The following is a 97,313-nucleotide window of genomic DNA, read 5'->3' as shown; positions in this document are numbered from 1 at the left end:
AACGATCGGACAAGGTATACAGGGTGATTGCTCCGACTATACCCAATGTCGCTGCGATCCAGCCCCAATCGGACGTGCCGCTTTCTGCTGACGCCCCTGATGCGCCCGCGAACCAGTGAACCGGTTCTTCCACGACAATATAAGACTCACTGCTGCCCGCCAGTTCCGGCTCTGACAGCACCTCCATCCGGATCATTCTGCCCGGCTCAGCTTCGGGTGACAGTACCAGCCCCCCAAACCCGGGGGTCACAAAGAAGTCGTCGATGCGCGCCACCACATCACCATCCACCTCAATCTCCAGGTCTTTACCCTTGCGCCGTATTCCCATTGCGGCCGGCGTGATCAATGCCCCATCCTGCAACAGCACGTAATAGAAACCGGACTGGGCTGACACCACAGCCGGTTCATCACCGTTATACACTTGACCAGCATAGTCATTAAGAGGGTTAAAAACGGCTACGCGATAAATCGGCATGTAATCATTCCTTGTTTAATAGGGTGGCCACCCAGAGCTCATCCTTGGAAATAGCGGCCACTTCTATCATTAAGAAACTCAGGCGTCCATACTCAGCAACTAGCAAAGCACTAAGATGCCAAATAGGTCTAAAATATCGAAGTAATTTAGAAATAATTTAAGAAGCAGTATAAAAAACAGGAAAAATTATCTCATCAGTCAAAGACTGATTTGGTATCAATAAATAAATGCCCCCCGTATTTTATGCTGGTCAGACCTCAGCGAATATTTATTCGTTATTCGATCGGCCACGATTAGACTCAGTGTCACCCGTTAGCACAAAACAGCAACAAATCTGCCGCAATAATCCACTGCTTTGAATATCTCTCGCTATCTTCCATTTTTATATGGAGGATCGGTATATGGAGGATCGGCCAGTGAGTGGAGACACCCAGCACCAGCAGATTTCAGGCAATGGTCACCCACCTGACTTTGTCAGGCCGATGACCATATTGATATGACTATTCCGCAGCCGCTATCAGGCTGGCATTGCCACCAGCAGCGGTAGTATCGATACAGATATGCCGTTCAAGCTGGTAACGATGGCTGTTTTTATCGTCATCAATCAGGGGCAGCAAGGCTCCTTCCCGTTGCGCCAGTGCGATACGACACGCTCGCATGTACTCTTCCTGACCAGCACAAACAACCGCATCAATGCCTTTTACTGGCGTTAGTGCAGCCGCTTGCAATGCGCCATCGAGCGCAACCACCGGCCACTCGTGTCCGCGTAACGATGCGACGGCTTGTTCGGCACCCGGTGCTATAACAACCACCCGATTACCACAAGCCAATGCCAGCGCCGCCTGATGCAGAGCCCGCGCCAGCGTTGGCCCAAGGCACAGCATCACACCACGAGGATGCAACGATAACCGATTGAGTTCACCCGTTGGCCCAGGGAGTTCAAGTGTCGACGGATCTTCCAGTACGACCTGAATACCCAGGGCAGCAAAGCTGTCATTAATCTGCTGCGATAATGGTGCGGCGTGTTGCCTGGCGGCAGCAAATCCTTGCCCGGCGACATCATCCAATGCTTGTTGCAACGTCGCCGCGGTGATGGTGGCGTGATCGATAGCCAACACTTCTCGCGCAGAAGACGGTGCGATAAAACGTTCAACATAATGCGGCCCACCGGCTTTTGGACCTGTCCCCGACAACCCTTCACCACCAAATGGCTGAGACCCCACCACAGCACCAATCTGGTTGCGGTTGACGTAGGTATTACCCACACGAATACGACGGGACAAGGCATTAACCCGGGAATCCATACGGGTATGCAAACCAAAAGTCAGGCCAAATCCACGTGCATTAATTGCGTCAACAACCTGTTCCGCATCCTCTCCCCTGAATATCGCCACATGCAGTACAGGACCAAAAATCTCTTCTGGCATATCGGCAATTCCATTGACGTTGACCACCGCCGGAGCCACAAATCGCCCCTGCTCTGGCACTGTCATACGCTTCAATAGTCGTCCGGCAGCGGCATGTTCATCCAGGTATTGATTGATTTTGTTGCGGGCAGCGTCATCAATCACAGGGCCAATGTCCGTTGATAACAACCAGGGATCTCCCAGTGCCAGTTCGTCCATGGCGCCGTACAACATATGCAGCAAATGGTCGGCAATATCTTCCTGTAAATATACGATCCGGAGTGCTGAGCATCGCTGACCGGCACTCTGGAATGCCGATGCCAGTATGTCGCGTACAACCTGTTCCGGCAGTGCAGTTGAGTCGACGATCATGGCATTCAGACCGCCGGTTTCGGCAATAAGTGGCGCTTCTGCAGACATCGCACTCGCCATTGCCCGGTTGATGGTTTGAGCCGTTGCGGTAGAACCGGTAAAACACACGCCTTGAATACGGGCATCCGCGGTCAATGGTGCACCGACATCCCGCCCCGAGCCCGGCAACAGTTGCACCACGTCCAGTGGGATACCGGCGTCATGCATCAAGGCTACCGCCCGCGCCGCAATCAGCGGGGTCTGGTCGGCGGGTTTTGCCAGTACTGTATTCCCGGCAGCAATGGCAGCTAACACCTGTCCGGTAAAAATTGCCAGAGGGAAGTTCCAGGGAGAAATACAGCTGATCACACCACGGGCGTTGACCTCCTCCCCTCTGGCGGTCAAGCGGTCGTCCAGTTGCTGTGCCTGATCGGCGTAATAACGGGCGAAATCCACGGCCTCGCGTACTTCGCCCACGGCATCCAGCAGGGTTTTGCCAGCTTCTCGCTGTGCCAGTGCAAACAGCTCCACTGCATGCTGTTCATACTGGTCAGCCACCCGGTTCAGCAAGGCTGCCCGCTGCGCCACCGGAACCGCTGCCCAACGCGGGGCTGCTGCCACTGCGGCAACAATCGCCGACTCGATATCAGCGGGACTGGCGGCAGTGACCTGCCCGACAACATCATTGGGTTGAGCCGGGTTGATGACCGATGAGCATGCAGCGCTTTCTGTACTCTCCTTGGCTGCTGTGTCAGCGGCGACCATGGGTATGGCTTGCCACTGGCTGGTCGCAAAGGCAGCACGGGCGGCAAGAATTTTCTCAACCTCGACCACATCGGTCACGTCCCAGCCCTTGGCGTTCTGGCGCTGATCACCAAATAATTGTGACGGCGCAACAATCAAGCTGCTGGGTTTGGGGTCATGCCACACCGCTGCGATATCAAAGGGGTCCCGGGCAATCACCTCAGGTGTAATGCGGGTATCGACAATCTGATTAACAAACGAGCTGTTGGCTCCGTTTTCCAGCAAACGCCGCACGAGGTAGGCCAGCAAATCGCGATGTTCGCCCACCGGGGCGTAAATACGACAGCGGGTGCCTTCGCGCTTCAAGACTTCATCATGAAGTGCTTCTCCCATACCATGCAGTCGCTGCAGTTCAAACTGATGCTTGCCGACGTGCTGGGCAATCCGCAAGACTGCCGCTACTGAATGGGCGTTATGGGTCGCAAACTGGGGATAGATATGATCAGTCATGCCCAAGAGCTTTTCGGCACAACACAGGTAAGAGACATCGGCATGTGCCTTACGGGTGTACACCGGAAATCCTGCCAACCCCAAGGTCTGGGCCCGTTTGATTTCGGCATCCCAATAGGCGCCTTTCACCAATCGCACCATGATGCGCCGGTTCAGCCGTTGCGCCTGGGCATAGAGGAAATCAATCACATGCGGCGCTCTCTGGCCGAACGCCTGTACGACAACCCCAAAGCCATCCCAACCGGCCAGTTGCGGATCTTCCAGCACTGCGACAATCACATCCAGCGACAGATCCAGCCGATCAGCTTCTTCCGCATCAATATTGAATCCCATATTGTGCTGCTTGGCCTGACGTGCCAGTTCGCGGGTACGTGCCACCAGCTCAATCATGACCCGCTCCCGTTTGGCAAATTCATAACGAGGATGCAGGGCCGACAGCTTCACCGATATGCCGGGGTTTTCAGCCATCGTTGCGCCGGTACAAGAAGCTGCTAAAGCAGCGATAGCCTGGCTATAAGCATCGAAGTAGGCTTTGGCATCGTCTGCGGTACGAGCCGCTTCACCCAGCATGTCGTAGGAATAGGTGTAGCCCTGACTTTCCAGCTTGCGTGCCCGTTCGGTGGCATTACGGATATGACTGCCCAGCACAAACTGGCGACCCAATTCTTTCATGGCTTGCGCCACGGCCACCCGAATCACCGGCTCTCCCAGTCGTTTCACCAGACCTCGCAACGTTGACCGCAAGCCTTCCGCTCCTGTTGGCGAAATCAGTTTGCCAGTCAGCATCAGCGCCCAGGTAGAAGAATTCACCAGACCAGAGCGGGACTGCCCCAGATGCTCACTCCATTGCCCCGGAGCCACCTTATCTTCAATCAACTGATCGATGGTAAATGCATCCGGCACACGCAACAGCGCTTCGGCCAGGCACATCAGCGCCACCCCTTCTCGAGTGGTCAGGCCGTATTCCGCCAGAAAATTCTCCATCATGGTGGAACGCTTGCGGCTGCGGACCGCTCGCACCAAGGCAGCCGCATCAGCTGAAATTTCCTGGCGCAGTGGCGCAGACAAACGGCTATCGGTGACCAGTTCAGTCAGCGCCTGACGTTCATCCATTAAATAATGATCGCGAATCGCGTCGCGAATGGCAGGGATATTGGCACTCATGTTACAGCCCTCATGGATACAAAACATTAAGCTGAATATGCCGCATTTTTGTGTTTATTTTTTCCTAAAATATATTAATTAACATTACTTTAAGACTAATTTTTATTAAAAAACAAGAAAAAACACAATAAAAAACAGTCAATACAAGCAGAAAATCACTAAAAAGAAAAAACCAGTGAATCACTCCCATAGACCTCGAAAAACGATCAAGAAAGCCATTAAAAAAACGATGGAGAAAGACATAAGAAGAGCAGCTGACAGAGCTGCCGGGAATGACCGGGAAGAGACCCGCAACAGGTACGGCGGAGAGACAGCAGACTTTGCAGTCGAAGTGAAAGATCAACAAGAGAATACCCGCAGCACAAGGCCAGGTTCCTTCCCTGACCATTGCACCATGCCGGTCGTACCGTTGAAGACGACCATAATACGTCGCCTTCACTGGGCTCTGTTAGCCCCGGCAACCTCAACTACAAAAATCAGCTACGTACTTCCGTCACCACATCATCAAACTTCTGCTGGATTGAATCCTCTGGCTCGCGGGTCGCCATGGAAGCAACCACCACTGCAAGGGTCGCCAGCAGAATACCAGGGATGATTTCGTACAAATCAAACCAGCCACCTTCCAGCTGTTTCCAGACCACCACGGTAATACCGCCGACAACAATGCCAGCCAGCGCACCCTGACGCGTCATCCGTTTCCAATACAACGACAAGATCAAGGCCGGACCAAAGGCTGCACCAAAACCTGCCCAGGCATAAGACACCAGATCCAACACTCCGGATTCCGGATTTAACGCCAGAACAGTAGCGATAACGGCAATACCCACAACCGCAAAACGTCCGACTTTTACCAACTGTTCGGAACTGGCGTCTTTATGAAACAGCGCTTTGTAGAAGTCTTCCGCCAATGCTGAAGAAGACACCAGCAACTGGGAATCCGCCGTACTCATGATCGCCGCCAGAATAGCGGCCAGCAGAACACCGGCAACCAGAGGATGGAAGATGGCATCCACCATCACCATAAAGACCGTTTCATTGTCTCCCAGACCTGTTTTCAGATAAGCCACGGCAAACAGCCCGATGGCCATCGAACCGATCATCGCCACCCCGGTCCAGGCAACAGCAATGCGACGGGCTGCCGGTACATGATCCTTGCTTTTGATGCCTTTGAAACGCGCCAGAATATGCGGCTGGCCAAAATAGCCAAAACCCCAGCCAATCAATGACAGGGTACCAATCAGGGTAATCGGTGTGCCGTCTGCATTGGTGAACGCATCCAGCAATTCGGGGTTGCTATTGGCTATCTTGTCGAAGGTTGCCGATATGCCGCCCATCTCGGACAGGGCAATCACAGGTACCAGAACCATCGCCCCGACCATCAGCAAGCCTTGCACGACATCCGTCCAGGACACCGCCAGAAAGCCACCAAACATGGTGTAGGAAATCACTGCCACAGCCCCCAGCACAACTGCCAGCTGATAATCCAGGCCGAATACGGTTTCAAACAGCTTGCCTCCTGCCACCAGGCCGGAACTGGTGTAAAACAGGAAAAACACCAGCACAAAAATCGCAGACACTACCCGCAAGGTATGGCTTTTATCTTCAAACCGCTTTTCAAAAAAAGCCGGCAAGGTCAGCGCATCACCGGCTCGCTGGGAATAAACCCGCAGACGCTGGGCAACCAGCAACCAGTTGGCCCAGGTGCCAATCAGCAGTCCACCTGCCAACCAAAACGCACCATAACCTGCACTCATGGCGTAGCCTGGCAAACCCAGCAACAGCCAGCCACTCATATCCGAGGCGCCGGCACTCAGGGCACTGGGAATTGGCCCGAGATTACGGCCACCCAATACATAATCCGACAAGTCTTGAGTGCGTCGATAAGCAATAATGCCGATACCCAGCATGACTGCCAGATACACGATAAACGTCAAAGTAACCATGGATCGTCCTCTTTCATTGTTTGCTATTAATTGAGGTATCGCATCAAGAAGATACCGCTCTTGCAGAGAGACATCTCACCTTATCCAGCCAATACTGTCAGGTTCGAGCCCATGGGAAATAAAGCCTAAAGCAGAGCCAGTGGTCGAATTGGCTGTTTTTTAATATTTCATGGTCTATTTGTTTTTAAATTTGTTTTTTAAACTGCATTTCGACCAAGTTTTATGCATGTAAAGATAATTTCACCGATGCATCACCAGCGTGCAACATAATCACCCCCAACACGCAAAAGCACCATGTCAGTGCATAATCAGAAAGGCATAATTGTTAATCAAAACCAATAGGTTGAGATAATTTCTCTAATATTATTGTTTTATTTAGAACAAAATACGCATCATTTCCCACTACAATGGCTCTTTCCCGTTCCTGTAAATGACCCATTACTGCCCGACAAGGACATCAAAACTTCATGGATTCTCAAGAAAATCTTGACAAGCTCGATATGGCCATCCTTCGCGAGCTGCAGAAAAACGGCCGAATCACCGTAACCGAGCTGGCTTCGCTGATTGGATTATCCAAAACTCCCTGTCAAATCCGTATGAAACGGCTCGAAGAACAAGGGTATATTCTCGGTTACATGGCATTGCTTGATCAAAAGAAACTTGGCACCAAATACGTTGCCTTTGTGCAAGTGTCGCTCAGCGATACTCGCACCAGTGCGCTCAAAGCCTTTAATGATGCCGTGCGTACCATCCCTGAAATCGAGCAATGCCATATGACCGCCGCGACCTTTGACTATCTGTTAAAAGTCCGCACTTCCGACATGGAATCCTATCGCGCTGTGTTGGGAGAAAAAATTTCTTCCCTGCCTTACGTCACCCAGACCAGTACTTTTGTTGTGATGGAAAACGTCAAGGACATTGAATCCAAGCTGATTTGACATCGACATCAGGACCTCAATCGGTAAATCGGGGCCAGCGTCTTGCTGGTTCTCCTGATGAAAGGGCCAGACAGGCCAACCCATCCCCAACATAAGCCTAAAGTAGTACACGATATTTACTGAACTTTTATTCCTATAAACAGCAATACCCAACTTGTCGCAAGCTCATTGCGCCAAAGCATGGAAAACCCAATAACAATGGGACTTTGAAGCTGTTTTTTACGCTGATTTTGTGCTGTCTTTCCGGTCACACTCACATACTACTTACGTAGTTACACCAAGATAATTTACCTACCAACAATCACCAATATAGTAAAAACACTAGTAACCCCCGCAGTCCAACGAATAGCCGAAACAATCATCTGCAACGACTATACTGCCTCCACGAGACGATTGATGGTCGTGCAGGCAGTTGCCACCTCGACGTCGTTCCGACGGACTATAAAAAAGGATAACAACAAGATGCTCAAATTATCGAAACTGAAGCGCGGCCTGCTGGCCGGATTCTGTGGTCTGGTTGTCGCCTCTGGTGCCCAGGCAGCAGACAAGGTTTACCGTTTGAAAATGGCCGAAACCTGGGGTGCTAACTTCCCTATTTTTGGTGATTCTCCACGCAACATGGCAGCCATGGCAGAGAAAATGTCCAATGGCCGTTTGCAAATCACCATCGACTCGGCCAACAAGCACAAAGCACCGTTTGGTGTTTTCGATATGGTCCGTGCCGGACAATACGATATGGGGCACTCAGCGTCCTATTATTGGAAAGGCAAGGTCCCCAACACCCTGTATTTCACAACCATGCCATTCGGCATGACCGCACCTGAGCAATACGCCTGGTTCTACTACGGTGGCGGCATGCAACTGATGGACAAGGTATACAGCAAGTTTGGTCTGATGAGTTTCCCGGGTGGTAACACCGGTAATCAGATGGGCGGCTGGTTCCAGAAAGAAATCAACTCCCTTGATGACCTGAAAGGTCTGAAAATGCGCGTACCCGGTTTCGCCGGTGAAGTTCTGGCAGAACTGGGCGTCAGCCCAACCAACATTCCACCAGGTGAGCTGTACACCGCACTTGAACGTCGTACCATCGACGCTCTGGAATGGGTAGGTCCATCACTGGACTTGCGTATGGGTTTCCACAAAATTGCACCGTACTACTACACCGGTTGGCATGAACCAGCCACTGAGCTGCAATTTTTGGTTAACAAGCGCACCTGGGACAAACTGCCAGAAGATCTGCAAGAAATCCTGCGTGTTTCCATGCGTGCCGCATCTTATGAAATGTACATTCAGTCTTACCACGAATCCGCCATTAACCTGGACGTGATCAACTCTGAATACCCGAACGTCAAAATCAAAACCTTCCCTGCTGATGTCATGGCTGCCATGCGCAAAGCCAACGACAAACTGCTGACAGAAAAAGCGGCTGAAGACCCACTGGCCAAGGAAATTCTTGATTCCCAAGCCAACTACATGAAAAAAGCACGTGCCTGGACGGATATTTCCGACAAGGCCTACCTGAACAGCGTCTCTGTCGGCCAATAAGCCTGCGGTGATTCATGCAAGTCAACAACCGGGTTAACCCCGACCGTTGGCTTGCTGGAGCAGAGTCACCCTCTGCTCTGTTCCCTCCAGTACCCCAAGGGAGAAAATTATGTTGGTTCGGCTTGAGCGAGCGATTAATCGCTTTTCCGATCTGCTCGGTACGATATCCGCCGTACTGTTTCTGATCATGTTGGTGAACGTCTTTATCGACGTTGTCCTGCGCTACGCGCTAAACGTTGTTTATATCGGTTCTCAGGAGATGGAATGGCACTTGTTTGCAGCCATGTTCATGCTGGCCGTTCCCTACACTCTGAGAGCCGAAGGCCATGTCCGTGTTGACCTGGTGTATGAACGCCTGTCCATGCCAAAGAAAAACTGTATCGATATTGCTGGCGGCTTATTGTTATTACTGCCGTTCTGCCTGTTGGTCGGTTACTACGGCATCGGCTTTGCCCACGAAGCGTGGGAACTGGGTGAAACCTCAGGAGACCCCGGTGGTTTACCTGCTCGCTGGATCATCAAATCCGTTATTCCCGTGGCCTTTTTTGCCACCGCCATTTCAGGTGTTGGCATGATACTCACCTCAATCAATGAGTTGCGCGGCGTCAAACACGAGCACCACAAGGAGGCTGCACTGTGATTGGTATTGTAATGTTTGTTGTGGCCCTGCTGATGCTGATGTTTGGCTTCCCTGTGGCTTTTACCTTTGGTGGCGTAGCACTGATTTTTGGTGTGATTGCCGAAGGCCCGGACATGTTTGCCTTCATGCCCTTCCGCATTCAAAGCATTATGGAAAACGTCACGCTGATGGCGGTTCCGCTGTTTATTTTTATGGGCATCGTGCTGCAGCGCACCAAGTTGGCGGAGCAATTGCTCGAAGCCATGGGCAAGCTGTTTGGACGCGTCCGTGGTGGCCTGGCGATTTCGACGGTTCTGGTAGGGGCGCTGTTGGCAGCCTCAACCGGTGTGGTCGGTGCCTCCGTTGTCGCCATGGGCCTGATCTCTCTGCCTGTCATGCTGAAATACAACTACGATAAATCCCTCGCCTGCGGCACCATTTGTGCGTCAGGTACATTGGGACAAATCATCCCGCCGTCCATCATCCTGATCATTCTCGGTGACGTGATGGGGATTCCTGTCGGTGATCTATTCCAGGCAGCAGTCATGCCCGGCTTCATGCTGATTGGCATTTATATTCTCTATATTCTGGTTTATTCCTTCCTCAAGCCAGAAGCCGCGCCTGCGTTGCCTGTCGAAGACGATGGCACCACCCAGGCCCAGATGTATACCCAGGCGATTATTGCCATTATTCCGCCATTGGCGCTGATTCTGGTGGTACTGGGATCAATCTTTGCCGGTATCGCAACCCCGACAGAATCGTCTGCATTGGGTGGCATTGGTGCCATCTTCCTGGCCACTGTTTACGGCCAGTTCAGCTGGAAAATGCTGTACCAGTCGGCGCAGGAAACCGTCAAGATCACGGCAATGGTTTTCGCGATTCTGCTGGGTGCAACAGCGTTCAGCATGGCCTTCACCTACACCGGTGGTGACTACATTGTTGAAGAAATCCTGACCAGCCTGCCTGGTGGACAACTCGGGTTCCTGATCCTGTCGATGATCGCTATTCTGATTCTTGGCTTCTTTATCGACTTTGTTGAAATCAGTTTCATCATTGTGCCGATTCTGGCGCCGGTTGCAGATGCCCTGGGGATCGCTCCACTGTGGTTTGCCATTCTGATTGCCATGAACCTGCAAACCAGCTTCCTGACACCGCCGTTCGGGTTCGCGCTCTTTTATCTCAAAGGGGTCGCGCCTCCACAGGTGCAAACAACAGACATCTATAAAGGGGTTTTGCCTTTTATTGTGATGCAGGTAGGCCTGGTAGTGTCTATCATGATGTTTCCGGAGTTTTACGGTCTGATCGACTAGCCGTTCCCGGATAACATTGGACAGCCCATGCGCCAGCATGGGCTGTCGTTATCACTTCACAACAACAAGAATCGACATTACGGTGAACCTGTCACTCAAAGCAAAAATCCTGTTACTGACGGTCTTGCCCTTGATCGCCCTGTCATTAACGATCAGCTGGCTGTATCAACGCCAAGCCAAGGAACTGGCTTACCAGCAAGTCGCTGTTTTTGAAGAAAACCTGATGGCCGGCCGCCGTGAGGCACTCAAGAATTACACTCTACTGGCCATGAACTCGATATCCCCCACACTCGAACAACTCGAGAACGGTATGGAACGCTCCAGCGCCGAATACCGGATCAAGCATCAACTACGTGGCATGCGCTATGGCAGTGACGGCTATTTCTTTGTTTACACCCAAGCTGGAACCAATATTGTCCACCCCACCCAACCCCATCTGGAAGGACAGGACCTGATCGACCTGCAGGATGAAAACGGTCAATTTGTTATTCGGGACCTGCTTGATATTGCCGAATCCGGTGGTGGGTTCTACCAATACCTCTGGCGTAAACCCACCGACGGTAACGACGTCAACAAACTCGGTTACGTCATACAGATTCCGGCACTGGGCTGGATGATGGGTACCGGCTTGTACGTCGACGACATCGCCAAGGAAATCGCCTTGATGGAGCAAAAGGTCGCCAATAATGTGCGCAAAAGTTTCTGGGCATCAACCATTTTGCTGATTGTGACACTGACAACCGTGGTGCTTATCGTCACACTGGTCAACATGCATACAACCCAACTGGCCGACCAACATTTACAACAACTCGCCAACCGCTTTGTCTCCTTTCAGGTTATTCAGCGTCGTCATTTTGCCCGCGAATTACACGATGGCATCAACCAGCTGCTGGTCTCGGCCAAGTTGCGGCTGAATCTGGCCAACAAGCAATGGCCTGAGCGCCAGGCACTCGAGCACCAGACCAAGGCGGTCGAACAACTGGACATCGCCATCCAGGAAGTGCGCCGCATCTCCCACAACCTGCTGCCGGTTTTACTTGATGATCTCGGTCTGGAAGCGGCCTTGCACGGCCTGTTGGATGAACTGGAAGAACAATCGGACATCACCACCCGTCGCCGCATCCGGCTACCACGGGAACGCCTGCCAGACGCCATCGAAATGACCGTTTACCGGCTCGTGCAGGAAGCTCTGACCAATATTCACAAACACGCCCAGGCCACCCAGGTCAGCTTGAGCCTGACCGCCAGCGCCCAACAGCTGGTGCTGACCATGGGCGACAACGGATGTGGCTTTGCCAGTGATGAAGACAGCAGTGGCGTTGGCTTGATGAATATGCGCGAACGGGTCGAGCTATTAGGAGGAAAGTTTAGTGTCCGTAGTCGACGCAGCAAAGGTACACTCATAAAAGCAGCGTTTTTGCTTAATCCGGAGCCAGGCTTGGCAAGGGACCCCGAACTCAGTAAGGAATCGAAATGAACACCACACGCGCCCGCCCGCCCATTCGCCTATTGATCGCGGACGATCACCCCATGGTGCGCGAAGGCCTGAAGGTCAGTCTGGAAAGCGAGCATCTGATTGAAGTCCTTGCCGATGTCAGCAACGGCCAGCAAGCGCTGGAGCAAGCTGCCCTGTTAGGGCCCGACGTGGTTTTGCTGGATATCTCCATGCCCGTTATGGGAGGGCTGGAAGCCTGTGAGTCATTTCGGCAACGCTTTCCGGAAATTCGCTTATTGATTGTCACCATGCACGACAACCGGGAATATATCCTCAAGGCTGTGCAAGCCGGTGCCGCCGGTTACGTCTTGAAAGACGTCCCCACAGAAGAACTGCTACTGGCAGTCCAAACCGTCTTTCAGGGAGGCACCTACTTCAGCTCCAGCGTGGCCAAAACCCTGTTCAGCGAATTTGGTACCGCCCCGGCACGAAACACCAGCAGCCAGGGTCATCAGGCACTCAGCCCACGGGAAACCGACGTGTTATCACTACTGACGGAGGGGATGGGCAACAAGGAAATTGCCGGTCAGCTGAATATTTCCGTGCGCACGGTCGAAGCCCATCGCCTCAAGATCAAGCAAAAGCTGGGCATTAACAATTCTGCCGGACTGATCCGTTACGCTCTCGATAACGGTATTGGCAAACCGGTTTAATTCCTGTTCCAGTCCTCAGTCCTGGGCACCGCCATTCATCCGCTACAAACATCCAGCGGGTGCCAATAACGCCGGCGCCCACCGGCTTTGACCAACGTTATCTATCCATTCCCCATTTGCCGGTGTCATTCGCTGCCAGGCAACCCACAAAACGAACTCGAACCCCGATACCTTGTCTTCCCCCGATACCTTACTATTCTCATAGAGTCTTTAGTGTCTGTTTTTTTATCAAGACTCAAGGTGGCATAAACAGCAGCGCTGCACTCGACACAACCAGACGGTATCGCCAGGTCTTGGCCTCTATGGCAAACAAATTGCCCAACAATCAGGTTCGTGACTTGTCGCACATCCAGCATCTTGGCTGCCGACTATGCTGGCCACCTATATTTGGCCCCATCAGCCAAACGGTCCACAGGAGATATGGCCCATGACTCATACAACGCTTTCAGGGTTGAGGAAAACACTGTTATCGCTCGCCATCGCGTCACTCGGAACACACGCTTACGCCACCCCCAACTACGGCGAAGCCCTGCAAAAATCCATTTATTTCTACGAAGCACAACAAGCAGGTGAGCTGCCCGCCTGGAACCGGGTCGAATGGCGTGGTGACTCAACCCCCAACGACGGTGCCGACAACAGCGTTAACCTGACCGGTGGCTGGTTTGACGCCGGTGATCATGTCAAATTTGGCCTGCCCATGGCCGCCTCGGCCACCATGCTGGCCTGGGGTGTGATTGAAAACCCATCGGCTTATACCCAATCGGGCCAAATGGTCCACATCAAGAACAACCTGCGATTTGTTGCCGATTATTTTGTGAATGCCCATCCGTCCCCTAACGTCCTGTATGGTCAGGTTGGAACCGGTTCCAGCGATCATGCCTGGTGGGGACCGGCAGAAGTCATGCACGCCACCTCTGGTGCTGCCGCGACCCGGCCCTCATATGCCATTACCGAATCCTGCCCCGGTTCCGACCTCGCCGGTGAAACCGCGGCGGCATTGGCTGCAATCGCCATGGTGTTTGCCAGCGATGACCCGGCCTACTCCACCACCCTGCTGACCCATGCCGAACAACTGTATACTTTTGCCCGGCAATTCCAGGGCAAATATTCCGACTGCATTACCGATGCCCAATCCTTCTACAACTCCTGGAGTGGCTATCAGGATGAACTGGTCTGGTCTGCCGCCTGGCTCTACAAGGCGACCGGCGACAGCACCTATCTGAACAACGCCCAAAGCGACTACAACCAACTCGGTACCGAAGGCCAAAGCAGCAATAAAGCCTACAAGTGGACGCAAGCCTGGGATGACAAATCCTACGGCTCCTACGTTTTACTGGCGCAGCTGACTGGCGACAGCCAATACCGGGCCGATGCCGAACGCTGGCTTGATTACTGGAGCACTGGCTACAACGGCGAGCAGGTTCCCTATACCTCCGGTGGCCTGGCGCAACTGGATCAATGGGGCGCGACTCGTTACGCCGCCAACACCGCCTGGGTGGCACTGGTGTATTCCGACTACCTCCGCAGCATTGAGCCATCCAACAGCCGTATCAGCAGCTACTACAACTTCGCCACCAGCCAGCTGGAATACCTGCTCGGTGACAACCCGATGGGCCACCCCTACCAGATTGGCCTGAGCTCCACCGGCCCACTCAACCCGCACCATCGTACGGCTCATGGCAGCTGGGCAGATGACATCAGCAGCCCAAGCCAAAGTCGCCACCTGTTGATCGGCGCGTTGGTGGGTGGCCCTGCCAGCGGTGACGGTTATAGCGATGACCGCAGCGATTACATTTCCAACGAAGTCGCTACCGACTATAACGCCGGTTTTACCTCGGCACTGGCACGGCTTTATCTGGATTTTGGCGGCGACCCTATTCCTGATAGCGAATTTCCTGCCGCAGAAACTCGTGATACCGAGTTTTTTGTTGAAGCCAAGGTCAACGCCAGCGGCCCACGTTTTATTGAGCTGGCAACCACAGTCCACAACCGCTCCGCCTGGCCAGCCCGGATCAGCAATAACCTCACCATGCGTTACTGGGTTGATCTTAATCACGAGATAGCCGCAGGATACAGCGCCAGCGATATCACCGTATCCGCCGCTTACAGTCAGGCCAGCAGCATCAGTCCGCTGACCGCCTGGGGCGACCCGGCAGACAATATTTACTACGTCGACATTTCGTTTGCCGGGATTGATATTTTTCCAGGTGGCCAGTCTGACGAACAGAAAGAAGTACAATTCCGTCTATCACTGCCCACCGATACCGACAACAGCGACTGGGACAACAGCGCTGACCCATCCTGGGACGATTACAGCAGCACGCTGGCCAATGCCCCTCAAATCGCCCTGTATGACGATGGCGAATTGGTCTGGGGGACGGAACCCACACCGGCTTGCGGTGTTGATACCGGCATCAACTGCACCCCGACGGCCGAGGCCACCAGTGCCACCACGCCGTATGAAACGGCCGTTACCATCAGCCTCAGTGGCAGTGACGAAGATGGCACCATCAGTGACTATCAAGTGGATACCGCACCAGCCCACGGCAGCGTCACCATCACTTCCGGCATCGCCAGTTACACCCCCGCCAGCGGCTATTTTGGCAGCGACAGCTTTACCTATGTTGTGATTGATGATCAGGGTGCCAGCTCCGACCCGGCCAGCGTCAGCCTGACAGTGGCAGAACCCATTGTGCCTGCCGTCAGCATCAGCACGCCGAGTAATGGCAGCGACATTGTTCAAGGCAGTGATTTTGTGCTGACCTTCGACATGTCCAATGTCAATTCTGTCGAGATCACACTCAACGGCAACCCGGTGGCCAGTGCCAACAGCAGCGGTTCGGTCACCCTGACCGCGCCATCGAGCACCGGCAGCTTTAGTGTGACCCTGACTGGCCTCGATATCAGCGGCGCGGCGACCGGAGCCAGCACCACACTGACACTCAATGCCGTCGTTGCACCACCCAATAACGTGCCGGTTGCTGCGTTCAGTGTCAGCGATAGTTTTCTGAGCATCAGCCTGGATGCCAGTGCATCGACCGATGACGATGATGACACCCTGACCTACCAATGGGATCTGGGTGATGGCAATACTGCAACCGGACTGACGGCCAGCCATGAGTACAACAGCGCCGGCAGTTACGATATCACCCTGACCGTCAGTGATGGGGAAGACAGTGATACGTCAACACAAACAGTAACGGTCGCCGAAGCCCAACCTGGCAGTGTTGACTGCAGCATTGGTAGCATCGACCAGTGGAATACCGGCGCAGTCCTTAACAATATTGTTGTCACCAACCTGGGCGACAGCGAGGCTGACTGGAGCGTGATCCTACCGGTCAGTGGTGTCACTGGCATCACCAATAGCTGGGGAGCCAGCGTTACCCTCAGTGGTAATAACATCATTGCCAGCGGCAGCAACCTGGCAGCGGCTGCGACCTACAGCTTTGGTTTCCAGCTGGAACATGACGGCAACTTCAGCTCTAACGGTTGCAGCGATGCGGCGGCGGGCACGGATACAGGAACGGACACTGGAACGGACACTGGAACGGACACTGGAACAGACACTGGCACGGATACAGGAACAGACACTGGCACGGATACAGGAACGGATACAGGAACGGACACTGGAACAGATACCGGCACTGGTCTGGCCGCCTGCAGTTTCACCATTGAAAGCGAATGGAACAGCGGTTACACCGGCCGTATCGACCTGACCAATACCAGCGACAGCACCATCAACGGCTGGGAGGTCAGCTGGACGTTCACGGATGGCAGCACCATGACCAACGGCTGGAATGCCAACTACAGCGGCAGTGGCCCAATCACCGCAACGCCTCTTTCCTGGAACAGCAGCATTGCTCCAGGAGCGACGGTTTCCTTTGGATTCCAGGGTGACAAAGCAGGCAGTTCAACCCCCAGTGCCGTCATTACTGGCGCTATCTGCCAATAATCCGGCCCGACCTGCTGAATAAAAAGCCCTCGGAGAGGTAACTCTTCGAGGGCTTTTTTTATTCAGTTTTCCCAGTGTCCAACCTGCATCTGGAATCTGACGCCGGGTTTTTCATCAACCATGCCGAATCAGTCGTAATCCAGCGGATAAATTGATTCGGCGTAAAGCTGCAAATCCTGCATCCACTGCTGCTTGCGGGGATCTTCAATCACCTGTTCCGCAGCCCGTTTTAATTCCTGGGCAAATTGCTCGAAGTTCAGCGCCTGACAGGCTGGGTTGGTATGAAACAGCCGTTCACGACGTACTGTTTCCCAGCGTTGCCGATCATCCCCCTCCAGCGTATCCGGAAAGTTTCTGGCGCGATAACGGAATAACATCTCATCACCGCGGCGATCTTTGAAGCGCTTCTGGAAGCCGGATAAATCCCACGGCGAGGCGTCATGCAGCTGGTTCATCAGATTACGATCCGCTGGCGAGAAAAAGCCATCGTACAGCTGTGCATCCACATCGCTGGCGGCCGCAAACGAACGACTGTCAAACACCTGCTGCAGCTTGCTGGTAAGGTCGACACCCTGCTTGATCATACCCAGATGCTTACGCAAGGTATCACCACTCAGGTTCCAGCGTTCAGCCTGATCAGGCGTAAGGGTTTTGGCCGGAGCAACCACCGGAGACTTGTTCAGATGTATCTCTTTTAATGGCAACCGTTCGACCCCCTCTGGCAAATCTGCCGCTTTACTGAACACTCGCTGCTGTATCTCTTCAGCGGTCAGTTCAAACAAAGGAGTTGGGTCTTGATGCAGATCAAAAACAACCACACTGTTTTTGTTTTTAGGATGCATACACAAGGGCACTACAACCGCCATACAGCCCTGTTCAACCGGAAACATGCCCGAAATATGTACCAGAGGCTTGTGTTGCACCACATCAATCAGATCTGCAACCGCTTGTTTACGACGCAAGCCAAAAAGATAACGGTATAATTTTGGTTGTTTATCTCGAATCAATCGTGCCAGTGCAATGGTTGCCCGCACATCCGATACCGCATCGTGGGCCTTGCCGTGATCGAGGCCATTGGCGGCTGTCAGGTGCTCCAGTTTGAAACTGATCCGGCCATCTTCGTGTTGTGGCCATTCGATTCCTTCCGGCCGCAAGGCATAGGCACAGCGAACAACATCCAGCAAATCCCAACGGGAATTCCCCCCTTGCCACTCACGGGCGTAGGGATCAAAAAAGTTGCGATATAACGTGTAACGAGTGAACTCGTCATCAAATCGAATGCTGTTATAACCCGCACTGCAAGTACCCGGTACCGAAAAAACCCTGTTGATCTGATCAATAAACTCAACTTCTGGCAGACCTTTCTGCTGGCAGTCCTGGGGGGTAATACCAGTGATCAGCACCGCTTGCGGGTGCGGTAAATAGTCATCACTCTGTTTGCAAAAAATCTCGACCGGAGGCTCAATCTCGTTCAGGTCTTCGTCGGTACGAATCGCAGCAAACTGCGCCGGACGATCCCACGCCGGACTGGCACCAAAGGTTTCGTAGTCATACCAGACAATGCTACTCACATGATTCTCCTGCTCTTGCCACCCCAGATCCGGGTCATACTGGCTGGCCAAATAAACGCCGATGATAACATGCTTACCCTGACGCAATGCACCCGGCTCTGGTTGCGATAGCGGCACCACTTCTCCCGGCTTCTGTGTAACAATCACGTCCACACCACGAGTCACAATACAGTGCAGGACAATCCTCCGGTGCGATTAAGTCGTGCCAGACTTCCTTAAAATGCCGCGCACTGTACAATGGCCACGCTTTTTTCCTTTGTGACAGGTTGGACGGATCAGCTCGATGTCTTTATTCAAGAAGTTTCTGAAACCAAAATGGCAACATTCCAACCCGGATGTTCGACGCCAGGCGTTGGCCGAAATGGCTGCCGAGCAACTCATCAGCTTTATCGACACAGAGCCTGACGAGGCATTGCGCAAGGCCGCGGTGGTACGCATTCGTGACGAGGCCCTGCTGGAAAGCCTGCTGGGGCACAACCTGCCGGATGTTCGGGATACCACCCGGGAACACTGGCTGAACCTGCTGCTGCCATCATCGGCAGACCTCAACAGCATCACCCACAGCGCCACACTGGTACGTATTGCCGGGCTGACCAAAGACCAGCAATTACGTCTCGATGCCATTGCCCGGATCTCTGACCAGAACGAACGCCTGGTAATTGCTCGCGAACACCCGGTCGCCAAAGTACGTCTGGCCGCTGCCGAAGGCATCGATCAACACGCCCTGTTACAGCAACTGCTGGAATTTGCCCAAGCGAAAGATAAAGCCGTCTATCGCCTGTGCAAGGAACGCCTGGCCGCTGCCAAAGCCAACCAGGAAGCCATTGCCGCCCGCAAGCAGCAAATCACTTATTTGCTGGAACAGGCCGCTTACCTGAACCGGGTAGGTTATGGCCCCGACTTTAACGGTCGCTTGCAAGTCATACAGCGCCAGCAGCAAGAACTTAACGACAGCCTGACCGATGAGCAGCGACACACGCTCGAATCCGCATTGCTTGACGCGAGCCGGATTCTGGAACAACACGCCGCAGAGGAACAGCGTCAGGCCGAAGAGCAGCAGCGTCAGGCCGAAGCCCAGGCAGCCCAGCAACAACTGGTCTCAGAGCTGAACGACGCCCTGGCAGCCGCTCCTTCAAGTACCGATCCGGAAGCGCTGAAACAGCAACTGCAAGCCATTGATGAACGCTGGCGCGCCACACAGACCGATCACAAGGCCGACGCCGACGCCTTGCGTTCATTCGAGAACACCATGCAACAGGCGTTAGCCCTGCAAGCCACTCTGGAGCAGGTCAGCGCCAAACAGCAAGAGTTGTCCCAGTGGCTGGAAAAAGACTTGCCTGCCGACATGCGCGGCCTGCAACAGGTGATCCAGAGCGGTAAAAAATGGCAAGCCCAATTGAAGTGGCCATCACAGCTGGAAGCACCCGAATGGCTGGCGGCTCTCTCAGGCAAACGCCAGATCGCTGAAATCCGTCTGACGGAACTGGAAAACCAGCAAACCGCGCGTATGGATACCCTGCAGCGCCAGCTCGACAAACTGGAACAACACATCGACAACGGCCACCTGAAAGACGCTGGCAAGCTCTACGGCCAGGTGCATCAGAGCCTGCGCCAGGTAGATGGCAAAGCCGCCTATAACTTTCAGAACCGCATCAAGAGCCTGGCTGCCAGACTCAACGAAATGCGCGACTGGCAAGGGTTTGTCACAACCCCCAAAAAAGAAGCCCTGTGTGAGTCGATGGAAGCCCTGATCGATGCCGATATCAGCCCTGATGTCCTCGCCGACAAGATCCAGGTGCTGCAGGACGAGTGGAAAACACTCAACTCTTCCCAGCCCGACAAGGCCTTGTGGGATCGTTTTCAGGCAGCTGGCGACAAAGCCTTTGAACCTTGCCGCGCCTGGTTTGCCGACGTCGCTCGTCAACGGGAAGTCAACGTTGAACGACGCAACCAGCTAATCGAGGAACTGCGCCATTACGAAGCCAATCTCGACTGGGACCAAGCCGACTGGAAAGTCGTGCAAAAAACCCTCGAGACCGCTCGGGAAGTGTTCCGCGGCTACTCGCCGGTGGATCGAGCTGCACACAAGCACACCCAGGAACATTTCCGCGCCGCTTGCGACGCCATTTACAGCCACCTCAAGGCAGAATACGACCGCAACCTGGCAGCCAAGGCCGCCCTGGTTGAAGCCGCTGCCGACCTGGCCGAAGAAGAAGATCTGACCGACGTGGTAGAGCGCGTCAAGGAACTGCAACAGCGGTGGAAAGAAATTGGCATCACACCACGCGCACCAGACCAGAAGTACTGGCGTCAATTCCGCAGCCAGTGTGATGCCGTATTTGCCCGTCTGGACGAGCAACGTAACGAACGCAAGGCGGAGCTGAACAACAGGGTCATTGAAGCAGAAGAGCTGGTCAATCAGGCTGCCGCCTTGCCAGCCAGCACCCTGTCGGCTGCTGACGTGCTTGAGCAATTCCAGCAGTACGAGCAACAGTTTGCGGCGATCGAACTGCCACGCTCTGCCCACCAGCGCCTGCGCAAACAGCTGGCTGACATCGCGGCGCAACTGGACGACCGTCAGGTGGCGCAATCACAGGCCGAAGAACGTCAACGCTGGCAAGGTTTGCTGGATCGCTTGCAAGCACTGGCAGATCACAATGAAAGCCTCTGGCACGATGCCGATCAACTGCCGGATGGCTACCCGCTCGCCGCGTTTGAGCAACGTTGGCAGCAGGATCAGGATACCCCGGTTGCGATCGATACCGACGCCGCCCGAGACCTGTGTATTCGTATGGAAGTTATCAGCGGACTGGAGTCTCCGGCAGCGGATCAAGGCCGCCGGATGCAACTGCAGGTACAGCGACTGGCGCAAGCCATGGGCCAAAGTATCGGCCACAGTGACGAACGCCTCGCCCTGGTGCTGGAATGGCTTGCAACACCCGCTGGCACGGCTCAGCAACAGCGCTTTATCCAGGCACTGAAAGCCAGTATCGGCTAGTTGGCTGGCTCCCGGCAACCTTCACCGTACTTCAGAGTCAGTGGCTTGAGCGCCACTCGCGCTGGTGTACGATGAGGCGTTGGCCTTGATAGTTATCCCCTCTCCCTCGGCTGCCCTGCCACGATTGCCACCAACCGCTTTGTCCCCTTACTTTGTTCAGCGCCATCCGCTACTGTTCAGGCTGTTCTGCTGGAAACATAATCACAGCACCACTCCAATACACCACCCGGAGAGTACTGCATGGCCGCTTCCCCAATACGCCGCAGCACAACGACTCTAATCCCTGGCCAATCCGGCATTTTTCCCGGTCTGCTGACAGCAACCCTGCGACTGCTACTGATCAGCGGTTGCGCCAACGCAGCACTCGCTGCAGACCCACTCCCGGCCCCACAATCCTTCACCCCCTCGCCATTGGCGGTTATCCATTCCCAGCAAGGAAGTTTTATCCCCGAGGTAATAATCTCAGGCCTGAACCACCCTTGGGCAATGGATTTTATCGATGCCAATACGCTCCTGATCAGTGAACGTTCGGGCCAGCTACGTATCGCCCGCCATACGATTCAGGATGGCCAGCCACAGTATTTGCTCAGCCCGGCCATTGCCGGTGTCCCGGAAGTATCGACCGGGGGACAGGGCGGATTACTCGATGTTGCCTGGCACGATGGCCAGGTCTATTTCAGCTACGCCGAGCCGGGCAACCTGATGACCAACTCGACCGCGGTGATGCGCGCCACCCTGGTTGATGATGGCCATCATCGTTATCACCTGGCGCAGCAGACAGTGCTGTTCCGGCAAGCACCCAAGTATGTATCCCGCTCCCACTTCGGTTCACGGCTGACCTTCGATCCACAGGGTTATTTGTATATTACATTGGGGGAACGCTATTTCCCCCGGGATGAAGCGCAGAACCTGGACAACCACCTCGGTAAAATCATTCGCCTGAATGCCGACGGTACAACACCAGCAGACAACCCTTTTGTTGATCAAGCCGGTGTCAGGGCCGAGATATGGAGTTATGGCCATCGTAATCCGCAAGGTGCGGCGATTAACCCCAACAGCGGCGAATTATGGATACATGAACACGGCCCCAAAGGCGGCGACGAACTCAACCTGATCATGCCAGGCCGTAATTATGGCTGGCCTGTTATTACTTACGGCAAGGAATACGTTGGCGGCAGTATTGGTGAAGGTACCCATAAGGAAGGGATGGAACAGCCGCTGTACTACTGGGTGCCTTCAATCGCACCTTCCGGCATGGCATTTTATAGCGGTGAGGTTTTTCCTGACTGGCAGGGAGATGTCTTTATTGGCTCGCTGAAATTTCGTCAACTGGTCCGGCTGGAGCTGGACGGCAAACAGGTAATCGCAGAAGAGCGTCTGGATATTCCTGGCCTTGACCAACGTATTCGCGACGTCACACAAGGGCCGGATGGTTGGTTGTATCTGATCACTGACGACGATAACGGCAAACTGATCCGCTTGCGGCCGATATCAGAATCATAACCCCCTGAAAACAGCAAAGCGGCAAGGCATCCTGATGCACTTGCCGCTTTATTCGTCCGTCATTGAGTCATAGACGGACTATGTCGTCATGCCATTAGTGCTGGAAGTCTGACATCAAGGCCGGGATACCAGGCAGCATACCTACCATTGCCATCACACTGGTCAGCAGTACAAACATGATCAACGGGATGATCCAGCGGCTCATATGGCTTAATTCCGAGCTACGTTCCTTACAACCGATCAAGCCCAGGTTATCGAGCAGCATGGTCAAAGACCAGCCAAAGGCAGGGTTCACCAGTGATGAAGCAAAAACCACGATCGCAGCGGACTGGGTGGTTTTACCTTCACGGGTCATTTCCATACCGGCTTCCAGCAGTGGAATAAAGACACCCACAATCAAGGCCACACACAGCACCGGCTGCCAGATCGCCAGGTCCATCGGATAACCCCAGATTCCAGCAATGATACAGAACAGGGCCGTTAAAATGGCGCCAGCAGGAATCGGACGCTTGGCAATCGCCGCAGGCACAATATAAGTACCCCACGAAGAAGCAAAGTTGGCACCACCCAGCAGAGAGCCGAAGGTTTGTCGGGCAGATGCGCTCATCATGGTGTCATCAATGTTCATCTGCACTTTTTCAGTACGTTGCGGGTAGCTGATTTTCTGGAAGACCTGATGCCCCAGGAAGTCAGGAGACCACATGGCAACCGCCAGAATGGCAAACGGCAAGACCACAATAAAGCTTTCCACGGTTGGCAAACCCAGCATCCAGCCAGTACTTTCACCCCACCAGTACATCGGGTCCATATGTGGCAGACCAGGCGCGGTATGGAATTCAAACGGTGCGCCCAGAGCAAATGCTGCACCACCACCCAGGAAGCAGCTCAGCGGTACCGCCAACCAGCGTTTCTGGAAGTGTTCCAACAAGGCATACAGCAAAATAGTCGCCAGAATCACAATAAAGGCGATATGCGTCATATCAATGGCTTCCGCCCAGGCAAACAGTTTTTTCACCTGCGAGATAGTGCCGATAAAACCCAGATACAACAGCAGGCCACCACACACGCCCTTACTGGTCAGCCGTGCCATCAGGCTCCCCCCTTTACTGATGGCGAGGATCAGACCAAAGGCACCAATCAATAGCCCGAAAGCCATCGGGTGCCCCCCTGCTGCCACAACAATAGGGATTAACGGAATCAAGGGGCCATGGGTACCGGCCAGGTTGGCGGTCGGTAAAATAAAGCCGGAGAACAATAAAATAAAAACAGAAACAATAAGAAGCTCGTAACGAACATTCTCTAGAATAAACGATTCACCCAACCCTAACGGGCCAGCAAACGTGGCGGCAATCGCGGCAACCATAACCACTTTACCAATGGTCGCGGCCATGGCCGGAATCGTATCTTCAAATTCGAAACGATAATCCCGGAAAGGCAAGTTTGGACGCCAGCGTTTGGGCTGCATGATTTGCAACTCATGCTCAAGGTACTCTTCTCGGCTATTAAACTCAGAGCTGGGTTTGTGCAGCCCTTGATAGCTACCAGAAACGGCTTGAGTATCTGTTTTCTGCCCTGCACCTGGTGGACTATTATCTTTATCTTTCGGTGTCGCGGTCATGATTTCTCCAGCAACATAGTTGCTACGCAAAATAAAATACGGTTGGTTAAAGCAAGTGGATGGTGCCGCGTAGAATAGACCAGGAATCTGGAAATTGCGATTAGGCAAATGTAGTGCTTTTATAATTATGGACTTCGCTGTAGACAGGGCTATTGACGCCAATATTCAGCTGCTCCCAGCCCCAAAATGACGCTGTTTCAGCGCTCACAGACCGCCGAACTCCTCCGCCACAAAGACATATCCCTTGAGACAAAAACCTTGAAACCACCCAAAAGAGCCAGTTTTGGCTCAAAATGAAGCCTTTAGCACGCATCAAGACGCCAGAATATTGATTCAAGTCAACTTATTACGCTCTACTGCCTGGATTGCCATATTAGCCCCAATCATCAACCTGCCTGACCGCTGGCGGGGTATAAAAACACCCCTCAAAACAGGGATAGTTCCATATGAGCCAACACTTATAGTCTCCAGACTCATCAATCAAGCCTCAAATCAGGGGCCTCAGAGCCGTTGCAAGCGTGTTGTTGGCTACGCTTTTTGTCACACCTGTCAGTTAGTATTAGCTGGATAAGCAAGAGGGAAAATGATTATCAGCGCCAATTGCGTGGCTAATTGGCGCTATCGTCACAAGAGAGGCGTATGCAGGTATTTTGAGGTTGGCGGCACCGACGCCAGCGGCTTGATTAATTCGCGTGGATTCCGGGGCCAGCCCGGAACGGCGCACCGGCACAGGCACCGGCAATGTACGTCCAGTACGTCCAATCGCTTAATATAACCAGAAGCTGATCAGGCGGTATCAGAGACCTTGCGAATAATAAAACGGTACACCCCGTCAAGGTCTTCTTGCAGCAACATCTCCTGCTCCAGAAACCCGCAAAAACGGGTGAAATCCCGCTGCGTCGAGGGGTCGGTTGCCAATACTTCGATACAGTCCCCCAGGGCAGCATCGTTCATCAGGTTATGCAACATCATCACCGGCTCCGGGCAAAACAGGCCGCGGGTGTCCAGTTGATGCTGAATCGGTAAATGGGGGGTAGTGTCTGACGAACTCAAAGGTCTCTCCTGGCAATCAAATCAGTAAATCATGTGATGGGGTCAGCGCTTTTTCTTGGCGCGCTTTTTACGTAAATAGTCCTTGACCGGTGTTTTACGAGTCGGTAACGCCTGTTCAAAGCGCTCCCGAATCGCTTCAACCCTGGCTTCCTTGTCGCGGTGATCACGTTGATGGCGGTGCTTTTCACTGGCAGCAGCAAAATCAACCACAGTCTCACTTGCCATAACGGCTTACCTCCTGACCGGTATATACTTGAATGCTAGCTATAGACTCGTAATTATACCAATGAATCCTTGCCGTCCTGCCTTTCCTGTTGATACCCAGCTCGCCAATATCTCTGCACAACTGGCCGACCACCCCGCCCTGCTGCTGACTGCCGAACCCGGTGCGGGTAAAACCACTCGTGTGCCGCTGGCGCTGATGGATGCGCCCTGGCTGGCCGGGCAACAGATCATCATGCTCGAACCGCGGCGACTGGCAGCCCGTAACGCCGCCGTCTTTATGGCCCGTCAACTGGGCGAGGCTGTCGGTGAGCGGGTCGGTTACCGGGTACGGCTCGACAACAAGGAATCTGCTCGTACCCGTATTGTGATTGTAACAGAGGGCATTCTCACCCGAATGCTGCAGGATGACCCCGAGCTGACCGGCGTTGGTCTGGTTATTTTTGATGAATTCCACGAACGTCACCTGAACTGTGACCTGGCATTGGCACTGGCGCATCAATGCCAGCAGCTGTTACGCCCGGATCTCAAGTTGCTGGTAATGTCAGCCACGCTGGATACCGATGCCTTGTCCCGACAACTGCAGGCTCCCCTGCTTCATTGCCCGGGCCAGGGGTTTCCTGTCACGCTGGCCTACCGGCCAGCTGCGTCAGCCAACGAATACCTCAGTCATCACGCCAGCCGGGTTATTCATGAAGCCTTACAACACAGCCATGGCCATCTATTGGTGTTTTTGCCCGGTGTGGCGGATATCCGGCGGCTGCATGATGAGCTGAAGCGACATGACCTGCCAGATAACCACCTTCATATCCTGCCACTTCATGGCCAGCTCAGCGAACAGGAACAAAAGCGGGCTCTGGCGGATGTGCCAGAGGGTCAACGTAAAATATTATTGGCGACCAATATCGCCGAAAGCTCTCTGACCCTGAATGGCGTCACCGGCGTGATCGACAGCGGTCTTGAACGGCGCATGGTATTCAGTCCGGCCAATGGTCTCAGTGAGCTCACCACACGCGATATCAGCCAGGCTTCAGCCACCCAACGAATGGGCCGTGCCGGGCGACAGCAAGCCGGTTACTGCTACCGGCTGTGGCCAGAAAGTACCCACTCACGGCGGCCACGCCATATTGAAGCCGAGCTATTAACCGCCGATCTGGCACCACTGCTGCTGGAGCTGTTGTTATGGGGAGCCGACGCTGATGACTTGCTCTGGCTTGACCCTCCGCCACTTGCCGCGCTGAATCAGGCTCGGGCGCTGTTGTGTCGCCTGGGGTACCTGGCCAGTATCGATAGCCAGAGACTGACGGAACACGGCCACCAGTGTGCCCGTCTCGGTATCGAACCGCGCTGGGCATCGGCACTGATAACGGCCCACCAACAAGGACAAGCTCGCGACTCGGCCGAGTTAATCGCCCTGCTGCAAGAATGGCCGCACAAACAACGCCGCAGTGATGATGTTGAACGGCTATGGCATGCCAGCCGCTCAACTTCCTTGTGGCAGCAACGCGTGGCCCCGCTGGCCCAGCGCTGGCTCCGGGGCTTGTCTGGCCAGACTACCTCCACCGCAACTACTGCCGCCACGGCAAGCGCCAGTCATCAGGCCAGTCTGGCACGCTGGGCATTACTGGCATTCCCGGAACGCCTCGCCCGCTGTCGTAATCAATCGACCGGCCACTCCAGCAAAGCCAACAACAAGGCATTACGCTATCTGATGGCCAACGGCACGGGTGCCGAACTATCGCCAGACTCGGATCTGGCCGGTTGCCCCTGGCTGGTGATTCTTGATCTGTCCGGTGCCAGCAGCCACCGGATACGCCTCGCCATTGCCATTGATGAGGCCGAATTGGCAGACCTGCTGAGCGACCACCCTCACTGGCTGTCGCACCACACCGTGGTGCAATGGCAATCCCAGGGCCGTTTGCTGGCAGAAGAGCAACACAAGATCGGTGAACTGATCTGGCGGCGGCGCACCCTAGAGACACTGGGCCCTGAGCAATGGCGTCAGGCCTGGCGGGATTATTTTTGTCCATCGGTCAATTCCGACAGCCGGGTACAGCAACGGTTGGCCAATCTCAACTGGACAGACGACGCGGTGCAATTACGTCAGCGCTTGCAGTTGTTACACCAGTACCATGGCGGCCATTCCTCCAGCCACTCCCAGAAACAGGGTTCCGCTGCGGGAGATTGGCCGGATGTGTCCGACCAGGGTTTACTAGCGCGCCTGGATGACTGGTTGTTACCGTTTCTGGATAACTGCCGCCATGAACGGCAGCTACAGCAGCTGAATTTGGTGACCTTGCTGACCAGCCTGCTCGACTGGCCGCAACAGCAGCAGCTGGAACAGCTGGCTCCGACACACTGGCGGGTGGCCAGCGGCTCCCGTATTCGTATTGATTACACCGAGACACCGCCGGTATTGGCAGTCAAGTTACAGGAAATGTTTGGTTATCCGCAGCAACCCGCGGTGTTAAACGGCCAAATGGCGTTAAAGATCCATTTGTTGTCGCCGGGCCGGAAACCATTACAAGTGACCCAGGACTTACCTCACTTCTGGCGTCATGGCTATGCCGAGGTACGTAAGGAAATGCGTGGCCGCTACCCCAAGCACCCCTGGCCGGAAGATCCACTCAGCGCCGAGGCAACAGCCCTGACCAAAGCAGCCCTGGCCCGGCGCCAGAGCCAATCTTCCTGAACCCTGTCCGTCAATGTGTTGCCAGTAACGACTCTACCTTGCTGATCATGCCAGCCGCCGCTGGCGCGCCCAGCACCGCGGCCCGGTTGGCATCGGCCATGGCTGACTGGTATTCCTGCTTGCCAACATAAGCGTTGGCCCGGGCCAGCAGGGCATCCTGCGTCTCCCCGAACCGGTCGATATAATCATCCCAGAGTTCGATCATATCTTGCCAGCGCTGGCGGCGGGCCAGTAAGTTATCCATCAGCACAAACCATTCGGGGCGGGCACTGTCTGCTGCCAGAGCCACACTGGCGTCACTTTCCGAGTTGGCCATCTTGCCCATCTCCATCCAGGTGACGGCTCGTTGATAGCTGGCCACCGCATCGGCCGGATCAAGCATCAATGCCTTGCCAAGAAAGTCCAGCGACTCCTCCAACTGTCCCCGTGTGCGGGCACGAATCCCCAACCCGGTCAGGCTGGTCAGCAACTGCGTGCGGTACCTGTGTATCCCCGGCGATTCCGGATCAATTTCGGTGGCATAAGCCAGCTCCGCGGCAGCATTGCGGTATTGCCGCAAACTGCCATAAATTTGTGCTCGCCCCAAATAACTGTCGGCATCCGCAGACTCCAGGCGTAATGCCTGGGCAAAGTCGTCCAGAGCAGCAGAATAACGTTTCATGGCCATACGGGCTTCCGCCCGATGGCGATAAAAACTGGCGACGTGTCCGTATTTCAGGGCACGAGTAAAACCGGCTTCGGCAGCAGCATACTGCTGACGTCCAAGCTGGGCTTCCGCCAGCAGTGCCTCCACATAACCGGGTAATACCGACAGTGCCGGGTTACTGCTCTGATGCACGATCACACGGTTGGCATAGGCCCGCATTCTGGCTTTGGAACCACCCCAACGCGGAGTCATGAACCCCAATTCGGTACTGGCAACCAACAGGGATGCCGGTATTTCCTCTGCTGCCCGCTGCAAGTAAAGCTGATGCTGCTCGTCATCTCCCAGCGCTACCGCTGCACCAATCAACAGGCTATAGGCCAGACCCGAACGCGGGTTCACCCGCAAGGCAGCATCGATATCTGTCAACGACGCATAAAAATACTTCCGGATAGCCTCGGCCTGTTCATCGGAGCGATGTGTCCGGTTTTGCTCGTAGCTGTCCCAGCCCAATCCGGTCAGGTAAGTAGCACGGGCGAGATAAGGAAATTCCAGATTCGGGTAGGTACGTACCCAGTCGTTAAAATAGTGTTCCAGCCCCGGCTTGCCCATATCAAACACCTGGTAGATTGCCCGGACTTGGGATTCCGTGCTGATATCCTCCGCCAGAATCTGATGGTATTTTTCCAGCCGGGTATTCAGAATCCCGAACTGACGCGCCCGCAGCAGCTTGCGTAAATGCTGGTAGTCACGACTGGAAATACCTTCAAGTGCTGAGACCCCTATGGACGTAGCCTGGGAAGATGGCCGGGAAAGCGATTGCTCAGCCGGGTTATGGGTATTACGCCCGGACGGTGCACGATCGGAGAAGTGGCGACGGCCATCGCTGTCGACCCATTGATAGACTTCGGCCACAGCCTGTAACCCTATCAGGCACGACAACAACAGCGCAATCCAGACAAGGTTCATGATGGCTCCCGTATTATTCAGGCTACCGATAGTAATAGAATTTCTGTCAGAAAGGTGTTGGCTTTTTCACATTGGGAAGGATAAGACAGCATTGTCGTATCCGTGCGGGCAGTACGCACCGTGACGATGAACCCCAAGGCAGCGGGCATTGTTATCACCAGTGATAAAAATGCCCGCCCGCCGGGTTAGCCAGCAATACAACTGCCCTCTGGCCACAAACGCACTACAGACGCACTACAGACGTTGCAACAACTCGGATTTTTTATTGGAAAATTCCTGTTCCGACAGAATTCCCATATCTCTCAGGCTGGCCAGTTTTTCCAGTGCCGCAAACACATCATCCCGGTTACCAGTGTTGGTATTCTGGTTATTGTGCTGTGCTGGCGGTTGAGTATTTTGTACTGGCTGGGGTGCTGGCTGTGCCGGCTCTGGCGCTTGACTGATAAACGGGTTATGACCCGACACAATCGGCAAGCTGGTCAGATACACGGTACCGAACTGGCTGCTGAAGGTCAGTGAATTACCACCACCCTGCTGCTGGCTGACACCACCGATCTGGTGCTGCTGGGTATCGTAAACACTCACCTGACCATTGGAGTCGAGTGCCAGACGCTGACAATGGGGGAAAATCGCATAACGGATATTGTTTTGTGAACCGGATGACGACGGGTTACCCAGTTCAGACGGCCACCAGTTTCCAGACTGGAAACCACCTTGGCCCGCTGCCGGCTGTTCAAAGATCATCTGGCCATTACCCAGAATCGAGGCAATTTCACTACACAGATTATTGACGGTGTTTTTCAGGCCATTGTTGAACATATCGCCCACCATGGTCATGCCACCACTCATCCACTGGCCGCCACCGCCCAATTCCGGACAGTTGAATTGAGCCATGGTGCCGTTACCATTGATAACAGCCTGAATCATGCAAATAACCGCGTCACTGGACAGTCCATAGCGGCTGGACAGGTCGTTTACAACACCCTGACCATAGCCTGTTAATTTACTCATAATATCCTCCTGCTGCATGACGTACATTGGTCGCCACAATACAGCATCTATGGCGAGAATGTCCGATATTTACAGAGATTCTGAACATTTTTTAACCAGAACTCAAACATATCAAACAAATGCCCCAGCGGAGTTTCTTGACAGGAAAATTCCGCTGAAGCAGGAGTGGCCAGCAACGATTACATCCGCATCACATCCGCTAGGACGCAACCGCCGCTTTGGCGCTGCTGACCCGGTCGAGCAAATAGAACAGCGAGTGATAAGGAATCTCGCCATGCCGGGCCAGACCAATTTCACAGGTACGACTGGTAGACACCCCTTCTTTGCAGTCTTTCACCTGCCTCTTGAGCGGAGCCAGTGCCGAGGCATTCAGTTCCGGCACCATAAAGCCCTTGTCGCCGGCAAAACCACAACAGGTAATATCTTCCGGTACCACGACTTGGGTTGAGCAATGTCTGGCCAGAGCGATCAGCTCGTTACCCAGGCCTTGCTTGGTGGTTGAACAGGTCACGTGTACTGCCACAGCGTCGTCTACCGGTTCAATGTCCAGCTGCGGCACCAGGTACTGATTGGCAAAGTTTACCGGGTCCAGTAACTGGATACGTTCATCAAGCTGCTGACTCATACGGAAAACACAAGGGCTGGTATCGATCAGTACCGGTATACGGCCGTTGTCGCTGATGGTCAATAAGGCCTGATTCAGCTGATCACGCATGGCATCGGCCTGCTCGAACATGCCTTTGCTTTCCAGCGGCATGCCACAACAGAATGATTGCTGGTCTGGCAACTGGGTCAGGGTCACGCCAGCCTTTGCTGCCAGCGCCAACGTGACTTGCTGCAAGCTGCGCTGGTCCTGATCCTGTTTCGCCGGGCCCATATTCCGGCTGGCGCAACTGGGGAAATACACCAGGTCGGCATCTGCCACTGCCGGTGCAATGGGTTTGGCACTGTGGCTGGCTTGTGGCATGGCATCGTGCCATAGCGGCAAGGCTTTCATGCTCACAGCAGAGGCCACCTTGCTGACGCTCGCCAGTGCCTTGTCGCCGATCACACCACGGGTAATATCCACCAGTTTGAGGCCAGTACGGGTGGTATTGGCGATGGTGTCAAAATGCCCGGCCACCCAGTTGGCCCGACCTTGATAACGCTGATTCCGTTCACTGCGCAAATAGCGACTCAGGTCACCGGTATTGATATCTACCGGGCAGGCCAGACTGCACAGGCCATCGGCGGCACAGGTATCTATACCTTGATACTGGTACTCTGCCTGTACTTCGCGGAAACGGGGATCGCTGCTGATATCATGCCCGGCACGATCCAGACGGCTCAGCTCGCGCATCACCACAATACGCTGCCGTGGGGTCAGGGTCAGGTTTTTGGATGGGCACACCGGCTCACAGAAACCACATTCGATGCATTTGTCGATCAGGTCATGGGCTTCCGGGATCGGTTTCAGGTCTTCAATATGGGCACGCAGGTTGCGGGTCAGGATTACCCCTGGATTCAAGCGCATGTCCGGGTCCAGGGCGTGTTTGATTTGCCACATCAGGTCATACGCTTGTGCCCCCCACTCCAGCTCCACAAACGGGGCCATATTCCGCCCGGTGCCGTGCTCGGCTTTGAGCGAGCCATCGTAACGCCCGACCACCAGCACGCACACTTCATCCATAAAGTCCGCATAACGCTGGATTTCTGCCGGATCGGTAAAGTTCTGGGTAAAAACAAAGTGCAGGTTACCCGCCAGGGCGTGACCAAAAATAATGGCTTCATCGTAGTGGTATTTCTTGAACAGGCTCTGCAGTTCCAGTACCGCCGGAGCCAGGGATTCAACCGGAAAGGCGACATCCTCAATAATCACTGTGGTGCCTTTTTCACGCATGGCACCCACCGCCGGGAACATGCCTTTACGGATATTCCAGTACAGCTGACACGTGGCCGGGTCGGTGGTAAAGGCTTTACCGTGCAGGGTATCGAAGTCGGACAACGCGGCCAGCACATCGGCCAGCTTATGCTCCAGTTCATGTTCGGTGGTGGCACGTACTTCGACCAGCAGTGCGGCAACGTCATCACTCAGGGAAGCCATATAATCCGGCATGCCGGGTTTGTCCTGTACGGAGCGTAACCCGGCCCGGTCAATCAATTCGACGGCAGCCACTGGGCTGGTAGCCAACGCCGTCACCGCATGGCTGGTTTTTTCGATGTCGGCAAACATCAGTAAGGCGGAGGCTTTGTGCGCGTGTTCTTCCACGGTGCGATAAACCACTTCCGAAACAAAACCAAGCGTCCCTTCCGACCCCACCATCAGATGCATCAGGATATCGATGGGATCGTGGTAATCAACCAGGGCATTCAGGCTGTAGCCGGTGGTGTTCTTGATCGAAAATTTCTTTTGAATACGGGCTTTTAACTCAGCGTTACTGCTCACCTGTTGATGCAGCGATACCAGTGCTTCGATCAGCTCGGGCTTGTTGGCCATAAAAGCCGTGCGAGACTCCGGGTCCGCGGTATCCAGCACCGTGCCATCAGCCAGGACCAGGCGCATGGATTCAATGGTTTGATAGGTATTCTGCGCCGTGCCACAACACATACCGGATGCGTTGTTGGCCACAATACCGCCGATTTTACAGGCATTGATGGAGGCAGGATCAGGGCCAATCTTACGCTGGAACGGGGCCAACTTACGGTTGGCATGGGCACCGATCACTCCGGGCTGTACCCGCAACTTGCCCCCTTCTTCCAGTACTTCCATGCCGTTCCAGGTGGGGGCCAGGCGTACCAGAATACCGTCAGTAACGGCCTGACCAGACAAACTGGTACCCGCTGCCCGGAAGGTCACATGCACCTTGTGTTTCCCGGCCAGCAACAACAGGTCGATGACTTCCTGCTCGGTTTCGACCATTACCACGGCCTGCGGTATCAGGCGATAAAAACTGGCGTCAGTACCCAGTGCCAACGTACGTAACGGATCGGTGACGATCCGTTCAGCATTGATAATGTGAGCCAGATCGCTCAGAAACAGACTGTATTCGGGTTTCATAAAGTGTCCTTCGAGCTGGCGCACGGGCACCAGCCACATCAAATTCAAGAGGAAAAACCGCTCAGGCGCCGGTACTGTCATCCAGCAGCAAGACCACCAGTTGTTTTGGGCCATGAGCGCCATAGGCCAGTGTTTGCTGGATATCCGCCGTTTTGCTTGGCCCTGATATCAGCAACCAATTGGTCGGCAGTTTCCCTTGCCAGCGTGGCTGTTCGATCAATGCAGAAAAATTGGCCACCAGAGTACTCTGCCGTACCAGTACAAGACTTAATGGTGGCACCAGCGAGACGGTCCGTGGTTCTTCCGGGCCAGTCGCCAGCACCAGTGAACCGGTTTCTGCCAGGGCGGCGCTGGCGCGACTGAATCCGGCATCCAGCTGTTCAAACAGCTGCTGGCGCATGCCGCTGTCGGCAGGAGCAGCAACCGCGTCGTCAAACAATTGCACCGACAGCGTTGCAACACGGCTTGTCAACTCGTCTGCCAGTTCACGATTGGCCGGGCTGTTGCCCAGACACAAGGATGTCACCTGCTGCTGTTGCAGTACCTCGGCCAGCTGTTGCTGCCAGTCGTCTTCGCTACAGGGCACCACATCGGCGTGATTACTTTCCAGCAGTTCAATAAAACGGCTGCGCCATACTGCTTTGTCCAGCCGTGGCATGGGTGGTAAATCGGTGCGACTGGCAGCGCTTGCCTGATTGGCCTGACCCTGACGCAGGCGGGCAAGAATGGTATTTCTGGAAGACATCAGTGTTGCTCCTCTGAAGTAACTACCGATGGAATGTCGGCCGCTCGGGCCAACTCGTGCAAACTCCGGGCGGCCGGTTTGGGCATCGACCGGGTATTGGTCCAGGGAGCCAGCTTACCGGGCATCAGGCCACGGCCACGGGTCATTACCCGGGTGCTGCTGCGGTATAAAAACGGCACCTTGTGTACCAGACTCCAGCCTTGCCAGATCAGGCTTTCGCCCAGTGAACGCTGACTGCCGGTCCCATTAACATGGGGTTGACCATTTTGCTGGGTGGCCACCGGAGCAACCGCTTCAGCACGCAAGTTACGAATCAGGTCCGGCAATGGAATACGCACCGGACAGGCTTCACCACAGGCACCGTTCAGCGAGCAGGCATTGATCATATCGCCATTGGCGGCCAGTCCTCCGGCAGAGCCCAGCTGTGGCGTGACCACCTGACCAATCGGCCCCGGGTATGTCGAGCCATAGGCATGGCCACCGACGCGGGCATACACCGGACAATGGTTCATACAGGCACCACAACGAATACACTGTAACGTTGGTTGCAAATTCGGGTGGTTAAACATTTTCGAACGGCCGTTATCCACCAGTACCAGATGCACCTGTTCCGGGCCATCCAGCTCACCCTTTTGACGAGGGCCGGAAATCATATTGACGTAGGTGGTAATCAGCTGGCCAGTGGCGGAACGGGGTAACAGTGTCAGCAGTTCGGGGACATCACTCAGCCCCTGCACCACTTTTTCGATACCGGTCACGGCAATATGTAACGGCGGTGCGGTGGTACACATACGGCCGTTGCCTTCGTTTTCAACCAGCAGCAGGGTGCCGGTTTCTGCGATGGCCATATTGACGCCGGAAATCCCGGCATCAGCCCGCTGGAATTTCTGCCGCAGAATGGCCCTGGCATTACCGATCAGGTCATCCACGTCTTCACTGTATGGCACTGCCTCGCCATCGGGTGTGGTGGCTCGGGTGTGCATCAAGCGGGCAATTTGCTGTTTGTTTTTGTGAATCACTGGCATCACGATATGGGACGGTGCTTCATGGGCCAGCTGCACCAGATACTCGCCCATATCACTTTCCAGACATTCAATACCGCGGGCTTCGAGGTAATGGTTCAGTTCAATTTCTTCACTGACCATCGATTTGCCTTTTACCACGGTACGCGCCTGATTGGCGTCCAGGATGCCGTGAATAATACGGTTGGCTTCGTCCGCAGTCTCGGCCCAGTGCACCTGGATACCATTGGCCACCAGGTTGGTTTCCAGCTGCTCCAGCAAGTCGGGCAAGTTGGCCAGACTGCGTTGACGTGCAGCTTCACCACGGTCTCGCAGTGCTTCCAGTTCCTCATCGTCCGGGAAGACGCTTTTGCGTTTTCCCATCAGAAAATCGCTGGCGCCCCGGAAACTGGCCCGCAAGGTATCGTTTTCCAGCGACATTTTTGCCCGCGCCTTGAAGTGCCGGGACTGCATATCGGCAAAGTCGTGATCTTCCTGGTCAACGATCGTTGTCAGTTCAATAAACGATGGGGTTGAAGTGGGTGTACTCATGACGGGTCTCCACTGGTTGCAGCGGCGTAACCGGTCAGGGCTTCTTTTACCAGCGTCGCCAGATGTTGTGTGGGTATTGAGCGGGCTTTCCCCTGCTCTGCCAGTCGGTCCAGTGTGCCGCCGATATTCATCATGCAACCACAGTCGGCACTGGTAATCACATCCGCGCCGGTGGCGTCCATGGCCAGCGCTTTGTCTTCCGCCATGGCGGCCGAAATATCGGCCTGCTTAACGGCAAAGGTACCACCAAAACCACAGCATTCCGTCACCCGCTCTGGCTCCACCACGGTCAATCCGGGCAGGCAGGTGGCCAGCGCCATATGTTGTGCCGCAACCCCCATTCCGCGGCGCGAAGAACAGGAGGTATGCAAGGCCACCGTCCGGGTCGGCTGGTCGGCTGAAGGCGGTTGGGCGATGGTCAGGATCTCGTTATCCAGCCCCAGGACATTGATCATAAATTCACTGAACTCATACGTTCGGGCAGCCAGCGCCCTGGCCTGGGCTTCTTCAGGGTGTCCGGCAAACAGGTCTGGATATTCCAGGTGCACCATACCCGCACAGGACCCCATCATCACCACCACCGGGATATCGGCCTCAAACGCCGCCAGTTGTTGACGAGCCACGGCACGGGCTTCGTCTTCGTAGCCCGAATTCCAGGCGGGCTGGCCGCAGCAGGTTTGGCCTTGAGGAAAAACGACCTCAACGCCCAGTTGGCGCAGCACCGTAATGGCATCCATTCCGGCGTGCGGAAAAAAGCTGTCAACGAGGCAGGTACCCATCAAATAAACCTGCGTCGGCTTGGCCGGACAGGTTCTCTGTATGGGTGAAGAAGTAATGGTCATAACGACTCCACGGTAGCGGTTTGTACAAAGGTATTTGTACAGGTGTCTTGCAGTTTTTATTGTTCTTGGTTAAATTGGTCTTACCAATTACCCAAATGTTATTGCGTAAGTTACCGCACATCACTTGGGCTGGTCAATGTATGAGCTGGCCAAGGAGTGCCCGGAATGCGCCTCATCCATCGATTGGCCCGAATTCCAACAGGAGTCCTGATGACCCCGAGCCGCATCAAAAGCCAGAAAATTTCCGATATGATTGCTGCCGAACTCGAAGGCATGATTATTGAAGGCAGTCTGGAGCCAGGGAAAAAGATGCCGACAGAGCGGGAGCTGGCTGCCCGTTTTGAGGTTTCCCGCCCTTCTGTGCGAGAAGCTCTCAACAAACTGGATACCAAGGGGCTGGTTACTCGTCGCCAGGGTGGCGGTACCTATGTGGCCGACAGTATCGGCCGGTCGCTGTCCGATCCCTTGCTGGAGCTGTTCCAGAGCCACCCGGAATTCAATTACGACCTGCTCGAATATCGTCACGCCCTGGAAGAAGTCGCCGCCCATTACGCCGCGCTGCGGGCCACGGAGTCGGATCACGCGATTATCAACCGCCGCTATCAGGAATGGCTCGATGGTCATAATGCCCGCCTGGGAGCCAAAGCCGAAGCGGAGCTCGACTGGCGTTTTCATTTATCCATTGCCGAAGCATCACATAATGCGGTGCTACTACATTCGATGCGGGCATTACTCAGCCTGTTCAAACAGACCATTGCTGCCAACCTGACCTACTTGTATACCGAGGAAGGCCGCCGCGATGCCATTCGTTTGCAGCACGAGGCCCTGAAAGATGCGGTGATTAACCGCAATGAAGATTGCGCCCGTCAGGCGGTCAATAGCCACCTGGTATTTGTGGAAGAGGCGTTGCAGCAAAGCAGTCGTTTTGAAAGCCATGCCCAACGCTCGCTGCGGCGTTTTTCCATGATTCGTTAACCGCAATACAGCCCGGCTCGGATAGTCAGACAGGTTTCACCAACGCCAGTATCCGCGCCACCAGCTCTGGCAGCTTGAATGGCTTGCTCAAGTAAGCGTCCATCCCGGCATCCAGACTGATACGTTCATCCTGTGCCGAGGCATTGGCCGACAAGCCAATCACGGGTGTCCGGACCTGGTATTTCTCACGCAATAACCGGGTCGCTTCCAAGCCCCCCAACACTGGCATTTGAATATCCATTAGCACCACATCGATAGCATCTGAACCATCCAGCAGCATATCAATGGCTTCCTGCCCATCGCTGGCACACGTCATCGACGCACCGCGGCGACGTAACATTTCGCAGGCCAGCTTGCGATTGACCACGTTGTCATCAACCACCAGAACGTGAATCCCGTGCAGCAGCAAATGCTCCGGTACCGCCGGGCCTTCATCTTCCTCGTGACGGACCTGGGCATTGGACAACCCCGGTGTAGCCGACGCTGATGACTCTGCGGGTTCACTCGGCAAGGCCAGTGTCAGCGACACCCCAAACTCACTGCCTTTCCCCTCATCACTACTCACCAGCAATTCACCGTGCATGGCTTCAACCAGCGCCCGGGTAATACTCAGGCCCAAACCGGTGCCACCATAATGGCGCGTGTCGGAGCCATCCACTTGCTGGAACTGCTCAAAAATAAGGGCCAGCTTATCCGCCGGGATACCGCGTCCGGTATCCGTCACCAAAAGCCGGAGGCGCACTTCGTCGGCGCTACAGCGGATCAATTGCACTGCCAGTGTTATCGTCCCGGTAGCGGTAAATTTTGCGGCGTTACTGGCAAAATTCATCAATACCTGGGTCAGCCTCAGTTCATCCCCACAAACTTGCTCCGGCACGCCTTCATCGATACTCAACAACACTCTGACCGGCTTCTCGCTCACCAGCGCTTTCAGACTCCCCAGCACGGAATCCATCATCGGCCGCAACAGAAAGGGTTTCGATTCTATTTCGACACCCACGGCCTGGATTCTGGAAAAATCGAGAATATCATTAACCAACGCCAATAAATGCCGCGATGAGGTCAGCGTCTGGTTAGCGTAACGATGCACATCGGAATCGTTGGTACACGCATCGATCAGTGTGGTGAAACCAAGAATGGCATTTAACGGGGTGCGTAGCTCATGGCTCATATTGGCCAGAAATTCAGACTTGGCCTGGTTGGCGACTTCGGCTTCCGACAAGGCCACTTCACCCTGAGCACACGCTTCTTGTAATTCCGCAGTGGCGACCGCCACTTCACGCTTGAGCTCCTCGGGCTTGTGCATCAAATCCCAGAGCAGCCAACTTAAAAAGGGTGCAACAAGGAAAAACACCAGCCACAAGATGATTCGTTGCATCGGCAAGTGGTGGTAGCCCTCGGCCCGGCTGGCACCGATTTGCCAGGAACCGCCTGGCAATAACACCGTCGCCAGTACCGGATCACGCTCAAAAACATCAGGGTCGCCAAAAAAGACATCGCCGTCAGCTCCCAATCCATCCTTGCCGCGCACGGCAAAATCCAGCCAGTATTCCTGCTTCGATAAACCGGCATCCAGCAGCAGCTGATCAATATCAAGCAGAATCGTCGAGAAGCCCCAGAAAGAATCGTCGCTACCGTCGGATAAAAAAATCGGCATACGGGCAATAATTGCCTTTCTTCCTGTTAACAAGGGAGATGGCCCGGCAATAATATAACGACGCTCATTGATGCCCTGTTTGATCAGCGGGCTACGGATCGGATCTTTCATCAGGTCGTAACCCAGCGCCTTGCCGTGGTCGTTTTTATTGGTCATGTAAGTAATGACACCATTGGGTGCCAACTGCAAACTCATCACACTGTCAGCCGCCCGTTGGCTGTTGAGCGCAAAAATCTCAAACTCGCGTTCGGTAAAATTCGGCCGCACATGCACAAAAGCCATTAGCCCGTAAGCCAGTTGTAAATGCTGGTTAACCACCGCAGATAATCGGCTGCTTACCTCGCTGACACGAGTCTTGGCTATAATGGTCTCGGATGCCTGTTGCTCTGCAATAAGTAACCGGTCCATATACAGAAAGACCAGACCCAAGCCGATTAATAGCGAAACAGGGAGAAGAAGATACTTGCGCATGGCGCTCCGGGAAATAACGAAACCAGTCTATCCTACCCGTTAAGACTAGCGCACTAAACACAATTTGCAGCCATTCCCAACAACAAGGCAATCACGGCACTATTGTGAGCTATTAAGAGATCCCAACGCGCCAGGGGTTTTACTCTGTCTTCTCTTGACTGTCGGGTTTATTACGCAATGGCAAATGATAATAGACGGGATGTTTCCCTCCACCACTCCTGAACAGGGCATGAAAGGTAACAGGCTGGTGTTTATTGGCCAGACAAGGGTATGCACGGTGACGATACAACCTGGCATCAGAAAGAATTGGCATCTGGCGTCATTGGCATTGATTGTGATCTGAGACAGCATCTGCAGAATATAGACACCAGAATTCCTGGTTCGGGTAGCCCAACCACAAAGGCGGGTTAAAGGCGGGCTATAGCAGTGATCTGGCAACAACTCCTCAGAACACTGCTTTAAAAGCACTTCTCCACTACGATCAGCTTTTCCGCAGCAGTGAAAAGCCGGCTTTGATTTCCTCTAATGTCAGGAAGCCATCGCCATCTTTATCCATCTCATCAAAATTCTTGGCCAGGCGAGGAGCCTCTTCGGCCTCCGCTTTGGAAATAACGCCATCTGAATCAGTATCAAGGGCAGCAAAACGCTTCTGCTGGCGGCTTTGATCGCCATATGTCCCCTCATCAGCAAACGCCACACTACCTGTAGCGCACAACACCAACATAATAACCGTCACATCCTTCATCAGAAGCTTTCTCCAATACGCTGTTAATGAGCCTTTATTTTACCAATCCCGTTGTCATCCGATGTCAGGAAATGAAACAAATAGTGGAAAACGGCCAGCATCTGAATGGCTCATTACGATAAGAAAGGCATAAAAAAACCGGCCAGGTGGCCGGTAAACAGACAGTCCACAGCAAGCGTAACACCGCTGGAACCTGACAGAGCCAACCCCCAAATGATTGGCTCTTCGAAACAAACCGGCCAAGGACCGGCTTGCTTCCACTTCACACGCGAGGTGAAGAATTTACAGCAGAACCCGACGGATATCCGCAATCATTGCCACCAGAGTGGTGAAGAAACGACCACAGTCCGCACCGTTAATGGCACGGTGATCGTACGACACCGCCAGCGGCAGCATATTACGTGGCACAAATTCCTGGCCGTTCCAGACCGGTTTCATCTGCGCCTTGGAAACCCCAAGAATCGCTACTTCCGGTGCATTCACAATCGGAGTGAAGGCTGTTCCACCCATGGCACCCAGACTGGAAATAGTGAAGCAGCCACCTTGCATATCGCGAGGTTTCAACTTGCCATCCCGAGCAGCCTTGATCAGTTCGTTGGCTTCTCTGGCAATCTGGTAGATGCCTTTTTTATCAGCATCACGCAGTACCGGTACCATCAGACCATTCGGGGTATCGCAGGCAATACCAATGTGTACATAGTTCTTGTGAACCATGTGCTCACCGTCATGATGCAGTGATACGTTAAAGCTTGGCTCTGCCCGTAATGCCATTGCCACGGCCTTGATCAGGAATGGCATCGGCGTCAGCTTGATACCGGCCTTCTCGGCTTCCGCTTTCATCGACTTGCGGAATGCTTCCAGGTCGGTGATATCGGCTTCATCAAACTGGGTTACGTGCGGTACATTCAACCAGGCACGCGACATATTGGCCGCCGTCACCTTCTTGATCTTGCTCAACTTGACCATGTCGATATCGCCAAACTGGCTGAAATCAACCGCCGGGATCGCAGGGATACCCGCGCCACCAGTCACCGCTTTGGCAGCTGGTGCCTGTTCCGTACGCTGCAAGGCGTTCTTGACGTAGCTGCGGATATCGTCCTTGGTGATACGGCCACGAATACCGGTGCCTTTCACCTTGGTCAGATCAACACCCAACTGGCGCGCCAGACGACGGGACGAAGGACCAGCGTAAATGTCGTTGGAGACCGTCTCTTCCTCAACCGCAACCGCACCGTTTTCCGAAACCGGTGACACTGCTGGAGCAGCCACTGGCGCAACAGGGGCCGCAGCCACAGGGGCCGGTGCTGCTGGAGCCGGTGCCACAGCGTCAGAGGCCGCCGCAGGTTTGAAGACAGCATACAGATCGCCTTCACTGACGGTATCGCCTTCTTTCACCTTGAAGCCGACCAGAATGCCATCTTCCGGAGCCGGTACATCCATGGACGCCTTGTCGGTTTCCAGCACAATCAGTGAATCTTCTGCACTCACTGCGGTACCCGGAGCGACACACAGTTCGATCACGGTTACACCGTCAGCGCCACCCAGATCCGGCAAGGCCAGTTCTATTTCAGCGGCTGGTGCCGCAGGCGCTGCGACCGGTGCAACAGCAGCGACTGGCGCACTGACAGCAGGCTCAGCTACGGCGGTGGATGCCGGGGCAGCAGCACCCGCGACTTCCATCACGGCGTACACGTCCCCTTCCTTGACCTTGTCATCTACCGAGACCTTGAACTCAATAATCTTGCCCGCTTCCGGAGCCGGTACGTCCATGGACGCCTTGTCGGTTTCCAGCACCAGCAGCGAGTCCTCAGCCGCCACCTCAGTACCCGGCTCAACACACAGTTCAATCAGGGTTACTTCATCAGCACCACCGAGGTCAGGGATGGTCAATTCAATCCGCTGACTGGCAGTGCTTGCTGCCGCTGCGGAGACAGCAGCAGGTGCCGCTGCTGGCTCAGCAATGGCGGCAGGAGCTGCCGGGGCTTCAGCGGGCGCGCTTTCCACAGCCGCGGTTTCCAGTACCAGAATCGCGTCGCCTTCATTGATCTTGTCACCAACGCTCACCAACAGTTCAACCACGGTGCCCACTTGTGGACAAGGCACTTCCATTGACGCTTTGTCGGTTTCCAGTACGATCAGATCCTGGTCGACGGTGACGGTATCACCAATCGCTACGGAAATTTCAATAACATCTACGTTTTCAGCACCACCGATATCAGGTACTGCTACAGTCACTTTGCTCATGTGTCAGCCTCCTGTTAAACCGTGGTTGGGTCAGCTTTGTTTTCATCAATACCCATCTTGGCGCGGACTTTTGGCAACTCGGCAGCATCAAACTTGCCTTGTTTTGCCAATTCTGTCAGTGCTGCCAGAACAACGAAGCTACGGTCCACTTCAAAGAAGTGACGCAGTTTCTTACGGGTGTCAGAGCGACCGAAACCATCGGTTCCCAGTACTTTGTAGCTTGTGGGTATGTATCCGCGCAATTGCTCGCCATAGGTCTTGATGTAATCTGTGGCAAGAATAACCGGGCCATCTGTCTCAGCCAGCTGTTGGGTAATGTAAGGTACCCGTGCTTCTTTCTCGGAGTTGATCATGTTGTAGCGTTCACAGGCCTGACCATCACGGGTCAGCTCGTTCACACTGGTCACACTCCAGATATCGGATTCAACACCAAAGTCTTCACGCAGAATGTCAGCCGCGGCTTCCACTTCACGCAAGATGGTACCGGACCCCATCAGCTGAACCCGGGCAGCGTCGGATTTTTTACCTTCTTTCAGCTTGTACATGCCTTTGATAATGCCTTCCTCGGCACCAACAGGCATTGCCGGATGAACGTAGTTTTCGTTCATGGCGGTGATGTAGTAGAAGCAGTTTTCCTTGCCTTCGTACATGCGTTTCATGCCGTCCTGGATAATAACGGCCATTTCAAAGCTGTAGGTAGGATCATAGGATTTGCAGTTGGGAATGGTATGGGCCATCAGATGGCTGTGACCATCCTGGTGCTGCAGACCTTCACCGTTCAGCGTGGTACGACCAGCGGTGGCACCAATCAGGAAACCACGAGCCTGGATATCGCCCGCCAACCAGGCCAGATCCCCAATACGCTGGAAGCCGAACATGGAGTAGAACACGTAGAACGGCACCATGGCGCAGTTGCTGTTGCTGTACGCAGTTGCCAGCGCAACCCAGGCAGACATGGCACCGGCTTCGTTGATGCCTTCCTCCATGATCTGGCCTTTCTTGTCTTCTTTGTAGTACATGATCTGGTTGGAATCGTGAGGCGTGTATTTCTGCCCGGCTGAGGAGTAAATACCCAGCTGGCGGAACATGCCTTCCATACCAAAGGTACGCGCTTCATCAGGCACAATCGGTACGATACGCTTGCCGACTTCCTTGTCTTTCACCAGCTGCGACAGTACCCGCACAAACGCCATGGTGGACGATTGTTCACGTTCGCCAGAGCCAGTCAGCTGACCCTTGAAGGCTTCCAGCGGTGGTACTTTCAAAGCATCAAAATCGACGCGGCGTGACGGTACAACACCGTTGAGCTTGTCGCGACGTTCTTTCATGTATTTCATTTCAGGGCTGTCTGGTGCTGGACGGTAATAAGGTACCTTGGTCAGCTCATCATCAGACAACGGAATACCGAAACGATCACGGAATTGCTTCAGCGAGTCCTTATCGAGTTTCTTCACTGAGTGCGTCGGGTTGGCGGCTTCGCCGGCATCCCCCAAACCATAACCCTTGACGGTTTGAGCCAGAATCACCGTCGGTGATCCTTTGTTGGCCATGGCTTCTGCGTAAGCGGCGTACACCTTGAACGGATCATGTCCACCACGGTTCAGCTTGAAGATGTCTTCATCAGACATGTCCGAAACCAGTTCCAGCAGCTCAGGATATTTGCCAAAGAAATGCTTGCGGGTATAAGCGCCGCCGTTGGCTTTATAATTCTGCAATTCGCCGTCACAGACTTCATCCATGCGTTTTTGCAGCAGGCCGGTCTTGTCTTTCTCCAGCAGAACGTCCCAATGACGTCCCCACACCACCTTGATGGTATTCCAGCCAGCGCCACGAAAAACGCCTTCCAGCTCTTGCATGATTTTACCGTTACCGCGCACCGGTCCATCCAGGCGCTGCAGGTTACAGTTGATCACGAATACCAGGTTTTCCAGTTGTTCACGGCCCGCCAGTGAGATCGCACCCAGTGTTTCCGGCTCGTCACACTCGCCATCCCCCAGGAATGCCCATACCTTACGATCACCACGGGAAACCAGATCACGGGCAGACAGGTAACGCATGACGTGCGCCTGATAAATCGCCTGAATCGGGCCAAGACCCATGGAAACCGTCGGGAACTGCCAGTAATCCGGCATCAGCCAGGGGTGTGGATAGGAGGACAGGCCTTCACCGTCGACTTCGCGGCGGAAGTTATCCAGCTGTTGTTCATCCAGACGCCCTTCCAGGTAGGAACGGGCGTAAATACCAGGGGATGAGTGACCCTGGAAGTAGATCAGATCACCCAGATGGCCGTCATCGTTGCCACGGAAGAAATAGTTGAAACCGATGTCATACAAGGTGGCAGCTGAGGAGAACGAGGCAATATGACCACCGAGGCCTTCATCGTTATCGTTGGCACGCATTACCATGGCCAGGGCATTCCAGCGAACCAGCGAACGGATGCGGCGTTCCATAAACAGGTCGCCCGGCATACGGCGTTCTTTATCAACCGGAATGGTGTTGCGATACGGTGTGGTGATCGCTGCTGGCAAGGTGACACCTTTCGCCAAAGCGTGGTCAAACATGGCCTTCAGCAGGAAAGCCGCGCGCTCGGGGCCAGCATGGCGAATGGTAGCGTGGAGTGAGTCGAGCCATTCTTGTGTTTCGTAGATATCGACATCTTGTGTCATACGGAACTCCCATCTTCTTATTCATGCGCCCGGATCAGGCGCGGGTGACGGCCTTGTGAGCCTGGCAGCCCCTAAAATCTGGTCTTGTCTACTGTCTCTTTATACGTATTTGAACGTATGGGCAAGTGACGACAACGGACGCTGTTTTACAGGCTGAAAATTCTTGGTCTCTGGTCGTAATACCCAGTCAGTCTAGAGTACCAATCCCAAGTGACGGGCGACAGTCTGCCGTGTCACAAACAAGAAAACAACGCCTTCTCGTAATTTTTTTACAAAAAGGGTTGTTTATTTCAATCCTGGATAAGCCGACACCAAAAAACAAAATACAGCTCTAAATAGCCCATGATCACTGAACTATAAGCATGGAAAATAACGATAATCACCCAAAACTATAGGTGATTTTGATACCAGAATCGATTTCAGAATAATATTTCAGGCACGTTTCAACTAACTACTGGTAAATAATTTACCGCGCACTTTTTTACGGAACTCGCCGGGTGTTTGTCCCTGCAGGCGACGAAAGATCCTGATAAAGTAACTGCTGTCACCAAATCCCAACTCCTGGGCGATATCCGCCACCGATAAATTGCTGTGCTGCAACAATTCCCTCGCCGCCTGGCAGCGAATGGCTTGCTGGTACACCAGCGGTGTCACCCCCACGACCTGTTTGAAACGGCGCATGAATTGCCGTTCACTCAAACCGGCCTTGTCTGCGAGCTGGGCCAATGAAAAAGGTTCCCGCAAGTACTGACGCATCCAGCCCTGAACCAGCGCAATACTTTCATCAGCATGATGGGAGTCTTCCCCGTCAGAGTACACCCGGTTTTCAAACGGCTGCCGTACCTCCGGTGAAAACTGCTGCTCAATCTGTAACGCCATATCCCGCCCCCAGGTCTGACCGATAAAATGAATCACCATGTCTGCCCCGGAGTTAACACTGGCAGCGCAATAAATACGCCCGGCCTGAGTCAACAAATGCTGTCGTTGCAACAAAACGTCTGGGTAATCAGCCGCAAAACGATCCTGATAATGCCAATGGGTGGTGGCTGGCTTGCCATCAAGGATGCCACTGGCAGCCAGCAGACAAACCCCGGTGCCAACGGAAATCACACTGGCCCCCTGTCGGTATTGCTCAGCAATCCAGCGAATCACACTGCCGTGTGTCTGCAAGACACGTCGCGGATTGCGCCACAGGGCGGGCACCACCACCAGACTGGTTGATTCAATATCCGCCAGCGCCCGGTCCGGGCAAAGCTTGAGCCCTCCCAGACTCACCACATCTCCCGACCTGGCAACCCCGGTCTCAATATGGAAGCTGACATTACCCTGACGAGCGACCTGCAAACGGGCGCGTACGGCCTCCAGCATCTCAATCGGAATGGCAATACTGGAGGCCAACATCTGATCAACCAGCAGCACCGTCACATGTTGCAACAAAGTGTCTCCCCCATATCATTGAAAATGGCATTATTGTTTTATCTTTTGTCCATATTAATCTACTTGATCGAATTTCTATCCCCTTAAGATAGGGAAAATTTTCCAGGGGTCTCAACTATGAAAAATCTGGCAGTCATCACCGGCTTTGGCGGCATCAACGCCGCAGGCCGCAGTTCAGGCCACCACGCATTCCGTCGTATGATCTTTGAATCATTGACAGGGGCCAAACGCGAACAAACCCTCACCAGCCTCGCCAGCCTGATGGCCACCAGCGATGAGCACACTATTCTGAACGGCACACTGGTTCGCGAATGGGACAACGTGTCATGGGATGCCAAGGCCGTGCCCTTCCACAAACCATTTAAAGATGAAGAAGGCAACCCCTGCTGGCGTCTGACGCACAAGCGCTTACCGGTACAAAGTGCCGGGCAACTGCCACTGGGTTTTGACCCGGCCACTCTGTACCGCTCATTACACCACCCCCGGGGCTTGCAAATGGCGGTCTATGGCGCATCCGATGCACTGGGATCGCTGGGCATTGAATGGGAAACCCTGTGCCAACAGGTAGGCCCTGATGAGATTGCTGTTTACGCCGGTTCTTCCATGGGCCAGCCTGATGCGACTGGCAACGGCGGCATGATGCAAGCGGCATTACTGGGCAAGCGCACGTCATCCAAGCAATGCGCCATGAGCATGAGCCAGATGCCCGCCGACTTTATTAACGCCTATGTCCTTGGCAACGTGGGCACCACTGGCTGCATGACCGCCGCTTGCGCCACCTTCCTGTACAACCTGCGCCTTGCCAAAGACGAGATCGAAAGCGGCAAGCGCCGTATTGTGATTGTCGGTAATTCAGAAGCCCCCCTGATGCCTGAAATCGTCGAAGGCTACAATGCCATGACGGCATTGGCGTCCGAACACAAATTACGGGATCTCGACAAGGTCGCAGACACCGAAGACGCTGACTTCCGCCGCGCCAGCCGTCCATTTGGTGAAAACTGTGGCTTTACCCTGGCTGAATCGGCACAGTTTTTTATTCTGACCGATGATAAATTGGCGCTGGAACTGGGGCTGAATATCCATGGCAGCATCGGTGACGTACAGATCAATGCCGATGGTTATAAAAAATCCATTTCCAACCCGGGCATCGGTAACTACCTGACCATGGGTAAAGTCGTCGCCAATGCCCGCCGCCTGCTCGGTGATGATATCTTGCGCAACGGCAGCTTTGTCCATGCCCATGGCAGCAGCACACCGCAGAACCGGGTGACGGAATCCCATATTTACCAGCAGCTTGCCGGGGCCTTCAAACTGGAAAACTGGCCAATCACAGCCGTCAAGGCATACGTGGGCCACTCCCTCGCTGCAGCCTCAGCAGATCAGCTCACCGCAACGCTGGGTACCTGGTCCGAAGGCGTGATTCCCGGCATCAAAACCGTACACACCATTGCCGACGACGTACACCAACAGCAGCTCGAGTTTGTCTTGCAAGACAAGCCGGTTGACCCGGCAGAACTCCCAGTGGCCTTTATCAATGCCAAGGGCTTTGGTGGCAACAATGCATCCGCCATGATTATATCCCCAGCCCATACCCGGCAATTAATAGAACAGCGCTACAGCACAAACGAGATCAACCGCTATTGGCATCGTAACGAACTAGTGGTAGAAACGGCGTACCAATACGATAAGGATGCGATCGCAGGTAAAACCCGGCCACGTTATCACTTCGGTGAACAGGTGTTAGGCCCGGACGACCTGACCATCAGCGATGAGGAAATTTATATCTCCGGGTGGGACAAACCTGTCTCTCTCTGACCCCTTCGGGCGTCAGTGACGGTTTTCTGCCCGGGACAGAAGCCCTGGATCAGGGGAAGGTTGGCGAGCAACCGCCCCTGAATTCTCCAGCAGCCAGGCAAAATCTGACAAATTTGCGGCAAAAACCTCATTGCTGAAAGAAAATGATCAGTAGACTATCGGACCGATTCACATACTCAGGCCACAGAAAAAAATGGACTACAAGATTATCTTTGGCGGGCAAGTAGGCGCGGGGAAAACCACCGCAATTGCCGCCATTAGCGATGTACCGGTTGTTAAAACCGAAGCCAAGGCCAGCGATGACGTTGCATTACGCAAAGACACCACCACGGTGGCAATGGATTATGGTCTTATCAATCTGCCTGGTGGGGAAAAAGTCCACTTGTTTGGTACTCCCGGCCAGACACGTTTCAGTTTTATGTGGGACGTCCTGACCGTCGGTGGTCTGGGGCTGGTATTACTGATCGATAACGTGTCAGAAAACCCGATCGATGACATGGTGGTTTATATCGATGCATTCCGTAAATTCATCGATAACAACGCGCTGGTAGTCGGCATTACCCGTATGGATATTTCTGCCACACCACCGCTGTCAGCCTACATCAACAAACTGCAGGAAATGGGCATCAATGCGCCCGTCTATGAAGTCGATGCCCGTAAATCAGAAGACGTCGAAGTCATGCTGATGAGCATGCTCTCGATTCTGGAACTGGGCCTCAAGTAAATGAAAGACCAACCTTGCCGGGTACTCAGCCCTGATAAACGACGCCGATCCCAGAAGGAAGTTAAATAATGAACGATGCAGCACCTCATCCTGAAGCGAAACAGATTTTTACTGTTTTAAGCGACATGATTACCAACTCTGAGGGAGCCATATTGGCTACCGCAGCCATGACAACCGATGGCCTGATCATTTCTTCAGCGCTGGGAAAGGGCATTGACAGCGATATATTTGCTGCCATGAGCGCCTCCTTGCTGGTATTGGCGGAACGCGCCTCCCAGGAGGTTGATATTGGCGAGCTGAATCAGGTGATGGTCATGGGCAGCCAGGGAGTCATGCTATTGACCCATATCGGCCTCAACGCCGTACTGGCGGTATCAACAACGCCTTCGGCCAATCTCGGTATGGTATTGCAAGAAACATCCACCGCAGTCAATGCACTGCATGACCTGCTTGGCTAGCCCGATTCCCTGCAGCCACCCAACCAAAGAGTCTGCGTCCGGACTTGCTTTGTAACCACCATCGCACTAGTGTCTGCAAAACCAACCGATTCAGGAACAGCACCACATGATCAAGGTTATTATCGATCGTCGTATCGCGGACGATATGGAATCGACCTATGAAGATGCCATCAAACAAACGCTGCAAGCCATCCTTGAAGCTCCGGGCTATGTCTCCGGGGCCTCTTACAAAGACGCCAAGGATAGCCGTCATCGCATTATTATTACCAACTGGAAAAGCCTGAGAGACTGGGAAGCCTGGGCCATATCCAGTGAACGCAAAAGAGTTATCGCTGCAATCCAGCCGATCCTGATGCGCGAAGAACGGTTCAGCATTCTGACTGCCTGAGCTATCTCCCAAGGCGTTCAGCAAGCCGCTGCTGCATCCATGTCACGGTGGCGTCCAGCGCTTCATCCAGCAAATCCTCGCGGCTTTTTCCCGAACGCCTGGTCGGCTGGAAATCATGATCCCCACTCTCCAGCCAGTGCAGCTCAACAGTGCCCGGCCAGGATGATGCAGCGAATAATGGCTGGATTTCCGCCGCTCGGCCAAACGGATCCCGACTGCCCTGGAAAATCATCAAAGGCACCTGGATCTGTTCAAAATGCTGGACCCTGAGCTGGTGCGGTTTACCTGTTGGATGAAAGGGATAACCCAGTACACTGACGGCCAATACATTGGCTGGCATGCCATCAGACGCCGCCAGCATGGAAGCAATACGCCCGCCCATCGATTTACCAACAATCACCACTGGCTTCCCAAGCGCCTCAACGACCTCGCGCAACTCCACAACCAGACCGGCCACTGCTGGCGGTGGACGACGCTTGCCCGCAGCCCGAGCCTGGATCATATAATCAAATTCAACACCGATAACGGTCAGTCCCCGGGCTTCAAAACCCGCTTTTGCCGCGACCAAAAAACCGGAATCAAGGCCTGCACCCGCCCCATGAACCAGTACAACAACCGGATCAGACGGTTTTTTTACTGTTTTGCCATAATTTTTAGCGGTCATTTAGTGTTACCACTTTGGTCTCAAGTTCCATTTTCCGCTACTCGTTGGTGATCGTTTTTGGCTTCATTGCGTTAAGTCAAGATCAGGAAAGACACCCGCCTTATCATAACCGACACCGCCATAAACGCCGTATTACCGGTATTTATAACGGATAACAGCCCGAATAACAGTCGAGCAGGCCATATCATTTAATGATATTAATTCTCAATTACAATGGGCAATCAGGGTACATTCTGCGAATGTTATATCCCTGAAATATCAGACAGTTGCCGGACGTTTATTGCAAAGCGGCAATAACCACCCGATAATGTGTCGCCAAAATTTAGAACCCTCAATCCCACGCTGTTATTGGAATCCAATCATGAGCACAGCAATCGACCATCCCGAATACAACTACAAGGTGGTAAGACAATTTGCCATCATGACGGTTGTCTGGGGCATAGTTGGCATGACAGCCGGTGTATTCATCGCTGCCCAGCTGGCTTGGCCCGCACTTAACTTCGATACCCCATGGCTGTCTTTTGGACGTTTACGCCCATTACACACCAACGCGGTTATTTTTGCCTTTGGCGGTAGCGCCCTCTTCGCTACGTCTTACTTCATTGTGCAACGTACCTGTCGTACCCGGTTGTTTTCGGACACTCTGGCCAGCTTCACCTTCTGGGGATGGAATACCGTCATTGTACTGGCTGCCATCACCTTGCCGATGGGCCTGACATCCACCAAGGAATACGCCGAGCTGGAATGGCCTATCGATATTCTGGTAGCGATTGTCTGGGTTGCTTACGTGGTGAACTTCCTCGGCACACTGGCTATCCGCAAGGAAAAGCATATCTATGTTGCCAACTGGTTCTTTGCGGCTTTCATGATCATGATTGCGATTCTGTATATTGGTAACAACCTGGCGGTGCCAGTCACACTGACCAAGTCCTACTCTCTCTACGCCGGTACCGTTGACGCCATGGTGCAGTGGTGGTGGGGTCACAACGCGGTAGGTTTCTTCCTGACTGCTGGTTTCCTCGGCATCATGTACTACTTCGTTCCCAAACAGGCTGGCCGCCCGGTATATTCCTACCGTCTGTCCATCGTGCATTTCTGGGCACTGATTTCTATCTACGTATGGGCCGGTGCTCACCACCTGCACTACTCTGCCCTGCCAGACTGGGCACAAACCTCCGGCATGGTCATGTCCCTGATTCTGCTGGCGCCTAGCTGGGGCGGCATGATCAACGGCATGATGACGCTGTCAGGTGCCTGGCACAAACTGCGTACCGACCCCATCCTGCGCTTCCTGGTGGTTTCCCTGTCGTTCTACGGCATGTCGACCTTCGAAGGCCCGATGATGGCGATCAAAACAGTTAACGCCCTGTCCCACAATACCGACTGGACCATTGGTCACGTGCACTCCGGTGCTCTCGGTTGGGTTGCCATGGTTTCTATCGGTGCCATGTACCACCTGATTCCGATCATGTTCGGTCGCAAGGCAGGTGACATGTACTCCATTGCCCTGATCAATGCTCACTTCTGGCTCGCGACCATCGGTACGGTTTTCTACATTGTTGCAATGTGGGTAAACGGCATTATGCAAGGCCTGATGTGGCGTGCAGTCAACGCCGACGGTACCCTGACATTCAGCTTTGTTGAGTCTGTCTCGGCGTCACACCCTGGATACGTTGGTCGTGTTATCGGTGGTGCCCTGTTCCTGACAGGCATGCTGATCATGGCTTACAACGTCTACATGACGGTTCGTGCAGCCAAGAAAGACATTGCCGCCACGGCAATCGCTCAGGCGTAAGGAGTTATTCAGATGATTAAGCACGACACTATCGAACAAAGTATGCCGTTAATGGTAATACTGATCGTCATCGCTCTTAGCTGGGGTGGATTGGTTGAAATTGTTCCTCTCTTCTTCGCCAAAGACACCAACACACCGGTTGAAGGCCTGAAACCATTAAATGCGCTGCAGCTGGAAGGTCGCGACATCTACATCCGTGAAGGTTGCCATGTATGTCACACCCAGATGGTTCGTCCATTCCGTGCTGAAACCGAGCGTTATGGTCCTTACTCTGTGGCCGGCGAATCCGTGTATGAGCATCCGTTCCTGTGGGGCTCCAAACGTACTGGTCCAGACCTGGCTCGTGTTGGCGGACGTTATTCCAACGAGTGGCACCGCGCTCACTTGTATAACCCCCGTGACGTTGTACCTGAGTCCATCATGCCGTCTTATCCCTGGTTGTTTGAAGACAAGGTTGATGGCCGTGATACACCGAAAAAGATGAAAGCCCTGCGAATGGTCGGCGTGCCATACACAGATGAAGACATCGAAGGTGCTAAAGCGGCAGTTAATGGCAAACCTGAAATCGAAGCCCTGGTTGCGTATCTGCAACAGCTGGGCACAGTGATCACTAAACGGTAATCCCATGGATATTAACGACGTGCGCGGGCTAGGTTCGATCTTTGCTCTGGTTGCAATGCTGGCAATCTTCTGGTGGGCCTATGGCTCCAGCCGGAGGAAACGTTTTGAAGAAGATGGAGATATTCCATTTCTTGAGGATGACGACGGCCTTCCCATGCACGGCGATAAAGATCGGAGCAAGTAATTATGTTAAGTACTTTCTGGCAAGTATGGATTTCCGTCATCATATTGGGATCCATTATTAGCTGTGGTGTGCTGATCACGTACACCAGTCGCGGCATGCGCAAAGAAGAAACCGACCAGACCACCGGTCATAGCTACGACGGCATTGAAGAAATTGATAACCCTCTGCCTCGCTGGTGGGTGTTCATGTTCTGGGGCACCATTATTTTTGGTCTCGGCTACCTGGCTTCTTTTGGCCTGGGTAACTACAAGGGCTTCCTCACCGTTACTGTTGACGGGCAAGAAGTGGCCTGGAGCCAGGAAAACCAGTGGAAAGCCGAAGTCCAGGCGTTTGAGAAAGAAATTGCACCTCTTTATGCCCAGTACTCATCGACCCCGATTGAGGAACTGATCCATAACGACGATGCATTGCAAACTGGTCAACGCCTGTTCAAAAGCAACTGCTCGGTCTGTCACGGCAGTGGTGCCAAAGGTGCACTGGGCTTCCCCAACCTGACCGACAATGACTGGTTGTACGGTGGAGCTCCAGCACAAATCACCCAGACCATTACCAATGGTCGCCAGGGTGCCATGCCTGCCTGGATCGCGATTCTGGGCGAGGAAGGGGTTACCGAAATGGTCAGCTATGTACGTAGCCTGTCCGGCCTGAAGCATGATGAAACGCTGGTGGAAGCAGCAGCGCCCAAGTTCATGCAAAACTGTGCCATTTGTCACGGCGCTGATGGTAAAGGTAACCAGATGATGGGTGCGCCAAACCTGACCGACGAAATCTGGTTATATGGTGGTTCCAGTAAACAGATTGAAATGACTTTGCGTCATGGTCGTAACGGTAATATGCCAGCTCACAAGGAAATCCTTGGTGACAATGCAGATGCCAAAATTCATCTGCTGGCTACCTACGTGTATTCACTGTCTCACCAGTGATTCATGATTGTCGCAACCAGCCTCTCACACCAACACGATGTTGAGTTGTGACAATGAACAGGAAAAAAGCGGCCATTGGCCGCTTTTTTTAGATATATCAACCGCATACGAACTATATAATCACACCATTATATAGATTTGCTGACGCTCCCGAAGGTGCCCGTTTGAGGCGCCACCTGCTACGCCAGCCAACACAAGCAACCAAGGTGATTAGCTGCCATGAGTAACATCCCTGTCAAAGACGTCACGCCGAAAACCGAGAGCATGTACGCCAAGCGTGAAAAAATATATGTCCGGGAAATTATCGGTTTTTTCCAGAAACTGAGAACCTACAGCCTATGGGCATTAATGCTAGGATACTACGGCACCGTATGGATTAACTGGGGCGGTCGCCAGGCCGTCTATTTCGACTTGCCCGCACGCCAATTCAATATCTTTGGTGTTACCTTCTGGCCCCAGGATTTTATTCTGTTGTCCTTCGCACTGATCATTGCAGCCTTTGGCCTCTTTACCATCACCAACCTGGCAGGAAGGGTCTGGTGTGGCTACACCTGCCCCCAGTCAGCCTGGTCGTTCCTGTTCATGTGGATAGAAGAACGGGTTGAAGGCAGCCGTAACCAGCGTATCAAGATGGACAAGGGCAATATGTCCCCCAGCACAATGCGTAAAAAAGCACTCAAGCACACCCTCTGGCTCTTTGTTGCACTGGCTACCGGGGTCACCTTTGTTGGCTACTTCTCTCCTATCCGTGAATTGATACCGGATATGTTGTCAGCCGACCTCAATGGCTGGGAAATATTCTGGATCGCATTTTTCACCCTGGCTACCTACATTAATGCTGGCTGGATGCGTGAACAAGTGTGTATCTACATGTGTCCTTACGCTCGTTTCCAGTCTGTTATGTACGATGCCGATACTCTCGCCGTATCCTACGACCTGAACCGTGGCGAGCCACGGGGCAGACGCACCAAAAAAGCCAAGCAAGAGACCGACACCAGCCAGCTGGGCGATTGTGTCGACTGCTCCCTCTGTGTTCAGGTCTGCCCTACCGGCATTGATATTCGTGATGGTCTGCAATACCAATGTATTGGCTGTGCGCTCTGTATCGACGCCTGCGACTCCATTATGGACAAGCTGAACAAACCCAAGGGGTTGATACGCTATACCACCGAAAATGAGCTGGAAGGCCAAAAAACGCACCTTATGCGCCCCAGACTGCTGGGTTATGCCTTTATGTTGTTGGTGATGATGGGAGCCTTTGTCTATGCCATTGCCAGTCGGGTGCCGTTTGAACTGGATATTGCCCGGGATCGCGGCAGCTTGTACCGCGTTACACCGAACGATACCGTCACCAATAGCTACACCCTGAAAATGATGAATATGTCGCAACAACCGCGTACCTATCTCCTCAAGGTTGAAGGGCTGCCAAACGCCACCATGGATGCTCCGGACACCTACAACATTCGGGTTAACGAATTGCGCGAGATCTCCGTCAACCTTGAAATTGACCCGGCAATCGCCAAATTACCATCCAGTAAAACCAATATTGAGTTTATTGTGGTAGACCAACAAAGCGGCGAAGAAGTCGCCCGTGAAGAAAGCCGCTTTATCGCACCAAGAACCTAGTCAGCCATCAGGCGACTATCGGCTTGCGCCAGAAAATCCATTCTGGCGCAGCAATGTCACTCCAAAAGCCTGTTGTTAGATCAACTGCATCCAATTCTGCCATTGATCGGACAACGGGAATGACAAAGTTGCTAGAGAGTCGCCGTCCAAGTGGTTACACTTGGGCGGCTTTTTTTTCGGGCAGTGGAACTCAAAAGCAATACCATACCCAAACAGACCCTGCCAGCAGTCCAGACCCAGAGAGCACTATGAAATCAGATACCCAGCCAGCCCAACCCTGGTACAAAGAGCCATTGATGTGGCTGGTTGCCGGAATTCCTGCCGTTACCGTTTGCTGGGGTGTTGTCATGATTACCCTGGCGGTCAGCAGCAAGGATTCACTGGTAAGCGACAGCTACTATAAAGACGGTGTCAGCTATACCGAAAATGTCGAAATGGACCATCAGGCCAGCCGTCTGCAGATCCGTAGCAGTCTGGTGTTTGCCAATCATGAAGCCCGCCTGGTTCTCGACGGCCAGCTGGAGCAGGAGCCAGATACCTTATTGCTGGAACTGATCCACCCAACCCTGCAAGAGCGGGATCTTGAAATCATTCTGCAGCGCACAGAGCCCGGGCTTTATATTGCCGCCGCCGATATACAACTGCCATCCCGGCGTTATGTCTGGTTACAAAGCCCGGATCAGGGCTGGCGGATACGCTCCACAGAACAGCTGGAATACAGCAAGGTCGTACAACTGAACGCCCAATGACAGAGCATGCCAATAACACCCGGTGCTTTCACTGTGGTGAAAACGTCAGCCCGTCTGACGAAAAACGCTGGTCAGCCCTGATTGATGGTCAATCACAGCCCATGTGTTGTCCGGGCTGCAAGGCCATTGCCGAAACCATTGTCGCCAGCGGCCTGAAAGACTATTACAAGCACCGCACCGCGCTGCCAGAACTGTCTCCCGCCGAACTGGACGACCATGAACTGCAAGCACGGGAATCACTGGCGCTATACGACAGCGAGGCCATGCAGCAACGTTTTGTTGCCCGGCTGGACAATGGTATGGCAGAAGCCACCCTGGTGATCGATGGTATCAGTTGTGCAGCCTGCGCCTGGTTAATCGAACACCGTCTGAATGCGCTACCCGGCGTTGACCAGGCCGTCCTCAATCTGTCCAACCACCGCCTGGTGGTACGCTGGGAACCAGAGAAAATACCGGTTTCCAGTCTGATCGAACAAATTTACCGCCTTGGTTACCGCGCCTCCCCTTTTTCTGCAACCGCTGCCGAACAGCAACGTCATGTCGAAGGCAAGCGCAGCATCCGCCGTCTGGCGGTTGCTGGCATCGGCATGATGCAGGTAATGATGCTGGCCGTCCCCCTGTATGTGGGCATGGTGCCGCAATACGAATTTTTTATGCGCCTGGCCTCCATGTTACTGACATTACCTGTGGTGCTGTACGCAGCCTGGCCTTTTTTTGAAGCCTCAATCCGGGACCTCAAAACCCGCCACCTGACCATGGATGTACCGGTTTCCCTCGCGATTGCCCTGGCATTTTGTGCCAGCATCTGGAGCACGTTCAACCAGGGCAAAGAGGTCTATTTTGACTCCGTCTGCATGTTCACCTTCTTTTTGCTGCTGGGCCGCTTTCTGGAAATGCGCGCCCGTCATCGCATGGGAAAATCCGGTAACAACCTGCTGACGCTGCTGCCCAACGTCGCTCTGAAACTCAGTGACGACACCCCAAACGCCACCGAAACGGTTATTGCCAGCGAAGAAGTCAGACTGGGAGATTTGCTGCTGATCAAGCCCGGTCATGCCATTCCTGCCGACGGCGTTGTGATCCAGGGTCGCAGCTCCGTCGACGAAGCTGCCCTGACGGGCGAATACCTGCCCGTCACCAAACGTAATCAGGATCACCTGATTGGCGGCACCATCAATATCGAAAGCCCGATTATCATGCAGGTCACAGCCACCGGAGCGGAAGCCCAGCTGTCGACCATTGTTCGTCTGATGGATCGGGCACAGCAGGAAAAACCCCGAATAGCCCTGATCGCCGATCGGATTGCCAGTCGTTTTGTTGCCGCCGTCTTGCTGATTTCGTCGGCTGTTTTTCTGTTTTGGTGGCAACAGGGTAACGATCACGCCTTTTTTATCGCCTTGTCGGTACTGGTCGTCACCTGCCCTTGCGCCTTGTCGCTGGCAACACCAACGGCGCTGACAGCGGCCACCGGCGCGCTACGAGAGGCCGGATTACTCATCAGCAAAGGCCACGTACTGGAATCCCTCCCGACCATCGACCGGGTAGTATTCGATAAAACCGGCACCCTCACCCAAGGCAAGCTCACCATTGAAGACGTCGTTCTGGCAGGGGAACTGGACAGCGACCAGGTACTCGCCATTACCGCCGGACTGGAAAAATCCAGCAGTCACCCGATTGCTCGCGCTTTTCGCCGGATTCGTCCCGACACCGTCACCGAGGTCCAGCAACACACCGGGGCTGGCATTCAGGGGCAATGGCAGCCAACAGCAGAACAGTCATATGCCGTCCGCTTTGGCCGCCCCGACTTTGCCTTGCCTGACCACTCCTCGCTGGATACCAGTCAGTTGAACCATCAGGAAGGGCAATGGCTGCTGCTCAGTGTCGACGGTCAGGCTGCAGCCTGGATCCGGCTCGGGGACAGCATCCGAAAATCCGCCACCAGCCTGACCCAGGGCCTGCGCCAACGCAAAATCAAAACAGCCTTGCTCACCGGCGACCCCGGCGCCTCAGGTCAACAACTGGCAACACAGCTGGGTATTGACGACGTCCAGATCGGCTTGTCACCCGAACAGAAGCTACAACAGGTACGCCTGTGGCAACAGCAGGGAGAACGTGTATTAATGATTGGCGATGGCATCAACGATGTCCCGGTACTGGCTGGGGCCGACATTGCCATTGCCGTCAGTGACGCCACGGACCTGGCCAAAACCAGCGCCGATGCCCTGGTCACCAGCGGCCGCCTGGACTGTGTATTACAGGCTCTGGACACCGCCAGCCGTACCCGCCAGGTGATCTACCAGAATATCGCTTGGGCGCTGCTGTATAATCTGCTGGCCTTGCCAGTGGCAGCGGCAGGTTATATTCCTCCCTGGGCCGCAGCCATTGGCATGTCATTCAGTTCGCTTTTGGTGGTCAGTAATGCGCTGCGACTATCCCGGACGACCAAACCGGATGTATCCGGTCACAATTAGCACACTCAGCCACAAGGCCAGATTATAATGGCTTCCACTCGCTTGGTTTGATGGACATAACATGGATATTATCTACATACTTGTTCCACTTTCGATCGTCCTGATCAGCATTGCCACGCTGATTTTTTTCTGGGCAGTGCGCAGCGGCCAGTTTGATGATATGGAATCTCCGGCTCACAGAATTCTCTTTGATGACGATGACGATCCCGCAAGCACCCAACCCGCAGCAACCGACACAACACCAGCACCCCATACCACGGCAACCGATAAAAACCCATTGTGATTGAACCACTCTCCCTGTTAACCGCCCTGTTGCTGGGCCTGTTTGGCTCCAGTCACTGCCTGGTAATGTGTGGCGGCATTGCCGCCGCCATTGGCACCCGCTCACAACAACAACCGCTACTGACAGCACTGGCTTTTAACAGCGGTCGTATCACCAGTTACGCCTTTGCCGGCCTGCTCGTCTCGCTGCTTGGCTTATGGCTACAACAACTGAATGATGTACTGATGCTGGCATTACGTACACTGGCCGCCATACTGCTGGTGCTGATGGGGCTCTACGTTGCCCGCTGGGCAAGCTGGCTCACCCGTATCGAACAAGTTGGCCAATATCTATGGCAAAGGCTGCAGCCTGCTACCCGCCCCTTGATGACACAATATTCGATCAGCAGTCGCTTTCGCCTTGGACTGCTATGGGGCTGGCTCCCTTGCGGACTGGTATACAGCACTTTGAGCTGGGTCGCCGCCAATGGTGATCCCCTCAAAGGGGCACTGACCATGTTCTGCTTTGGCCTTGGCACACTGCCTGCCCTGTTCGCCAGTGGCCTCGCCGCCACCAGCCTGAGCCGATTACTCAGTCACAGCCTTAGCCGTATCATTGCCGGACTGTTACTGATTGGTTACGGCGTTTGGACTGCAGCAGCCATCTGGTTATAGTAGCCAGGGTCGTTATTGATCAGCGACTGATCATCCGTTGACAATACCTTGACTCAATACCTTGACCAATGTCTTGACAGCCACTCGTCGAGCTAAGACCATACGAAAATTAATGGAACACGGTTCTTCCCTACATAACGGAAAACCCGACACGGTGAGCTCAATGAAAACAAACCAAGCTGCACAGCCTGCGCACCCTCCCTTGCGCGGTAATCAACCCCACTGCCAGACTTGCTCCCTGAACGCACTGTGTCTGCCACTCTCGCTCAGTGACACAGATATGGAGCGACTGGACGATATCATTCGCCGTGGCCGACCCATTCAAAAAGGCCAGCTGTTATTCCAGCAAGGGGATGAATTCCAGTCCGTGTTTGCGGTACGTACCGGTGCCCTGAAAACCTACACCCTGGCCAGTAATGGCGAAGAACAGATCACTGGCTTTCATCTCGCCAGCGAACTGATTGGCCTGGCCGGTTACGATGCCGGTGATTACCCTCTCACCGCCAAAGCGCTGGAAACCACCACCGTCTGTGAAATTCCGGTTCATCAGCTGGAAAACCTGACCGACGAACTCCCCGACCTGCGCAAACAGTTGATGCGCACCATGGGCAACGAAATTCGTCACGACCAGAACATGATGTTGCTGTTGAGCAAAAAGAACGCCGAAGAACGTGTAGCCTCGTTTTTGCTGGATATCTCCAACCGTTACGCTCGACGCGGTTTCAGTGCCACCCACTTCCGCCTGCCCATGTCGCGGGTCGACATCAGCAACTACCTTGGCCTCGCGGTAGAAACCATCAGTCGGGTATTCACCCGTTTCCAGAAAAATGCCCTGATCGAAACCCAGAGCAAGGAAATCATCGTTCTGGACATGAACAGCCTGTATGAAATGGCCGGACTGAACCCACAAATTGAATGTGACGAGAAAACGCCGGCGGAATAATCCCGCACAGCGTGCCGTTACCCTTCTCAGCGGTAACGGCAAAAAACCCCTTATATCCTTGTTTCTGTGCCCAGTTTCATCCCTGAACCCGCTAACCGGCCACCGCGTTGTTATTGGCTGGCAACAGTTACTGACGCCAGCCAATCTATTCGCTAGAATTCGCCGCCTGATTTTTAGCCAGTGTTCCGCCCCAGAATGCTCAGGAGTTTTCCAGCATGACCGCCGATGTCATTGATCGCAAAGCACGCACCGAATTCAACAAACTTCATAAACGTTTGCGCCGAAACGTTGGCAAGGCGATTGAAGACTATTGCATGATCGAAGAAGGTGACCGGATCATGGTATGCCTGTCGGGCGGCAAAGACTCCTACACCATGCTCGATATCCTGATCAGCCTGAAAAAAAGCGCCCCGGTCAACTTTGAGCTGATTGCCGTCAATATGGACCAGAAACAGCCCGGCTTCCCCGAACACGTGTTACCCGAGTATCTGGGCAAGCTGGATATTCCCTACCATATTGTTGAAAAAGACACGTACAGCGTGGTCATGGATCTGGTGCCGGAAGGAAAAACCACCTGCGGCCTGTGCTCCCGCCTGCGTCGCGGCACCCTCTACGGCTTTGCTGAAAAAATTGGTGCCAATAAAATCGCCCTGGGCCATCATCGCGACGACATCATTGAAACCTTATTCCTGAACATGTTTTACGGCGGCAAACTCAAAGCCATGCCACCCAAGCTGCTCAGCGACGATAAAAAGCACGTTCTGATCCGTCCGCTGGCCTACTGCAAGGAAAAAGACATCCAGGCTTATTCGACCGCCATGGAGTTCCCAATCATCCCTTGTAACCTGTGCGGCTCCCAGGACAACATGCAGCGCCAGAACATCAAGAATATGCTGACCGAATGGGAAAGAATACAACCAGGCCGCAGCGAGAATATCTTTGCTGCCATCTGCAACATCGCCCCCTCCCAGCTCGGCGATCTCAATCTGTTTGATTTTGTCAATTTGCAACAACAACAAGACCAGACGCACCTGGCCACCCGGCTCGATATCGTCACCATCGATTAAAGGCGCGTCCCGGCCCCTGGGCAGCTCCTCACCAGACAGCGCACCCAACCTTCAAGGGAGAACCATGGATACCAATATCATCACCCCTGAGGGGTATACAGAGCTGGAGCAGGAGCTGGATTATCTCTGGCGAACTGAACGCCCGGAAGTCACCAAAAAAGTGACCTGGGCAGCGAGTCTGGGCGACCGTTCTGAAAATGCCGACTATCAGTACAACAAAAAACGGCTGCGAGAGATTGACCGCCGGGTGCGCTATCTCAGAAAACGGCTGGACGCTGTACGGGTCAGCGAATACCACCCCAGTCAGGAAGGCAAGGCCTATTTTGGTGCCTGGGTTACCCTGATGGACGAAGAGGATAACACCTTGCTTTTCCGTATCGTTGGCCCGGATGAAATCTACGGCAAAAAGCATTATGCCTCTGTTAATGCGCCGGTTGTCAGAGCGTGTCTGGGGAAGTCAGTCGGTGATGATGTGTTCATCAAAACAGAAGAAGCAACCCGGGAATGGGAAATCACCGCCATTCGTTACGATACCCCGTTATAACAAGAGACGAGGTTGGCCGCTGTTCTGATCCAGAAACCGGCTGGAAGCTGGAATCCGTGATTTACACCACAATGGCCTGATGAATCATATGATGGATCATGGCTTTGAGTTTCGCCGGGCGTACCGGCTTGTTCATCAAACGATAGCCCAGCTCCCGCACTTCCTGTTTCAGCACATTGGTGTAATTGGCCGTAATCATCAGCACCGGCGCATCCAGCCCCAGATCGGTACGCATCTGCCGAACCACATCCAGCCCGGTGACGCCATTGTCGAGATGATAATCGGCGAGAATCAAATCAATACCGGCATCCAGCTCTGGTTGTTGCACCAGCAGTTCTTCGTAACTACGCGCGGTGATCACCTCAAAACCCCAGCCACTGAGCAACACCGCCATGGCCTGACAGATCGATGCTTCATTATCAATCACCAGCGCCCGGCGTCCCCGAAATTGCTGATTGCCCAACAAGGCCAATCCCGGTGTGGTTGCCTTGCGGGACAGCTGGCGGCGACCATAAGGCACCAATACCGAAAAACAGGAGCCAAAGCCAAGTCGGGACTGCACCTTGATCGGATGCCCCAGAATACCGGACATTTTATCCACGATCGCCAACCCCAAACCCAACCCCTTGTCCCGCGCCGTGTCTTTCTGGCTGCCGCGATTAAACTCAAGGAATATCTCCTCCAGCTTGTCTTCGGCAATCCCCACACCGGAATCCCAGACCTGTATTTCCAGCCCTTGTGGACGACGGCGACAACCGAGAGAAATCTTGCCCTCGCGGGTATAACGCACGGAATTGGTCAGGAAGTTACGCAGAATACGGGCTAACAACTGTGAGTCGGTCAGGATCACCGCTGAAGTGGCGACAAACTCAAACGCCAGCCCGGAATCCGCTGCCAGCGTACGATATTCATTGGCCAGATTCCCCAACAGGTCCCCGGCACTGAAAGCCGTAATATCGGGTTTGACGACCCCGGCATCCAGCTTGGAAATATCCACCAGCGCCGCCAGCAGACTTTCGACATCTTCGAGTGAATAATTCAGCGAAAACACCAGTTGCCGGGTACGCTCATCCAGATTGTGTTCCATCAAGGAAGCACAAAACAGCCGCGCAGCATTCATCGGCTGCAACAGGTCATGGCTGGCCGCGGCGAGGAATTTGGTTTTGCTGTGGTTGGCTTTTTCGGCTTCCTGCTTGGCATCCCGCAGGCGATGCTCCATTTGCACCCGCTCTTCGATCTCCTGCAGCAGCTGGCCATTCAGCTCCGTCAGCTCCTTGGTGCGGTCTTCGACCCGTTGCTCCAGGTGTTGATAGGCCTGGGTCAGTGCCTCGGAAGTCCGGCGGATTTCAGTAATATCCTGAATCAGCACATAAAACCCCTGCACCTCTCCCTGACTGTCGATTTCCGGCACATAGTTTTTGACCACATGGCGGATTTCGCCATCCGGAGCGGGATCGGTGATTTCAAAATTCACACTGCGCCCACTGAGCGCCCGTTCGATATAAGGCCGCAAGCGCCGCATCTGCTCCGGCTGGATAATCTCTTCCATGCGGCGGCCGAGGATATCTTCGCGCTCATAACCGTACCAGGTTTCATAGGCACGGTTGGAAAACATAATACTGAGGTTCTTGTCGACATACCCAATCAGCGCCGGCACGGTATCGGTGATGACCCGGATACGTTGTTCACTCTCGGCCAAGGCTCTTACCGCCCGGCTGCGTTCGGTGATATCGGTATAGGTATTGACGAACTCACCATCGGGCATCGGATGGGTACGGATTTCCAGCACCCGGCCATCCGACAACACCTGCTCCAGCTGCAGGCAAGGCCTGCCCTGCCCGTCTTTTGACAAGGGGTTGAGGTCATCCACTTCGGTCAGCTGCATCATGCCAGAGAAACTGAAGCCGGACTCCAGCACCGCCTTGCTTAACCCGGTCAGTTCGGCAAAGCGGTGATTCCAGGTTTCCAGGTGCTGGGCCTGATTGACCAGCACCACTCCCTGCGAAAGTTTATCGAGGGTATTTTGCAGGGTACGGGACTTGGTCGCCAACGCCCGTTCGCGCAACGCCCGTTCATTTTCGATCAGCGCGCTGATGTCCTTGTACAACACCACCAGACCGCCATCCCGTGTCGGCCGTTCACTGACATGCACCCAGGCACCGCTACGCATATGGAAGACCTTGCCATCCCCCGGCAAGGCACCATAACCAGTGCTGACCGCTTCACCATAATAACGGTCAATCAAGCGGTAGTGCTGCGACAGTTTATGGATCTGCTGCTGTTCCATACCGGGGGAAATTTCAATACCGGAGCATTGCCAGAACTGGTTGAAACGGGAGTTAGCCAGCACCAGCTTGCGGTCGGCATCGTACAGCACAAAGGCATCGGAAATGCTTTCAATCGCTTGTCGTAACAGATCGTGGGCATTGGTGGCGGCGGCATTGGCCCGTACCAGCTCGACGTTGGTACTTTTAAGGCTGTGCATCGCTTCATTCAGCGCCTCGGTACGTTCACGTACCTGCTCCGCCAGATAGACCGAGTGCTTGAAGTTATCGTAGGCACCGTCAGAATTTTCCGGCCCGGCTTCAACCCGGTGCATCAGCGCCTGATTGATTTTTTCCAGCCGCTGGTTTTTGTCTTCAAGTTCGGCCAGGCGCCGCTTGAGTTCATCGACCTCTGCACTCAATAGTCATTTCCTCCCAGTGCCACACCGGTGAACGTCTGGTTCAAATGCATGCCGTTAAACTGTTCCCCATAGGTGTTAAAACCAATCACCTTATGGTGCGCAAACATGGTGGACGCGGTCTCAAGCAAGCCAAGATGCTGCAGCTCCAGCCGCCGAAAAATACAATCATAGCCCAGGATCAACTGCGGCGTGCCGATGCGCTGGCTGATGTCGTCGAATAAACCATCCAGCTGCGCCAGCATGTCATCTGACCGTGAACACGTCAGTACAATGCCAGTATCCACCGCACAATAAAAAGACAGGCTGTTGTCCGGGTTCACTTTCTGAATGGCGCGGGGGTAATAGCGCTCACCGATTTTTACCGACAAGGGGTTCAGGGCAAATATTTGCGGATTCAAAGTCTCCAGCGGAATATTCAATACCCGGGCGTATTCCAGGGCAGCGGGTTCGGCGTTGATCTCAAATACCCGCCGTTCCAGTGGATCGGCATTGGTCACCACCAGCTTGTCATCGGTCGGCAGCAGATGATGAATACTGAAGGCCTCAAAATCAAAGGCGGTATTCACCAGTAACAGAATGGCGGCGTTGGTATGGAAACGGCCGTCATAATACACATGGGTTTTGTTATGGCACATATCATCGGCCGCCGACCCTCCCAGCAAGGGAATACTGCCGAGGTGTGCGTTCAGCAAACGCAGCAAGCGCTCTTCTTCTACCGACAGTCCGTCCAGCAAGGTCAGGGCAAAGGTATTGCCCTTGATGGGCGCAACCTGCTGCTCACGGCAGTGGTCGAGCATCTGGTGAATCAGCCCCTGGGCATCAGCAAAGCTGAAGCGGGCCAGATCGGACATCAGGGCCGACTGGATCGCAAACGATGAAGCCGGAAATCCAATCGCGGTAATACTGCCGCTGCAATACCCCAGCGGCGAGATTTCTCCGGCGGTGGTACAGCCCACCAGGTTAACACCGGAAAAACACTCGCCCAGCGCCTTGGCCAGGGCTTCAAAGTCAAAATCGTTGGAGCAGAAAAACACCACCTGACTCAGCTCGATACCCGCCAGTTCCTGCAATAACTCTTGCGCGGCAACCTCTGGATCCTGGCTGGCTGAACAGGCTGTTTTTATGCCATCGTACTGTTTGGGTTGTAATGCCAGCATCGTTTCCACCTTCCTGCCTCCACACCACTCAGGATATTCTTTCCATAGCGCATGAGTTTACTTAACCGCAAAGGGCAGGAACATGCTACTTCCGACCCGGTGCTTCCTCTGTTGGCACATTCGTTTGGCTGAGTTCACGACTCTGCCCCGATTCACCAGCCCTTGCCATTCAATACTGCCGGACATACTTCATCTGAAAGTACGTCATTTATAACCGTTTTGTTTATAGTCGTTTGTGCATAAGCCGTTTTTTATAGTCGTTTTTTACAGTCGTTTTATCGCCAGCGGCCACTAAACCAACCACAAAACCAGCCACTAAACCAGCCACTAAACCAGCTACAAAAAAGGGACAGCCGTAGCCGTCCCTTGTTCCGATTTTTCAGGCAGTGCTTATCTATAAAACACTCAGAAAGTAACAACCGCGCCCAGTGCGACGGTTGTTGTATCCGCCGTAGCGGTCTCGGCTTTATCCCATTCGCCCACCAGCGTCAGATTGCTGTTGATGGAATGGAAAACGGCCAGGGTTTTGTTCTCCAGATCCAGATCAGAACCACCGTCGGTAGTGCCGCCGTCGTTCTTGCCCTTGGACACCACAAAGCGGTTATCACCGTGGGTATAGGATGCTTGCAACAAGGTGCCATCCACTTCTGCGCCATCAGAGGTAACCAGATTACTCAGACCCGCCGCGCCAACGCCTTCAGCGGTAAAGCCGGAAGCAGTCAGGGCCAACCCCGCCACCTTGACATTCAGACCGTAAGACACGCCGCTGGAAGTCAGTTTGGTACCGGCTTCTTTCGATTCCTGGTTCATATAACCCACCCAGGCTTTGGCGGTAGCACCATCAAAGTCCATATCGTAGGTTGCTTCGGCTTCGATACGGGGACGGCTTTCTTCCGATGCCGTTGAACGCTTGGCCGGGTCCATCAGACCCACAGCCAGGTTAAAGCCTCCCATGGCCGGCATGCGGTAGGTAATCTGGGAGTTAGGGAAAGGATACAGATAGCCGGTACCAATATTACCGAAAGACACGTTGTTGCCATCGTCAGTGGTGGTGATGGTCTGACCAAAGCCCAGCAACATTTCATCGCCAAAAATATTGGCGCGGTTAAACAGTGCGAAATCCTTACCCATCAGAATCTGGCCAAAATCACCATCGACTGTGGCATAGAACTGCCGCACATCAATCATGGAATCGGTCAGATTGGAGTTACCATCGTTGATGGTGACCCAGAAAGAAGAACGGCCGCCCATGGTCAGGCCATCCACTTCTTTACTGAAATTAAAACCGATCACATTGGGTAAAAAGCCCATTTTGACACGGGACTGGGATACATCATTGGTACCGTCAGCACTGCTATCACTGTTGACATAAAAGGTATTGAACAAACCATCCACAGAAAAGGTGGTCGCCTCCTGGTCGTACAGCGTGATAGCGGCAGACGCCTGTGCGCTGATAGCTACCGCCGCTGCCATTGGCAGCAACTTGAAGATTTTATTATTTTTCATTTTGTATGGCCCTGATAGTGTTGTTTTTGTCGTACAGGGTCAGGGTCCTGCGTTTTCTGCGGCGCTGTTGGCTACCGTACAGAAAAAAGATGGTTCAGGCCGGTCAGGCCCGAACCATCTTAAACAGGAACACTCTGAAGCGGTGCAGGACTCTCGCCCTGAACAACGTTGGCCACTATCCGTTGTCTGTATCGTTACCGCTATCATCCCTTTAACGACAATCACGCCCTCTTTGGTTGCACTTCATTGGTGCACAGAAATCCCGATTCTAAAGTCGCGACACCTAAAACCTTAGTATTAGAAATACGCCGCGCCGCGACCCGGCGCGCAGGCCATGGTGCCCTCGTTCCACACCATATGCCCCACGCCATATAAGGCTTTAGTAGGTCATTATCAGGCCCCAAAGAAGCATTGAGCCTGTCGCCCTGCTGCCTAGGATGGGGGGATTGTCATAAAAATAATAATCGAGGAATTCTTATGCGACCCTGGTACGCACACGTTCTGTTGTGGGCCTGCTTGTGCAGTCTCGCCAGCTGGCCAGCCACCAGCACGGCCAATGAACCAGTGGATCATTCGGTAGCACCAACCGCCATCCATGATTTGATCCAGCAGCTGTTTCCCAAAGCCACCCGTATTGAAGCCAAACAGCAAGACTACCCGGTTTACCCGGTCTATCAGCTGAATGAACTGTTGGGTTACGCCTACGAATCTGCCGATCTTGTTGATTTGCCAGGTTTTTCCGGCCGACCGATCCGGTTGTTGATCGGCCTGGGTGCCACCGGGCAATTCACCGGCATCCATATCCTCGAACATCACGAACCGGTTTTTCTACACGGTCTGGGGCAGGAGCCGCTGTTCCGGTTTATCAACCAGTACGAAGGCCGTTCACTGACAGAGCATATCGTTATCGACAGCAACAAGGCCGGTGGTAATGCCACCGACGGCGTGGTCTATTTTGATGGCGTCTCCAAAGCCACGGTATCGGTCATTATCGTCAACGATACGGTGTTATCGTCGGCGCTCAAGGTCGCCCGGCACAAGCTGGAAGGTTTTGCCCAGGCTGCGGCCACCCAGCCGATCATGGACAAATATGAACCACTGAACTGGCAAGAAATGCTCGACCGGGGCTACATCGGCTATTGGCGTCTGGATCAAGCAGATGCCGAACGGGCATTAGGCACCGACCTTGGCAGCTACCCTTCCCTGAGTAATGCAGAAGAAGACGAAGCCTTTACCGAACTCTGGTACGCCTATATCAACGCCCCCTCCGTTGGCCGCAACCTGCTGGGTGATGAAGGTTTTGCCCAGCTGCAGGCATCTCTCAAGCCGGGCCAACAAGTGCTGGCGGTTATGTCACGAGGACTGTTCACCCATGTACCGGCTGATTTCCGCCCCGGTACCGTACCCGGCCGCCTGGCGCTCCAGCAAAGCCAGTTGGCGGTCGAAATGCGTGATATGGACGCGCTCGATCGCAATATCCAGCTGGTCGCCGATGGCATTCCATCCTTTACCCAGGCCAACCTGTTTCAGGTCGGTGGCAACGCCGGTTTTAACCCCGGAGCCGAATCCGCCCTGATACTGAACATGGAGATGCCCCGCAACCACCTGATCACCGACCGGGCACATTTTGAGATTCCGGTAACCTTGCCCGCTGAACTGTTTGAGCAGGTTGAAATAGAAACCACCACCCGGGCACCACTCTGGGTCGGCCTGTGGAAAGATCGCTGGCTGTCAATCACGCTGCTGACCATCAGCCTGATTCTGTTAACCATCCTGTTCAGCTGGCAGCGGTATTTCACCCGTTTCCCCCGTGCGATGCATGTTTTTCGCTGGGGTTTTCTGGTGTATACCGTCGCCTATCTCGGTTTTTATGCCCAGGGGCAGCTGTCGGTCGTCAATATCTATACCCTGCTGCTGAACCTGTACGACGGCTTTAACCTTGGTATCTTCCTGCTCGACCCGGTGATTTTTATTCTGTGGAGCTACACCTTTGTCAGTCTGTTTATCTGGGGACGCGGGCTGTTCTGTGGCTGGCTTTGCCCCTTTGGGGCCTTGCAGGAAATGGCCTCAGCACTGGCCAAACGGCTGGGCATTCGTCAACGGCGTATCCCTGAACCCCTGCACCGCAAGCTGATTCTGATCAAGTACCCGATTCTGGCCGGACTGGTCGCAACCGCGTTTTATTCCCTGACGCTGGCGGAACAACTGGCCGAAGTCGAACCCTTCAAAACCAGTATTACCCTCTATTTTTATCGCGCCTGGCCCTTTGTGCTGTACGCCGTCGCCTTGCTGGTGGCCAGTATGTTTGTGCACAAATTCTACTGCCGTTATATGTGCCCACTCGGTGCCGGTCTGGCCATTATTGGCAAACTGCGCCGCCTGAACATGCTCGACCGTGTGGATATGTGTGGCACGCCGTGCCAGCTGTGTAAACGCCGTTGCGAAATCAACGCCATTCGCAAGGATGGAGAAATCGACTACGACGAGTGCATCCAATGCCTGGAATGCGTCGTGATTCTGCGCGACGACACCCAGTGTGTAGACAGCATCAGTGCGCGAAAAAAGGAGCAGCGGCAAGCCAAGGCCAGGTTACTGGCAACCGATGCGGCACAATAACAACATCAGCAAGCACAACCTGTTGCGACCAGAATGATCGCAACAGGTTACGCACACCAAGGACAGCACGTGCAAGGACAGCCTGGCCAGTTACAGTAACCAGAACACTTCGCCGTCATAATGATAGCTCTGGCATTCACTGCTGATCACATTACCGTTGTAACTGATGTTGGCGGTGGAGTCGCTGACGCCCGTAAAACGATTGTCAGACAGATTGATTTGCGCGGTCAGGGTATTGTCTATGGTGAAGAGTTCGTTCATATACACACGATAATCGGCACTGAGCTGGATAAGATTGCCAGACTGGCTGACAGACTGGGGGTCCGGCATTTGCCAGTAACCCCAGTGGTCACCGACAAAATGGCCAGCATCCAGCTCAATGACAAAAGGGGCGTAATCGTAACCGAGACTCATCGGGTGACTGTCGTCATCACAGTCCGTGATCATAATGTCTGAGAACACCAGAGCCAGATGCTCGGTACTGCTCATATCCAACAGGTGACGGCTGACATCAGACAGCGTCAGCTGATAGTCAACCTGGCCTTCGTCATAGCTATCATCGTCTTCATCCTCGTAAGTCACATTGGGATAAATGGCAATACGGTATGTCAAGCCAGCACTGACCGGAAATATAATCACCTGATTACCACTCCACTCAAATGACAAGTCACCTGCTGGTTGAGCGTTATATTCCACCACCTCAAGTGCTATATCGCCAGAACTGCCTTGTAGAAACTCACTATGCAGGATCACACTGATATAACCGCTGGCCGGGGCGGTATAAAGATAGTAATGATGGTCCGGTTCATCGTAGTCAATTTCTTCATCATAAATGATCGATGCTTGTACCAGGGTATTGTGTGCAAGCTCCGTATTCTCACCATCGTAACTGGCTCTGCTCAAGGTCGGATTGGTATCCTCCAGCAGCGGGGTGATACCGGAAGAATCGCCACCATCACCGCTTGAGCCACCACTACTGCCAGTGCCAGAAGAACCGCCACAAGCGCTGAGCAGCAAAGAAAAAACAACAGCCGTAAACCGTAGACGTGCTTTCATACAACAGACTCCTTATCAGGGTATTTCTGTTGTCAACGCAGTCGCTCAACATTGGTTGACACTTGTTGGCTCTAACATACCTATCCAGAAGTCTCTTTGTGATGGAGTCGACAATATTCTATATTGGACAATCGTACCCGTGCAGGACAGTGGTGAGGACAGTGGTGGCCGCCGCTGTTGCCACAGTCTGTCTCTTTGGCGGGTAATTAACTGTCAGACGTTCTGGAAAATAATGTCAATAGCCACTGCGCAACAGCAAGAATCTACCGCCCGACTAACCCCTTGGCACTAGATACCTAACGCTATCGTAGCCTTTACCTCAGGTAAGGAACCGGTTTACTGTCTTCCATTATTACAAGAATAATGACGCACTCTGCGCATACGCTTCGGGACCCTCTATTTATGTCTGATTCCATTTCCAATCTGAGAAAGTTTGTTGCCCCGGAGATTATCTTTGGCGTCGGAGCCCGCAAAACCGTAGGTAACTTCGCCCGGAATTTTGGCGCCCAGCGGGTATTGATCGTCACCGACCCCGGTGTAATCGCCTCCGGGTGGGTCGCCGATGTACAAAACAGCCTGCAGGAAATGGACATTGATTACCGGGTTTTCTCCGCCGTCAGTCCCAACCCCAGAACCGAAGAAGTCATGGCCGGAGCCGCCTTCTATAATGAAGAAGGCTGCAACCTGATTGTTGCCGTGGGCGGCGGCAGCCCGATGGACTGCGCCAAGGGCATTGGCATTGTCTCGGTCAACCGCCAGCATATTCTCACTTTTGAAGGAGTCGACCGCATTCATTCGCCGATTCCGCCGCTGATTTTTATTCCGACCACCGCAGGCACTTCGGCAGACGTTTCCCAGTTTGCCATTATTTCCGACCAGAACAGCCGCATGAAAATCTCTATCATCAGCAAGGCAGTGGTACCGGATGTTTCCCTCATCGACCCGGAAACCACGCTGACGATGACGCCCTTTTTAACCGCCTGCACTGGCATCGACGCCATGGTGCATGCCATCGAAGCATTTGTATCCACCGCCAGCGGCCCACTCACCGATACGAATGCCCTGGAAGCCATCCGCCTGGTGGCCGGCAACCTGCCCGCGCTGGTCGACAACCCTACCGATATTGCCCTGCGCGAACAGCTGATGCTGGCGTCACTCAAAGCCGGGCTGGCGTTTTCCAACGCCATTCTGGGGGCCGTACATGCCATGTCCCACAGCCTCGGCGGTTATCTCGATTTACCGCATGGTCTCTGCAACGCCATTCTGGTCGAACGAGTGATAGACTATAATTACAGCCATGCAGAAGATCGCTTCCGGGTGATTGCCGAAACCCTGGGCATCCAGACCAAAGGCCGGACCAGTACCGAAATACGCCGCCAGTTGGTCGACAACATCAGCCAGCTCAAGGCCAGAGTGGGTCTGACCCAGAACCTGGGGCAATCCGGCGTGCGGTTGGCCGATATTCCGGAACTGTCTGGCAAAGCACTGACCGACCCCTGCATTCTGACCAACCCCAGAAAATCCAGCAAACGAGATGTAGAGGTGGTCTATGAGGAAGCGTTATGACCCAGCCTCTGACGTGAACAACGAGCCGCAAAACAGCAACGAGCACAATGCAGAGGACCAGGCCCTGGTACAAAACCTGATTGGCCTTGGAGCCTTCTCGGCGCGCAAAAGCTACTATCCGGAATTGCTGCAAAAGATTGATGAGCTGGAAAGCGAAAAAGAACGCTATCAATGGCTGTTCGAAAACGCCCTGCACGGCATCTTCCAGGCCAGAGCCAGTGGCGGTATCAGTGGTGCCAACCCGGCCATCGCCCGTATGTGTGGCTATCGGGATGCCACCGAATTCCGCTACTCCGTCACCTCCTTGCGCCACGACCTGTTCCACGATCCGCAAGACCTGGACACACTGATGCAACAGGTAAATCAGCTCGGTCGCCAGCAATCATTCGAAACCCGCTTCAAGCGCAAACTGGGCATGGAACCAGTCGCGGTGTCGATCAACGTGCTGCTGAAAGACCCGCAACAGGGCCTGATCGAAGTCTTCGTGCATGATATTACCGAACGCAAACGCGCCCAGGCCGCCATGGCCCGTATCAATAACGAACTGGAGCAGCGTGTCGAAGTCCGCACCCGGGAACTACAGGCCGCCAAGCAGGAAGCCGAAGCCGCCAACGCCAGCAAAGACAAATACCTTGCCGCCGCCAGCCACGACCTGTTACAGCCAATGAACGCTGCCCGCCTGCTGGTTGCCACATTGCAAGAACGCACACTGGATAACGACAACCGGGTTCTGGTTGAACGTATTCACACCGCCCTGACCGGTGCCGAAGAACTGCTGGCCGACCTGCTGGATATTTCCCGCCTCGATGCCAATGCCGTAACCCCCGATCATGAAGAGTTTGCCGTCAACGACCTGCTCAAAACCCTGTACAGCGAATTCCAGACCCAGGCCCATCAAGCCAATCTCGAATTGCATATGGTACCCAGCAGCCTGCGTATCCGCAGCGACCCGCGCTTGTTGATGCGCATCCTGCGCAACTTCGTCAGTAATGCCATTCGCTATACCCCCACCGGGCGGGTACTGATAGGTTGTCGCCGCCGTGGCGACCAGCTGCAACTGATGATTTGTGACTCCGGGCCGGGGATTGCCGAACACCAGCGTACAGAGATTTTTCGGGAATTCCGCCAGCTCGACAACGCCAACCAGGGGCGCAGCAAAGGCGTTGGCCTCGGCCTCGCCATTGTTGAACGTATCGCCCGTATGATGGATCACCCGGTGGCCATTCATTCACGGGTTGGGATTGGCAGCTGTTTCTCCGTCACCGTGCCACAGGCAAGTGTTGATGACCCACAAGGCCGCCACTCCGCCAATCGTGCCGACACCGTGCCGGAAGGTCTGGCCGCCAGTGCTCGTCTTAATCGGGTGCGGGTACTGGTGATCGATAACGAGGAAACCATTCGTCTCAGTATGAAAAGCCTGTTGCAGGCCTGGGGGTGTAACGTGATTACCGCCAGTAATGGCGAAGTCGCCCAGGATGCCTGGCACAACTTCTGTCCGGATATTGTACTGGCGGACTATCATCTGGATCACGATGAAACCGGCACCGGCGTGATACGCACTCTGGCAGCCGCCGACAGCAACGTTATGGCAACCCCCCTGATCGTTATTACCGCTGACCGCAGCGATACCGTGCGTCAGGAAATCACCCGACTGGGAGCCACCCGTCTGAACAAGCCGGTCAAACCGGCCAAGCTCCGCGCCCTGATGGCCTATTTACTGGAACAATAACCCGAAAAACCCGTAAACCCGGAGCAAACACGTCAGGCCCCCTGTCTGGCGTGCCTTACGAACCAGCCAGATATTGCCCCAGTGCCGTCTGGATGCCCGTTGTCAGCGTTGCCAGATCGTCATTGTCCATCACAAATGGCGGCATCACATAAACACAATCGGCAAACGGCCGCACCCAGATCCCCTGCGCTACACACAAGGGCTGCAGTTCTGCCACATTGGCCAACTGCTCCAGCTGCACCACACCAATCGCTCCAAGCACCCGGACATCACGAATACCGGCCTGACCTCGCAACGGCGACAAGCCCTGCTCCAACTGCTGTTCGATACGCTGTACCTGAGCCTGCCAATCCGAATCCAGTAACAAGTCGATACTTTCACAAGCCACCCGGCATGCCAGCGGATTCCCCATAAAGGTCGGGCCGTGCATAAAACAGCCAGCTTCTCCCTGGCTGATGGTAGTGGCAATTTCGGTGGTTGCCAGTGTGGCAGACAGCGTCATATAACCACCGGTCAGAGCCTTGCCCACACACAGGATATCTGGCGAAATAGCGGCATGTTCACAGGCAAACAGCTTGCCGGTGCGGCCAAACCCTGTGGCGATTTCATCAGCAATCAACAGCACATCAAACTCATCACACAAACGTCGGGCGGCGCGCAAATAGTCGGGATGATAAAAACGCATCCCCCCCGCCCCCTGCACAACAGGCTCCAGAATCAGCGCGGCCAGCTCCTGGTGACAGCTCTCCAGCTTCTGGCGCAACCCGGCAATGTCCGCCGCCAGTACCGATGTATCTTGCGGCTGGTCAGCATTGGGGTAAACAGCCTGCGGTTCAGGGACAAAGTGCTGGGCCGTCAGGACTCCGGCAAACAGATGGTGCATTCCCCGACGTGGGTCACACACCGACATCGCCCCCATGGTATCGCCATGATAACCACGCTCCAGCGCCAGCAGTCGTTGCTTGGCCGGTTTTCCCCGCGCCTGCTGGTACTGGATGGCCATTTTCATGGCCACTTCAACCGCCACCGAGCCGGAATCGGCCAGAAAGACCTTGTCCAGCCCCGCTGGTGTCAGGGCCACCAGCCGCCGCCCCAGCTCAATCGCCGGGCCATGGGTCAGACCGCCAAACATCACATGGGACATGTTCTCCAGCTGCTCGGTGGCAGCCTGATTCAGACGCGGGTGATTGTAACCATGTACCGCACACCACCAGGAGGCCATGCCATCGATCAGCTCGCGACCATCGCTCAGGCGTAACCGTACACCACTGGCAGAAGCCACCTGCCATACCGGAGCCGGGGTGGTCATCGAACTGTAGGGGTGCCATAAATGCTGGTGGTCAAATTCGCTATCGCTTAACGCCGGGTTTGACCAGGGTTTGGCGCTGGAGTGGTCATGGCCTGTCATCATCTGCTCTCACTGAAATCAATGGCAGAAAGGTTAACGGATTTCAGCCATTAACTCCGCTACAACCCGATAACAGATCGATTCAACGGCGTGATTTCCTCTTTTGAGCTAAACAGTCGGAGCCAGCCTCACCATTAGTAAACCAAACCGGGCTGACCGTATTGACCTGTTCTGTCACCGTCTTATTGTCAAGCAACCCAATACTGCCTTTTAATCGCCACCTGACCGCCACCTCATCAACAGGTTAATCCGCTCCCATGCCCAATTCCTGCTCCACGCCCTGGCAACGTCGTCTCAATCACGCCAGTCAACAGCGCCGCCAACTCGACCAATGGCGTCAGCGTTCAACCCTCAATAGCCAGCAAGGGCCAGTGGTTCAACGCAATGGGCAGCCGCTGATCAATTTTTGCAGCAATGATTATCTTGGGCTGGCGATGGGTGGTGCCAACGCCCTGGCGCAAAGCGCCCAGCGCTGGGGCCTGGGAAGCGGCTCGTCGCATCTGGTATGTGGCCATTCCAGCGCCCACGACGAACTGGAACGAGCGCTGGCCAGGCACACTGGCTATCCGGCCGCGCTGCTGTTTTCCACCGGCTATATGGCCAATGTCGGCTGCATCAATGCCCTGACCCAACGCGGCGACCTGATTCTGCAAGACAAGCTGAACCATGCTTCACTGATCGATGGGGCGTTACTCAGCCGCGCCGATTTTCTGCGTTACCGCCATCTGGATTACGATCAGCTGCAACAACGGCTGATACAGCGCCAATCGCTGATGCAACAAGCACAACAAGAGATAGCAAAACAACCACTGACACTGGTGGTCAGCGACAGTATTTTCAGCATGGATGGCGACCTTGCCGATGTCGCCCGGCTCAGCCAGATTTGCCAGCAGCAACAGGCCTTGTTGATGGTTGATGACGCTCACGGGCTGGGGATTATTGGCAAACAAGGTGCCGGGGTGCGTTCGGCCTTTGATCTCAGCAGCGAACAACTGCCGGTGTACATAGGCACATTGGGTAAAGCCCTTGGCGGCTTTGGTGCCTTTGTCGCCGGTGATCAGGCACTGATCGATTATCTGGTGCAGTTTGCTCGCCCCTATATTTACACGACTGCGTTACCGCCAGCGGTGGCCGAAGCCATGCTGTCGAACCTCGAACGCCTGCAAGACGATAGCTTGCGACACACATTACACCAGCATATTGGCTATTTTCGCCAACGTGCCAGCCAGCTCGGGCTTGCCCTGATGCCGTCAGAATCCCCGATTCAACCCTTGATGATTGGCGACGAAGCCAGCGCCATGGCCATCAGTACCGAACTGCAGCAGCGTGGCCTATGGGTAACAGCCATTCGACCACCGACCGTTCCCAATGGCAGCAGCCGTCTACGTATCACCCTGACCGCAGCCCATACCACCGCCCAGATTGACCAGTTACTGACAGCACTGGATGAGCTGATACCAGAGTCGCTGCGCCTCCCCGCAGCCGACATCCGGTCATCAGACCCACAGGGAGAGACATTGTGAACCCGGCCGATATCTGGCAACCACTGGCCGCCGCCGCCCATTCACAATCCAGTGCGGATACCGGCCCCGTATGGTACTGGCTCCCCGGCTGGGGATTCAAAGCCACCGTATTTGAGCCATTACTGAGTCGGTTGCCCGGTGTGCACCTGGGCCTCGACTATCCGGTGTTTTATCAACAGCTGACCCGGTTCAACAGCACACCGGTATGCAGCGATGCCACCCGCCTGCTGCAACAATCCGCGACGGCCGATGCGATCTGGGTCGGCTGGTCGTTGGGCGGCGCGCTGGCCCATGCCGCATTAAGCCAACCGTCGGCCCAGCAAACCAAACCGGCCATCAGCGCACGGGCATTGTGCACCATGGCCACGGGCCATCATTTCTTGAGCCAGCCAACAGCCCCGCAGCAGGGTATGGATGCCGCGGCCTTTACCGGCTTCCGCAACAGCCTTGAGCGCTTCCCGGCCAAAACCCTGAAACGCTTCCTGGCGTTATGTTGCCAGGGAGCGGAGCAAGCGCGCAGTAATATGACCACCCTTGCCAACGCCCAACTGGACAGCACCCAGGCCGCACTGCTCGCCACCTCGCTGGACTGGTTAACCCAATATCAGCTGGACGATGCACAGCTCGACAAACAGCAGCCCGGCATGCCCCGACTGGCCTGTTACAGCCAGCAGGATGCCTTACGCCCAGCCGGATTAACCTCCAGCCACGGCTTGCTGGCGGAGGCCGGCCAGAGCCACGCACTGCTGGTGGAAGAAACGACGATTCCTTCCCTGCAAGACGCCCTGCTCCAACTGCTTGATCACAGCGTCGGAACACCACAATGAAGCCACCCCTGATGCGTAATAAACGCCAGGTCAGCCAGCAGTTCAGCCGCGCCGCCAACAGCTATGACCAGGCCGCCACGGTGCAGCAATGGGCACAACAGCAATTAATGCACTACCTGCAACAACAGCAACCGGAAGGCCTGCACGGACACTGGCTTGATATCGGTTGTGGTACCGGTACCGCCTTCGAGCCGCTGTCGACTCTGGGGGCCGAGCATATTACCGCGATCGATATGGCCGCAGGCATGCTGACGGTTGCCCGCCAGCGGCCGCTTTACCCCCATGCCGCGGCCACTGGTGAGCTGACTTCCCGCACCCTGCTACTGGCCGATGCAGACCAACTCCCGCTGCCTGACGGCCGTTACCGGAATACCGTCACGAATGCCAGCACCGACGCAAGCCAGCAGCCCCCTTGTGGTGCCATCTCCAGCCTGATGCTGCAATGGAGCGAACACCCGCAACAGACCCTGACCGAGTGGTATCGAGTACTGGCACCGGGGGCCACGCTGGCCATCGCCACACTGTTACCCGGCACCCACGCCGAAATTGCCGCCACCTGGCAACACATTGATCATTTCCGCCATATCAATCACTTTACCAGTGACACAGAGCTGGCCAGGGCGCTATTACAGGCCGGTTTTATTATTCAGCAACAACGTCAGAGCTGTTATCAGGAGCATTACCCGGACACTCTCAGCCTGTTAAAAGCGTTAAAAGCCATTGGTGCCACCAACGTCAACAGTGACCGTCGCCCTGGTCTGGGCGGTCGCCAGCTCATTCGCTTGTTTGACCAGTACTACCCCAAAGCGGCCAACGGCCAGTGTCCCCTGAGTTACCAACTGGGCTGGATACTGGCCACCAAACCTGATCACGGATAACCCCATGACCCATACGACTCCCCCTTCCACCACCGGGCCAGCCCTGCCTCCGCGCCGCCTTTTTATTACCGGCACCGACACCGATGTGGGTAAAACGCTGGTATCTGCCGCCTTGCTGGCTGCCGCGAGCAGAGCCGGTTATCGCACTTTTGGGCTGAAACCCGTTGCCGCGGGATGCACATGGATGGCCAGCCCGGACCAACCGCAGCAACCACAATGGTGTAATGACGATGCACTGCTGTTACAGCGTTTCAGTAGCGTCGAGCAGCCCTATACCAGTCATAACCCGGTTGCCTTCCAGGCTGCCATAGCCCCTCATATTGCTGCCCGCCAGGAACAGCGGCCATTACATCTGGATCAGCTGACCCAGGCCTGTATAAACTCTCTCGACAGTGCCGGAGCCAATTTTGAATTGATCGAAGGTGCCGGGGGTTGGCTGGTGCCGATCAACACCAGCCATTCACTCGCGGATCTCGCCGTTGCCATCGACCGCAGCGCTGACCGTCAGCCACTGGAAGTGATTCTGGTGGTGGGTTTACGGTTGGGTTGTATCAACCATGCCTTACTCAGTGTTGAAGCCATTCGCGCCCGGAGCCTGACGCTCACAGGCTGGATCGCCAACAGCCTGAATCCCTCCATGGTGGTGGAGCAGGATAATCTCGACTATCTAACCGAGGTACTGAGCCAGCAACGTATCCCCTTGCTGGGCCATGTGCCTTACCAGAGCACTCTGGCCAGTCCAGATGATATTTCAATCCAGCAGGCTGTCGATACCAAAGCCGAAGCCGCAATGATGGCCAGCCAGTCACTGGCTGCCATGTTCCGGGAATAACCACCAGCCTGCTACACAAGACCGGCGTCCGGCATCATCTCCCCCTGGATCAGGTGATGCCGCCAACGCAATGCCGTGAAAGTCAACAAATGTAAAAGATCTCACAAATCGGTCGGATTCTTGCCAGCATGCTGACCATCCAACACTATGTTGTCGTATATTAGCCACATAATACGGGTGTAATAGCTACTTGGCCTGACTAACAGCCTGACTAACAGCCTGACTAACAGCCTGACCAATAGCCTGGCTGATAGCCTGAGCAGTTCTGCCATCCAAAGACAGAATCGACGGCTTAATCCCTATAACAATTCCCAATAGCAACCAATAGAAGGACTCTTGATGAATATCATTAGCAAACAACTTATGGCCATCTCTCTTGCCTCTGCCTGTACTTTCAGTGCAGTCGCACACGGCAACGACGAAGTTGAAGACGCCATTGAATACCGCCAGGCAGTATTCCACCTGGTCGCTGCGCATTTTGGTCAAATGGGTGACATGATCAAAGGCAAAAAAGACTTTGACGCCGTGGAATTCCAATACCGCGCCAACAGCCTGGATGCACTGTCAAAAATGCCGATGGAAGGTTTTACCGTACCTGGCTCAGATAAAGGCGATACCAAAGCCAAACCGGCAGTCTGGGAAAAACCGGCACTGTTCGAAGAAAAAATGACCAAGTTCCAGAAAGACTCAAGCGCATTGGCTAAAGCAGCACAATCCGGCGACATGGACACTATCAAGCCTGTCTTTATGGAAGCAGCCAAAAACTGCAAAAGCTGCCACACCGACTTTAAAAACCGCTAGTAGCTGATTCCGGGCCTGACCACGTCAGGCCGGTATGACTCAACCCGCCGACATGGCCAAACCCTGTGTCGTCGGGTACTGCGGCGGGGACTGCCCTGTTACCCGCCGCTCTGTTACATCAACACCTCATCAACATTTCATCAATATCACATAACTTTCTGTCGACTTACCAAATCCACCAGCTGCCCACAATCAGACGGTTACTCACCACCCACAACAGCAAAAATACCACCCAGGCACGCCATGCAGGTACCAGAGTCGGTGCTTCGGCTGCGCTCAAATCGTTCCGTTTGCCGGTAATCATGGCCTGCACCAGAGGCTCACCACGCCATTGATGAAACACCACCGCAGCAACATGCAAAACCACCAGCACAACAATCAGATCAAAATTCAGATGATGCCATTGGGTCAACAGTGTCGCGGTATCTGCAGAGACCATCTCAACCAGAGGTCCCTCGGTAAAAATTTCATCCGTTGCAAAGAGTCCACTGCCCCATTGCGCAGCAATCAACAGCATCAGCGCCACCACCATCAAGGCACCCAGCGGATTATGTCCGGCATGCCGTGGCATTTCCTTGCCGGTCAGCATAGTGCGGGAAAAACGGATCACAGCTTGCGGCCCCGGCACAAACTGGCTGAAACGGGCATTGGAAGAACCAAACAATCCCCACCCCAACCGCGTGATCCAGAGCGCCACCAGACACGATGCCAGGCTCATATGCCAGCCCATTTCACCTTCTTCTGCGGTCCACCAACATCCCGCCAGTAACATCACCTGCAACCAGTGATACCCACGAACAAAACTGTCCCAAACCTTCATAATCACCTTTCTCCTGTCACACCCTGTACTGTATTGCCACAATGGACTGCGGTCAGTTGTACTATCATGTTATGAAATACCGGCTCTTGCACAACACAAGAGCGCTGATTGCTATCTTGATTTGACAGATTTATCCATAATCATGGCCCTGCTGTTGCCCATAACCTGTCAATGACTGGCATAATAAACCTTATGCATGTTGAATGCTGATCGGCAATACAGGCGATCTGGCAACATGCTGATATTTTAAATGTACTGATCAAGGTTACGACATGAGGATTTTCATGAGAACAATCGTCTCGGCAAGCTGCCTTTTACTGCTGACTGCCTGTAGCCATCAATCATATATTCCGTTTACCCAAGAGTTACGTTACAGCGAAGGCTTTAATAACGCCGACCTGCAACAACTGCAGTATTATGTTTGTCCGCCCTTCCGGGCTGAACGCCAGTTCAGAATGGTCGAAAAAAACATATCCAGCGGCAAACTGATTCGTCGTCAAGGACAACTGGTGCATGAAGTGGTAGTACCATCCTGGACTCCCGGCGTTGCTGTTCAGGTCGACGAGAACTTTATGGCGGTCAGCTTTGAAGAAGGTACAGCCCTTACCTTTGGTGTCGAGCAAGGTGTTGCTCAGGGAGATTACACCTCGCTGGGGCGTAATAAAGACAATCACTTCCAGGTGTATTACGACGGTGAGTGGTACTACACCGTGGATAATCAGGCCACAGAATGTGAAGGCCAGCTCTATTCGCAACCACGGTTATGGATAGACGCCGATTCCCTGAAAGAAAAGACCACCGAACGCAAGGTTCTCCAAGGTCGCCGTATCGAATAACACGTTAGGGGTGGCGCTGGCTCTTGCCGTGACGATGCCTGGTTATTGTTTTGCCTGAATAACCTGGCGTCGTCACCAGAACCGGCTTTTGCTTTTCTTTGGTTCTGGTTCTGGTTCTGGTATCAATCTTTTTATTACCGCTGGTTTTTTTCTGTTGTTTTTCTTTCTGCTGGTTTTTCCCCGCTGTTACTGTTCAGCCCAGCCCGTCGGCATCAGCCCCCAATAACTGCTGATAAAACGCATATTCCCGTTGCAATACCGTCGCCCGGTTTTTTTGCTGGCGAAAGCCATGGCCTTCTCCCTTGAACAACACATAATCGGTAATGACCGAGCGCGCTTGCAAAGCCTCAAACAACTGCCGCGTCTGCGGCGGCGGGACAACACGATCCTGCTGTCCCTGAAAAAAAATCACCGGCAGCCGAAAGTGATCCAACCGGAAAATCGGTGAACGCTGGCGATAACGCTGTGCGTCCATAACCGGATCGCCGATCAACCAATGCAGATAGCGGGATTCAAATTTGTGCGTGTGGGCATTTAACAGAGCCAGATCGCTGATTCCATACAGACTGGCACCGCCTCCGATGCCAGCCGCTGCGGCACGGTCATCCGACAAGACCCGCAACACGGTATAGCCGCCGGCACTGTTGCCCCGCACCAGTATTCTGCCCGGTTGTGCCCAGCCCTGAGCCTGGGCGTACTGACAGGCCAACAGCACATCGTCCACGTCTGTCAGCCCCCACTGACCGGCCAAGGCCTGTCGATAACGACGGCCAAACCCACTGCTGCCGCGATAATTCAGCATCAGCAGACCATAACCACGATCACACCAAAACTGCTTTTGTGGATCAAAGCTGCTGTCCGCCATGGCCGTTGGCCCACCATGCAGCTGGATAATCAAGCCCGGTTGATACGCGTTACCGGATACGTCGGTTGCAGCGGTTGGAGGGTAATACCAGCCAAACAGCGTTTGCTCCGCTGTTCCAGGAGCCGGGATCATGCACCGCTGCGGGCGCGTCAGCGTTTGCGGCATTGGGCCGATATCCAGACGGATAAGGCCTTCAGCGGTTCGATCCTCGCCAGCAACAGACAAGTCCCAGCTCACCAGTTGCGTGGGAGAATCCCAGCACTCCCGCAAGGCGTAATAGCGGCCGCTGTGAGTATTCCAGCACAGGCTGTGGTAACGGGCCGTTGCCTTGTGATCCGGTGATAAGAGGGATTCAAAAACACCGCTGCGACGGTTGAGCCAACCGATGCCAGCCTCTCCTTGTTGGAAAAAGCTGGCCACCACCCCATCGGCTCCTGCCACCCAGTGACGTAACCCCAGTTGCCATTGCGCCGTTGCAAATTCAGCCGCCTGGGCATGCACCACTTCGGCGACAGGAGGTGCTGTAAGAGATGTTGCAGGGGATGCCACAGAGGGCGCAAAAAGATAACGGTATAAGTTCCAATAGGATTCATCCTCGGGCTTGCCAGACAGCGCAACGTCACCAGGCTGATCCGACACCACCCACAACTCATCCCCCAGAAAACCCGGCTGGCACAAGGAAACCTCGGCCTGTTGCGGATTGGCGACCGTCTCGACCGCCAGCAAGGCACCGGCGTTGTCCAGTTCGCCCCGTTGTAACGTGGTCGACAACCAGGGCTGATGAGGGTGATTCCAGCACAGCCAGGCCAGATAACGGCCATCGGCCGCAGGCGTCGGGCTGGCATAAAAGTCCCAGCCTTCCGCCAGCAGATGCCGCTCAGCCTGTACTGGCTGACCCGGCAGCGTGACCAATGCCAGCGCCACCAGACGATTGACCGGTTCTTGCGGGGTGCTCGAATGCGCCTCTTCAACCGCCAGCACCCGCTGGTGAAGCTCATCCCACACCAGGTCGCCATAGCGGCAGCCCGGCTGCACAAATAACCGCTGCGGAACCGGCACAGCCTGCAAATCCCCGGTCAGCGTAACCAAGTACAAGCCCTGATCGGCCTCATTCACAAAGATCAGCCCATTGGCAAACAAACACCAGCTGCCACCGCCATATTCATGCACCCGGCTACGGGCAGACATCCCTGCCGGGCTGACCACCACAGGAACTAACGGCTGTTCGTCCAGCGCAGCAACCAGCACCTGATTGGTGGCTGTTGCCGGATCAAACTCAAGCCAGCCCAGCCAGCTGCCGGCGCTGCGCAGTTCCGCCCATTGCTTGCCCTGGGCAGCAGCCTGTTGGGCACTGATGGCCATCATCATCCGCGGGCAATAATATCGACAGCCGCCTGCTGGTTGCGTTTATTACGCGCCAGCAACGGTGACGACGGCGCGACGCCAGCCGCCAACTGCTCCGCCTCGGTACGGGCGGCCACGATCTTGCCGTGGTGCGCCGACTTGCTGCAAACCGGATCGGCATTGGCGGCATCACCAGTAAGCTTGAAAGCCTGACAGCGGCAACCACCAAAATCTTTCTCTTTTTCATCACAGGAGCGGCACGGCTCCTTCATCCATTCATAACCCCGGAAATGGTTAAAACCAGTCGAGCGATACCAGATATCCGCCAGCGCTTCATCCTTGACGTTCGGAAACTGTATGGGCAATTCACGGGCGCTGTGACACGGCAATGCCGTACCGTCCGGAGCAATGGTCAGAAAAATATTTCCCCAGCCATTCATACAGCCCTTGGGGCGCTCTTCGTAATAATCCGGGGTGACAAAAATCAGCTTCGGGCCACGGCCATCCAGTTGATCCCGATATTGGTTGGTAATGGCTTCAGCCTTGATCAGCTGTGCCTTGGTGGGCAACAAGTGCGCACGATTAATAAAAGCCCAGCCGTAATACTGGGCAATGGCCAGCTCGACAAAATCGGCCTGCAACTCGATCGACAGCTCGATGATTTTGTCGATCTGCTCAATATTGTCGCGATGGATCACAAAGTTCAGCACCATCGGGTAGCCCTGGGCTTTCACCTCCCGCGCCATGGCCAGCTTCTGGGCAAAGGCTTTCTGGCTCCCGGCGAGTTGATTGTTCAGCTCTTCGGTACTAGCCTGAAAACTGACCTGGATATGATCCAGCCCGGCATCACGAAAATCCGACACCCGGCGATCATCCATCCCCAGGCCCGAGGTAATCAGGTTGGTGTAATAGCCCATCTGGCGGGCTTCACGAATCAGCACTTCCAGATCTCGCCGCAGCAACGGCTCGCCACCGGAAAAGCCCAGTTGCGCCGCTCCCATTTTGCGCCCCTGCTCAAACACACTGAGCCACTGGTCGGTGGTGAGTTCGGTGCCACTGCCACTCAGATCAAGCGGGTTGGAGCAATAACTGCACTGCAACGGGCATTTATAGGTCAGCTCGGCCAGCAGCCAGAAAGGGCGGCCCGCAGCGTGGGGGTTATCCGCCGATGGCTGAATAACCGGGCTAGTCAAAGGTGATCCAGTTGTGCTCATGGGCAACTCCCAGAAATTCGATAATATCAGCGCCCAGATCACCGGCTTCCGGGAATTTCTGTTCCAGCGCCGCAATAATATCGGCCCCGGAACGGGTGCCATCCACCAGCGCCATGATTTCTCCAGCACTGCCATTCAGTTGCACCATACCTTCCGGGTACAACAGCACATGGGATTGCTGGCTTTCTTCCCATTGCATCCGGTACAGGCGGTTCATAACCGGTATTTGCTCTGCCCTGATCATCGGTACGCCCCTTTGTGATAACGCACCGGACTGCCCATGCCATCGGCTTCGATATTGTGATACGGCGCGCGCTGGTAATCGTAAGCCATGGTCATCGCATCCAGCATGGTCCAGAGAATATCGAGTTTGAACTGCAGGATATCCAGCGCCTGCTGCTGCTGCTGCCGGGTGACAAAATGATCCAGCGTAACCCGCAAGCCATGCTCAACATCACGGCGGGCTTCGCTCAACCGCCCCCGGAAATACTGCAAGCCTTGAGCATCAATCCAGGGGTAATTCTGTGGCCAGGTATCCAGCCGCGACTGATGGATTTCCGGCGCAAACATTTCGGTCAGCGAAGAACAGGCCGCTTCTTCCCAGCTGGCCCGCCGGGCAAAATTGACATAGGCATCCACCGCAAAACGGACACCCGGCAACACCAGCTCTTGCGACAACATGGTCTCGCGATCAATACCCACCGCTTCGCCGAGCATCAACCAGGCTTCGATCCCGCCATGGGCACCGTCAAAACCATCGTGATCCAGAATCCGTTGCACCCACATACGGCGCTCATCCCGGTCGCGACAGTTGGCCAGAATATTGGCGTCTTTCACCGGAATATTGATCTGATAATAAAAACGATTGGCGACCCAGCCACGAATTTGCGCTTCGTTGCATTCGCCGTGGTGCATCGCCTGATGATAAGGGTGATGAATATGATAAAGCGCCCCTTTGGCACGCAGGCGTTGTTCAAATTCTTCGCGGGACCAGGGCTGCTTGTTGCTGTGTTCTGTCATGGTATGTCTCCACCTCAGGGAGGTTACTGGTTGGGGATATTGTTATTGTTCTGCGCTTCCCCTACTCACCGGCTTTTTACCGCTTGCCGGTGGATATTCTTCTTTTAATGTTCTTTTTATATGTTCTGTTGTAAATATTCTGTTTTTCTTTTGATTCACGCTATTTTAACAGCTAACAGCAGTTAGATGTCGATTTCCATACCGTCCCAGGAAATCTCAACCCCCTGTTCCTCAACCATGGCGCGCTCGGCGGATTCTTCGTTCAGGATCGGATTGGTGTTGTTGATATGAATCAGCACTTTACGCTTGTCCGGGTACTGGGCCAGTACATCCAGCATGCCGCCGTCCCCAGACTGCGCCAGATGCCCCATCATTTGCCCGGTCGACTGACTCAGACCCATATTGATCATTTCATCATCCGTCCACAACGTGCCGTCCACCAGCAGGCAGTCGGCTTGCGCCATCCAGGGCAACAGATGATCTTCAATCACCCCCAACCCCGGCGCATAAAACAGCTTGCCACCGGTGAGAGTATCTTCAATAAACACCCCGATATTATCCCCCGGCATCGGATTACCACGGCGGGGAGAATACGGCGGAGCATTACTATCAAGCGGCATGGCAGTGATTTTCAAAGCTTCCATACCAGGAATAGAGAACGAACGGCCATCCAGCGGAATATCATGATGCCGCGGGCCACCGTTCCATTTTTTCAACATGGTAAACAAGGGAAACCCCGTGCTCAGATCCTCATGCACCGGAGCCGTGGTGTACACGTCGAGCGGCAGACCTTCCCGCAGCATCAGCAAGCCGGTGGAATGATCGATCTGGGCATCCATCAGCACAATGGCATGAATCCCGGTATCGCGATCCTGACGAGCCGGTTGTAATGGCGCAAACGAGGCCAGCTGGGCACGAATATCCGGCGACGTATTGAATAACAGCCAGCGTTCGCCATCCGCAGACACACAAATAGAAGACTGGGTACGGGCGGTCGCCTTGATCGTGCCATCCCGATAACCCTTGCAGTTAACGCAATTACAGTTCCACTGCGGGAAACCGCCACCGGCAGCAGAGCCGAGAACATGAATTTTCATGAGTAAGCCTGTTTATTGTTTTTGTTAGAAACGCACCGCGCATTGTTACCGAGGCTATCGCAGCATTAAAAATGCCCGAAAAAAATGCCCGAAATAGTAACTACCCCGGGCACTTTCAGCCCGCAGCGTACTCGGGCAATCAGGAGTAAACTCCCGTCTTCCAGAGCGTTACCGCTCTGGCAGACATTAGCGGTGGCTGAAGTACATGGTTACTTCGAAGCCGATACGCAGGTCGTTGTAGGCTGGTTTAGTCCACATAGTTGTTTCCTCTTATTGTTATGAAACAGGATTATTCCTGCTCCCTGAACAGCTTCCCAAAGGTGTTTGGTGTTCACCAGAGCACCTTGGGTCTATGGATACACACCGGAGGTCGTACACCCCCTGAATGGGGAATTCCGATGATGGCCACCACCAGCCTTGCAGCACACCGGCACAACGGCCAGTGACCCTTACTGATGATAGAGTCAGTGTCGGCCACCTGCCGGACAGAAAAAAGTCTACTTTAGCGCTCTGAATATAGGCCCAAAGTATTGGTTTTTGACGTGCTAAAGATCCCCACAAGAACCGCTGGCCAACACCTGGGCAAAACCTCGCCCCCTATCATCCCGGCAGAACCTGCACACCTATTTTTGTTGGTTCGCCAATAAATCAAACACCACCCGTGCAAACCCTTGGGCCACTTGTGGATTACTCAGGATCTGCATCATCTGGTTCCGATGTGCGTCAGAGCTGTCCATCACCGCATCATCAACCGCCTGCGGAAAATCGCCGAGAAAGGCCTGCTCCGAGGAGTTGTTGCGAATCTGGTGCATGACCCTATCATTTTCACCCACCTTGTCCGCTACGGTGCGGGCATAGTTGAGCATGTCATCATCGGTCAGGTTATCGGTAACAAACAACTCGTTCAGGCGCTGCAGAATAACCGACAAAAGCTCCTCTTTTTTATCTTTGGCTTTGGCAGAACCAACATCGGTATTAGGGTCAAGCGTGTAATCCGGCGCATCGTCTTTCAGCTTGAGATCCTGCTGGCGAATCTTCGACAGGCGGTAATGGCTCAGGGCGACATTAGTCAGATCGACATCATCATCGTCACTGACTTTTTCCCGCAACATGGGCCGAAGGTGGCGCGCATACAGGCTGAGCTTTTCCAGCTCTTTATCGTCATAATCGACGATCTGTGACATAAACTCATAAAAACGAACAAAGCTGCCCAGATCTTTCTTGAATATCTCCAGTGCGTCTTTTTCCTGCTTGCATTCTTTAAAGCTGTTTTCCGCATTGGCAATCAGCACCGCATCACCAGACGCCTTGCAGCGCTCAAACATCTCTTTTGCTGTTTTATAGGCATCAATAGCCAAGGCGTAACGTTTTTGCCAGCGTTCAACGGCCGGTTTACAGATATTACTGATGGCCGCATTGCTCTTGTTGGGAACAAAAAAAGCCGTACAAAACTGTTCGACCTCACACCAGGTAAAAACACCCTGCGCTTTAAGCTTCTCACACAGGTCATAAACCAGATTGGGATCAGAAACATCGGTAAGTTCAGCGGTTTGATAATAGGGTTGAAAGGCGTCGAGAATATCCTGGGGATCGTTAAAAAAATCCAGTACAAAGGTGCCTGATTCGGCTTTGCCCGGATAGGTTCGATTCAGTCGGGAGAGAGTCTGGACACATTCAACACCACCCAGTTTTTTGTCCACGTACATGGCGCACAGCTTAGGTTGGTCAAACCCTGTCTGAAACTTGTTGGCAACCAGCATCACCTGATAATCATCAGAATCAAAGGCTTTACGCATATCACGCCCTTTGAGCGCGGGATTCATATTGTTTTCGGTAAACTTCTCACCAATAAGCCCCGTGGCGTTAGGGTCATCCTCGTTAAACTCAACCTCAGCAGAGAAAGCCACCATCGCAGTGATATTCTGGTATTTATTTTCGGCCACATACTTGTCAAACGCCAATTTGTAGCGCACCGCTTCTTTACGGGAACTGGTCACCACCATCGCTTTTGCCTGGCCGCCCAACAGCCCCATCACATTGGTTTTAAAGTGCTCGATAATCACCTGCACTTTTTGCGCAATATTGTAATCATGCAACCGCACCCATTGGTTCAGTTTGACCTTGGCTCGCTTGCTATCAACCTCTTTATCCTGCTCTCGGGCTTTTTCCGCCAGGTTATACGCCACCTTGTAACTGGTATAGTTTTTCAGCACATCGAGGATAAACCCTTCCTCAATCGCCTGGCGCATACTGTAAACATGATAAGCCTCTGGCTTATTGGTGGATGAAGCCGGCAAATCGGGATCAGGCAAGCGGCCAAACAGTTCCAGGGTTTTCGATTTGGGGGTGGCGGTAAAGGCAAAATAACTGAGGTTTTGTGAGCCTTTTCGGGCGCTGATGGTAGCGTCCAGAATATCTTCTGATGTTAACTCATCATCTACCGGATCGGTCGAGTCGGTCATCAACACTTCTTTCAGCTGCCGCGCAGTCGAGCCTGACTGGGATGAATGGGCCTCATCGGCAATCACCGCATAGTTACGTGTTTTCAGGCTGACGCTGTTCTCAATCGCTTTCAGCACAAAAGGAAAAGTCTGAATAGTCACAATAATAATCGGCTGAGCATTTTCCAGCGCAGTGGCCAGTTTTTCTGATTTGGAACCCTGGCCCTCTTTGTTATTGATTCGCCCCACCACACCATCGGCATGTTCAAACTGATAGATGGTGTCCTGTAGCTGATCATCGAGTACGGTACGGTCGGTGACCACAATCACCGAATGAAAGCGTTTATCCCCCCTGGCATCATACAGTGAGGCGAGTTGGTGAGCGGTCCAGGCGATGGAGTTTGATTTACCCGAGCCGGCACTATGCTGCACCAGGTATTTATGGCCAGGGCCGTTGTCACGAGCATCTCCGACCAGTTTATTAACGACATCCCACTGATGATAACGGGGGAAGATCATGGTTTCTTTCTTACTCTTTTTACCCTGCCAGTCTTCTTTATCTTCGATTTGCAGATGAACAAACTTCGCCAGAATTTTCAGCAGATTATCGGGAGCCAGCACCTCATGCCACAGATAAGCCGTGGCATATTCATTCGGATCAGCAGGAATATCATTACCCGCCGCTCCCGCGGCAGTGCCTTTATTGAACGGCAGGAAGAAGGTGTTCGCCCCCTCCAGTTTTGTCGCCATATACACTTCGTATTGGCTGACCGCAAAATGCACCAACGCGCCGCGTTTAAAGGTAAGCAGCGGTTCAGGTTTATTCGTGATGGGGTCTTTCGGCAGGCGGGTCAGTTTGTATTGCTTGATCGCATTATTAACCGCCTGCTTGAACTCGGATTTCAGTTCCAGCGTGGCGACAGGCAAACCATTAAGAAACAACACCAGGTCGATGCGCCATTTTTTGGCCTGTTTGCCTGTTTCAGCCAGATGCGCCTCGGTGGCATAAGGGCTATACACCAATTCAGGCACCACCCGCAGACGGTTCTTCTGGTAGCGCACCAAGGTATCTGGGTTGAGATTATGATCCGGCCTGAACTGACAGAGACGGAAACGAGTGCCGCGATCTTTCAGCTCATTACGCAGCACACCCAGCGTGCCAAAGGTGCGCAGATCCTTGCTGGCGGCATTCGGGTCTGCCTTGGATAACTGAGCAGCCACCCGTTCCAAAAAGTGTTGTTCCGGGTTTTGCGGATAGAGTTTGCCGTATTTTTGCCATTGTTCTGGCTGAGTCTCTTGTACAAAACCGAGCAAGTCCTCTTCATACAGCGCCAGCTTGCGGTTATAGCCAGAGGGCTGACCAAGCAACCAGCCGTTAGCGATTAGCTGTTTGATGATGTCGTTTTGAAAAGTTGACTCGTTAGCTTTACCCATATCCCGATAATCCCTTACAGAGTAATTACTTAAAACCTATAGCGTGCTGTTATTGAACGCCGAACCTTCGTCATGAAACGCTGTTAATACATCGAGCATCTTTTGTTCATGTTGCGCCATAGCCTCATTTGTCCAATCGGAGGAATCAGTCTCAAATGTAGAAAAAATATGCGCTAACTTTAATGATTGAATTAACCCCTTTTTCAAGTGAGACACAAAAATCCCTCTTTTGGTCAGAGGGTCGGCATCACTATAGGTTGAGTTTTCGCTGATCGAAATTAAAGCAAGGTTACCAAAGCGATCAAGCATAGCCGCATCGACTTCGCCATTATTCTGGCTTTGCGGACTAATATGTTCAACCGAGTTTACCGAGCGCATACGAAAGGTCAATTGCGGGGCTGAAAGGTTGTCCGGTTTAGGGCAGAGAGTACTCTTATCGCCTGCGGATGAGTTATACCATAGCTGCCATAAACAGTATTCTAACTTATAAAACCAATAATGATGAACCTGAGTTCCCAGCGCGTTCCCCTCACTTGCCCCCAATGCACTGCTTAAGGATTGACCATTTAATATAGAGTTGGCATAGGCCTTATCATGCAGCTTCAAGGTCGCTAAAAAGCTCTGCGCAAATGCATCAGTACCGGGCGCATTTTGTTGAGCGATTAACGCGCTGAGTACAGGGGATAGCCATGTTGTCCGTTGGCCGCCATTCATCGGACTAAAATGCATCATCGATTGCAACATTTGGATAGATTTCCATACCTCTCCGGTAAACTTAGCCGGCGACTTTCTACAGGGATCTGCCAACCGTGACGAAATTTTCCAATCAGCATAGGCATTAGCAGTATCCGTATGACCTTTGATAATAAAGTTATCCAGCAATAGCCTGCATTTCAGTAAACACTCGATAAAAGCCACCCGTAGGCTTTTATCACTGTTTTCAAACACGGGTTTAAATGTTTCGATTAGCTTTTTACCGTCAAGCGAAACTGTTTTCTGTTTAACCGGCAAGTCTGAATTTTCTTTAAGGAAAATACTCAATACATGCAATAAAAAAACAGGAAAAGACACGGGACTTTTAACCGCAGGGGGCGCACTTTGTTGCGTATCAACCACCACAGATAATGAAAACTCAGGAGCTAAAATAGCCTCTAAACTCAAATCCCCCGTGAGCGCATCCCTATTGTCCGCAACTTCTACTATTTTACACGCAGAAAACAGGTCGTTTTTTTCCATGTTATGTAGCGGAGCAAAGCCAAAGTTCAATGCGGTTTGTAGTTCACTGGGTAAGTAACCATGAATATCTGCACATAAATCCCACACCCGTGCGTAAGCGACCCGTTCGTCATCATTTAAACCGGTCAGCATTAGCGCCTTCAATATTTCATGTTTTTCTAGCTGGATTCCCCGGCTATTCATAGTATCGAAAAAGCGCTCCTTATCCGTATGAGTATCAAGCTGCGTAATAACGAAGGTCGCCTTTGCCCAAATATAATCACTAAAGGCCTGCAACCTGTCATGATTCCAATCGTTAGCTCTAGCAGAGAAAAAATTAGCAATCACAGTGCGGGCATTAATCATAGCCGTATTGCTTAACCACTGTTGATTATTGGCGCTATAACGCCCTTCCTTATCTTGCCCAACATTTTGTATGAAGGTGTTAAATGATTTTATATCCGCTTCTCGCCCAGAGAATACTAATCGGGACTGCTGAGCCAAGGCAATAAATTGCTGCCATTGTGAGCGCCTTTCCAGTTCGAGTTCAGATTTAGTGACCAGCACTGATGCCAACAGCCATAATGTTGTTAAACGTTGTTGGCCATCAATCAGTTCTAACAGCACTTGACCTTCAACCGTCTCACGGGTGACGACTAAGGCACCTATAAAATACTCTTTTTGTTGATTCAGAGGCACACCGTATCGAAAGGCATCCCATAAATCATCCAACAAGCCCTGTACGTGCTCAGTTTCCCAACTATATAAACGCTGGTAGATAGGAATCAAAAAGGGTATATCCGATAGCTCAGCCGCTAGACAACCATGCCCACTCACCATAACCTTAGGGCTGAATTTAGCTGTTGTAAGCGAAGCAGGCTGCTCAGTGACGGGATTATTCACTCGGCGACTTCCTCTTTTTATGTTTCAACAGTAAGCGGGTTAACCCGTTATCAGGGTAACGAAGTGCATCACTGCTTTTATCTTCATGCCAATAAAACAGCTTGATGTAGTTTGCACTTATGCCTTTAATTCCTTCCATTAAGCGTTCGTTTAACACCTTATCAGTCGATCGTTTTTCAATAAGCTTTCGTAGCAAATTAATCGCTTGAGACGAGGTTGCCAATTGAGCAAATCTTAAAAACAGTTCATCACTGCGTAACGACTTTTCAATCGAAACGCGAGACAATCGAGCCATAGCAATGCGTAAACTAAACACATATTGATCGCTCAATTGTACAAAGGTGTCTAAATTCTTATCCTGCCCAAATCGGTCCACATAAAAAATAACTAATGATTGCCACACTTGAATCAAACGGGGATAGCCTAAACCTTGCCTGGCTTCAAGCCCGCGATGTAGCTGCAAATAACGCTCTTGCATGCTAACCACCTCCCCGTTATCAGTTGCAGATTGAGTATTGATGTCAGAAGCAAATAACTGCTTATACAGTGCCACATATTTGGCAATAAAAATGAAAAACTGCTCACCGCCAATCAATGGCTGATTTAACTGTAAAGGCAGTAGGCTCACATCCTCTACATCATGGGAAATTTTCTCCCCATGCAGCGACAATTGATGGGTAAATGTAAAGGGAAAACTGTCTCTTTTCTCCGCATCATACTCAACCTGCCAATCACGACAAAAAGGCGAGTTAGTCAGCCCAGACAAGACTACTGTCGGCGTGTGCTGATGTGTTGCAGATGACGTGATCGATTGCGTAGATACAGGGTATTCAGCGTCTAGTTGTAACGCATCCACGGGTTTGCCCCGTTGCCGCTGGCGTGTGTATCCCAATAATTGCTTGGTCAAATAGTAAGCGACGGAATAGTTACGACAGCTGTTAAGCTTGAGTAATTCATACTCTTCCCAAATACGAGAGCAACCAATGCCTACGGATGGGTGAGAAACAATGCCACGCAGGTGACGTGCTTTAAGCAGATCAAACTCAGATAAACGTTTGCCTGAGCTATTTTGACTATCAAAAAAAGCAAACGCCTGATCGATGGAGTGAATCGTGATCACCACGCATTCAATACCTGCGAGCATCTGGGCTAGCTTTTCTTGATTGTTCGCCCAAGCGGCATTGTTAATATGCTGCTCTATCTGTTTAAAATTAAGTGCCAATTGCTGCTGCGCCTGATTGTGGCTAAACCTAGCGTTTAATAAACCAGGCTGCTCGATGCCCGCTAACTGATAAACATCAATGCCGTTGTTTAATCGGTTGTTATAACGATGCAGCGCAATGAGCAATAAACTCAGAGTTAGTGCCCGCTGTTGGCCATCCACTAAGTTATTACGCAGTTTAACGTCACCCTCCTGGTGCAAAATCACCGTGCCTAAAAAGAGCGGCACTTGATACTGCGCCTCCTCTCCCCCTTTGTCTCGCAATAAGCTATCAATATCCCCTAACAGTGCCGCCACTTGTGACTCACCCCAGCAGTAACGCCGCTGATACGGAGGCAGTATCAAATTAAGCTGGAGTAACTGTGCCAACGTCTGCTTATTAACATAAACATCGGTTGGATTATCTATATGAGTCGTTATATTCATGCTTTAACCATCATGGTCTGATGAAATACAGCCCTAATGAGCACGGTCAAGATCGATAGGCTGTACTGAAACCTGTCATCAAAACCGAGCAAGTCCTCTTCATACAGCGCCAGCTTGCGGTTATAGCCAGAGGGCTGACCAAGCAACCAGCCGTTAGCGATTAGCTGTTTGATGATGTCGTTTTGAAAATAAACTTCCTTGGCACTGCTCATCTGGTTTTGTATCC

The 97,313-nt window shown here is 53.7% G+C and carries 71 protein-coding genes; 36 read left to right on the top strand and 35 right to left on the bottom strand.

Translation table 11 applies throughout. The annotated features are described in order from the left end of the window. From Q8W32_RS10840 to putP, 3 genes are all read right to left on the bottom strand, one after another. The coding region (locus tag Q8W32_RS10840; protein ID WP_305414905.1) for a hypothetical protein at positions 1 to 475 on the bottom strand (475 nt) is incomplete at its 3' end. 500 nt (positions 476 to 975) lie between these two features. Next, the gene (gene putA / locus Q8W32_RS10835; protein WP_305414904.1) at positions 976 to 4,650 is read right to left on the bottom strand and encodes a bifunctional proline dehydrogenase/L-glutamate gamma-semialdehyde dehydrogenase PutA; all 3,675 of its coding nucleotides are present in this window, start codon (positions 4,648 to 4,650) and stop codon (positions 976 to 978) included. Between the two features lie 476 nt (positions 4,651 to 5,126). Continuing rightward, positions 5,127 to 6,593: a sodium/proline symporter PutP gene (gene putP, locus Q8W32_RS10830; protein ID WP_303434260.1), complete on the bottom strand. Its 1,467-nt coding sequence runs from the start codon at positions 6,591 to 6,593 to the stop codon at positions 5,127 to 5,129. Between the two features lie 467 nt (positions 6,594 to 7,060). Between putP and Q8W32_RS10825 the strand changes: the two genes are divergently transcribed. The 7 genes from Q8W32_RS10825 to Q8W32_RS10795 all read left to right on the top strand — a co-directional run bounded on the left by Q8W32_RS10825 (position 7,061) and on the right by Q8W32_RS10795 (position 17,105). Beyond that, on the top strand, positions 7,061 to 7,531 hold the full coding sequence (locus Q8W32_RS10825) for an Lrp/AsnC family transcriptional regulator (RefSeq protein WP_303434261.1): 471 nt from the start codon (positions 7,061 to 7,063) through the stop codon (positions 7,529 to 7,531). A gap of 462 nt (positions 7,532 to 7,993) precedes the next feature. Continuing rightward, a complete protein-coding gene (locus Q8W32_RS10820; protein ID WP_303434262.1) occupies positions 7,994 to 9,076 on the top strand; it encodes a TRAP transporter substrate-binding protein in 1,083 nt (360 codons plus the stop codon). A gap of 109 nt (positions 9,077 to 9,185) precedes the next feature. Beyond that, on the top strand, positions 9,186 to 9,716 hold the full coding sequence (locus Q8W32_RS10815; protein WP_368501400.1) for a TRAP transporter small permease subunit: 531 nt from the start codon (positions 9,186 to 9,188) through the stop codon (positions 9,714 to 9,716). Next, positions 9,713 to 11,005: a TRAP transporter large permease subunit gene (locus tag Q8W32_RS10810; RefSeq protein ID WP_303434263.1), complete on the top strand. Its 1,293-nt coding sequence runs from the start codon at positions 9,713 to 9,715 to the stop codon at positions 11,003 to 11,005. Before Q8W32_RS10815 ends, Q8W32_RS10810 begins: the two co-directional genes overlap by 4 nt. Positions 11,006 to 11,021: 16 nt before the next feature. Further along, a complete protein-coding gene (locus Q8W32_RS10805; protein ID WP_303434264.1) occupies positions 11,022 to 12,482 on the top strand; it encodes a cache domain-containing protein in 1,461 nt (486 codons plus the stop codon). Beyond that, on the top strand, positions 12,479 to 13,153 hold the full coding sequence (locus Q8W32_RS10800) for a response regulator transcription factor (RefSeq protein WP_305414902.1): 675 nt from the start codon (positions 12,479 to 12,481) through the stop codon (positions 13,151 to 13,153). The genes Q8W32_RS10805 and Q8W32_RS10800 overlap by 4 nt, the downstream gene beginning before the upstream one ends. 427 nt (positions 13,154 to 13,580) lie before the next feature. After that, on the top strand, positions 13,581 to 17,105 hold the full coding sequence (locus tag Q8W32_RS10795) for a glycoside hydrolase family 9 protein (RefSeq protein ID WP_305414901.1): 3,525 nt from the start codon (positions 13,581 to 13,583) through the stop codon (positions 17,103 to 17,105). A 128-nt stretch (positions 17,106 to 17,233) separates the two neighbouring features. On the opposite strand, the gene sbcB is transcribed toward Q8W32_RS10795, so the two are convergent. After that, positions 17,234 to 18,676, bottom strand: coding sequence for an exodeoxyribonuclease I (gene sbcB / locus Q8W32_RS10790; protein ID WP_305414914.1), 1,443 nt, complete (start codon positions 18,674 to 18,676; stop codon positions 17,234 to 17,236). A 283-nt stretch (positions 18,677 to 18,959) separates the two neighbouring features. Between sbcB and Q8W32_RS10785 the strand changes: the two genes are divergently transcribed. Together Q8W32_RS10785 and Q8W32_RS10780 are read left to right on the top strand one after the other, a co-directional pair. After that, positions 18,960 to 21,674 (top strand): DUF349 domain-containing protein, encoded by a 2,715-nt coding sequence (locus Q8W32_RS10785; RefSeq protein ID WP_305414900.1) that lies wholly within the window; start codon positions 18,960 to 18,962, stop codon positions 21,672 to 21,674. Positions 21,675 to 21,914: 240 nt separating this feature from the next. Further along, positions 21,915 to 23,177 (top strand): PQQ-dependent sugar dehydrogenase, encoded by a 1,263-nt coding sequence (locus Q8W32_RS10780; protein ID WP_305414898.1) that lies wholly within the window; start codon positions 21,915 to 21,917, stop codon positions 23,175 to 23,177. A gap of 94 nt (positions 23,178 to 23,271) precedes the next feature. Here the strand turns inward: Q8W32_RS10780 and Q8W32_RS10775 are convergent, their stop codons facing one another. The 3 genes from Q8W32_RS10775 to Q8W32_RS10765 all read right to left on the bottom strand — a co-directional run bounded on the left by Q8W32_RS10775 (position 23,272) and on the right by Q8W32_RS10765 (position 26,073). Next, positions 23,272 to 24,795: a DUF3360 family protein gene (locus Q8W32_RS10775; RefSeq protein ID WP_305414897.1), complete on the bottom strand. Its 1,524-nt coding sequence runs from the start codon at positions 24,793 to 24,795 to the stop codon at positions 23,272 to 23,274. Positions 24,796 to 25,581: 786 nt separating this feature from the next. Further along, positions 25,582 to 25,848, bottom strand: a complete 267-nt coding sequence (gene tusA, locus Q8W32_RS10770; protein WP_305414896.1) for a sulfurtransferase TusA — start codon at positions 25,846 to 25,848, stop codon at positions 25,582 to 25,584. Between the two features lie 42 nt (positions 25,849 to 25,890). Beyond that, positions 25,891 to 26,073, bottom strand: coding sequence for a tRNA (uracil-5-)-methyltransferase (locus tag Q8W32_RS10765; protein ID WP_303434271.1), 183 nt, complete (start codon positions 26,071 to 26,073; stop codon positions 25,891 to 25,893). A 61-nt stretch (positions 26,074 to 26,134) separates the two neighbouring features. On the opposite strand from Q8W32_RS10765, the gene hrpB reads away from it, so the two are divergent. Then, positions 26,135 to 28,762, top strand: a complete 2,628-nt coding sequence (gene hrpB / locus Q8W32_RS10760) for an ATP-dependent helicase HrpB (protein WP_305414895.1) — start codon at positions 26,135 to 26,137, stop codon at positions 28,760 to 28,762. A gap of 10 nt (positions 28,763 to 28,772) precedes the next feature. Here the strand turns inward: hrpB and Q8W32_RS10755 are convergent, their stop codons facing one another. The 6 genes from Q8W32_RS10755 to Q8W32_RS10730 all read right to left on the bottom strand — a co-directional run bounded on the left by Q8W32_RS10755 (position 28,773) and on the right by Q8W32_RS10730 (position 37,499). After that, positions 28,773 to 30,374, bottom strand: coding sequence for a DUF4124 domain-containing protein (locus tag Q8W32_RS10755; RefSeq protein ID WP_305414893.1), 1,602 nt, complete (start codon positions 30,372 to 30,374; stop codon positions 28,773 to 28,775). 234 nt (positions 30,375 to 30,608) lie between these two features. Beyond that, entirely contained in the window at positions 30,609 to 31,385 is a 777-nt protein-coding gene (locus Q8W32_RS10750; protein ID WP_303434274.1) for an SHOCT domain-containing protein, read from the bottom strand. A 199-nt stretch (positions 31,386 to 31,584) separates the two neighbouring features. Then, positions 31,585 to 34,422, bottom strand: a complete 2,838-nt coding sequence (locus Q8W32_RS10745) for an FAD-binding and (Fe-S)-binding domain-containing protein (RefSeq protein WP_305414892.1) — start codon at positions 34,420 to 34,422, stop codon at positions 31,585 to 31,587. A gap of 61 nt (positions 34,423 to 34,483) precedes the next feature. Then, a complete protein-coding gene (locus tag Q8W32_RS10740; RefSeq protein WP_305414890.1) occupies positions 34,484 to 35,167 on the bottom strand; it encodes a lactate utilization protein C in 684 nt (227 codons plus the stop codon). After that, the gene (locus tag Q8W32_RS10735) at positions 35,167 to 36,720 is read right to left on the bottom strand and encodes a LutB/LldF family L-lactate oxidation iron-sulfur protein (protein ID WP_305414889.1); all 1,554 of its coding nucleotides are present in this window, start codon (positions 36,718 to 36,720) and stop codon (positions 35,167 to 35,169) included. The genes Q8W32_RS10740 and Q8W32_RS10735 overlap by 1 nt, the downstream gene beginning before the upstream one ends. Next, on the bottom strand, positions 36,717 to 37,499 hold the full coding sequence (locus tag Q8W32_RS10730; RefSeq protein ID WP_305414888.1) for a (Fe-S)-binding protein: 783 nt from the start codon (positions 37,497 to 37,499) through the stop codon (positions 36,717 to 36,719). Before Q8W32_RS10730 ends, Q8W32_RS10735 begins: the two co-directional genes overlap by 4 nt. Positions 37,500 to 37,772: 273 nt before the next feature. Between Q8W32_RS10730 and Q8W32_RS10725 the strand changes: the two genes are divergently transcribed. Next, on the top strand, positions 37,773 to 38,537 hold the full coding sequence (locus Q8W32_RS10725; RefSeq protein WP_303434279.1) for a GntR family transcriptional regulator: 765 nt from the start codon (positions 37,773 to 37,775) through the stop codon (positions 38,535 to 38,537). 25 nt (positions 38,538 to 38,562) lie between these two features. Here Q8W32_RS10725 and Q8W32_RS10720 read toward each other — a convergent pair whose 3' ends face one another. From Q8W32_RS10720 to Q8W32_RS10700, 5 genes are all read right to left on the bottom strand, one after another. Beyond that, positions 38,563 to 40,602, bottom strand: coding sequence for an ATP-binding protein (locus Q8W32_RS10720; protein ID WP_305414886.1), 2,040 nt, complete (start codon positions 40,600 to 40,602; stop codon positions 38,563 to 38,565). Positions 40,603 to 41,146: 544 nt separating this feature from the next. Then, positions 41,147 to 41,410: a hypothetical protein gene (locus Q8W32_RS10715; RefSeq protein ID WP_305414885.1), complete on the bottom strand. Its 264-nt coding sequence runs from the start codon at positions 41,408 to 41,410 to the stop codon at positions 41,147 to 41,149. A gap of 282 nt (positions 41,411 to 41,692) precedes the next feature. Next, on the bottom strand, positions 41,693 to 43,654 hold the full coding sequence (gene aceF / locus Q8W32_RS10710; RefSeq protein ID WP_305414884.1) for a pyruvate dehydrogenase complex dihydrolipoyllysine-residue acetyltransferase: 1,962 nt from the start codon (positions 43,652 to 43,654) through the stop codon (positions 41,693 to 41,695). 14 nt (positions 43,655 to 43,668) lie between these two features. After that, entirely contained in the window at positions 43,669 to 46,320 is a 2,652-nt protein-coding gene (gene aceE / locus Q8W32_RS10705) for a pyruvate dehydrogenase (acetyl-transferring), homodimeric type (protein WP_305414882.1), read from the bottom strand. 447 nt (positions 46,321 to 46,767) lie between these two features. Further along, on the bottom strand, positions 46,768 to 47,757 hold the full coding sequence (locus Q8W32_RS10700) for a GlxA family transcriptional regulator (protein ID WP_305414881.1): 990 nt from the start codon (positions 47,755 to 47,757) through the stop codon (positions 46,768 to 46,770). Between the two features lie 117 nt (positions 47,758 to 47,874). Here Q8W32_RS10700 and Q8W32_RS10695 point away from each other — a divergent pair, with 117 nt between their 5' ends. From Q8W32_RS10695 to Q8W32_RS10680, 4 genes are all read left to right on the top strand, one after another. Then, entirely contained in the window at positions 47,875 to 49,572 is a 1,698-nt protein-coding gene (locus Q8W32_RS10695; protein WP_305414880.1) for a beta-ketoacyl synthase, read from the top strand. Between the two features lie 193 nt (positions 49,573 to 49,765). Then, complete coding sequence (locus Q8W32_RS10690; RefSeq protein WP_303434286.1) at positions 49,766 to 50,296, top strand: ATP/GTP-binding protein; 531 nt, start codon at positions 49,766 to 49,768, stop codon at positions 50,294 to 50,296. A 68-nt stretch (positions 50,297 to 50,364) separates the two neighbouring features. Further along, on the top strand, positions 50,365 to 50,754 hold the full coding sequence (locus Q8W32_RS10685) for a roadblock/LC7 domain-containing protein (RefSeq protein WP_303434287.1): 390 nt from the start codon (positions 50,365 to 50,367) through the stop codon (positions 50,752 to 50,754). 106 nt (positions 50,755 to 50,860) lie between these two features. Then, the gene (locus Q8W32_RS10680) at positions 50,861 to 51,142 is read left to right on the top strand and encodes an antibiotic biosynthesis monooxygenase (protein WP_303434288.1); all 282 of its coding nucleotides are present in this window, start codon (positions 50,861 to 50,863) and stop codon (positions 51,140 to 51,142) included. A gap of 1 nt (position 51,143) precedes the next feature. Here the strand turns inward: Q8W32_RS10680 and Q8W32_RS10675 are convergent, their stop codons facing one another. Next, positions 51,144 to 51,806: an alpha/beta fold hydrolase gene (locus Q8W32_RS10675; protein WP_305414879.1), complete on the bottom strand. Its 663-nt coding sequence runs from the start codon at positions 51,804 to 51,806 to the stop codon at positions 51,144 to 51,146. Between the two features lie 361 nt (positions 51,807 to 52,167). Here Q8W32_RS10675 and ccoN point away from each other — a divergent pair, with 361 nt between their 5' ends. The 12 genes from ccoN (at position 52,168) to greB (ending at position 63,665) form a co-directional block, all read left to right on the top strand. Then, positions 52,168 to 53,601, top strand: coding sequence for a cytochrome-c oxidase, cbb3-type subunit I (gene ccoN / locus Q8W32_RS10670; RefSeq protein ID WP_303434290.1), 1,434 nt, complete (start codon positions 52,168 to 52,170; stop codon positions 53,599 to 53,601). A 12-nt stretch (positions 53,602 to 53,613) separates the two neighbouring features. Then, complete coding sequence (gene ccoO, locus Q8W32_RS10665; RefSeq protein ID WP_370693306.1) at positions 53,614 to 54,222, top strand: cytochrome-c oxidase, cbb3-type subunit II; 609 nt, start codon at positions 53,614 to 53,616, stop codon at positions 54,220 to 54,222. Between the two features lie 4 nt (positions 54,223 to 54,226). After that, positions 54,227 to 54,406 carry a cbb3-type cytochrome c oxidase subunit 3 gene (locus Q8W32_RS10660; protein ID WP_303434291.1) on the top strand — a complete coding sequence of 60 codons (180 nt, stop codon included), beginning with the start codon at positions 54,227 to 54,229 and terminating at the stop codon, positions 54,404 to 54,406. 2 nt (positions 54,407 to 54,408) lie between these two features. After that, positions 54,409 to 55,329 (top strand): cytochrome-c oxidase, cbb3-type subunit III, encoded by a 921-nt coding sequence (gene ccoP / locus Q8W32_RS10655; protein ID WP_303434292.1) that lies wholly within the window; start codon positions 54,409 to 54,411, stop codon positions 55,327 to 55,329. A 219-nt stretch (positions 55,330 to 55,548) separates the two neighbouring features. Continuing rightward, positions 55,549 to 56,955: a cytochrome c oxidase accessory protein CcoG gene (ccoG, locus tag Q8W32_RS10650; RefSeq protein ID WP_305414877.1), complete on the top strand. Its 1,407-nt coding sequence runs from the start codon at positions 55,549 to 55,551 to the stop codon at positions 56,953 to 56,955. 248 nt (positions 56,956 to 57,203) lie between these two features. Continuing rightward, complete coding sequence (locus Q8W32_RS10645; protein WP_303434294.1) at positions 57,204 to 57,704, top strand: FixH family protein; 501 nt, start codon at positions 57,204 to 57,206, stop codon at positions 57,702 to 57,704. Further along, a complete protein-coding gene (locus tag Q8W32_RS10640) occupies positions 57,701 to 60,175 on the top strand; it encodes a heavy metal translocating P-type ATPase (protein ID WP_305414875.1) in 2,475 nt (824 codons plus the stop codon). The genes Q8W32_RS10645 and Q8W32_RS10640 overlap by 4 nt, the downstream gene beginning before the upstream one ends. 61 nt (positions 60,176 to 60,236) lie before the next feature. Continuing rightward, the gene (ccoS, locus tag Q8W32_RS10635; RefSeq protein ID WP_305414873.1) at positions 60,237 to 60,458 is read left to right on the top strand and encodes a cbb3-type cytochrome oxidase assembly protein CcoS; all 222 of its coding nucleotides are present in this window, start codon (positions 60,237 to 60,239) and stop codon (positions 60,456 to 60,458) included. Further along, positions 60,455 to 61,111 (top strand): sulfite exporter TauE/SafE family protein, encoded by a 657-nt coding sequence (locus tag Q8W32_RS10630; RefSeq protein WP_303434297.1) that lies wholly within the window; start codon positions 60,455 to 60,457, stop codon positions 61,109 to 61,111. The genes ccoS and Q8W32_RS10630 overlap by 4 nt, the downstream gene beginning before the upstream one ends. A 163-nt stretch (positions 61,112 to 61,274) precedes the next feature. Next, entirely contained in the window at positions 61,275 to 62,054 is a 780-nt protein-coding gene (fnr, locus tag Q8W32_RS10625) for a fumarate/nitrate reduction transcriptional regulator Fnr (RefSeq protein ID WP_303434298.1), read from the top strand. Positions 62,055 to 62,269: 215 nt separating this feature from the next. After that, positions 62,270 to 63,121 (top strand): tRNA 2-thiocytidine(32) synthetase TtcA, encoded by an 852-nt coding sequence (ttcA, locus tag Q8W32_RS10620; protein ID WP_303434299.1) that lies wholly within the window; start codon positions 62,270 to 62,272, stop codon positions 63,119 to 63,121. Between the two features lie 64 nt (positions 63,122 to 63,185). Beyond that, complete coding sequence (gene greB, locus Q8W32_RS10615; protein WP_305414872.1) at positions 63,186 to 63,665, top strand: transcription elongation factor GreB; 480 nt, start codon at positions 63,186 to 63,188, stop codon at positions 63,663 to 63,665. Between the two features lie 61 nt (positions 63,666 to 63,726). Here greB and Q8W32_RS10610 read toward each other — a convergent pair whose 3' ends face one another. The 3 genes from Q8W32_RS10610 to Q8W32_RS10600 all read right to left on the bottom strand — a co-directional run bounded on the left by Q8W32_RS10610 (position 63,727) and on the right by Q8W32_RS10600 (position 69,014). Continuing rightward, entirely contained in the window at positions 63,727 to 66,351 is a 2,625-nt protein-coding gene (locus Q8W32_RS10610; RefSeq protein WP_305414871.1) for a NahK/ErcS family hybrid sensor histidine kinase/response regulator, read from the bottom strand. Beyond that, entirely contained in the window at positions 66,348 to 67,508 is a 1,161-nt protein-coding gene (gene nosP / locus Q8W32_RS10605; protein ID WP_305414912.1) for a nitric oxide-sensing protein NosP, read from the bottom strand. Before nosP ends, Q8W32_RS10610 begins: the two co-directional genes overlap by 4 nt. A gap of 405 nt (positions 67,509 to 67,913) precedes the next feature. Next, positions 67,914 to 69,014 (bottom strand): porin, encoded by a 1,101-nt coding sequence (locus Q8W32_RS10600; protein ID WP_305414870.1) that lies wholly within the window; start codon positions 69,012 to 69,014, stop codon positions 67,914 to 67,916. Positions 69,015 to 69,491: 477 nt separating this feature from the next. Between Q8W32_RS10600 and Q8W32_RS10595 the strand changes: the two genes are divergently transcribed. After that, the gene (locus tag Q8W32_RS10595) at positions 69,492 to 71,630 is read left to right on the top strand and encodes a 4Fe-4S binding protein (RefSeq protein ID WP_305414869.1); all 2,139 of its coding nucleotides are present in this window, start codon (positions 69,492 to 69,494) and stop codon (positions 71,628 to 71,630) included. Between the two features lie 90 nt (positions 71,631 to 71,720). Here the strand turns inward: Q8W32_RS10595 and Q8W32_RS10590 are convergent, their stop codons facing one another. Next, positions 71,721 to 72,686 (bottom strand): hypothetical protein, encoded by a 966-nt coding sequence (locus Q8W32_RS10590; RefSeq protein WP_305414868.1) that lies wholly within the window; start codon positions 72,684 to 72,686, stop codon positions 71,721 to 71,723. A gap of 402 nt (positions 72,687 to 73,088) precedes the next feature. On the opposite strand from Q8W32_RS10590, the gene ercA reads away from it, so the two are divergent. Then, on the top strand, positions 73,089 to 74,252 hold the full coding sequence (gene ercA, locus Q8W32_RS10585; protein WP_303433980.1) for an alcohol dehydrogenase-like regulatory protein ErcA: 1,164 nt from the start codon (positions 73,089 to 73,091) through the stop codon (positions 74,250 to 74,252). Next, entirely contained in the window at positions 74,236 to 75,981 is a 1,746-nt protein-coding gene (locus tag Q8W32_RS10580) for a NahK/ErcS family hybrid sensor histidine kinase/response regulator (RefSeq protein ID WP_305414867.1), read from the top strand. The genes ercA and Q8W32_RS10580 overlap by 17 nt, the downstream gene beginning before the upstream one ends. Positions 75,982 to 76,036: 55 nt before the next feature. Here the strand turns inward: Q8W32_RS10580 and bioA are convergent, their stop codons facing one another. Next, positions 76,037 to 77,392 (bottom strand): adenosylmethionine--8-amino-7-oxononanoate transaminase, encoded by a 1,356-nt coding sequence (gene bioA, locus Q8W32_RS10575; RefSeq protein ID WP_370693680.1) that lies wholly within the window; start codon positions 77,390 to 77,392, stop codon positions 76,037 to 76,039. Positions 77,393 to 77,646: 254 nt separating this feature from the next. Between bioA and bioF the strand changes: the two genes are divergently transcribed. From bioF to Q8W32_RS10550, 5 genes are all read left to right on the top strand, one after another. Next, the gene (gene bioF, locus Q8W32_RS10570) at positions 77,647 to 78,912 is read left to right on the top strand and encodes an 8-amino-7-oxononanoate synthase (RefSeq protein ID WP_305414866.1); all 1,266 of its coding nucleotides are present in this window, start codon (positions 77,647 to 77,649) and stop codon (positions 78,910 to 78,912) included. Further along, complete coding sequence (locus tag Q8W32_RS10565; RefSeq protein ID WP_305414864.1) at positions 78,909 to 79,739, top strand: hypothetical protein; 831 nt, start codon at positions 78,909 to 78,911, stop codon at positions 79,737 to 79,739. Before bioF ends, Q8W32_RS10565 begins: the two co-directional genes overlap by 4 nt. Further along, complete coding sequence (locus Q8W32_RS10560; RefSeq protein WP_305414863.1) at positions 79,736 to 80,617, top strand: methyltransferase domain-containing protein; 882 nt, start codon at positions 79,736 to 79,738, stop codon at positions 80,615 to 80,617. Before Q8W32_RS10565 ends, Q8W32_RS10560 begins: the two co-directional genes overlap by 4 nt. A gap of 4 nt (positions 80,618 to 80,621) precedes the next feature. Continuing rightward, positions 80,622 to 81,449, top strand: coding sequence for a dethiobiotin synthase (bioD, locus tag Q8W32_RS10555; RefSeq protein ID WP_305414862.1), 828 nt, complete (start codon positions 80,622 to 80,624; stop codon positions 81,447 to 81,449). Between the two features lie 339 nt (positions 81,450 to 81,788). Then, positions 81,789 to 82,250 (top strand): cytochrome c, encoded by a 462-nt coding sequence (locus Q8W32_RS10550; RefSeq protein WP_303433986.1) that lies wholly within the window; start codon positions 81,789 to 81,791, stop codon positions 82,248 to 82,250. A gap of 166 nt (positions 82,251 to 82,416) precedes the next feature. Here Q8W32_RS10550 and Q8W32_RS10545 read toward each other — a convergent pair whose 3' ends face one another. Further along, entirely contained in the window at positions 82,417 to 83,070 is a 654-nt protein-coding gene (locus tag Q8W32_RS10545; RefSeq protein WP_303433987.1) for a cytochrome b/b6 domain-containing protein, read from the bottom strand. Positions 83,071 to 83,354: 284 nt separating this feature from the next. On the opposite strand from Q8W32_RS10545, the gene Q8W32_RS10540 reads away from it, so the two are divergent. Further along, on the top strand, positions 83,355 to 83,906 hold the full coding sequence (locus Q8W32_RS10540; protein WP_303433988.1) for a hypothetical protein: 552 nt from the start codon (positions 83,355 to 83,357) through the stop codon (positions 83,904 to 83,906). 193 nt (positions 83,907 to 84,099) lie between these two features. Here the strand turns inward: Q8W32_RS10540 and Q8W32_RS10535 are convergent, their stop codons facing one another. The 10 genes from Q8W32_RS10535 to Q8W32_RS10490 all read right to left on the bottom strand — a co-directional run bounded on the left by Q8W32_RS10535 (position 84,100) and on the right by Q8W32_RS10490 (position 97,299). After that, on the bottom strand, positions 84,100 to 86,133 hold the full coding sequence (locus Q8W32_RS10535; protein WP_305414860.1) for a S9 family peptidase: 2,034 nt from the start codon (positions 86,131 to 86,133) through the stop codon (positions 84,100 to 84,102). A gap of 2 nt (positions 86,134 to 86,135) precedes the next feature. Beyond that, on the bottom strand, positions 86,136 to 87,329 hold the full coding sequence (pqqE, locus tag Q8W32_RS10530; protein ID WP_303433990.1) for a pyrroloquinoline quinone biosynthesis protein PqqE: 1,194 nt from the start codon (positions 87,327 to 87,329) through the stop codon (positions 86,136 to 86,138). Further along, positions 87,301 to 87,573 (bottom strand): pyrroloquinoline quinone biosynthesis peptide chaperone PqqD, encoded by a 273-nt coding sequence (pqqD, locus tag Q8W32_RS10525; RefSeq protein ID WP_305414858.1) that lies wholly within the window; start codon positions 87,571 to 87,573, stop codon positions 87,301 to 87,303. Before pqqD ends, pqqE begins: the two co-directional genes overlap by 29 nt. Beyond that, positions 87,570 to 88,349, bottom strand: coding sequence for a pyrroloquinoline-quinone synthase PqqC (gene pqqC, locus Q8W32_RS10520; RefSeq protein WP_305414857.1), 780 nt, complete (start codon positions 88,347 to 88,349; stop codon positions 87,570 to 87,572). Before pqqC ends, pqqD begins: the two co-directional genes overlap by 4 nt. A 182-nt stretch (positions 88,350 to 88,531) precedes the next feature. Continuing rightward, complete coding sequence (gene pqqB, locus Q8W32_RS10515; RefSeq protein ID WP_303433993.1) at positions 88,532 to 89,446, bottom strand: pyrroloquinoline quinone biosynthesis protein PqqB; 915 nt, start codon at positions 89,444 to 89,446, stop codon at positions 88,532 to 88,534. A gap of 186 nt (positions 89,447 to 89,632) precedes the next feature. Beyond that, positions 89,633 to 89,704, bottom strand: a complete 72-nt coding sequence (gene pqqA, locus Q8W32_RS10510) for a pyrroloquinoline quinone precursor peptide PqqA (protein ID WP_283171941.1) — start codon at positions 89,702 to 89,704, stop codon at positions 89,633 to 89,635. 365 nt (positions 89,705 to 90,069) lie between these two features. Further along, positions 90,070 to 93,321, bottom strand: a complete 3,252-nt coding sequence (locus Q8W32_RS10505) for a type I restriction endonuclease subunit R (RefSeq protein WP_305414856.1) — start codon at positions 93,319 to 93,321, stop codon at positions 90,070 to 90,072. A gap of 36 nt (positions 93,322 to 93,357) precedes the next feature. After that, positions 93,358 to 95,439 (bottom strand): DUF262 domain-containing protein, encoded by a 2,082-nt coding sequence (locus Q8W32_RS10500; protein WP_305414855.1) that lies wholly within the window; start codon positions 95,437 to 95,439, stop codon positions 93,358 to 93,360. After that, complete coding sequence (locus Q8W32_RS10495; protein WP_305414854.1) at positions 95,432 to 97,087, bottom strand: DUF262 domain-containing protein; 1,656 nt, start codon at positions 97,085 to 97,087, stop codon at positions 95,432 to 95,434. The genes Q8W32_RS10500 and Q8W32_RS10495 overlap by 8 nt, the downstream gene beginning before the upstream one ends. After that, complete coding sequence (locus Q8W32_RS10490) at positions 97,084 to 97,299, bottom strand: hypothetical protein (protein ID WP_305414853.1); 216 nt, start codon at positions 97,297 to 97,299, stop codon at positions 97,084 to 97,086. The genes Q8W32_RS10495 and Q8W32_RS10490 overlap by 4 nt, the downstream gene beginning before the upstream one ends. Positions 97,300 to 97,313: the final 14 nt, after the last annotated feature.

This window comes from Oceanobacter sp. 3_MG-2023 (genome assembly GCF_030688925.1).
In the GTDB taxonomy this organism is placed as follows: Bacteria; Pseudomonadota; Gammaproteobacteria; order Pseudomonadales; family Oceanobacteraceae; genus Oceanobacter.
This window is presented reverse-complemented; position numbering and strand designations above follow the sequence as displayed.

Bases quoted from the DNA above. Each gene is read 5' to 3' on its own strand.
- Q8W32_RS10755 (WP_305414893.1), bottom strand. From the start codon at position 30,374: ATGAACCTTGTCTGGATTGCGCTGTTGTTGTCGTGCCTGATAGGGTTA.
- Q8W32_RS10730 (WP_305414888.1), bottom strand. From the start codon at position 37,499: ATGGGTACCTGCCTCGTTGACAGCTTTTTTCCGCACGCCGGAATGGAT.
- pqqB (WP_303433993.1), bottom strand. From the start codon at position 89,446: ATGAAAATTCATGTTCTCGGCTCTGCTGCCGGTGGCGGTTTCCCGCAG.
- Q8W32_RS10775 (WP_305414897.1), bottom strand. From the start codon at position 24,795: ATGACCGCGACACCGAAAGATAAAGATAATAGTCCACCAGGTGCAGGG.
- Q8W32_RS10765 (WP_303434271.1), bottom strand. From the start codon at position 26,073: ATGGCAAGTGAGACTGTGGTTGATTTTGCTGCTGCCAGTGAAAAGCAC.
- Q8W32_RS10535 (WP_305414860.1), bottom strand. From the start codon at position 86,133: ATGGCCATCAGTGCCCAACAGGCTGCTGCCCAGGGCAAGCAATGGGCG.
- ccoN (WP_303434290.1), top strand. From the start codon at position 52,168: ATGAGCACAGCAATCGACCATCCCGAATACAACTACAAGGTGGTAAGA.
- aceE (WP_305414882.1), bottom strand. From the start codon at position 46,320: ATGACACAAGATGTCGATATCTACGAAACACAAGAATGGCTCGACTCA.
- Q8W32_RS10820 (WP_303434262.1), top strand. From the start codon at position 7,994: ATGCTCAAATTATCGAAACTGAAGCGCGGCCTGCTGGCCGGATTCTGT.
- Q8W32_RS10685 (WP_303434287.1), top strand. From the start codon at position 50,365: ATGAACGATGCAGCACCTCATCCTGAAGCGAAACAGATTTTTACTGTT.
- Q8W32_RS10695 (WP_305414880.1), top strand. From the start codon at position 47,875: ATGAAAAATCTGGCAGTCATCACCGGCTTTGGCGGCATCAACGCCGCA.
- Q8W32_RS10725 (WP_303434279.1), top strand. From the start codon at position 37,773: ATGACCCCGAGCCGCATCAAAAGCCAGAAAATTTCCGATATGATTGCT.
- putP (WP_303434260.1), bottom strand. From the start codon at position 6,593: ATGGTTACTTTGACGTTTATCGTGTATCTGGCAGTCATGCTGGGTATC.
- nosP (WP_305414912.1), bottom strand. From the start codon at position 67,508: ATGCTGGCATTACAACCCAAACAGTACGATGGCATAAAAACAGCCTGT.
- Q8W32_RS10495 (WP_305414854.1), bottom strand. From the start codon at position 97,087: ATGAATATAACGACTCATATAGATAATCCAACCGATGTTTATGTTAAT.
- ccoO (WP_370693306.1), top strand. From the start codon at position 53,614: ATGATTAAGCACGACACTATCGAACAAAGTATGCCGTTAATGGTAATA.
- Q8W32_RS10740 (WP_305414890.1), bottom strand. From the start codon at position 35,167: ATGTCTTCCAGAAATACCATTCTTGCCCGCCTGCGTCAGGGTCAGGCC.
- pqqC (WP_305414857.1), bottom strand. From the start codon at position 88,349: ATGACAGAACACAGCAACAAGCAGCCCTGGTCCCGCGAAGAATTTGAA.
- Q8W32_RS10815 (WP_368501400.1), top strand. From the start codon at position 9,186: ATGTTGGTTCGGCTTGAGCGAGCGATTAATCGCTTTTCCGATCTGCTC.
- Q8W32_RS10785 (WP_305414900.1), top strand. From the start codon at position 18,960: ATGTCTTTATTCAAGAAGTTTCTGAAACCAAAATGGCAACATTCCAAC.
- Q8W32_RS10545 (WP_303433987.1), bottom strand. From the start codon at position 83,070: ATGAAGGTTTGGGACAGTTTTGTTCGTGGGTATCACTGGTTGCAGGTG.
- bioA (WP_370693680.1), bottom strand. From the start codon at position 77,392: ATGATGACAGGCCATGACCACTCCAGCGCCAAACCCTGGTCAAACCCG.
- putA (WP_305414904.1), bottom strand. From the start codon at position 4,650: ATGAGTGCCAATATCCCTGCCATTCGCGACGCGATTCGCGATCATTAT.
- bioF (WP_305414866.1), top strand. From the start codon at position 77,647: ATGCCCAATTCCTGCTCCACGCCCTGGCAACGTCGTCTCAATCACGCC.
- Q8W32_RS10745 (WP_305414892.1), bottom strand. From the start codon at position 34,422: ATGAAACCCGAATACAGTCTGTTTCTGAGCGATCTGGCTCACATTATC.
- hrpB (WP_305414895.1), top strand. From the start codon at position 26,135: ATGAATCCTTGCCGTCCTGCCTTTCCTGTTGATACCCAGCTCGCCAAT.
- Q8W32_RS10490 (WP_305414853.1), bottom strand. From the start codon at position 97,299: ATGAGCAGTGCCAAGGAAGTTTATTTTCAAAACGACATCATCAAACAG.
- Q8W32_RS10540 (WP_303433988.1), top strand. From the start codon at position 83,355: ATGAGAACAATCGTCTCGGCAAGCTGCCTTTTACTGCTGACTGCCTGT.
- Q8W32_RS10505 (WP_305414856.1), bottom strand. From the start codon at position 93,321: ATGGGTAAAGCTAACGAGTCAACTTTTCAAAACGACATCATCAAACAG.
- ttcA (WP_303434299.1), top strand. From the start codon at position 62,270: ATGACCGCCGATGTCATTGATCGCAAAGCACGCACCGAATTCAACAAA.
- greB (WP_305414872.1), top strand. From the start codon at position 63,186: ATGGATACCAATATCATCACCCCTGAGGGGTATACAGAGCTGGAGCAG.
- Q8W32_RS10780 (WP_305414898.1), top strand. From the start codon at position 21,915: ATGGCCGCTTCCCCAATACGCCGCAGCACAACGACTCTAATCCCTGGC.
- Q8W32_RS10660 (WP_303434291.1), top strand. From the start codon at position 54,227: ATGGATATTAACGACGTGCGCGGGCTAGGTTCGATCTTTGCTCTGGTT.
- Q8W32_RS10800 (WP_305414902.1), top strand. From the start codon at position 12,479: ATGAACACCACACGCGCCCGCCCGCCCATTCGCCTATTGATCGCGGAC.
- pqqE (WP_303433990.1), bottom strand. From the start codon at position 87,329: ATGAGCACAACTGGATCACCTTTGACTAGCCCGGTTATTCAGCCATCG.
- pqqD (WP_305414858.1), bottom strand. From the start codon at position 87,573: ATGATCAGGGCAGAGCAAATACCGGTTATGAACCGCCTGTACCGGATG.
- Q8W32_RS10750 (WP_303434274.1), bottom strand. From the start codon at position 31,385: ATGAGTAAATTAACAGGCTATGGTCAGGGTGTTGTAAACGACCTGTCC.
- Q8W32_RS10590 (WP_305414868.1), bottom strand. From the start codon at position 72,686: ATGAAAGCACGTCTACGGTTTACGGCTGTTGTTTTTTCTTTGCTGCTC.
- Q8W32_RS10690 (WP_303434286.1), top strand. From the start codon at position 49,766: ATGGACTACAAGATTATCTTTGGCGGGCAAGTAGGCGCGGGGAAAACC.
- Q8W32_RS10720 (WP_305414886.1), bottom strand. From the start codon at position 40,602: ATGGACCGGTTACTTATTGCAGAGCAACAGGCATCCGAGACCATTATA.
- Q8W32_RS10680 (WP_303434288.1), top strand. From the start codon at position 50,861: ATGATCAAGGTTATTATCGATCGTCGTATCGCGGACGATATGGAATCG.
- Q8W32_RS10550 (WP_303433986.1), top strand. From the start codon at position 81,789: ATGAATATCATTAGCAAACAACTTATGGCCATCTCTCTTGCCTCTGCC.
- Q8W32_RS10645 (WP_303434294.1), top strand. From the start codon at position 57,204: ATGAAATCAGATACCCAGCCAGCCCAACCCTGGTACAAAGAGCCATTG.
- Q8W32_RS10795 (WP_305414901.1), top strand. From the start codon at position 13,581: ATGACTCATACAACGCTTTCAGGGTTGAGGAAAACACTGTTATCGCTC.
- Q8W32_RS10715 (WP_305414885.1), bottom strand. From the start codon at position 41,410: ATGAAGGATGTGACGGTTATTATGTTGGTGTTGTGCGCTACAGGTAGT.
- bioD (WP_305414862.1), top strand. From the start codon at position 80,622: ATGACCCATACGACTCCCCCTTCCACCACCGGGCCAGCCCTGCCTCCG.
- Q8W32_RS10825 (WP_303434261.1), top strand. From the start codon at position 7,061: ATGGATTCTCAAGAAAATCTTGACAAGCTCGATATGGCCATCCTTCGC.
- ercA (WP_303433980.1), top strand. From the start codon at position 73,089: ATGTCTGATTCCATTTCCAATCTGAGAAAGTTTGTTGCCCCGGAGATT.
- Q8W32_RS10640 (WP_305414875.1), top strand. From the start codon at position 57,701: ATGACAGAGCATGCCAATAACACCCGGTGCTTTCACTGTGGTGAAAAC.
- Q8W32_RS10580 (WP_305414867.1), top strand. From the start codon at position 74,236: ATGAGGAAGCGTTATGACCCAGCCTCTGACGTGAACAACGAGCCGCAA.
- Q8W32_RS10600 (WP_305414870.1), bottom strand. From the start codon at position 69,014: ATGAAAAATAATAAAATCTTCAAGTTGCTGCCAATGGCAGCGGCGGTA.
- Q8W32_RS10595 (WP_305414869.1), top strand. From the start codon at position 69,492: ATGCGACCCTGGTACGCACACGTTCTGTTGTGGGCCTGCTTGTGCAGT.
- ccoG (WP_305414877.1), top strand. From the start codon at position 55,549: ATGAGTAACATCCCTGTCAAAGACGTCACGCCGAAAACCGAGAGCATG.
- ccoP (WP_303434292.1), top strand. From the start codon at position 54,409: ATGTTAAGTACTTTCTGGCAAGTATGGATTTCCGTCATCATATTGGGA.
- Q8W32_RS10735 (WP_305414889.1), bottom strand. From the start codon at position 36,720: ATGAGTACACCCACTTCAACCCCATCGTTTATTGAACTGACAACGATC.
- fnr (WP_303434298.1), top strand. From the start codon at position 61,275: ATGAAAACAAACCAAGCTGCACAGCCTGCGCACCCTCCCTTGCGCGGT.
- Q8W32_RS10560 (WP_305414863.1), top strand. From the start codon at position 79,736: ATGAAGCCACCCCTGATGCGTAATAAACGCCAGGTCAGCCAGCAGTTC.
- aceF (WP_305414884.1), bottom strand. From the start codon at position 43,654: ATGAGCAAAGTGACTGTAGCAGTACCTGATATCGGTGGTGCTGAAAAC.
- ccoS (WP_305414873.1), top strand. From the start codon at position 60,237: ATGGATATTATCTACATACTTGTTCCACTTTCGATCGTCCTGATCAGC.
- Q8W32_RS10675 (WP_305414879.1), bottom strand. From the start codon at position 51,806: ATGACCGCTAAAAATTATGGCAAAACAGTAAAAAAACCGTCTGATCCG.